General features: G+C 41.8%; 89 protein-coding genes, 3 tRNA genes and 2 pseudogenes (1 of these 94 running past the window's edge). 52 read left to right on the top strand and 42 right to left on the bottom strand.

Annotation, left to right across the window (positions count from 1 at the left end):
• On the bottom strand, positions 1–178 hold the beginning of the coding sequence (locus PULV_RS07815) for a glutathione peroxidase (protein ID WP_086742331.1). The gene continues 302 nt to the left of window position 1, outside the view; only the first 178 of its 480 coding nucleotides appear in the window; its start codon is at positions 176–178; its stop codon lies beyond the left edge, outside the window.
• 90 nt (positions 179–268) lie between these two features.
• On the opposite strand from PULV_RS07815, the gene PULV_RS07810 reads away from it, so the two are divergent.
• On the top strand, positions 269–1,150 hold the full coding sequence (locus PULV_RS07810) for an NAD(P)-dependent oxidoreductase (protein ID WP_193331397.1): 882 nt from the start codon (positions 269–271) through the stop codon (positions 1,148–1,150).
• Positions 1,151–1,226: 76 nt separating this feature from the next.
• On the opposite strand, the gene sbcB is transcribed toward PULV_RS07810, so the two are convergent.
• On the bottom strand, positions 1,227–2,678 hold the full coding sequence (sbcB, locus tag PULV_RS07805; RefSeq protein ID WP_193331396.1) for an exodeoxyribonuclease I: 1,452 nt from the start codon (positions 2,676–2,678) through the stop codon (positions 1,227–1,229).
• A 1,674-nt stretch (positions 2,679–4,352) separates the two neighbouring features.
• Between sbcB and PULV_RS07800 the strand changes: the two genes are divergently transcribed.
• From PULV_RS07800 to PULV_RS07790, 3 genes are all read left to right on the top strand, one after another.
• Positions 4,353–5,141, top strand: coding sequence for a trypsin-like serine protease (locus PULV_RS07800; protein ID WP_086742328.1), 789 nt, complete (start codon positions 4,353–4,355; stop codon positions 5,139–5,141).
• 593 nt (positions 5,142–5,734) lie between these two features.
• Positions 5,735–6,574, top strand: coding sequence for an isopenicillin N synthase family dioxygenase (locus PULV_RS07795; RefSeq protein ID WP_193331395.1), 840 nt, complete (start codon positions 5,735–5,737; stop codon positions 6,572–6,574).
• Positions 6,575–7,066: 492 nt separating this feature from the next.
• A complete protein-coding gene (locus PULV_RS07790) occupies positions 7,067–8,068 on the top strand; it encodes a succinylglutamate desuccinylase/aspartoacylase family protein (protein ID WP_193331394.1) in 1,002 nt (333 codons plus the stop codon).
• Between the two features lie 6 nt (positions 8,069–8,074).
• Here the strand turns inward: PULV_RS07790 and PULV_RS07785 are convergent, their stop codons facing one another.
• Positions 8,075–8,350, bottom strand: a complete 276-nt coding sequence (locus PULV_RS07785) for a hypothetical protein (RefSeq protein ID WP_086742325.1) — start codon at positions 8,348–8,350, stop codon at positions 8,075–8,077.
• Between the two features lie 143 nt (positions 8,351–8,493).
• Here PULV_RS07785 and PULV_RS07780 point away from each other — a divergent pair, with 143 nt between their 5' ends.
• The 7 genes from PULV_RS07780 to PULV_RS07750 all read left to right on the top strand — a co-directional run bounded on the left by PULV_RS07780 (position 8,494) and on the right by PULV_RS07750 (position 17,242).
• A complete protein-coding gene (locus tag PULV_RS07780; protein WP_193331393.1) occupies positions 8,494–9,894 on the top strand; it encodes a hypothetical protein in 1,401 nt (466 codons plus the stop codon).
• A gap of 100 nt (positions 9,895–9,994) precedes the next feature.
• Positions 9,995–12,076: a TonB-dependent receptor plug domain-containing protein gene (locus PULV_RS07775; RefSeq protein ID WP_193331392.1), complete on the top strand. Its 2,082-nt coding sequence runs from the start codon at positions 9,995–9,997 to the stop codon at positions 12,074–12,076.
• 425 nt (positions 12,077–12,501) lie between these two features.
• Positions 12,502–13,185 carry a response regulator transcription factor gene (locus PULV_RS07770; RefSeq protein WP_193331391.1) on the top strand — a complete coding sequence of 228 codons (684 nt, stop codon included), beginning with the start codon at positions 12,502–12,504 and terminating at the stop codon, positions 13,183–13,185.
• Positions 13,172–14,536 carry a sensor histidine kinase gene (locus tag PULV_RS07765; RefSeq protein ID WP_193331390.1) on the top strand — a complete coding sequence of 455 codons (1,365 nt, stop codon included), beginning with the start codon at positions 13,172–13,174 and terminating at the stop codon, positions 14,534–14,536. The genes PULV_RS07770 and PULV_RS07765 overlap by 14 nt, the downstream gene beginning before the upstream one ends.
• Before the next feature lie 85 nt (positions 14,537–14,621).
• Positions 14,622–15,326 carry a TonB-dependent receptor plug domain-containing protein gene (locus PULV_RS07760; RefSeq protein WP_193331389.1) on the top strand — a complete coding sequence of 235 codons (705 nt, stop codon included), beginning with the start codon at positions 14,622–14,624 and terminating at the stop codon, positions 15,324–15,326.
• A complete protein-coding gene (locus tag PULV_RS07755) occupies positions 15,308–16,651 on the top strand; it encodes a TonB-dependent receptor (RefSeq protein ID WP_193331388.1) in 1,344 nt (447 codons plus the stop codon). The genes PULV_RS07760 and PULV_RS07755 overlap by 19 nt, the downstream gene beginning before the upstream one ends.
• Positions 16,652–16,759: 108 nt before the next feature.
• Positions 16,760–17,242, top strand: a complete 483-nt coding sequence (locus tag PULV_RS07750) for an NYN domain-containing protein (RefSeq protein ID WP_193331387.1) — start codon at positions 16,760–16,762, stop codon at positions 17,240–17,242.
• 33 nt (positions 17,243–17,275) lie between these two features.
• On the opposite strand, the gene PULV_RS07745 is transcribed toward PULV_RS07750, so the two are convergent.
• A complete protein-coding gene (locus PULV_RS07745; protein WP_086742318.1) occupies positions 17,276–17,707 on the bottom strand; it encodes a CBS domain-containing protein in 432 nt (143 codons plus the stop codon).
• Between the two features lie 412 nt (positions 17,708–18,119).
• Between PULV_RS07745 and nagK the strand changes: the two genes are divergently transcribed.
• The 11 genes from nagK to PULV_RS07690 all read left to right on the top strand — a co-directional run bounded on the left by nagK (position 18,120) and on the right by PULV_RS07690 (position 28,181).
• On the top strand, positions 18,120–19,013 hold the full coding sequence (gene nagK / locus PULV_RS07740; RefSeq protein ID WP_086742317.1) for an N-acetylglucosamine kinase: 894 nt from the start codon (positions 18,120–18,122) through the stop codon (positions 19,011–19,013).
• Positions 19,014–19,027: 14 nt separating this feature from the next.
• Positions 19,028–20,152, top strand: coding sequence for an N-acetylglucosamine-6-phosphate deacetylase (gene nagA, locus PULV_RS07735; protein ID WP_193331386.1), 1,125 nt, complete (start codon positions 19,028–19,030; stop codon positions 20,150–20,152).
• Between the two features lie 76 nt (positions 20,153–20,228).
• Positions 20,229–21,365 (top strand): transmembrane glucosamine N-acetyltransferase NagX, encoded by a 1,137-nt coding sequence (gene nagX / locus PULV_RS07730; RefSeq protein WP_193331385.1) that lies wholly within the window; start codon positions 20,229–20,231, stop codon positions 21,363–21,365.
• A 218-nt stretch (positions 21,366–21,583) separates the two neighbouring features.
• Positions 21,584–22,378 carry a glucosamine-6-phosphate deaminase gene (nagB, locus tag PULV_RS07725; protein WP_193331384.1) on the top strand — a complete coding sequence of 265 codons (795 nt, stop codon included), beginning with the start codon at positions 21,584–21,586 and terminating at the stop codon, positions 22,376–22,378.
• Between the two features lie 123 nt (positions 22,379–22,501).
• Positions 22,502–22,846, top strand: a complete 345-nt coding sequence (locus PULV_RS07720; protein ID WP_193331383.1) for a winged helix-turn-helix transcriptional regulator — start codon at positions 22,502–22,504, stop codon at positions 22,844–22,846.
• On the top strand, positions 22,839–23,756 hold the full coding sequence (gene nudC / locus PULV_RS07715) for an NAD(+) diphosphatase (RefSeq protein WP_193331382.1): 918 nt from the start codon (positions 22,839–22,841) through the stop codon (positions 23,754–23,756). Before PULV_RS07720 ends, nudC begins: the two co-directional genes overlap by 8 nt.
• 22 nt (positions 23,757–23,778) lie before the next feature.
• Positions 23,779–24,963 carry a cystathionine beta-lyase gene (locus PULV_RS07710; RefSeq protein ID WP_193331381.1) on the top strand — a complete coding sequence of 395 codons (1,185 nt, stop codon included), beginning with the start codon at positions 23,779–23,781 and terminating at the stop codon, positions 24,961–24,963.
• A gap of 161 nt (positions 24,964–25,124) precedes the next feature.
• Entirely contained in the window at positions 25,125–25,946 is an 822-nt protein-coding gene (locus PULV_RS07705; RefSeq protein WP_193331380.1) for an ABC transporter permease subunit, read from the top strand.
• Positions 25,943–26,845 carry an ABC transporter ATP-binding protein gene (locus PULV_RS07700; RefSeq protein WP_086742309.1) on the top strand — a complete coding sequence of 301 codons (903 nt, stop codon included), beginning with the start codon at positions 25,943–25,945 and terminating at the stop codon, positions 26,843–26,845. Before PULV_RS07705 ends, PULV_RS07700 begins: the two co-directional genes overlap by 4 nt.
• 79 nt (positions 26,846–26,924) lie before the next feature.
• Complete coding sequence (locus PULV_RS07695; RefSeq protein WP_086742308.1) at positions 26,925–27,299, top strand: PH domain-containing protein; 375 nt, start codon at positions 26,925–26,927, stop codon at positions 27,297–27,299.
• A 120-nt stretch (positions 27,300–27,419) separates the two neighbouring features.
• Positions 27,420–28,181: a putative porin gene (locus PULV_RS07690; protein ID WP_193331379.1), complete on the top strand. Its 762-nt coding sequence runs from the start codon at positions 27,420–27,422 to the stop codon at positions 28,179–28,181.
• Between the two features lie 85 nt (positions 28,182–28,266).
• Here the strand turns inward: PULV_RS07690 and PULV_RS07685 are convergent, their stop codons facing one another.
• On the bottom strand, positions 28,267–30,105 hold the full coding sequence (locus PULV_RS07685) for a M2 family metallopeptidase (RefSeq protein WP_193331378.1): 1,839 nt from the start codon (positions 30,103–30,105) through the stop codon (positions 28,267–28,269).
• Positions 30,106–30,411: 306 nt separating this feature from the next.
• Between PULV_RS07685 and PULV_RS07680 the strand changes: the two genes are divergently transcribed.
• A complete protein-coding gene (locus PULV_RS07680; protein ID WP_193331377.1) occupies positions 30,412–32,736 on the top strand; it encodes an acyl-CoA dehydrogenase in 2,325 nt (774 codons plus the stop codon).
• A 44-nt stretch (positions 32,737–32,780) separates the two neighbouring features.
• Here PULV_RS07680 and PULV_RS07675 read toward each other — a convergent pair whose 3' ends face one another.
• The 5 genes from PULV_RS07675 to PULV_RS07655 form a co-directional block, all read right to left on the bottom strand.
• Complete coding sequence (locus PULV_RS07675) at positions 32,781–33,224, bottom strand: hypothetical protein (RefSeq protein WP_086742304.1); 444 nt, start codon at positions 33,222–33,224, stop codon at positions 32,781–32,783.
• Between the two features lie 132 nt (positions 33,225–33,356).
• A complete protein-coding gene (gene cysK, locus PULV_RS07670) occupies positions 33,357–34,325 on the bottom strand; it encodes a cysteine synthase A (protein ID WP_086742303.1) in 969 nt (322 codons plus the stop codon).
• A 143-nt stretch (positions 34,326–34,468) separates the two neighbouring features.
• Positions 34,469–36,796, bottom strand: a complete 2,328-nt coding sequence (locus PULV_RS07665; RefSeq protein ID WP_193331376.1) for a carbohydrate binding family 9 domain-containing protein — start codon at positions 36,794–36,796, stop codon at positions 34,469–34,471.
• A gap of 181 nt (positions 36,797–36,977) precedes the next feature.
• Complete coding sequence (locus PULV_RS07660) at positions 36,978–38,111, bottom strand: Na/Pi symporter (RefSeq protein ID WP_193331375.1); 1,134 nt, start codon at positions 38,109–38,111, stop codon at positions 36,978–36,980.
• 296 nt (positions 38,112–38,407) lie between these two features.
• Entirely contained in the window at positions 38,408–40,015 is a 1,608-nt protein-coding gene (locus PULV_RS07655; protein ID WP_193331374.1) for a DNA-binding protein, read from the bottom strand.
• A gap of 640 nt (positions 40,016–40,655) precedes the next feature.
• On the opposite strand from PULV_RS07655, the gene PULV_RS07650 reads away from it, so the two are divergent.
• The 4 genes from PULV_RS07650 to PULV_RS07635 all read left to right on the top strand — a co-directional run bounded on the left by PULV_RS07650 (position 40,656) and on the right by PULV_RS07635 (position 43,784).
• Positions 40,656–41,768, top strand: coding sequence for a DUF3083 family protein (locus PULV_RS07650; protein ID WP_086742300.1), 1,113 nt, complete (start codon positions 40,656–40,658; stop codon positions 41,766–41,768).
• 80 nt (positions 41,769–41,848) lie between these two features.
• The gene (ppnP, locus tag PULV_RS07645; RefSeq protein ID WP_193331373.1) at positions 41,849–42,163 is read left to right on the top strand and encodes a pyrimidine/purine nucleoside phosphorylase; all 315 of its coding nucleotides are present in this window, start codon (positions 41,849–41,851) and stop codon (positions 42,161–42,163) included.
• A gap of 140 nt (positions 42,164–42,303) precedes the next feature.
• Positions 42,304–42,837, top strand: coding sequence for a DsrE family protein (locus PULV_RS07640; protein WP_227009375.1), 534 nt, complete (start codon positions 42,304–42,306; stop codon positions 42,835–42,837).
• 2 nt (positions 42,838–42,839) lie between these two features.
• Complete coding sequence (locus PULV_RS07635) at positions 42,840–43,784, top strand: L,D-transpeptidase family protein (RefSeq protein WP_193331371.1); 945 nt, start codon at positions 42,840–42,842, stop codon at positions 43,782–43,784.
• A gap of 117 nt (positions 43,785–43,901) precedes the next feature.
• Here the strand turns inward: PULV_RS07635 and PULV_RS07630 are convergent, their stop codons facing one another.
• Positions 43,902–45,197, bottom strand: coding sequence for an anti-phage deoxyguanosine triphosphatase (locus PULV_RS07630; protein ID WP_086742298.1), 1,296 nt, complete (start codon positions 45,195–45,197; stop codon positions 43,902–43,904).
• A 385-nt stretch (positions 45,198–45,582) separates the two neighbouring features.
• Here PULV_RS07630 and PULV_RS07625 point away from each other — a divergent pair, with 385 nt between their 5' ends.
• From PULV_RS07625 to PULV_RS07600, 6 genes are all read left to right on the top strand, one after another.
• Positions 45,583–46,164: a C40 family peptidase gene (locus PULV_RS07625; protein WP_193331370.1), complete on the top strand. Its 582-nt coding sequence runs from the start codon at positions 45,583–45,585 to the stop codon at positions 46,162–46,164.
• A 282-nt stretch (positions 46,165–46,446) separates the two neighbouring features.
• Positions 46,447–47,097 (top strand): DUF2987 domain-containing protein, encoded by a 651-nt coding sequence (locus tag PULV_RS07620; RefSeq protein WP_193331369.1) that lies wholly within the window; start codon positions 46,447–46,449, stop codon positions 47,095–47,097.
• 368 nt (positions 47,098–47,465) lie between these two features.
• Complete coding sequence (locus tag PULV_RS07615) at positions 47,466–48,506, top strand: Leu/Phe/Val dehydrogenase (protein WP_086743169.1); 1,041 nt, start codon at positions 47,466–47,468, stop codon at positions 48,504–48,506.
• A 231-nt stretch (positions 48,507–48,737) separates the two neighbouring features.
• Positions 48,738–51,800: a TonB-dependent receptor gene (locus PULV_RS07610; RefSeq protein ID WP_193331368.1), complete on the top strand. Its 3,063-nt coding sequence runs from the start codon at positions 48,738–48,740 to the stop codon at positions 51,798–51,800.
• A gap of 88 nt (positions 51,801–51,888) precedes the next feature.
• On the top strand, positions 51,889–53,412 hold the full coding sequence (locus PULV_RS07605) for a tryptophan halogenase family protein (RefSeq protein ID WP_193331367.1): 1,524 nt from the start codon (positions 51,889–51,891) through the stop codon (positions 53,410–53,412).
• 12 nt (positions 53,413–53,424) lie between these two features.
• Positions 53,425–54,939, top strand: coding sequence for a tryptophan halogenase family protein (locus tag PULV_RS07600; protein ID WP_193331366.1), 1,515 nt, complete (start codon positions 53,425–53,427; stop codon positions 54,937–54,939).
• Positions 54,940–55,009: 70 nt separating this feature from the next.
• Here the strand turns inward: PULV_RS07600 and PULV_RS07595 are convergent, their stop codons facing one another.
• Entirely contained in the window at positions 55,010–56,515 is a 1,506-nt protein-coding gene (locus PULV_RS07595; RefSeq protein WP_193331365.1) for a tryptophan halogenase family protein, read from the bottom strand.
• 234 nt (positions 56,516–56,749) lie between these two features.
• On the opposite strand from PULV_RS07595, the gene PULV_RS07590 reads away from it, so the two are divergent.
• Positions 56,750–57,412 (top strand): CatA-like O-acetyltransferase, encoded by a 663-nt coding sequence (locus PULV_RS07590; RefSeq protein ID WP_193331364.1) that lies wholly within the window; start codon positions 56,750–56,752, stop codon positions 57,410–57,412.
• 6 nt (positions 57,413–57,418) lie between these two features.
• Here PULV_RS07590 and PULV_RS07585 read toward each other — a convergent pair whose 3' ends face one another.
• Positions 57,419–59,749 carry a DEAD/DEAH box helicase gene (locus tag PULV_RS07585; RefSeq protein WP_193331363.1) on the bottom strand — a complete coding sequence of 777 codons (2,331 nt, stop codon included), beginning with the start codon at positions 59,747–59,749 and terminating at the stop codon, positions 57,419–57,421.
• A gap of 125 nt (positions 59,750–59,874) precedes the next feature.
• On the opposite strand from PULV_RS07585, the gene PULV_RS07580 reads away from it, so the two are divergent.
• Positions 59,875–60,699 (top strand): M90 family metallopeptidase, encoded by an 825-nt coding sequence (locus PULV_RS07580; RefSeq protein WP_086742289.1) that lies wholly within the window; start codon positions 59,875–59,877, stop codon positions 60,697–60,699.
• A gap of 105 nt (positions 60,700–60,804) precedes the next feature.
• On the top strand, positions 60,805–63,993 hold the full coding sequence (locus PULV_RS07575) for an amidohydrolase family protein (RefSeq protein ID WP_193331362.1): 3,189 nt from the start codon (positions 60,805–60,807) through the stop codon (positions 63,991–63,993).
• 54 nt (positions 63,994–64,047) lie between these two features.
• Here PULV_RS07575 and metG read toward each other — a convergent pair whose 3' ends face one another.
• On the bottom strand, positions 64,048–66,069 hold the full coding sequence (metG, locus tag PULV_RS07570) for a methionine--tRNA ligase (RefSeq protein ID WP_193331361.1): 2,022 nt from the start codon (positions 66,067–66,069) through the stop codon (positions 64,048–64,050).
• Between the two features lie 197 nt (positions 66,070–66,266).
• Between metG and apbC the strand changes: the two genes are divergently transcribed.
• From apbC to PULV_RS07555, 3 genes are all read left to right on the top strand, one after another.
• Positions 66,267–67,346 carry an iron-sulfur cluster carrier protein ApbC gene (gene apbC / locus PULV_RS07565; RefSeq protein ID WP_086742286.1) on the top strand — a complete coding sequence of 360 codons (1,080 nt, stop codon included), beginning with the start codon at positions 66,267–66,269 and terminating at the stop codon, positions 67,344–67,346.
• 3 nt (positions 67,347–67,349) lie between these two features.
• A complete protein-coding gene (gene dcd / locus PULV_RS07560; protein ID WP_086742285.1) occupies positions 67,350–67,940 on the top strand; it encodes a dCTP deaminase in 591 nt (196 codons plus the stop codon).
• Positions 67,941–68,159: 219 nt separating this feature from the next.
• A complete protein-coding gene (locus PULV_RS07555; RefSeq protein WP_193331360.1) occupies positions 68,160–70,613 on the top strand; it encodes an EAL domain-containing protein in 2,454 nt (817 codons plus the stop codon).
• Between the two features lie 10 nt (positions 70,614–70,623).
• Here the strand turns inward: PULV_RS07555 and PULV_RS07550 are convergent, their stop codons facing one another.
• The 3 genes from PULV_RS07550 to PULV_RS07540 are packed head-to-tail and all read right to left on the bottom strand — an operon-like array spanning position 70,624 to position 74,121.
• Positions 70,624–71,418 carry a CLCA_X family protein gene (locus PULV_RS07550; protein ID WP_193331359.1) on the bottom strand — a complete coding sequence of 265 codons (795 nt, stop codon included), beginning with the start codon at positions 71,416–71,418 and terminating at the stop codon, positions 70,624–70,626.
• Positions 71,415–72,011 (bottom strand): tRNA-uridine aminocarboxypropyltransferase, encoded by a 597-nt coding sequence (locus PULV_RS07545; RefSeq protein WP_193331358.1) that lies wholly within the window; start codon positions 72,009–72,011, stop codon positions 71,415–71,417. Before PULV_RS07545 ends, PULV_RS07550 begins: the two co-directional genes overlap by 4 nt.
• A 31-nt stretch (positions 72,012–72,042) precedes the next feature.
• Positions 72,043–74,121 (bottom strand): EAL domain-containing protein, encoded by a 2,079-nt coding sequence (locus PULV_RS07540; RefSeq protein WP_086742281.1) that lies wholly within the window; start codon positions 74,119–74,121, stop codon positions 72,043–72,045.
• 170 nt (positions 74,122–74,291) lie between these two features.
• Between PULV_RS07540 and PULV_RS07535 the strand changes: the two genes are divergently transcribed.
• A complete protein-coding gene (locus PULV_RS07535; protein WP_086742280.1) occupies positions 74,292–74,636 on the top strand; it encodes an Hpt domain-containing protein in 345 nt (114 codons plus the stop codon).
• Between the two features lie 81 nt (positions 74,637–74,717).
• On the top strand, positions 74,718–75,932 hold the full coding sequence (locus tag PULV_RS07530) for a pyridoxal phosphate-dependent aminotransferase (RefSeq protein ID WP_086742279.1): 1,215 nt from the start codon (positions 74,718–74,720) through the stop codon (positions 75,930–75,932).
• Between the two features lie 18 nt (positions 75,933–75,950).
• Here the strand turns inward: PULV_RS07530 and PULV_RS07525 are convergent, their stop codons facing one another.
• The 7 genes from PULV_RS07525 to PULV_RS07495 form a co-directional block, all read right to left on the bottom strand.
• The gene (locus PULV_RS07525) at positions 75,951–76,625 is read right to left on the bottom strand and encodes a M15 family metallopeptidase (protein WP_193331357.1); all 675 of its coding nucleotides are present in this window, start codon (positions 76,623–76,625) and stop codon (positions 75,951–75,953) included.
• Positions 76,625–77,758, bottom strand: a complete 1,134-nt coding sequence (dapE, locus tag PULV_RS07520; protein ID WP_086742277.1) for a succinyl-diaminopimelate desuccinylase — start codon at positions 77,756–77,758, stop codon at positions 76,625–76,627. Before dapE ends, PULV_RS07525 begins: the two co-directional genes overlap by 1 nt.
• Complete coding sequence (locus PULV_RS07515; RefSeq protein ID WP_193331356.1) at positions 77,755–78,099, bottom strand: ArsC family reductase; 345 nt, start codon at positions 78,097–78,099, stop codon at positions 77,755–77,757. Before PULV_RS07515 ends, dapE begins: the two co-directional genes overlap by 4 nt.
• Before the next feature lie 17 nt (positions 78,100–78,116).
• A complete protein-coding gene (locus PULV_RS07510) occupies positions 78,117–78,629 on the bottom strand; it encodes a PTS glucose transporter subunit IIA (RefSeq protein WP_193331355.1) in 513 nt (170 codons plus the stop codon).
• Positions 78,629–79,015 carry an ACT domain-containing protein gene (locus PULV_RS07505; protein ID WP_086742275.1) on the bottom strand — a complete coding sequence of 129 codons (387 nt, stop codon included), beginning with the start codon at positions 79,013–79,015 and terminating at the stop codon, positions 78,629–78,631. The genes PULV_RS07510 and PULV_RS07505 overlap by 1 nt, the downstream gene beginning before the upstream one ends.
• Positions 79,016–79,479: 464 nt before the next feature.
• On the bottom strand, positions 79,480–81,627 hold the full coding sequence (pta, locus tag PULV_RS07500; protein ID WP_193331354.1) for a phosphate acetyltransferase: 2,148 nt from the start codon (positions 81,625–81,627) through the stop codon (positions 79,480–79,482).
• The gene (locus PULV_RS07495; protein WP_193331353.1) at positions 81,627–82,829 is read right to left on the bottom strand and encodes an acetate kinase; all 1,203 of its coding nucleotides are present in this window, start codon (positions 82,827–82,829) and stop codon (positions 81,627–81,629) included. Before PULV_RS07495 ends, pta begins: the two co-directional genes overlap by 1 nt.
• A gap of 166 nt (positions 82,830–82,995) precedes the next feature.
• Here PULV_RS07495 and yfbV point away from each other — a divergent pair, with 166 nt between their 5' ends.
• Positions 82,996–83,442 (top strand): terminus macrodomain insulation protein YfbV, encoded by a 447-nt coding sequence (gene yfbV, locus PULV_RS07490; RefSeq protein WP_086742272.1) that lies wholly within the window; start codon positions 82,996–82,998, stop codon positions 83,440–83,442.
• Positions 83,443–83,461: 19 nt separating this feature from the next.
• On the opposite strand, the gene PULV_RS07485 is transcribed toward yfbV, so the two are convergent.
• From PULV_RS07485 to xthA, 4 genes are all read right to left on the bottom strand, one after another.
• Complete coding sequence (locus tag PULV_RS07485; RefSeq protein WP_086742271.1) at positions 83,462–84,187, bottom strand: hypothetical protein; 726 nt, start codon at positions 84,185–84,187, stop codon at positions 83,462–83,464.
• Positions 84,188–84,253: 66 nt separating this feature from the next.
• On the bottom strand, positions 84,254–85,105 hold the full coding sequence (gene rlmA / locus PULV_RS07480) for a 23S rRNA (guanine(745)-N(1))-methyltransferase (protein ID WP_193331352.1): 852 nt from the start codon (positions 85,103–85,105) through the stop codon (positions 84,254–84,256).
• Positions 85,102–85,743, bottom strand: a complete 642-nt coding sequence (locus tag PULV_RS07475) for an energy-coupling factor ABC transporter permease (protein WP_193331351.1) — start codon at positions 85,741–85,743, stop codon at positions 85,102–85,104. Before PULV_RS07475 ends, rlmA begins: the two co-directional genes overlap by 4 nt.
• 55 nt (positions 85,744–85,798) lie before the next feature.
• On the bottom strand, positions 85,799–86,602 hold the full coding sequence (gene xthA / locus PULV_RS07470) for an exodeoxyribonuclease III (protein WP_193331350.1): 804 nt from the start codon (positions 86,600–86,602) through the stop codon (positions 85,799–85,801).
• Positions 86,603–86,790: 188 nt separating this feature from the next.
• On the opposite strand from xthA, the gene recC reads away from it, so the two are divergent.
• From recC to PULV_RS07450, 4 genes are all read left to right on the top strand, one after another.
• The gene (gene recC / locus PULV_RS07465; RefSeq protein ID WP_193331349.1) at positions 86,791–90,048 is read left to right on the top strand and encodes an exodeoxyribonuclease V subunit gamma; all 3,258 of its coding nucleotides are present in this window, start codon (positions 86,791–86,793) and stop codon (positions 90,046–90,048) included.
• A complete protein-coding gene (gene recB, locus PULV_RS07460) occupies positions 90,035–93,595 on the top strand; it encodes an exodeoxyribonuclease V subunit beta (RefSeq protein WP_193331348.1) in 3,561 nt (1,186 codons plus the stop codon). The genes recC and recB overlap by 14 nt, the downstream gene beginning before the upstream one ends.
• Positions 93,588–95,396 (top strand): exodeoxyribonuclease V subunit alpha, encoded by a 1,809-nt coding sequence (gene recD / locus PULV_RS07455; protein ID WP_193331347.1) that lies wholly within the window; start codon positions 93,588–93,590, stop codon positions 95,394–95,396. The genes recB and recD overlap by 8 nt, the downstream gene beginning before the upstream one ends.
• A 144-nt stretch (positions 95,397–95,540) precedes the next feature.
• Positions 95,541–95,696 (top strand): hypothetical protein, encoded by a 156-nt coding sequence (locus PULV_RS07450; RefSeq protein ID WP_176365097.1) that lies wholly within the window; start codon positions 95,541–95,543, stop codon positions 95,694–95,696.
• Positions 95,697–95,698: 2 nt separating this feature from the next.
• On the opposite strand, the gene PULV_RS07445 is transcribed toward PULV_RS07450, so the two are convergent.
• Positions 95,699–96,679 (bottom strand): ion channel, encoded by a 981-nt coding sequence (locus tag PULV_RS07445; RefSeq protein WP_193331346.1) that lies wholly within the window; start codon positions 96,677–96,679, stop codon positions 95,699–95,701.
• Between the two features lie 90 nt (positions 96,680–96,769).
• Positions 96,770–98,425, bottom strand: coding sequence for a tetratricopeptide repeat-containing response regulator (locus PULV_RS07440; protein WP_086742263.1), 1,656 nt, complete (start codon positions 98,423–98,425; stop codon positions 96,770–96,772).
• A gap of 120 nt (positions 98,426–98,545) precedes the next feature.
• Here PULV_RS07440 and PULV_RS07435 point away from each other — a divergent pair, with 120 nt between their 5' ends.
• Positions 98,546–99,226 carry a M48 family metallopeptidase gene (locus PULV_RS07435; RefSeq protein WP_193331345.1) on the top strand — a complete coding sequence of 227 codons (681 nt, stop codon included), beginning with the start codon at positions 98,546–98,548 and terminating at the stop codon, positions 99,224–99,226.
• A 23-nt stretch (positions 99,227–99,249) separates the two neighbouring features.
• Here the strand turns inward: PULV_RS07435 and PULV_RS07430 are convergent.
• A tRNA-Tyr gene (locus tag PULV_RS07430) sits at positions 99,250–99,334 on the bottom strand.
• A 296-nt stretch (positions 99,335–99,630) separates the two neighbouring features.
• On the opposite strand from PULV_RS07430, the gene PULV_RS07425 reads away from it, so the two are divergent.
• Complete coding sequence (locus tag PULV_RS07425) at positions 99,631–100,089, top strand: bacteriophage T4 gp5 trimerisation domain-containing protein (RefSeq protein ID WP_193331344.1); 459 nt, start codon at positions 99,631–99,633, stop codon at positions 100,087–100,089.
• Between the two features lie 75 nt (positions 100,090–100,164).
• On the opposite strand, the gene PULV_RS07420 is transcribed toward PULV_RS07425, so the two are convergent.
• Positions 100,165–100,249, bottom strand: a tRNA-Tyr gene (locus PULV_RS07420).
• A 510-nt stretch (positions 100,250–100,759) separates the two neighbouring features.
• Positions 100,760–100,844: transfer RNA gene (locus PULV_RS07415), tRNA-Tyr, on the bottom strand.
• Positions 100,845–100,957: 113 nt separating this feature from the next.
• Between PULV_RS07415 and PULV_RS07410 the strand changes: the two genes are divergently transcribed.
• Positions 100,958–101,482 carry a VC2046/SO_2500 family protein gene (locus PULV_RS07410; protein ID WP_086742260.1) on the top strand — a complete coding sequence of 175 codons (525 nt, stop codon included), beginning with the start codon at positions 100,958–100,960 and terminating at the stop codon, positions 101,480–101,482.
• Positions 101,483–101,532: 50 nt separating this feature from the next.
• Here the strand turns inward: PULV_RS07410 and PULV_RS07405 are convergent, their stop codons facing one another.
• From PULV_RS07405 to PULV_RS07365, 9 genes are all read right to left on the bottom strand, one after another.
• Positions 101,533–101,994 carry a YchJ family protein gene (locus tag PULV_RS07405; RefSeq protein WP_086742259.1) on the bottom strand — a complete coding sequence of 154 codons (462 nt, stop codon included), beginning with the start codon at positions 101,992–101,994 and terminating at the stop codon, positions 101,533–101,535.
• A 112-nt stretch (positions 101,995–102,106) separates the two neighbouring features.
• On the bottom strand, positions 102,107–102,547 hold the full coding sequence (locus PULV_RS07400) for a SulA-like leucine-rich domain-containing protein (protein WP_086742258.1): 441 nt from the start codon (positions 102,545–102,547) through the stop codon (positions 102,107–102,109).
• 245 nt (positions 102,548–102,792) lie between these two features.
• The gene (locus PULV_RS07395) at positions 102,793–104,253 is read right to left on the bottom strand and encodes a tetratricopeptide repeat protein (protein WP_193331343.1); all 1,461 of its coding nucleotides are present in this window, start codon (positions 104,251–104,253) and stop codon (positions 102,793–102,795) included.
• Positions 104,254–104,335: 82 nt separating this feature from the next.
• On the bottom strand, positions 104,336–105,553 hold the full coding sequence (locus tag PULV_RS07390; protein WP_227009374.1) for an O-antigen ligase family protein: 1,218 nt from the start codon (positions 105,551–105,553) through the stop codon (positions 104,336–104,338).
• Entirely contained in the window at positions 105,516–107,351 is a 1,836-nt protein-coding gene (locus PULV_RS07385) for a hypothetical protein (RefSeq protein WP_193331342.1), read from the bottom strand. The genes PULV_RS07390 and PULV_RS07385 overlap by 38 nt, the downstream gene beginning before the upstream one ends.
• An 82-nt stretch (positions 107,352–107,433) precedes the next feature.
• Positions 107,434–108,795 carry an O-antigen ligase family protein gene (locus PULV_RS07380; RefSeq protein WP_086742257.1) on the bottom strand — a complete coding sequence of 454 codons (1,362 nt, stop codon included), beginning with the start codon at positions 108,793–108,795 and terminating at the stop codon, positions 107,434–107,436.
• A 92-nt stretch (positions 108,796–108,887) separates the two neighbouring features.
• Entirely contained in the window at positions 108,888–109,376 is a 489-nt protein-coding gene (locus PULV_RS07375; protein WP_193331341.1) for a hypothetical protein, read from the bottom strand.
• A gap of 27 nt (positions 109,377–109,403) precedes the next feature.
• The gene (locus tag PULV_RS07370; protein WP_193331340.1) at positions 109,404–111,437 is read right to left on the bottom strand and encodes a bifunctional diguanylate cyclase/phosphodiesterase; all 2,034 of its coding nucleotides are present in this window, start codon (positions 111,435–111,437) and stop codon (positions 109,404–109,406) included.
• The gene (locus PULV_RS07365; protein ID WP_193331339.1) at positions 111,424–112,164 is read right to left on the bottom strand and encodes a transglutaminase-like cysteine peptidase; all 741 of its coding nucleotides are present in this window, start codon (positions 112,162–112,164) and stop codon (positions 111,424–111,426) included. Before PULV_RS07365 ends, PULV_RS07370 begins: the two co-directional genes overlap by 14 nt.
• A 235-nt stretch (positions 112,165–112,399) precedes the next feature.
• On the opposite strand from PULV_RS07365, the pseudogene PULV_RS07360 reads away from it, so the two are divergent.
• The 3 genes and pseudogenes from PULV_RS07360 to PULV_RS07350 all read left to right on the top strand — a co-directional run.
• Positions 112,400–112,960 (top strand): annotated as a pseudogene (locus PULV_RS07360) (sugar phosphate nucleotidyltransferase); the annotation flags it as partial.
• A gap of 101 nt (positions 112,961–113,061) precedes the next feature.
• Positions 113,062–114,192 carry a non-hydrolyzing UDP-N-acetylglucosamine 2-epimerase gene (gene wecB / locus PULV_RS07355; RefSeq protein WP_193331338.1) on the top strand — a complete coding sequence of 377 codons (1,131 nt, stop codon included), beginning with the start codon at positions 113,062–113,064 and terminating at the stop codon, positions 114,190–114,192.
• Between the two features lie 127 nt (positions 114,193–114,319).
• A pseudogene (locus tag PULV_RS07350) lies at positions 114,320–115,343 on the top strand (nucleotide sugar dehydrogenase); the annotation flags it as partial.

Below are 115,343 nucleotides of genomic sequence, written 5' to 3'. Positions count from 1 at the left end.
GTACATGAAAGCCTTGCGCTTTGTATTTTTGGTAGAGTTGCTCGAGTGCGACATATTGCGGTGTTAACTCGCATTTACTCGCAGTATTGACTATCAATAGCGGTTGGCCTTGAAATTGTGCAAGTTCAAGCAGCTCACCGTTGGCAAGCGGGGCACTAAAATCAAAAATAGACGCCATTAGGTTTCCTTTTAATGGGTAGGAAAACGAATGAGTTCTCCTTATAATCATGTTAATTATCAGAGTTTAGCAAGCAAATAGGACAAAATTATGTCAATCAATGTTGCCTTTATTGGCTTAGGCGTTATGGGGTTTCCTATGGCGGGTCATTTAACCAAAGCTGGGTATAAAGTCACGGTGTATAACCGTACTATAGAAAAGGCGCTGCAATGGGCCGAGCAATATCCCGGCAGTGTGGCAAAAACCCCAGCACTTGCCGCATCCGGTGCTGATTTTGTGTTTATCTGTGTGGGAAATGATGATGATTTACGTGCAGTCACACTCGGCAACGATGGTGTGTTGTCGACCATGGCGGCCGGTGCTGCGCTGGTCGATCATACGACCACGTCAGCGGATGTTGCTAAAGAAGTCGCCGCTGCTGCAAAGTTAAATGAAGTACAATTTATGGATGCGCCAGTATCTGGCGGGCAAGCCGGGGCTGAAAATGGCGTGTTGACCATTATGTGCGGAGGCGATGAGGCGCTGTTTAATCGTGCTCAACCTGTCATGGCGGCTTACGCTCGTTTTAGCCAATTGTTAGGGCCTGTTGGTGCTGGGCAGTTGTGTAAAATGGTCAATCAAATTTGCATTGCAGGGGTTGTTCAGGGGTTAGCTGAAGGATTGCATTTTGCCCGCTCTGCGGGCCTTGATGGTGAAAAAGTCATGGACACTATCGCTAAAGGCGCGGCCGGTTCGTGGCAAATGGAAAACCGCCATAAAACCATGTGGGCAGGGGAATACGATTTTGGTTTTGCTGTTGATTGGATGCGAAAAGATTTAGGCATCGCCCTAAGTGAAGCCCGCAACAATGGCGCGGCGTTACCCGTTACGGCATTAGTTGACCAATTTTATGCGGATGTGCAAGCCATGGGTGGCAATCGCCACGATACCTCAAGCTTATTGTCTCGTTTAGAGCGCAACCGCGATAAATAAGTGTAATAAGTAAGCGTGAGAGATTAAAAAAGGTGCCGACAGCACCTTTTTAGTTTTTCTTGCTGAGAGTTCACAGTTATAAATTTTGTGCGTAGTGATAGAGGGCTTTTAGAATACTCATGTTGCGTTCATTGCCTTCGTTTTCATGGACCAAGTTTTCGAGGTTCATCATGAATTCTTGGGCATCAATTGATGGACTGTCTTCGCCATGCATCAGTTTGTTCTGACAGTATTTTCGCCATTGTTCAATTTCTTGCGGTGACAGAGTTTCGGGGTAGTTACGCGCGCGATAACGAAATAATAAAGTGTCGAATTTTTTGTCTTCAAACTCAAGGCCTAAGGTGGCTAGATTTTGCGGCTGCGCTTCACGGATAATATCAAACTTATGTTTATCAGCATTGGAAGTAAAGCCGCTATAGAGCTGGTAATCGCAATTATCGCTGCCTGTAAAGTCTTGTTGTGATTGAAATACCTCGGTGACTTTTTCGCGCAGTTCAGGGTGTGCTTTGAGTACAGCCAAGTGTTTTAAACATTGCTCGCGATCGATGCCAATATTAGCCGCGTTTTCTGGCAACAGGGTTTTTGCGGGGGCGACAATCGGGCATTTATTGAGGTGCACGAGTTTTAAGCCTATCGGTTGTTCACCTTCAGCTAACTCACTGCGTTTAGTGTAGAGTTTGCCGCGGATTTCGTCAGCGGTTAATTCAAGCAGTGGGCTGGGATCATGGGTGAGGTTGAAACAAATCACTGCATTTTTATTGACTGGATGAAACGCCATGGGCGCAATCCAAGTTGTACAACCTTGGCTTGCTGGAATTTTTGATGAGGTATGAACCAGCGGCACCATATTGAAAATATCAAATAAATCAGCCACGGCCTTTTTAAAGCGCAACTTAAAGAAAAAATCATACAGTTTTGGCTGCGTATCTTTAATAAGCTTGGCCAAAGCGATAGTTGCTGTGACATCCGATAAGGCATCGTGCGCAGCGGCATGCTCAATGCCGTTGGCTTTGGTGAGCTCTTCTAATTTAAAACTTGGGCTACCATCTTCTTTTCGAGGCCAATTAATCCCTTCAGGGCGCAGAGCATAACAGGCTCGCACTAAGTCAATAATGTCCCAGCGGCTATTGCCGTGTTGCCATTCTCGAGCATACGGATCATAAAAATTGCGGTAAAATGCATAACGACTGACTTCATCATCAAAGCGAATACTATTATAACCAGCCACACATGTATTTGGCTTGGCGAATTCATGGTGAATTTTGGCGATAAACTCGGCTTCAATCAAACCATGTTTTTGTGCATGCTGAGGGGTGATCCCGGTGATTAAACACGCTTGCGGATGGGGTAAGTAATCTGGAGCCGGCTTGCAATAAATAATCAGTGGCTCACCAATAATGTTTAGATCTAAATCTGTGCGCACGCCTGCAAATTGACTCGGACGGTCTTTTTGAGGGTTGGCACCAAAGGTCTCATAGTCGTGCCAAAAGATACTTGGTGTATCGCTGCTGTATTCTGTGGTTGTCATTGCGTTCCAAAGCTCTCATTTTTCATGAGCTTAAGCTCATTGTTTGTTTCTAGCTGTCTTCGTTTTTTTTAGTATTTGAGATCATGTGTGTATAAAGTCGTGGATTCATTTTATGTGAAGCGCGTATAAATAATTGTAGGGCAATTAATGACACTCAACTTCGAAAAAAATATAGGAAAACACACAATCCTTATACATTATCGCACAGAGATAGCTTATCTGTAAGGGTGTCTGTCAGAGGTGGTGAGATGCCAGTTGCCTAAATTATATGTCTGCGATTCACGTTCAGTATATGTTGAGAGCAGAACTTGCCGTTCGTATGGAGTTAACAGTTTAACGGCGTGTGAGGCTTGTTTAGAAAAGGTGATTAATGTGCTGTTGGGGTCGGTTTAATGGGTGAGAGAAACTATCGATATTAGATATTTGATATTTGGTTAGAGCGAGAAACGCTCAGTCAAAGGTGATGATGTATAGAAATCAAGATTTAGCCTGTTTTATATTAGGGCGTGAGCACGGGGTTTTGGCATCGGTTTGAGCTTTGAGAAAAGTTCGTATGTTCGAATTGTAGCAGTGACTTTATGTCGCGATTGGCCGTACTTGTGATTTGTAGGTTGAGCTTTAGCTCGACGGCTATTTAACTGGATTACTCGTTTGCAAATTAACATCTTTGTCGCGCTGGCGACGACAGCCAAAGAGGGGCTAGCGCTGCCCCCTCTCTGGACACTCTCCGCGCCCCGACATCACGCTAAATCCTGCAAATAATCAATTGATGTGAGCGTCAGTGGTGAAGATAGGCCATCCATGGCCAAGCTTCACCTTGCATTTCATCCATGAAATGCCGGACTCATCAATTGCTTATTTTACGGGCGTGATCACGGGGAGATTGTTGGCATCGGTGTATGTTTTTAAATTGGTTGTAGGTGCAAGCCTCGGCCGCTTTTGTAGGTTGGGCTTTAGCCCGAAAGTTATTTAAAAGCGGTTTTCAAATAAACAACTGCTTTTAAATTAAAAAACTGCTTTTCAAATTAACCCCGTTGTCGCGTTGGCGACCAAAGAGGGGCTGCCGCTGACCCCCTCTCTGGACACTCTCAGCGCCCCGACATCACGCTAAATCCTGCAAATAATCAATTGATGTGAACGTCAACAGTGAAGATAGGCCATCCATGGCCAAGCTTCACCTTGCATTTCATCCATGAAATGCAAGACTCATCAATTGTTTATTTCCCGGGCGTGATCACGGGGGAGGTTGGCATCGGTGTTATTTGCAAGCTGTTTGTCTAAACGACTTTATGTCGCGACAGAGTTTGTTTGTGATTTGTTCAATCAATGATTTCTAAACAGAAGTCATTCAATCCATCACTAATTTCGATACCGATTTGTATTGTTTCATAATGAAAAAGATTTAAAATCAAAGGGGTATTTGTAACTGTCATGTATTTTTATTAAGCAGGGGAAACTCTTGAAAACACCTCCAACACCTCCAACACCTCCAACACCTCACAGATACCGCAAGAAAACCAATCTAAAACCCCGATTTAAAATCTCACCTCAAAACAGCCTAAACGATTGAATCAAAATAGGAACTCAGTTATGGTTCAAAGACTAATTAAAATAACTTGAAAACGAGTAAATCTACAGGCTCGTTAGCTACCCATCAATGAACATGGACGTAATATGAAAGTTTTATTTATCATATCAATTATTTTCTTTTCTACATGCAGCAATGCTGTAGTGAAGAGACATGATGTTCCCCCTGAAAATTATGTCATTGATAAAAAGCCTGAATATCTAATAGATATGCCCCATGAAGGACATGCAGTATTAATAAATTCACAATGGGTTGTAACTGTAGCACACACTATATTTTATGATTATGTTGGTAAGGATTTATTAATTGGTTCAAAAGTGTATGAAATTGAAAGCGTTCATATACATCCAGATTACACCCAACCTAATAAAGATTTACTTAAAGGTGATTTAGCGCCACTAATGAATTTTTTCGAATCGAGAAGTGATATAGCGTTAATCAAATTAACTTCAACTGTTAGTGGTGTAGAACCAATCAATATATATTCTGGTAAAAGTGAAAAAGACAAAACAATTACAGTCTATGGTAGGGGAGCTACTGGGAACGGATTAACTGGGGAAGACCCAGATACTAAATCACTTCGTGTGATGAACCAGTTTCAAAATATTGTTGAAAGTGCGAAAGGTAACTGGTTATCATTTAACTTTGACGAACCAGAAAACGCATTACCACTTGAAGGTATGCATGGTTCAGGAGATAGCGGTGGTGCTTCTGTTATCTTTCAAGAAGGTGTTCCTTTTCTTGTAGGTTTATCAAGTTGGCAGTTAGGGCATGGCGATATATCTGATTTTAAAGGTGGTTTGTATGGTACTACTGCTTATCAAGTTAGGGTGTCAAATTACCATGACTGGATATTAGGTGTATTGGGTAGCTAACCCATCTGAACCAATCTCTCGTCAATAGGCATTACTTATCTTTTTGACCGCGCAAGCGGTCAAATCCAAATCAATCAATACATTCATCTACTTCATCTGTCGGTTAGCTGTTAAATCGTGGTGCTTTTTTAATAACAGTATGCAAACACATATAGAGGCTCTCTTAATACGATCTTATCGTTACCTAACGCTTTTCACTCTTTTGAAATATCAGGGGGCACTTCGTCTAAATGGCTTTAGAGGGCAGGGCGACGCAGGAAGCCAAAGCCGAGAGGTTTATCGGTTAACCCTAAGATGGCACTATTCAAGTCATAGGTGCTTTTTGCACCGTTAGTTTTAGGCTTATTTAAGCTGTAAATGACATTGTTGATTGTATAAATGCAGAGCATTTTGGTGAGTCTGTTTTTATGAAGCAAAGATGATCTATATCAATTTTAAGTAAAAGCACTAAAATCAAATTTTCATTATTTACTTAGCTTTATCAGTTGGTTGAGAAAATACAGGGTTTTAATTGCTTGTTTTTCAAACAGTCGTATGCTTGTTATTTATTGGATACCTTTTTAAACTAGCTTTTATTTTTTGGTGGAACTCTCATGCAACTCCCTACCGTTGACTACCTTGCAGATGATGCTGCGCAGCAATTTGTTGAATCTTTACGTAATACTGGTTTTGGTGTGTTAAAAAATCATCCGATCCCACAACAGCTTGTTGAATCAATTTATAATAATTGGCAGGCTTTTTTTAATTCTGAGCAAAAAAATGATTTCTTATTTAGCAAAGAGACTCAAGATGGTTACTTTCCGCCGTCTGTTTCTGAAGTGGCTAAGGGGCATCAAGTCAAAGATATTAAAGAGTATTATCATGTGTATCCGAAGGGGCGTGTGCCTGCACAATTAGAAGCAGAGATCCGTGAGTACTACCGATTAGCCAGTGAATTTGCGGCGCAATTACTCAGCTGGGTACAAGATAATTCTCCCGCCGAAGTGAGCCAGCATTTTTCCATTGATTTAAAAGACATGATTGCTGACAGTGAAAAAACATTACTGCGTATTTTACACTACCCACCAATGACAGGTGATGAGGAGCCGGGAGCGATTCGTGCAGCAGCCCATGGTGATATTAATTTACTTACAGTGCTACCTGCGGCTAATGAGCCGGGTTTACAAGTCCAAACCCAAGACGGTGGCTGGTTAGATGTTCCCTGTGATTTTGGTAATTTGATTATTAATATCGGAGATATGTTGCAAGAAGTGTCAGGTGGTTATTTTCCTTCAACAATCCATCGAGTGATAAATCCAAGCGGTAAAGCGAGCGATAAATCACGGATTTCTTTGCCATTATTTCTGCACCCTCATCCTGAGGTCGTGTTATCAGAGCGCTACACCGCGCAGAGTTATCTTGACGAACGATTAAGAGAGCTGGGGGTTAAATAAATAACCTAATGAGTATTAGAGCACCACAGTTGCTCGTTATTATTGATAATTGTAAAGAATTTGCGTGTGAGCAATTTGAGTTTTACACGCAAATTCCCCTTCTTTTTTGCTAAAACCACTGCTTGAATGGCTGTCTCAGCCTGCTGATGTTAAATCATACCGCCTAGTTTCTTTTTCAGAATATAAGCTGTTAAAAAGATTGTCTTAATTTGAAAAGTCCTGTAATTAGAGTGTGTTGCTATTTTCTGAGGGCGTTTTTAGCTGAACTCTTCAAACTGCCTTTGTGACTCACTTTGACTGTGTTATCGGCTTGTTATGTAGAAAAACTACATTGCAAAGCCTCTGACTTGTCTCAATGAGTAACAATTTGCAGTAAAAACAACCTTGAAAGAGCAACAGACCCTAGTTTATTCGTAAAGTATTATCTATACATAATATCAGTAGAGATTGCTTTAATGGTGAAGCGATTTTTTATTTTAAGGTGATTAAACTGTGCCAAAATCATTTGTCTTTTGTGGAACTGAGATTGCGCTTGGCAGCCGTTCTCAAATCAATATCCCGGTGGCAAAATTATACACAGGAACCGATATGTCGATTCCTGTCACGGTGATCCGTGGTAAACGTGCTGGACCCAATTTATTTATCAGCGCGGCGATTCATGGTGATGAGCTCAATGGCATCGAGATTATCAGACGTTTGCAAAGCCAAGAGGCATTAAAATCGCTCAAAGGCACCTTGATTTTAGTCCCTATGGTGAATGTATTTGGTGTACTTAATCAAAGCCGCTATTTACCCGATCGCCGTGATTTAAATCGCTGTTTTCCGGGCTCTCAAAAAGGCTCACTAGCAGGGCGTCTGGCCAATTTATTTTTAAAAGAAATCGTTGAAAAATGCGATTATGGCATTGATTTACATACAGGGGCGGTTCATCGCAGTAATTTGCCTCAAGTGCGAGCCAATCTTCAAGATGAAGAAACCTTGGCGATGGCTGAAGCGTTTGGTGTACCTGTGTTATTAAATTCAAACTTACGTGATGGATCTTTGCGCCAAGCTGCTGCCGATAGTGGGGTTAAAATCTTACTGTATGAAGCAGGTGAAGCATTGCGATTTGATGAGCTATGTATTCGCGCCGGCCTAAGAGGGGTACTCGATGTCATGCGTCATTTGGGCATGTTACGTAAGGTTAACCGCAAGCATACTGTGGCCCCTTTTGTTGCAAGTACCAGCTCTTGGCTTAGAGCAACAGAAAGTGGCATAGTGCATTTGTTGAAAAACTTAGGTGATCATGTTCAGAAAGACGAAGCCATAGCTAAAATTTATGAGCCAAATGGTCAGCGTGTTGAAACCATTAAAGCGAAAAATGAAGGGATTGTCATTGGTCGTTTAAATATTCCGTTAGTGCAAGAAGGCGATGCACTGATGCATATTGCTATGTTTTCACAAACGGAAGAAGTGGCAGAGCATGTTGAAATAATGCACGAGATTTTTGAATAATCGCCATTAAGCAATTTTAATTCGCACTACCTTCATAACTTCGATTTCAAAGCCAGCCACGGTATCGGTTTGAGGGTAGTAAGTTAAGTTTACTTGAGCGCCAACCAGTGATTTGTATTTCTTTTTACGCTGAAATTTAAATGCGACATCACATCCTTCGATCATGACGGTATTGAGGATCCAATCATCTTTAGCACGTTGCACATGAGACACGACCTTCTGGTTTTCAGAATGGATGAGCTTTTGATGTGTTTTTAATAATTTATCGAGTTTTTTATTCATGTTGCTACGGGTTATTTGTTGGTCAATTAGTATAACAGAAGTTCTCGATCAAATCTTAGTGCTGATTTTTATTAAAAAAAAGATATAAATTCAGTCTGTTAGGCTATAATCTCAGTAAGTAATATTTAGAGATTCGATTTTTAGTGAGTAAAATTCAACTTCGTCAGGATGAAAATTTATCGTTTAAATTGCGCCACCAATTATTGCCGCAAGACTTTATCCGTACTGATTTGTATTTCTCTTTACCGGTGGAAATGGGCATCAATCCGAGTACCCTTGAAGAGCAAGATTATTTTCATAGTAGTATCTCGACCCACAGTGCGTATTATTCAGATCAACTTCACCTTCCTCTTGTACGAAGCCGGTTTATCAGTCAGCAAAAAGGTGAACAAAGCGATTATCGCGTTAATTTAAATCTGTTTTGTTACCAAATTAAAATCGCCTTAGAGATTGATATCAAGCAAACCCTGAAAATAAAAGAGCCGGAGCCTTTTTTTAGCGCGGCAATGGAAATCAGCGAGCAAACTCAAGGGTTATTAAAAAAATTACGTCGTTATACTCCACCGGATAAAAAGCTCAGTTCCTTTTTTGAAACAGCTGATAACTATTTAAGTTGGCACATTGAGCAATCATTTTTAAAATTATTATCTCGAGGGCCAAAAAGTTCAGACTTTTCGGCGCAGCGGGAGGCACTGTTTGAATTTTGCGAATCCGAAAAACAATACCGAGAAACGAACCAATATAATTCGTTAATTACGTTATCTGATCCCAATCGTATTACCAACAAAATGCGATTATTACAGCGTTTAATTGAATTTGGCGTTGTTTTTCAAAAAGAAACGCGCAATCTTAATAATAATCTTAAGCGATTAGTGAAAGGCATTGTTACTGCTGTGATGATGGCTTTTGTAATGACATTAGTGCTTAATGCTCGCTCAAATTTTGCGGAAGTGACCTTTTTATTAGTTGCGCTATTGGGCTTAATTTATGGACTACGTGAAATATTTAAAGATGATATGACGCAGCTTATTTGGCGTTGGATCCAACGTGGGCGGCCTAAGTGGCAAAATGTATTCACGAATAGTGCCACTAAAAGACGCACCATAGTGCAAACTCTTTGGTTAGAATATATTAAAGCCAAAGAGTTGCCCGTCGAAGCGGATGCGCTTTTGCAAAAACGCCGACAACAGAATAAACAAGATGCGCAATTGCTGCATTTTCGCAGTGATAGCAAAGTGGTGGTGAGGGCATTTTTACCCGGTTACGATGAAATTCAAGAAACCATCACTTTTAACTTAACGCCGTTTGTGCGGTATTTGAAAAAAGGTGCAGGGCGGCTTTATAGCTCGGAAAACCGAAAAATCTCAAAGCAAGCTGTTGAACGCCGCTATCAGATAAATTTAGTTGTGACACAAACAGATAAAGAAGAAACCATTACAGCGCAACGTTTTAAAATTACACTCAATCGTTCAGAAATAATTAATATCGAAGCAATGGAAGACAATGATTCAAAGCCAGCTGAATCGGTCGAACCTGTCGCTTAAAGTACCGCTACATATTCGAACAATCGCTCACAGTTTAATACAAGCAAAGTATTTATAGTTTGGTTTTAACTACTCATGAATCTATAAAGGACTTTATCTCATGCGAGCGATTGCGTGTACACCTCTTGGTTTTGCCTGTTTAGCTTTATCCCCACAATATTTATATGCGGCTACTCCTGTCAGTCAGGATGCTAAAAATGAAGTAACGTCGGTTGAGCGGATTGAAGTGACTCATCGGCGTAGCTCGATTATGGCTGAAATCACCGAAGATGCGCAAAAGCTGGTGGCCATGCCAGGTGCGATGGGCGATCCATTGCAAGCTGCATTTGCATTACCTGGCGTAGTCGCGGCGGGTGGCTCGATGAGCGATCCTGCAGTACGCGGTTCGTCGCCAAGTGATAATTTATTTGAAGTGGATTTTATGCCTGCGGGTTATATTTTTCATGATTTTGGGATGTCGATTTTTAATCGTCATTTAATTCAAGACTTTAAACTCTACTCCGCAGGTTATGGCACTAGTTATAGCAACGCCACTGGCGCCGTTTTTGACGTTAATTTGCGTAATCCAAAATACCAACCAATAAAAACCACGCTGGATTTTACGATGTTTAATGCTGGGGTATTCCTCGAAGGTCAATTGAGTGAATCAACCGCTTTTTATTTCTCAGCTCGAAAAAGCACGTTACCGCTGTTTTTTGATGAAGGAGAAGAAGTTGAAGATGAGGATGGTGAATTAACCGGTATTACCATTAATGCAGCACCCGATGATAACGACTATCAAGGTAAGTTTTTGTGGGATGTGAACAGTCAAAACAGTGTTATTTTTTCATTCACTGGCGCACAAGATAAAGCGGGTGCTAATTTTAATCAACGCGCAGAACTTGCCTTAAAAAATCCTGAATATCAGGGAGATGCGGTTTTTGACCGTAACTTTAACAGCCAAAGTTTAATTTGGGATCATGCCAGCAAGCACGTCAGTGCTAAAGTAGGAGTGGGGATCTTAAATGAAACGGAACGCCTAGAATACGGCAAGGTTGCAACGTTAACCGATGGATTTTTTCAACAAGCTAAAGCACAGCAAATCAGCTATAAAGCGCGGGTCAATTATCATATTGATCAGGCGCATTCGGTTGTATTTGATGCCGCTTATTTTGATAGTGAATCAACGTATTCTTACGATATGTTTCAATATGTGTGTACTGAACTGGATCCTGATTGTGATTTGAATCGCGGTGAACGAATCAATGGTCATGATACTTTTGATACTGATAATTATTTTATTGCGATGAGTCATGTGTGGCAATTTCATCCGCGATGGCAATCAGAGGCCGGTTTGCAATGGCAAACCAATAAATATACTGATGAGTCCTTTTTATTACCGCGCATTTCGCTCAATTATTATGTCACTCAAGACAGCACGATCACGGCCAAATTTGGTCAATACAACCGCATGCAAGACTTAGATGTGATAGCTCCTGGGATTGGGAATCCTACATTGGATTCTCAGCGGGCCAATCATGCCACTGTGGGGTTTTCTCAGCATCTCGCGGATGATTGGAGTTGGTCGATTGAAGGGTATTATAAAACGATGGAGAACTTACCCTTAGCGCTTCAGGACTCTGAACTTTTATATAGCAATCAAGTAGAAGGGCAGGCGTATGGTGTGGACTTATTAATCAATAAGAACAAAACCGATAATTGGTATGGTTGGTTTGCCATCAGTTATGCCAAGAGTGAACGTACTGATTTGCAGCAAAATATTACCCGCGATTATTATGCCGATACCCCCTTAGTCGTCAACATGGTGTTTAACTATCAAATTAATGAGCGATGGAACGGCGGATTTAATTTTACGGCTCGTAGTGGACAAGCTTACACCCCCATTGTGGGTGTCAAAGAAAACCCTGATTATGCAGAGCGATATTTGCCTGTTTATGGCGAACCGTTTTCTGAGCGCTTTGATGTTTATCATCGCTTGGACATCCGATTTGAGCGTGATACCGACTTTTTTGGGCTCGATGCGCAGTTGATTTTGGAAGTGATGAATGTGTATGGTCAAGACAATACCAGTCATATCGACTTAGATTATCAAAAAGTTTCGAGCGTCAATGATTTGATTATCAAAGAAGAAACGGATGATTTTGAAATGCGACCGTCGATTGGCTTTAGCGTCAGTTTTTAACACGTTTACGTCACTTAAACTCAACAATGACGATAAGTGACGCGGATTTGTTTATTTTGGGTGAATGTTGTTCGAGATAAAAAACGGGTGAAGCACGGCGAGTGAATTGTCGTTTAGACACTTAAGCACAAGTTATTTAAGTACAAGTCACTTAACTAAGCAGCATCCGTTTTTTGAACTCTTCGGGATGGGGGATTATTGATTTTGATTACGTTATCGGCTTTTTGTGGAGCAACATTGCACTGCAAAGCCTTAACTTTGTCTAAATGAGCAATTATGCGCAGTAAAAACAACCTTTAAAGATCAACACTCTAGAATTGAGAGTACGAAAATAATATAATGAGAATTATTTTCATTTAATTATTTTCATTTAATTATTTTCATTTAATTATTTTCATTTAATTATTTTCATTTAATTATTTGCAATGACTTCCATACTCATTATTGAAGACGATCTGGCACTGAATGAGCAAATCAGTGCCTTACTTGCCCACAAAGGTTTTTCTGTCCATAGTGAGCACGATGGCTTAGAAGGCTTACATGTAGCAGAACGTCAATTTTTTAATCTGATTTTACTTGATGTGAAGTTGCCACGATTGATGGGCTATGAATTATTAGCTCAATTGCGCAAAACGCAGCAAACCCCGGTGATTATGCTCACTGCATTTGGTGCTGAAGAGCACCGTATTAAAGGTTTGAGTTTAGGCGCAGATGATTATTTATCAAAACCATTTAATATTGAAGAATTGCTGCTAAGAATTGATGCCATTTTGAGACGCACTAGCGCCCCTTTACCTCAGGCTCATGGGAATGCGCAAAGTGATATTTGTTTTAACGACACTCAGATGCTCGCACAGTATCGCCAAAAACATATTGAATTGACTCCAATTCAATTTAATCTGTTAAAAACCTTGGTAAAAAACAATAAATCTCCACTCAGTAAACAGTATTTATACCAACATGTACTCAAACGAGAATACAGCCAGTACGACCGAAGTTTAGACATGCATTTAAGTCGGGTCAGAAAAAAATGCGTGCAAGTGGGCATGCCTGCTCATTTCATTACAACCCTCCATGGTAAAGGCTATTGTTTTAATGCCGATACTTAACCTGCCGCGCAAAGTATGCCAGTCATTTTTATATAAACTGGGTTTAGTGGTCGTATTAGGCTCGTTATTATTATTTTTTGTGATTGATTTACTGGCAAATCATACTCAAACTCAAATGAGCTACATTGATGATGCTCATCAGCAAACGTTGCTTGATTATGCGCACCACGCGCAATCACTTTGGCGTTTAGGGGATGACATCGCACTGGCAAAGTATATCGAGCAGATTGAGCAGCAAGAATCGACCTGGGTGGCGATTGTTGAATCGGCTTTAATGTTAAAAGCGAATTCAACGTTATCTCAAGATTATATCGATACCTTCACGTTAGGGCGCGACGTGAGCTGGAAAATCCATTTGTATTTTGAGAACAATCCCGTCATGGGGATCCGTTTTGCAGACTCTGATACTCATTTTTTAATTCAACTCCCTGCTAGGATGCGTCCGGGCAACTATTGGCAATTGGCCTATTTAGCGCTGCAATTTTTACTGCCTATGCTGTTATTGAGTTTGTGTACTTTCTTTATTTACCAGTATGTTATGCGTCCTTTGCAGCAACTTAATCATTTCCACGCCCGATTTAGTCAAGGAGAACTATCACTGAGAATTGGTAAGGAAATGGCCAATACTGACAAAGAATTTCAATTGCTCGCGGCCTCGTTTGATCATATGGCCAATCAAATAGAGCACACTATTGTAAAACAAGATGATTTTATCGCTGATTTATCACATGAAGTGCGAACGCCTATCACACGAATAGAGACTGCCGTCGATTGCGCACTCAATAATATTCAACCAGAAGAAATGTTAAAGCGCATAAAAATGGATGTGAGTATTATGCGCCAGCTAGCAGAAGATACATTAACGTTAGCTTGGTTAGATACAGAACAACAGCAGATCCTAAGCAATGACGAAGTATTTGATTTAATCGATTTATTAGATGTGCTGTGCGAAAGTGCCAGATTTGAATTTACAGAAAAAGAGATACAGGTGGAGGCGCCAGATCAGTGTTTAATTACCAGCAATAGCCGTGCACTTGGCCAAGCCCTCGAAAATTTGATCCGTAATGGCCTTCGCTTTGCCACATTGCGCCTCACTATTTCAGTAAAAATAACCGATTGTGTCACCATTGATATTTGTGATGATGGCTGTGGGGTCACAGAAGCTGAACTTGCTCAACTCACTAAGCCTTTTTATCGGGCAAAACAAACCACAAACCATAAAGGGTTTGGATTAGGAATGACGTTGGCTATGAGGCAATTGACGTTTTTAAATGGGGCGATTTCGTTTAAAAACAACGAAAACAAACAAGGCTTAACCGTGTGTGTCACTTTGCCTCGGCAAGAAATGTAACAATTGTAAAAACGCTTTCAAATTGAATCACTTAACAAGATAATCTAATTGAGAATTATTTCTATTATCAAAAAGGTTAAATGCAATGCAATGCAATGCAATGCAATCCGGTTTTACTCCCACACTCTGTACAACAGCTATCGCTCTGGCATTAGGTTTCGTATCGCCGCACATAGCAGCTCAAGATAAGGGATCTGCTCGCAATAAAATGGAAGTCATTGAAGTACATGGCGTGGTCAGTGATGCCGATATGATTGTGGATCAGAATAATTTAGAAAAAATTCAAGCAAATGATCTCGCCGATATCTTTCGCAGCCTGCCAGAAGTGTCTGTCGGGGGCTCGAATCCTATCGCTCAAAAGATATATATCCGTGGTATTGAAGATACCATGTTGAATGTCTCGATTGATGGTGCACTCCAATCTGGCTATTTGTTTCACCACCAAGGGCGACTTGCACTTGAACCTGAATTGATTAAACAAGTGGATGTCGTCGCAGGCGCGGGTGATGCGACCTCAGGTTCTGGTGCATTGGGCGGAGCGTTACGGTTTACGACCAAGCAAGCGGATGACTTACTCAAAGCGGATGAAAATTTTGGTGCTTTAGTAAAACTGGGCTATTACAGCAATAGCGAAGGATTTAAAGCGAGCTCTACTTTTTATGGTCGCTTTAATACAGATTGGACTGGTTTGTTGACCTTAGCAAAACGCGATACAGATGACATGACCGATGGTCGTGGCAACACCTTGGATTACACGCCTCAGAGCAAGAAGTGGGATTTGCTAAACTAAATGGCCAACTGACGCAAAGCCAAGCTATCTCAATTAGCCATGACGTGCGCCAAGATGACGGTACTCGGTTATTGCGTGCACATTGGCACCCGAGCCGAAAAAACCCAGCAGTACCGCAGCAATCACAACGTGAAACGACCACCTTAAATTATGATTGGTCTCCACAAGAGAACCTTTTATTTGATGTATCACTGAATGTGTATGATACAAAAAACTACATTGAGCATACTCATGAAGGCGAGAATGGTACCCGTAATATTTACCATGCTGTATTCGAATCAACAGGATTTGATCTGAAAAATACCGCGCAACTTGACGCACACAAAATCATTGTTGGTCTGGATTATCGAACTGATGACGCCAAATTAGAAGATATCGGGACTGTTTATGATTTAGAAGGTAAAGAATCAGGGAGTGTGATTGGACTGTATGCGCAAGATTATTTTCAACTTACAGACGCATTACAGCTTAGTTATGGGGTGCGATTTGATGATTATTCTCTTGAAGATGATCGAGGCGTTAAGTTTGATTCAAATGGCTTTAGTCCTAACTTGAATGTAAGCTACCAGTTTAACGATAATTTGTCTTTGTATTCTGGATTTGCGCAAGCGTTACGTGGGCAAAAAGTGAAAGAGTTGTTTGTATTAGGTTATTATGAAAATGATGCGAACTTAAGCGAAGAAATAGCCAAAAATTATGAGGTTGGCTTTAAGTACATTGGTGATGCGCTAGTGTTAACTGGTGATGTGTTTGTTTCTTATATTGATGATGCTGTGTCAACATCGAAAAATAATGAACAGATTGAAAGCTCGATTTTAACCAATGTTGGTGATATTAAAAACGACGGATTTAATTTAAGTGCGCGTTATCATTTTGACCTTTTTTCAGCGAGCTTAGCGTTTGGTCGCAGTCAGCCGAAGTGGGAATCGCATATTAATGAACATTTAACCGGCTCGCCTTTAACTGATCAAGATTGGTCAATAGGGACAACGTCAGGGGATACCTGGACTGCTGCACTGCATTATTCACCGATGAGCGATCTTGAAATGACATGGCAGGCGCGTATTGTTTCTAGACTCACAGAAACTGGGGTTAATGTCTGGGACAATAGCCAACTGCCTGAAAAGCCAGGTTATGCTGTACATGATTTACAGGCGAAATGGTATCCATTTTCTGATGAATCCTTTACCGTTAACGCGGCTATAAAAAACATGTTTGATAAATATTACTTTGATCATGCATCGTACGGTAGCCTTGGGCCGATAGATACTGGGATTGCAGAAGCGGGCAGAGATGTGCGTATCACGCTTGCGTGGCAATTTTAGGCAATAAGTACCCAGTCGTGATGATTTAGGTTGTCACGACTGATTGTCTTTTGAGATACAAACCCGCTACACTTCAAGTCATTACGCTTTATCGAGTTTTTCTATTTCATGCAATTAACGCCCACACTCGCAATTTTTGTCGATGTACAAAATGTCTATTACACCTGCCGTCAAGCCTATAAACAAAACTTTGATTACAATCGGTTTTGGCAAGAAGTCACCCATGGTTACGAGGTGAAACATGCCTTTGCTTATGCAATCGGGCGCGATGATGAAAAGCAAAAACAGTTTCAGAATATATTACGAGCAATTGGCTTTGAAATTAAATTAAAACCGTTTATTCAGCGTGCGGATGGCTCAGCTAAAGGTGATTGGGATGTGGGGATCACTATCGATATGATGGACATTGCACAAAGTGTAGATAAGTTAGTTTTAGTTTCAGGGGATGGAGATTTTGCAATGTTATTGGACCGAATTAGTGAAAAATTTCAAAAACCCACCGATGTGTATGGGGTGCCGAGTCTCACCTCTGATATGTTGATCCGCAGTAGTGCACGTTTTATTGCCATTGATGACACCTTGCTATTATAAACAACAGTCATCAATGACTCACGCTCAGGTTTGCTAGACAAATCGGCCATGACCTTTTTCGTAAATTGCATGCAGATGGATATCGATTGCTTTGAGTACTTCAGTGCGACCAATTGTACCGAGTAAATGATTGTCTTTATCGACTACAGGATAAATTTTAGGTTTGTTTTCAGTCATTTCTTGAGCTAATTCAAAAATAGAATGCTCGGTATTAACGGTGAGAGTGTGAGTACTCATTATTTCTTTGACAGTAAAATACGATTCACTGAGATACGTATCGTGTAGCATGCGTTTAATGCAGTCTTGTTCAGAAAGGAAGCCGATTACTTGCTTGTCATCGTTTAAAACTGGGCCACCCGATTGATGCGACAATAATAAGCGTTCAGCTGCTTCTGCCACGGTCATAGAGGCTTTAAAAGTGACAGGCCGTTTATTGAGATAATCAATCACTTTGATAGATTCCATTGAGCACTCCAAAATTTAGCTATTTTTGATTGTTCGTCATTGTGTTATAAAAATACTCGTTCTTTTATAAGCGTAGCGGCTTTTTACGCTTTTGCTGTGCTAATTCATCGTGTGAACCTTGATATTTGTATATAAAGAGATACGACTAAATGCCAACATTGGGTGTTGGGCGTATCGGTGTTATAGTCAGAGTACACAGAGTGGGTGACTATAAATTCAAATCGATAATTTCTATTTAAATGAGAGTGTTAATATTGAGTATTGATTTGTTTTGGATTTTTTATAAAAAGTTAATGACAACGCTGTCATTATTTGTGTAACATTAAATCAACAATGGGTCGAGGGATATTAGACTCGGTAGCATAAAAAAAGCCGAAGCTGATAATAAAACAAGAGAGATTGAGGTCATTTGATGGTTGCAACAAGTGCAAATAAAGACCAGTTATACATAGGTATTGATGGTGGTGGAACTAAGTGTCGCGCGACAATTTATAGTCACGAACAAGGTGTTTTAGGCACCGGTCTTGGTGGACCTGCAAATCCGCTACATGGTTTAGATCGCACGTTAGAATCAATAATGGTGTCAACTCAATTGGCGATTGAAAATGCAGGCTTAAGCTTAAGCGAAGTCAATAATATGGTGGCTGGTTTAGGTTTGGCTGGGGTTAATTTACCCAGTTTGTACAAGCAAATTATCGAGTGGCATCACCCATTTAAAAAAATGTATCTCACTACAGATTTACACACTGCATGCATCGGTGCTCACGAAGGTGAAGATGGCGCGGTGATTATTACTGGCACAGGTTCGTGTGGTTTTTCTTATGTTGATGGCCAAAGCACGATTTTAGGTGGCCATGGGTTTGCTCAAGGTGATAAGGGCAGTGGTGCATGGATGGGGCTTGAAGCCGTTAAAGTGGCACTACTTGATTTAGATGATCTCGGCCCAAAATCAGCCATTACAGAGGCGGTTAAAGCACAATTACAGGCCGAAGATGCGATGGCGATTGCAGAAAAAATGGCAGGCAAACCTTCGAGTGTGTATGCGACTTTAGCGCGCAGAGTGTTTGAATGTGCTAACGCAGGTGATGACGTTGCCATTGCGATTGTTCAAGATGGCGCAGGATATATCAGTGATTTAGCAGCAAAACTATTAGAAAAAAATCCTCCTCGTTTGTCGATGATTGGTGGATTAGCTGAGCCGTTACAAGCTTGGCTTCGTCCTGAAATCGCAGCGCGAGTCGAGTCACCGAAACAGCCGCCAGAAATGGGCGCTGTTTATTATGCTGAAAAATCATTTTTGGTTTAATCAAGGAGCAATGAATGGATCAGGTCTTTCATGTCGAGCGTCTTTTTAATGGCGAATCATTTTTAGATTCCGTTACGCTAACGATTGCTGCAGGTAAAATTCAATCAATTGAAAACGGATTTATCGGTGAGGCTCCTGTGCTTACTGGCACGGTTGTGCCTGGGTTTATCGATGTTCAAGTGAACGGCGGCGGTGGGGCATTTTTTAATGCTGAGCAGACACCTGCGTGTTTAGATAAAATGGCCAAAGCGCATGGTCGTTTTGGTAGCACAGGCTTAATGCCAACTCTGATAACAGATAAAGTTGAGGTGATGCAAGCAGCCGCCGATGCAACCGCGCAAGCCTTAAATGATAATGTCCCAGGCGTGTTTGGTATTCATTTTGAAGGGCCGCATTTATCATTGCCTAAAAAAGGCACGCACAGTGAGCAGTATATTCGCCCGATTTCAGAAGTTGAATTTGCCGTGTATGCCCGAACTGATCTTGGTATCAAAATGGTGACGTTAGCGCCTGAAAATGTCTCTGTTGCAGATATTAAACGCTTAGTTTCTTATGGCGTAAAAGTATGCTTGGGCCATACCAATGCAGATTTTGAAACAACTCAAGCGGCATTGCTGGCCGGTGCAGACGGCTTTACTCATCTATTTAATGCGATGTCAGCCTTTACATCTCGCGAGCCGGGTGTGGTTGGCGCTGCCCTTTGGGATAACAACAGCTGGTGTGGTTTGATTGTAGATGGTCATCACGTCCATCCAACAGCCGCAAAATTGGCTATTCGCACAAAAGCACAAGGTAAAATCTTGCTTGTTACCGATGCGATGCCCCCAGTTGGCACTGATTTAACAGAGTTTGATTTCTTTGATGGTCGTAAAGTTATCCGCACTGGCGACCGCCTAAATTCGACTACAGGTGAACTGGCAGGTTCAGTACTTGATATGGCAAGTGCGGTGCGCAATACCGTTAATAGCCTGGATGTCTCCCTTGGTGAAAGCCTAAGAATGGCTTCTTTATACCCTGCGCAATATTTAGGTTTAAGTACTAAAAAAGGTCGATTATTAGTCGATTTTGACGCTGATTTTGTTGTGCTCGATAACACACTGCATGCGACACACACTTACATCGCAGGTCAGCTCATTTGATACCCGTTCCTGGAATAAAAAACCCCGTTTAGCAATAGGCGGGGCTTTTTTGTTTTTAAGCATAAGAGAAATAACAATGACAATAACTCAAGAAAAACCACAAAAACGCCGTTTAGCGTCGTTGGATGCCTTACGCGGCATGGATATGTTTTGGATACTGGGTGGGGAGAAAATCTTTGCTGCGTTATTCATTTTAACAGGCTGGACCGGATGGCAAGTCGCTCATGGTCAAACGTTGCATAGTAATTGGCATGGCTTTACATTTTACGATTTGATTTTTCCGTTATTTATATTTTTAGCGGGCGTTGCGATGGGGTTATCACCTAAGCGCATTGATCATCTGCCATTTTCTGAACGTCGAGTTTATTACGCCAAAGCTTTGAAACGATTGTTTTTATTAGCGGGTTTTGGGGTTTTGTACAATCATGGTTGGGGAACTGGCATACCATTTAACTTAGACGAAATCCGTTATGCCAGTGTGTTAGGGCGAATTGCTGTCGCGTGGTTTATTTGTGCCATGTTAGTGTGGCACACCAGTCTTCGTACACAGATAATCACAGCGGTGTCGTTATTGTTAGGATACTGGATTTTATTGTGCTTTATTCCGGTGCCAGGTGGACAAGCGGGGCAGTTAACGATGGCCGGTACGTGGAATGCATGGGTTGATCAGCATTTATTGCCGGGTATCAGTTATCAAAATCGCGCCACGGATCCTGAAGGTTTATTATCGAATGTCCCTGCAGTGGTAAATGCACTTATGGGGGTATTTGCTGGTCGACTGATAGCTAAAGCCAATGAGCTTGGTGAGTGGAAAACTGTGGGGTATTTATTTGCGGCTGGTTTAGTCAGTTTAGCTTGTGGTTGGGCGTGGAACCTGATCTTTCCTGTTAATAAAGATCTATGGACCAGCTCATTTGTTTTAGTGACCGTAGGCTGGAGCTTGCTGTTTTTAGCCAGTTTTTATGCTGTGGTTGATTTACTCAATACACAAAAATATTTTTATCCATTTGTCATTATTGGCGCCAACTCAATTATTATTTATTTAGCATCGAGCTTGGTTAAATGGGAATACATCGCACAAAGTGTATTTGGTGGCGTAATCAGTGCAGGTAGTGAGTCATGGCAGCCTATTTTATCCGTTATTGCGTTATTAACGGTGCAATTACTCGTACTGCATTGGCTCTACAAACGTAAAATTTTGATTAGTGTTTAAGCTCTTTTTAGGCTGAAATAAACACAAACATGTAAAAAAAATCGTTAATGGTCTTTACAAAAAAGATCATTAACGCAATAATGACAGCGTTGTCATAATGGTTTGAACCTATTGTCGTTTTATCCCGATTAGGTTTTGATCTATGGTTAATCCAACTGCACGGACGGGTTAATCATAGATCCCATTTTTTCCTCAACTCCTAACTCGAGCCAAGTCATATGCAAATAGTCATCCTGAAAGACGCTGCAGAGGTTGCACAATATGGTGCACAAATCTTTGCTGATCAAATTAATAAAAAAGCAGACTCAGTAATAGGATTAGCGACAGGCTCAACGCCGGTTGCTTTGTATCAAAATCTGATCAGCCGCCAACAAGCGGGCGAAGTGAGCTTTGCAAATGTCACCAGTTTTAATCTTGACGAATACTTGGGTTTAACGGGCGATCATCCACAAAGCTATCGCTTTTTCATGAATGAACAACTGTTTGATCATGTCGATATCAATAAAGCCAATACCTTTGTACCGCCTGGTGATGCAAAAAATCCTCTTACAGCGTGCAAAGAATACGAAGATAAAATCGTTGCTGCGGGTGGCATTGATGTGCAACTGCTCGGCATTGGTCGTAATGGCCACATTGGGTTTAATGAACCGTCATCAGGACTAACATCTCGTACCCGCGTAAAAACGCTGACTAAAGAAACGATTGATGACAATGCGCGCTTTTTTGCTGCCGACGAATATCAACCACACCTCTCGATTACGATGGGGATTGGCACTATTTTAGATTCGCGCAAAGTGGTATTACTGGCGACGGGTGAAAATAAGGCTGACGCTGTACAAGCGATGGTCGAAGGCCCATTAACCGCTTCTTGCCCGGCATCTGCATTACAAATGCATAAACATGCGGTTATCGTGATTGATGAAGCAGCAGCCAGCAAATTAGCGGATGTTGATTTTTACAAACATATTGAAGCTGAAAACCAAAAGTTATTGGCACAATTAGCAGCATTATAAGCCGCTTTAAGTATAAAAAAAGGCCGAAAGGTCTTTTTTTATACTTATTTTGCTACATATTGTGTAGCAAAATAAGAGGGGCTTTGTTAGGCTGATGCTCTTATTAATTGGCAGGAGTGTGTGATGGGGTTACCGATCCCAGGACAAGCCGTGCGAGGCTCGAAAACAGGCAAGCCAATTATGGCTTTGTTTGACTTATTGGGCCGTACTTGGAGCCTAGGTATTGTCTGGCAATTGCGCCATGAACATGCCACGTTCAGACAATTGCAGCTGCGCTGCGAAGTTATTTCCCCGACTTTACTTAATTCTCGGTTAAAAGAGCTGATTGCGCTGCAATTGGTGATGAAAACATCGCAGGGCTATGGTTTGTCGGCCCATGGTTCAGAGCTTGCAAAGTTAATTGAGCCTATGGCTGATTGGTCACAGCAGTGGGCCTCTATGCTTACAACAAGGAGTGCAGATGTTTAATTATGCGCAAATGAATTTAGATCGCGCCAGCCAGCAGCGAAAAGATGCCACATGGATTAAAGAAAAAAAACAGGCAGACAGTAAATGGATACTTACGTATCAAGACAAAAATTTATTTCTGATTGATGAGGCTGAGCCGGTATTTTTATCTCGTCAGCAATTAGGCGCGCTTGATACTGAAAATGCCATTTTTTTAGGCCATCAAGATGAAGAATACTTTTTTGCCTTGGATGTGAGCGATTGTGATGAAGCCACATTAAAAGCCATTGGTTATTTTGGAGAGTTTGTTGATTTAAGACGCTATGGTGGTGCTATTTTTGGTGAACAAGCATCGATTTTGGCTCTATCTCGTGGTGTGTGTTATTGGCATCGGACTCACCGTTATTGTGGTCGATGTGGCGCTCAAAACCGCTTAGCAGAGGCTGGCCACGCAAGACGCTGTACGAATAAAACATGTCATCATTTAACCTTTCCGCGCACTGATCCCGCTGTTATCATGTTGGTGACAAAGGTATTTGATGATGGCATTGAACGTTGCTTACTCGGTCGTCAAAAAAATTGGCCAACAGGCGCGTTATCGACCTTGGCTGGCTTTGTTGATCCGGGCGAAACCCTTGAGCAAGCGGTTGTCAGGGAGGTGATGGAAGAAGCGGGTATTGTTGTTTCTCATACCCAGTATTTGGCGTCTCAACCTTGGCCTTTTCCGTCATCGATTATGCTGGGTTTTATTGCAACAGCGAGCTCGCAGACCATTAAAGTAGACCAAGATGAACTTGAATATGCCCAGTGGTTTACCAAGGTTCAATTAGATAGTTTTGCCCAGTGGGGTGAAGAGACAGATGAATTTAAGTTACCTCGTAAGGATTCGATTTCGCGCTTTTTAATCGAACAGTGGCGCCAACAAGATTAATATGCACATGTCTTGACGTGTAATGGAGACAAAAATGAAAAAAGATACACAGATTGTTTCAACCGGTAGAAAAAAAGAATACACCCATGGCGTTGTGAATCCGGTGGTGCAACGCGCTTCAACCATAGTATTTGATTCGGTTGCACAGATGAAAGAAGCGGTTAAAAATCGCGCGAATAAAACGTTATTTTACGGTCGTCGTGGCACCACCACTCATTTTGCACTGCAAGATGCGATTACTGAACTCGAAAATGGTGCAGGCTGTGCGCTTTATCCTTCGGGTGCCGCTGCGATTAGTAACGCAATTATTTCATTTGTGAAAAGTGGTGATCATATCTTAATGGTCGATACCGCGTACGAACCGACCCGTGATTTTTGCCGCGTGATTTTGAATAACATGGGTGTTGAAACCACGTATTATGATCCGCTTATAGGTGAGGGAATACGTGACCTGATCCGCCCAAATACCCGCTTGTTGTTTCTCGAATCGCCAGGCTCTATTTCAATGGAAGTCCAAGATGTTCCGTTGCTAAGCCGCATTGCTCATGAACATAACATGGTGGTGATGTTAGATAATACCTATGGTAATGGTTATCATTTTAAGCCGCTGGATTTTGGGGTTGATATTAGTATTCAAGCTGCGACTAAATATATTGTTGGTCACTCTGATGTGATGATGGGGGTTGCGGTTGCAAATGAAGAGCACTGGCCACAATTGCGTGAAAACTCTTATTTAATGGGGCAGTGCACCTCGGCAGATGATGCTTATTTAGCGCTCAGAGGGTTACGAACTTTGTCTGTTCGCCTTCAACAACACGAAAAAAGTGCTTTAAAAATTGCCAATTGGCTCAGTACTCATCCGCTAATTGATCACGTTCGCCATCCTGCACTTGAGACGTGTCCGGGTCATGAATATTTCAAACGCGATTTTTCTGGCTGTAATGGCTTGTTTTCATTTGTGATGAAAGCAGGCAATCAAGCGGCGATTAATGCCTTACTTGATGGCTTAGATCATTTCAAAATGGGTTATTCGTGGGGAGGATTTGAATCCCTTATTACCGCCAATATGGGACTGCAAGGACTACGAAGTGCAACGGGGTGGCAACATGGCCCGATTATTCGGATCCATGTAGGTTTAGAAGATTGTGATGATCTTTTAGCTGATCTTGAGCAAGGTCTTCAACAGTATCAGGCATATTTAGAATAAATAACGCAGTGCTGTGAGTATGAGCTAGTTTGATAAAAGAGCCTGCGCGAGCAGGCTTTTTTACATTAAAAAGGAACAAAAAATACTTTTTAACAAATAAAGGCTCGCTTTCGTTCTAGGCAATGTTTAGTCTGTATTTATAATTAATAAAGAGAAACAATATGTTAATACAACAGAGTATTAGCCGCGCTTGGTGTTTGGCAACATTTGAGATGGTCCGGCTATTTTTTACTAAACGGGGTTTATTGGCACTTGCTGCGTTTGCAACTGTGTGGTTTGTGATTTTGCGCTACCCAGTCAACTCGGCAGTATCAATCGTGTCGTCAGAAGATTTCCGTCAAATGGCGATGCAAATGTTCGGTGTGTTGGGACTCTCCGAGTTACTGACGTGGAAAGTACCCGAATTGGCAATTTATTGGTTGGTGGCGTTGTATTCTTTTCCTGTTTTTGCCTTGTTTGCAGCCAGTGATCAGACATGTTCAGATCGGACGCGAGGCACGTTACGTTTTATTACTTTACGTTCAACCCGTAATGAAGTTGTTTTTGGTCGGTTTATCGGTCAGTTATTGATAGTGACCGCATTGATTGCACTGACTTTATTGGCAACAGTGGCGATGGCGACCTATCGTGAAAGCGCTCTGTTTTTACCCGGCCTATCAAAAGCGGCTTTATTATTTAAAGAGTTGGTATTAGCTGTGTTGCCATTTATTGCTTTGATGGCGTTTTTAAATAGTTTTATTCGCTCGTCAAAATTAGCCATTGTCATGTGTGTACTGTTTTATGGGGTTGGCAGTGCCTTAATTGCGATACTCAGCCACTACCTTCCTTATTCGGAATACTTGTTTTATATCTATCCGGGCTTTCAATTAAACGACGTCATTGGGCAGCAAAGTTTCTCTGTTTCTAACTATGTGACTCCATTAATTCAAACAGTCTGTTACTTGGCAGCAGCGAGCTATGTTATGAAAAGGAGTGCATTATGAGCCAACTAATTACTGTATCAGGCCTTAATCATTTCTTTGGGGCTAAACAGGCGCTTAAAGAAGTCAGTTTTGAAATTCAGGCAGGGCAACCGGTTGCTTTGGTCGGGCCTAATGGAGCAGGAAAAACAACACTATTTAGTATTCTATGTGGTTATTTACAGGCAAGCTCTGGACACGTTGAGATACTCGGTCATCAAGCAGGTAGTGCCGCATTATTTGGTCAATTAGCGGCATTACCTCAAGATGCGGTGCTGGATCCGCGTTTTTCAATCGCCCATCAACTGACTTTTTATGGGCGCTTACAAGGCTTGAGCGCAAAACAAAGTAAGGACGAGGCGCTCAGAACTCTTGAGCTTGTTGGACTTAGTGAGGCATTGAATGAAAAGCCCGCGGCGCTGTCGCATGGTATGCGCAAGCGAGTGAGTATCGCACAAACTCTGATTGGCTCGCCTAAAATAGTCATGCTTGATGAAGCAACCGCGGGGCTTGATCCCTTGCATGCTCGAGAAATTCGTCAGTTAGTGGCTGATTTATCACAAGATATTACATTCATTTTGAGCTCTCATGATTTAACTGAACTTGAGCGTTTATGCCAGCAAGTGTTGTATCTTGAGTTGGGACAAATGCATCAACATCAAACATTAGCAAGCGATGCAACACAGGGCTTTTTAACGTTATCGATGAGCCAAAAACAGCCTGAGTTAATTACTCACCTTGAAGCAATGGCAGAAGTTAGCTCGGTCACTATGCCGCAAGATCGTGAGTATTTAATCAGCCTTGCTCCTAATGTGTTATGCCATGAAGCTGATATTAAAATTTTACAAGTTTGTCATCAAAATCAATGGCGATATCGCAGTTTGGTTAATGGGAAAACACTAGAAAATCAGTTGTTTGAATAAATAATAGTGGCGTGGCTTGTCGAGTAATTGTGGCAAGCTACACTCTACTGGTCATGAACAAATTACACAGGAGAAGCACATGGGTTTATTAAGTGGATTAATGGGTAATGCCAGTGAAGTCGATCAGGATGATTTAGATTCATTACTTAACGACACGCTAGTCGATGGTGAGTCTGTACAAAAGGCCTATAAAGTCATTCGTGATATGTTCATTTTTACCAACAAACGCCTTATTTTAATTGATAAACAGGGTGTGACGGGTTCAAAAGTGGAGATGCTTACCATCCCTTACAGTAAAATCACCAAATTTAGTAAAGAAAGTGCAGGGCATTTTGACTTAGACGCAGAGCTTAAAATTTGGATTGGCTCAGAGCCACAGCCATTGGTCAAAGAGTTTAAAGCTGGTGATAATATCAACGATGTCTACCGTGTACTAGGGCAATTTGTTTTATAAAGTCACAACACAAATCAGTAGTAAGCCTTTAATTATCTTGGTTTATTACTGATTTTTTATTGTTATTATCAGCAGTACGGGTAACAATAATACCGCGTACTATATACAGGAAAAAATAGAATGAAAAAGTTGCTTGCGCTTGCTTGTATTACTAGTGCACAGGTAGTTGTTGCTGCCGATTATCAGACCTTTGCTAGCTTAAGTTACCTTGACAGTAAAACCTCTGGTTACGATGGGTTTGTACTTAATGCAACTCACTACTTCGCAGCACAAACAACGGGCGGAGTGATGGATGAATTTGGTTACCTTGATACGGATTCAAAAATATTTGCTGAGCTGAATAATTTAGGTTCGGACGAATTAGTATCGGTTGGCGGTGAGTATTTTTATAATGAAAACTTTTTCGTCAATGGCTCGTATGCGCGTTACGATGACTCAGATGCAAACAGCATAGGTTTAGGTTATTTACTCAATGATAATTTAAAACTGAGTGTATTTCGTTTTGACAGTGATAATGCAGATGAACAATTTCACATTAATGCCTCTTACAGCCATCAATTAAGCGGCAAAGATTATATAGGTGTCACATTTGATAGTGATACGGATTTTGATGTGCAGCAGATCTCAGCTCGTTATTTTATGGCTTTGACTGAGCAACAATATTTAGCACTGAATGCCTCTGTTTATCATTCTGAAGACGATGATATTTTGAGCGCTGAAGCGAATTATTATTTTAACCCTGCAATGTCTTTGGGGGTTGGGGTCAGTGATTCGCAGTGGTTAGTTAAAACAAAAATGTACATCGATAACAACATTGCGGTTTTTGCCAGTTATCAAGATCAGCAAGAGCTGTTTCAGATTGGTGTATCAGGTCAATACTAATCGTTTTTTGGTCTTTTATTACAAAAAAGCTCGTTCAATTATGAACGAGCTTTTTTATTTTAGTTGCTAGCAACTTGCAACTTGTTTACCAGCCACATTGACGATCTTTATTTTGCTCATCAAGATAAGTTTGAAGCGGTGCAAAGTAATCTAAAATTGCAGTTGCATCCATTTCAGGTTTACCTGTCACTGAGGCTAGCGCTTCTTGCCACGGACGGCTAGAACCCATTTCTAACATGGCATTTAAACGCTCACCAGCTTCTTTAGAGTTATACACAGAGCAGCGGTGAATCGCTTCTTTATTACCTGCGATTTCACATAAACTTCTGTGGAATTCAAACTGTAAAATGTGCGCAAGGAAATAGCGTGTATAAGGTGTATTGCCTGGTACATGGTATTTTGCACCTGGATCAAAGTCTGCTTCGCTACGAGCAATAGGGGCTTTTACACCTTGGTATTTTTCACGTAAATCCCACCAAGCTTGGTTGTAGTTTTCTGGTGTTACTTGGCCAGAAAATACCTGCCAGCGCCATTGGTCAACTAATAAACCAAACGGAATAAATGCGACTTTATCCATTGCCATTTTCATTAATAAACCAATGTCTTTTGATTCATCTGGCACTTGATCAAGAAGGCCGATTTCTTTTAAGTAGCCCGGCGTTACCGATAACGCAATGGTATCACCAATGGCTTCGTGGAATCCGTCGTTAGCACTTTCTTGATAATACAAAGGCAGCTTATTATAGGCACGTTGATAGAAGTTATGTCCTAATTCATGGTGAATAACTGAGAATTCTTCACCGGTACGCTGAATACACATTTTAATACGGAGATCATCTTTACTGTCTAAGTTCCATGCTGAAGCATGGCACTGTACGTCACGATCTTGAGGTTTGGTAAATAAAGAACGTTCATAGAAAGTATCAGGCAGTGGATCAAAACCCATAGACGTGAAGAATTTCTCAGCGCCTTTTACCATGGTTAATTCGTCGTAATTATGTTTGGCAAGCAGTTCTGTAACATCATAGCCAGGATCTGCGTTTTCAGGCGCGACCAAGTCATAGACATTGCCCCAAGTTTGTGCCCACATATTACCTAATAAATGTGCAGGAATAGGTTGATCTTGTGGAACTTTATCTGTGCCATACTTTTCGCCTAATTTTGCGCGAACATGACAATGTAGTGAATTATAAAGTGGTTTCACTTGGCCCCAGATGCGATCTAGCTCTTTGGCGAAATCATCAGCAGGCATGTCATATTTACTGCGCCACATTGCGCCAGTATCCGCATAACCAAGCTCTTTTGCGCCTTCGTTGGCAAGAATGACTTGTTGCTCGTAAAGTGGGCGCATTGGTTTAGACACTTGACGCCAACCTTGCCATAAATCAAGTAACTCATCGTAATCACGGCTGCTGGCCATTTTGGCTGTCATGTCACCTAGGCTGAGGCATTCGTCTTCAGTTTTACAGTATTTGCCTTTTCCGTATAAGCCACCTAATTCGGCCATTAATTTTGACAGCTCTGCATTTTTGGCTTCATCTTGAGGGGCTGCCAAGGTTAGCGCTTGTTTGAGTTTATCAAGCTTGCGGCGTGTATCGGTGTCTAATTTAAGATCATTAAATTTCGCCGCTTCATTGGCTAAACGCACAACTGCTGCGGTCATTTTCTCGTTTACTGCGGCAGACAGTTCAGAAGTATCATGGGTGATGAAGTTAGCATAAACCCATTCTGCACGGCTTGATTCTAGATAAAGCGCTTTGAGTTCTTTTTCTGAAGCGACAAGAAACTGCTTGGCGTCTTCAGCGGTTGCAGCAGCTACAACAGGGGCTGTTTGAGTTGTTTGTTCATTATTACAGCCGACTAAGGTCAAACTGGTGCTGACCATTAGCGCGGTTAAGCTTAATTTAAAGGTTTTTGTTTTCATGGTGTTTCCTGAAACATTTTTATTGTGTGGTTTGCATCATAGCAGGGCAGTGAAGGTGGGTAAATTGCTATAGATTGATCCTCAATTGTGATTTTAACGAATTTTAGAAAATCGTTGTATTAACAAACAATTAATCAGTTATGATAGGCATAATGTAAATCATGCACAGTGTAATTACACTATGTTGTAAACCAAGCTTTATGTGAATATTTAGGTCTTAAATCTGATTTGCCAACAACAAGACTTTACAGCACATCGGGCTATACTTAACGTCAATGTTTTGAATTCACTAAAAAGGGATCTTGTATGTCTATTTTTATCCTCTTGATTGTGGCGGTCATCGTCATTTTCATGGTCACTGATATCCGCATGAGTGTGATCAGTCGGCCAGCCTTTAAATTTTTCAAAAAAGTCTTACCGCCACTTTCTCAAACCGAACGAGAAGCGATGGAAGCAGGCGATATTTGGTGGGATGGTGAGTTGTTCACAGGTAACCCTGATTGGCAAAAACTGCACAGCTATGCCAAGCCTGCGTTGTCAGAAAAAGAACAAGCCTTTTTAGACAACCAAGTGCACACGCTGTGTAACATGCTTGATGACTATAAAATTGTGCATCAAGATAAAGATATGCCCAAAGAAGTCTGGCAATACCTTAAAGATGAAGGTTTTTTTGCGTTGATTATCCCAGAAAGCTATGGCGGGCGTGATTTTTCAGCGATTGCAAATTCGACCATAGTATCAACCATTGCCACGAAAAGCTTAACGGCTGCGGTTACGGTGATGGTGCCCAATAGTTTAGGCCCTGGTGAGTTGTTGATGCACTATGGTACTGACGAGCAAAAAGAACGCTGGTTGCCAAGTTTAGCAAAAGGAAAAGATGTGCCTTGTTTTGCATTAACAGGCCCAGAGGCCGGCTCTGATGCTGGCTCTATTCCCGATACTGGCGTTGTCTGCGAAGGTGAATTCAATGGTGAAACCGTACTTGGGTTACGTTTAAATTGGTCAAAACGTTACATTACGCTTGCGCCTGTCGCTTCAGTATTAGGGTTGGCGTTTAAAATGTATGATCCTGATGGTTTATTAGGTGATCAAACAGATATTGGGATTACCTGTGCTTTAATACCAACAGATCATCCGGGAGTGCAAATTGGTGAACGTCATTATCCGATGGCAATGGCCTTTATGAATGGTACAACTTATGGTGAAGATGTCTTTATTCCCCTCGATTGGATAATTGGTGGGCCGGAATTTGCTGGGCGTGGTTGGCGAATGTTGGTCGAATGCTTAAGCGCTGGACGAGGCATTTCGTTACCAGCTTTAGCCAGTGCGACAGGCCACTTAAGTGCGAGAATGACAGGCGCCTACGCTTATGTACGTAAACAGTTTGGTTTATCAATTGGTAAATTTGAAGGGGTACAAGAGTCATTAGCGCGCATAGGTGCTCATACCTACGCACTCGAAGCAATGCGTTTAATGACTGCGGGTGCCATTGATATGAAGTTGAGCCCATCAGTCGTGACTGCGATTGCGAAATATCACATGACAGAAATGAGCCGAACAGTGGTCAATGATGCGTTTGATATTCATGCTGGTAAGGCCATTCAACTAGGACACAATAACTATTTGGCTCATGGCTACATGGGAGTGCCGATTTCGATAACTGTCGAAGGGGCGAATATTCTGACCCGAAATTTAATGATTTTTGGTCAAGGAGCCACCCGTTGTCACCCGTATGTCCTAAAAGAAATGGAAGCCGCTGCCAATGAAGATCATGAAGCAGGCTTAAAGCAGTTTGATGAATTGTTAGCTAAACATATTTTGTTTGCAGGGACTAATGCCACAATGGCGCTATTTCATGGTCTGACAGGTGCACATTTTAATTCATCACCTGTATCAGGCATGACAGCTGGATATTACAAACAACTCGGTCGTATGAGCCGTGCTCTGGCTATTTGTACTGATGTATCTATGTTGATTTTAGGTGGTGAGTTAAAACGAAAAGAGATGATTTCGGCGCGTCTAGGCGACGTATTAAGTCATTTATACATCGCGTCTTCGGTGTTAAAGCGTTTTGAAGATCAGGGTCGCCAGCAGTCTGATTTACCGTTTGTTCAATATGCGATAGAAAACAGCCTGTATGAAATAGGCCAGGCAATTTATGGCTTTTGTGATAACTTCCCGAATAAAGTCATTGGTTTTACGTTAAAGCGTTTAGTGTTTCCATTAGGCAATAGCTATAAAAAACCCAATGATGATGCAGCTCAGCAGATTTGCACGCACATGCAACAACCTGGAGTGATGCGAAATCGTCTAACACATTTATGTTTTATTGATGATAATGCAGGCACTGGGGTGATGGAGCAGGCATTCCAAGCTATGTATCGCTGTGAAGGTTTATTTGCCAAATTGAGCAAGGCCCAACATAAAGGTCAACTTCCTGCCAAGGTCTCGATTGTTGAGCTGATTGAAAAAGCGAAGTTCAGTAAACTGATCAGTGAAGATGAAGCAGAAACCATGCTAGCGGCGAATGAACTGCGATTATTAGCAATCAATGTTGATAACTTTGCACCTGGAGAGCTCGAAGGGACAAACGTTAAGGCATCAAAGTCTAAAAAATCAAAAGCGGCTTAAGGTCATTTAAATACTAAAAAGCCAACAATCTGTTGGCTTTTTTATTATCGGCCATATGGGTCGTCGATAATCTTTTCGACAAACCAAGTCGATTTCACTTTAATCAGCTTAATACTGCGCATATCGTCTACTTTATTACCATTGAGCTGGCCTGAAAAAATCAGCGTGATTGTGGCATTATCACCATATATTTTGCGAACAGAGCGACTGGTTTGATCAACCTCTAGATTTACACTATCAAATTGCATATTAATAACGTTACGAGCGAATTGCTTGGTTGAGCCATAAGATTGAATGATCCGCGCTAATTTAGGGGTCGACATTTCCATGACTTTTTCTAAATCTTGGTCGTTATACATGGCATGGAAAAAAGTAATTGCGGCGAATTCTGGCGTATTAGTGTCACCTTTGATATCTGGGCCATCATCTCCACAAGCCATCAGAAACAAAGCACACGTCGCTATTAACATTGAACGAATGTAAGACATAGATTTTTACCCTTTAACATTATCGAATTGTGTAAATACTTTATAACTATATCAGCTGAAAATGGATGCGCAAACCTATCATTAAAGCAAAAAAAAAGGGCACTTACGTGCCCTAATTCAAATACTTATTGATTACTGAACAAGTTCTTGATCGCTGAACTCTTCAGCAAATAACGGTGAAGTTAAGTAGCGCTCAGCCGAGCTCGGTAAAATTACAACGATGTTCTTATCGGCGTTTTCAGGCTTTTCAGCAATTCGAATAGCTGCAGCAACCGCAGCACCAGAAGAAATACCGGCAAGGATACCTTCTTCTTTCATTAAGCGGTGAGCAGTGGCGATAGCTTCATCATTTGACACTTGTTCAACACCATCAAGCATCTCTAAATCAAGGTTGCCTGGGATGAAACCAGCACCGATCCCTTGGATTTTATGAGGTCCTGGTTTGATTTCTTCTCCGGCTAATTTTTGAGAAATAACCGGTGAATCAACAGGCTCGACCGCGATAGATTTAACATTTAAACCTTTTTCTAATTTAAGGTAGCGGCTCACACCTGTGATAGTACCGCCAGTCCCTACACCTGCTACGAAGAAATCAACCTTACCATCGGTTGCTTCAAAAATCTCAGGGCCCGTAGTTTCAAAGTGGATTTTAGGGTTGGCTGGGTTTTCGAACTGTTGTAGTAAAATGAATTTTTCAGGCTCTGCTTGTTGGATCTCTTGTGCTTTTTCGATTGCGCCTTTCATGCCTTTAGCGCCTTCAGTCAATACTAAGTTTGCACCAAGTGCTTTTAGCAGTTTACGACGCTCTAAGCTCATTGTGTTTGGCATTGTCAGTGTCAGTTGGTAACCACGAGATGCGGCAACAAATGCAAGTGCTATACCTGTGTTACCTGACGTAGGCTCAATAATTTGCTTGTCTTTGGTTAATTCACCTGATTTTTCTGCTTCCCAAATCATCGAAGCACCAATACGACATTTAACGCTGAAACTTGGGTTACGGGCTTCAATTTTGGCAAAAACATTACCCGAGGTAACGCGGTTTAATTTAACAAGCGGTGTGTTACCAATTGCCAGAGAGTTATCATTAAAAATTTGAGACATGTGCTTTCCTTAAAGTTGATCCGATTAGGAATCTATTGAATCTAGCATACAATTATGACCTAAAAAAAGAAGGAAGGATTGGCTATAACTTATATCAATTAAGCTTATCTTTTTGTAATTAAAAAGGGCCGCAGCCCTTTAATTTACAGTAACCAGGCATAGCTGAGTTTCAAGAATATGGCTCGTTCAGCGCGCTTCAGTCGCTCGATGTCATCATCTTGATAGCCATTATCCGAATAACCAGCAAAAAACACGGTTTGTGGATTCACTTTATATGAATATAACAGTTGTGTAGAAAAGCTTTGGTACTGCTCATTGACAGGTTTAAGGTAATTATCAGCATTGCGGTCGATATCGGTATAAATAAACGCTAGACGTAAAAAGCTTTTAATATCAAATTGATATGTTATACGTGCATCGGTTAAATTGGCCGTAAATAAATCTGCATTGGCGGCATTCATTTTCTCATAAGTGTGGCGTAGCTTCAGTTCTAGGTGACGGGTTAAATTGAAGTTAACCACTGGGCGTATCCGAACGCGCTCACCAATTCGGTTATTGCTGAGGTCAATTTGATCCCCAGATGACAGATTCATACTCATAAATAAACCTGCCATAGGTTTTATTTCAGCATACAGAGCGACTAAATCTTCATCAAATAAAGTCGTATTACCATCGATGACTAACGAACTTTTATCATGACGCAAACCGGTTCTTTGACGCTGCATCAGTTCTAACTGGACATAACTTTGTAATGGCCCATTGATAGAAAAGCTGGCTTGTAACTCCTTTTCGAGCAGCTCTTGATTATCGTTGTGACTGATATCCCAATCACTGTAAAACTCCATGCGATTCCACCAAGTTTTGTCATCTCCATACCAGCGGTAGCGCCCACCCGTGACAAACTTATTAAAATCAACTTGGCCCATAAAACCAAGATCAGCCCTAAACTCATCGCCAATATTGCTGTAATTTGAAAACGCCATCCAGTGTTTTTCATTGTGTTCATAACTAATGCGATAGGCGTTATCCTTTAGCGGTGTATCCGATAATACCCGCAGCAGCGGTTCGCTATAAGCACAGTCACTGCCAATTTCACACTCGGTTTCGTCTGGGTTATCGCAGCTTTGACTCCCACACAAATTATCAACGAATTCGTCACTGTATTGAGTATCTGACTGCGCATATTGGAACACAAAAGTATCACTGTCTGTGAAACGATATTTGGTGTCTAAGCTGACCATGTAGTTATGGTAATCATCAGACTCTCTGGCGGTTGTTGTGGCGGCGATTGAGAAATCATTTGAAAAATCATAACGATAACGTCCTGCAGCATTTTTTGACTTGTTATCAAGCGACACTATGGTTGAACCTAAATTACCAGGGATAATGATGTTACTTTGTTGATCGTTGGCAACAAATGCAGCGAAGTTATGCTGACCAACGTTCCCGGTCACTTTTGCGCCAAAATCAGGCTCTGCAACATTGCGGGTATAAATTAAATCCCAAGGGGAGGTGAAGTAATCGGCATTATCGGCAAAAAACGCCCGTTTTTCGGGGTAAAATAGTGCAAAGTTATCATTGATGCTGAGCTGTGCTACATCGGCTTCAACTTGAGAGAAATCAGGGTTAATCGTGGTATTGAGTGTCACATCCGGTGTGATCCCCCATTTCACATCTAAGCTTGGTTCAATCGTCGAATCATCTTGCCAATCAGGGTGAGCACTGCTGATGTCGCGCTGTTGACTTTTTCCCATCACAAGTGCTGGGACAATAGTGAGGTTGTTTCCTTGTTGAGTCTGCTCAAATCCTGTGACGGTATGCATTTGGCAAATCCAACAATTATTATTGTGATCGATTTTTATGCTTGAAACGCGCAGTCGCTCATTGCGAGGTATAAAACGTACAAACTCCATTGCCATTTGTTTGGTTTTGACGCTGTCATCAAAGTTGAGCATCCGAAAGGGAATGGCCACTTCGACGATATAACCTTGTTCATTGATTTGCCCGGCACTTTCCCAAATACCATCCCAAGCATCGCTTTCTTGCTTGGTCAGTTCATTTTCAATTGAATCCATTTGCACACCTAATGGATTAATAAAAAACTGATAAGCGAGCTTTTGATTATTAAAAGAATCAATTTTTAACCCAACTAAATCATCATCCCATGCCCGATCTCTATCTCGGTAAAAAGCACGGATGTGCTCGGGAGATGAATCAAATGCTTGGTAGGCAATATAGAGCATCTCGCCATTTTCATAGACGAGCACATCCATTTTTTCGTCACTGGGGATATTTTCATACGGCCAAGTAACATTATCGACTTTAATCGGGTAAGCCTGTTGCCAGTGAGGTTCATCTAATACTCCATCAATCACGGCACTTTTTGCAATGTAAGGAATATCAATTTTATCGGCAGCAAACAGAGAATGAGTAAAAAAACAAAAGGCAGCAGCAACAGTGCGTTTTATCATGAAGAGTCCAGAACAATGTGATTTTAAAACAGAAATTGTGAATTAAATTAGGCGCAAATGTATCATGAAGCAATTTTTTAACGATTAAATGCTTTTTTGTAGGATGAGATAACGATTCAATAACAAAAAAGGGCCGCCTAAGGCAGCCCAATCAAATAGGGAGATTAAGGCTTTAAGTTGTCTAGCGCATCGCAAAAACAATTAAACTTGGGAAAACAAAGAACACACCCAATACATAACTAAGTGCCATCAGTTTGTTTTCTGCGCCAATGATAGCTAAGCGGTCTGCCGCTTTTAACGGTAAATCACGAAGCATTGGAATACCGTAAATAATCGCCACAGCAAGCACATTAAATAATACATGAACCAACGCAATCGTCAGTGCCACAGCAGCAGTTGGACCCGAAATTGCGGTTGCAGCAAGTAAAGCTGTAATGGTGGTGCCAATATTCGCTCCTAACGTAAACGGGTAAATTTGTTTAGTTGAGAACATGCCACTGCCTGCTAAAGGGATCATTAAGCTTGTCGTGGTGGAGGAAGATTGCACCATAACTGTCACCATCGCACCTGAGGTGATCCCTGCGACAGGGCCTTTACCGATGGCACTGTGTAAAATACCTTTCGCTTTACCTACCATCACTTGCTTTAAGATTTTACCGAGCCCAGTGACAGAGACTAAAATTAATCCAATCCCTAAAATAACCAGTGCAATGCCTAAGCTTTTTCCATCTAAGAAACCAAGCACAGATTTGAAGAAATCAACACTTGGGCTGATCATCGCTTTCATAAAGTTCATGCTTTTAAGCGATAGGTTGGCATCAGAGATAAACAGCTGCGATAAACTAGTGGCTATTTTTTCTAAAAAGCCAAAAGCCAATTCAAGGGGTAAGAAAATAATGACTGCGAGTAGATTAAAAAAGTCATGAACGGTTGATGCACTAAAGGCTCGTCTAAACTCGGCTTTTTCTCTGACATGACCAAACGAGACAATGGTATTTGTGATGGTTGTGCCAATGTTAGCCCCCATAATCATCGGGATGGCAATGTTTAACGGTAAGCCGCCTGCGACTAAGCCGACGATCACCGAAGTCACGGTTGATGAGGATTGTACTAAGGCAGTGGCTAATGCACCCATTAATAACGCGACAAACGGATTCGTTGCGAACGCAAAAATCTCTTTAGCGCCTTCGGAACCACCCGAGAACAGCTTAAAACCACTGCTGACAGTACCCACAGCGACAAGCATCAAATAAACAAGAAAAGCCACGCAAAACCAATTAAAGATTTTTTGCGGTAAACGAGGTTGTGTATGCATTATAAAGTGTCTCAGCCACAGCAAACATCATTTCTGCCTGGCTTGTTTAAGTGTGATTGCATCCTGCAAAGGTAAAAATGAATCAGTGCAAAAACAGCACTCATTCTGCGTTGTGCGGCATTAAACAGTAGATTTGTTACAGATATATTTCAGTAGCAGAACGTGGAATTAAAACTTACATTAAAATAACTTAAAAGCTTTTTAATCAGGCAGTTAGGCTTGTTGGTTGTGTCTTTTTTAAAGGGGAGTGTGGTGAAATAGGCCTCAGTAATGAGGCCTATTATGACTATGTATAATTATGCAAATTGTTTTTGATTACTGAGTTTAGCATTTTCAGATTTGAGTTGTTCATTCAAACTTTGCACTTGTTTAAGTTCATCCTCGAGCTGACGCGCTTTAGATTGTGCTTGTTCGGCACTATTTGTCAGGCGCTCAAACGTGTTGGTTGAGTTTTGCTTAATAAAATCAAGTTGCTCAGAAATTCGTTTGTTTTCAGAAACTGCTTTTTTGGCCTCTGTTTGTTCATTAATTAATGCGCTTTCGAGTTCTTTTATTTTAGCAATTGCTTGTTCTGAGTTGGTAGTGAGACGCTCAATCGTTGAAGTCGAACTGTTTTTAATGAAATTCATTTGCTTTGACAACTGGATATTTTCATTTCTAAGTTCGGTCATCATTTGTTGAGAAGACAGCACTTCTTCGCGCGCTTGCTCGACTTCTGTCTTTTGGCTATTGAAGGTTTCTTGCTGGCTTTCATTGATTCGTTTAGCTTCTACATTTTGTTTTTTCAGCTCTTCAATATTTTGCTCTGCGGCTTGTAAGTTTTGTTTAAGCTGCTTAATTGCTAAGGTCGAATCTTCAAGCTCACTACCGTGTTGTTCAAACTGTGCTTCACTGTCTTTAAGCTGCTGCTTTAATTTGCTGACTTCTGAGGTGAATGCTTCGACTTCGCCTTGAAGGGACGCAATAATGTCTGCTTTTTTGGTTAATTGCTCGGTTAAAGACTGGGTTTTTGCAATTGCATCAGCGGTTGCTTTTGCAATTTGTTCATCTCGGCCATCAACCAAAGACTTAATTTTTGAATTGCTATCGGTGGCAAGGGTCGCGAGCTTACTTTCAAACTCATTTTTGAGTTCGCTGACTCGTTTTTCACTTTGCTCTTGGGTATTGGTCAATACACTTTGATGCTTCGCTGTTAATTCACTGACTAGTTTTTCGTTTGACTGGGTCAGATCAGTAATGTGTTTGTCGTAATTTTGTTTTAATTCAGCAATGGTTTGATTACGGTTATCGGTTAACTCACTAATGAGTGATTCATACCCTTGTTTTAACTCAGATAGTTCTGCCGCTGTTGAGTTACTTAAATTAGATAGTTTTTCTTCGTAGCTGTCTTTTATTTCAGACAGATTTTTTTGAGCATCGTGATTGAGCGCTAAAATTTGTTTTTCGTAATGGTTTTTAAGCTCAGTGACTTGCTGCTGATTTTTTTGTTCAAGATCGTGAAGGGTATTGTCAAAGTTTACTTTGTCTTCTTTAACTTGCTCTGAGAGTTCTTTAACTGATTGACGTAACTCGGTTAATTCAGTTTCGGCTTCGTCTAGGCTTCTTAACGATAAGTTCTCGACTTCTAAGGCTTGCTCTAACTGGGTGTCTTGATCATGATTTAGCGCTTTTGCGTAGCGTTCGACTTCATTTTTAAACGATTCTAAAAAATCTTTGCTCAAGCCTGCAGGCTCGGCATTGGCTTTTGAGTGTTCGTGTAATTCCTGACGCCATTGCTGATAAAAGCCTAAAATTTTAGCTTGCGGGCCTGAAGACTGAGCGAGAATTTTGGCGGCGGTGACTTTTTTACCTGCAATCAAAAGTTCATCACAGATTTTTTTTATATCTTGGTAATTTGTTGTCATTTTTTTCCTCTACGTAAGTAGATAATTTACCATTTATAGGAAAAGTTGTAGCTAAAGTATTTGTATTATTTCAATTGATAAGTTGTTTCTTTTTATACACAAATGCCACAAAACCTAGAGAAGACACGTATTCTTAGAAAATAGGGCTCAGCATTAAGTGTGAACAAAAAATCAACAATTAACATACAAATGTCATAATTGGGACATTGGCTAAATTACGCTAATTTCTCCTAGGGATCAAGGAAGGAAATAGCCCTATTAATACAATTAGTTCAATAGTTTTGTTGTCCACATTTTATTGCGTTTGTTAGTTTATATAACTCGCTGTTTATAGTTAAGTTTCTAAATGGTATCCATCACTCTTCCTATATTGAAGCATACGCCAACTCTTTGGTTTTATAGAGCCTTTAGATAATAAAGCCAGTATTTTGTCAGTTTTGCAGTGTGAGTGAGGTTGGCTGGTCGTTTCACATTTTTATTTCAATATACTCAATAGTGTTGAGCATTTGTTTCGTGCGGTGTTTAGGAAAGGAAATTAGGCTTGTTCCCTTTTTGTTTTTTGTCATGAGATTGACTCATTAAAGTCAAAAAATTGCCATTGATTCAGAGTACCTTTTGCGCATAAAGCAAAGGAGAGACCATGTTACAATTAAAAAAACGACCATCAATTATACATAAACGCAGTAGTGCGAATAAAGTGTATGTACCTGGTAATGCTCGCGATAATCATTATTTACTGGTTTCATTTCGACCTGAACATGTAGCACTGGCAACAACGGATCCTCGGTTCGCTGATAATTACCGTCAGTTTAGCGAACAATTTTTTGCGTTATGCCAACGTTATGAATTACATAATACGCATATTATCGCCAATGGTAAGTTAGCCAGAGTTCGTTATGGTGAAGAGCAGCAACATATTGAAACAGATGAACAAATTATCTTTTTTTATCACCCAGCGATGCATACAGGCCATCATTTATTTGTTAATGAAGCGCAAACGGTCGATAAAATTGATTTGTTGTTTTTAGCCAGTGGCGAGCAATTGCGAGAGACTGCGTACTTATTTCATCAGCAAGTGATGGCGTTAATGGCGGAGTTTGCTTTGTTAATGAATGTGCCGCTAAACCAGATTAAAGTCAAAGATCATCAGCACTTAACTTATGATTTATATGCCCATAAACGGGGTCATAAACAAACTAAAACCCATGGTTTGAGGCAGCTTAGCTATCGCTATCAAGAGCAGGGACTGGAAATTAGCCCGCACAGTCAAAACCTGACATACGCGATCACAAATATTCCCGTTAACTTGACGATGCGCCAAAAAATTCATCAAGAGTTTGATGAGCATATTCGCTATCGGGATTTTTATCAGTCGGTTATCACACAAGTAACCCGATTATGCCGCCAATATGAGTTGTCTCATTGGGTGCTTGTCGCCAATGGCCAAATTCCATTAATTCGAGCAACGACTCAGCATGCAGAGTCGGCTCGACGAGAGTTATTAGATATTGGTATGGATGCGGTGCAGGCATATCAGCCACTTATTTTTGTGGATGAAGCTCAATTAGTAGATAGCCTAAGTTTGGTATTTATTGCCACAGATCAAGATTTACAGCGTAACGGCTACGGTAAATTTGTAAATCAACTCACGATGATGATTAAAGAGTTAAGCGTCTCACTTGGTTTAGAGCCTGAGCGTGATGCATTGATATTGCGCTTTTTCCAGCATTTATCATACAAATTGTCAGCCTAAACATAGACCTTAGTCTCAATATTAACCTGTTTATAGACTATGGTAAGCTGTTCTTTTTACATTGAGAATGAGGAAAAGAGATGGAACAGTTTGAATGTGTCACAGTAGGTAAGGTGGCTAATGTGTATTTTGATGGTCAAGTGACGAGCCGTACAGTGACATTTAAAGATGGCAGCAGAAAAACACTGGGAATTATGCAGCCAGGTGAGTATGAATTTGCCACTTCATTAGCTGAAGTCATGGAAATTACTCAAGGGCAGCTAGAGGTATTACTACCAGAGCAGACCCAATGGCAAGCAATTCGTGCGGGTGAATTGTTCGAAATTGCTGCTCACCAAACCTTCAAAGTCAAAGTGCATACGATCACTGATTATTGTTGCTCGTATTTCGAGTAACATCGACAAGATACTAAATTAGAGGCCATGTGCCTCTTTTTTTGATAAAAAACATAGCTCTTTTAAATAAGAAGTTTTTATTCGTCAAAAACAATAAACTTGTTTATCCTCAGATGATTAACTGTTTTAAAGGAACCCCCGTGAAATATATATTCTTGTTGATTAGCTTAATTGTTACAGGCTCTGCTGAGGCGACAGCAGCTAAACTGCAATCAGGCCCTGTGATAACGCCCTTTGGTAAACATTACCAAGTTGATTCGGCCATACCGGTCAGTGCGCAGACACGACTTAAAGTGGTGTTTGATGTCAGTGAGCAATCGGGAACGAAAAAAGAAAATCGTTATTTCAATAGTTTAGCGCGGTTTATCAACATGCATGTAAGTGCGGGTGTACCCGTTGAGAACATTGAGCTAGCGTTAGTTGTTCATGGTGATGCGGGATATGATTTACTCAATGATGGCGGTTTTCAAAAAGAGTATCAGCGTCCTAACCCGAGTGCGCCGCTTATCAGTCAATTACTGAGCAATAATGTAAAAGTGTATCTATGTGGCCAATCAGCTGCTTTTTTAGATATTAAACAGACTGATTTAATTGATGGGGTCGAGGTGGCGTTATCGGCTATGACGGCACATGCTGTCTTAGCTCAACAAGGTTATACATTTAACCCATTTTAATCGTGCGAAGGTCAATAATTCATTTTTTACTACGCTGGTGTAGTGTTGTTTTATTTGCACTCCCAGCTCACGCGACCGTTTATCCGCTTCCAGACAATGGCCGCTTAATTGGCGATCCTATTTTTCATCGTGCGACACATGGGGATTATTTTCAGAATATCGCTGAGCAATACAATGTTGGCTTTTTAGCCTTGATGGCAGCCAATCCTGATCTTGATCCTCTTTTTGTCAAAGCGGACACAGTAGTGACAATTCCGAGTCAAATGATTTTGCCCCAAGTGCCACAGCGAGGAATAGTGGTTAACTTACCTGAATTAAGGCTCTATTATTTTGAACCCTCTGGTCAGCAAGTGTATGTGTACCCAATAGGCATGGGGCAGCCGGGTCTGCGCACTCCTGTTTCAACATCTACCATAAGTGAAAAGCGTACGGATCCTAGTTGGGTAGTGCCGGAATCATTAAAACAGCGATATTTAACCGAGCAAGGGATACAACTACCAGATGTTATGCCGCCGGGGTCTACTAATCCATTAGGGCGGTTTGCAATGAGGTTAGGTAGCAGCGAATATTTAATTCACGGTAGTAACCAACGTTTTGGCATCGGCATGAGTGTCAGTTCTGGGTGTTTACGGTTGTTTGATGCGGATATAGAAGAGCTATTTTCGTTGGTTACGATTGGCACGCCCGTGCGCATTATCGATCATCCTGTAAAAATCAGTTATGAAGCCAACAATGCACGTTATGTTGAGATCCACAGCCCTTTGTCTGACTCAACGATATCGGCCCAATCGCCGCACTATCATCAAGCGTTTGACACCCTTATCAAAGGGCAAAATGATCCTCAATTGCGCGCCGAAGTGACGCACAATATTGCCAAGCAGGTGACCTTGATGTCGGGATTACCAGTCAATGTGGTGCCAAGTAATACAAGTTCAACAGATAAATAAATATAAGCCCCAAGTTAACCAGAACTCTGAAAAATAAATCCAGATGTGAGTAAATCTATTAACCAGAGAGCAGGTTACTAAATTCAGGTTCGTGACACCTTCTGAGCGCTACGTGTCTTAGGGTGCGCTAAATAAACGCTGATGCACTTTATACGCATATTCATCTGTCATACCCGAAATATAATCGCTAATAACTCGATGCCCTTTTCCATTTTTTTCTTGCGCATCAGCCCATTTCGCTTGGCTACTGCTTGGCAGCAGACGCATTGGATCACTCGCAAAGGCGCTGAATAGGTCAATGATCAGCTTTTGTCCTTTAAATTCGATTTGTTGAATTTCAGGTTTACGAATGACGGCTTGATATATAAAACGCTTTAAATAGGTTAAAAACGCAGCTAGTGGTTCGCTTAGTCCGACTTGATAGCTGAGTAAACTCGATTGAAAGCGCTCATCTTGCTGACTGACATGCGCTTGAGTGATAAATAGATTCACTAATTCACCGATGGCGTCTTTGCGATCAGGAGCTTGGCATGAAAAAAGTTGCTGACTAATGCGCATTAAATTCGCTTTGAGCCAAGGATGGGCAATTTGTTCAAGTTCATTGACGGCCAGTTCATGCCAATGAGCCGAGGTCACAGTACCAGTGGCGATGGCATCTTCAAGATCATGCACGGCATAAGCGATATCATCTGCAAGTTCCATAATTGAGCAATCGAGAGATTTGAACACAGTTCGCTCACGAAATTCATCAAAGGGTTGGTGGCTTTGTAAAAGTGCCGCATCGTGTTTTGGCAGCGGCGCTAAAAGCCATTCAAAGACATCTTCGTCTGCTTGGTATAACCCTTTTGCTGGGCGCCAATCAGCCGAATTGATAAAGGGATCATTGACATTAATCGCAGGTTGTTTACGCCAAAGAGTATCGATTATTTGTGGGTATTTGATAAAACCAAGGAGTGTGCGCCGAGTGAGGTTCATGCCAAAGCCTGCAGTGTAAGGCTCAAGTTTTGCCACAATTCGTAAGGTTTGACCATTGCCCTCAAACCCGCCATGGTCGCGCATCATATAATTGAGCGCAATTTCTCCGCCATGCCCAAACGGTGGGTGACCGATATCGTGGGCAAGGCAGAGGGTTTCAATCATACTCCGGCAGGGCAAAATAGCTTTATATTGCTGTTGTGAACGTAATTGACCCAGTATACCACTGCCAATTTGGGCCACTTCAAGAGAGTGAGTCAGTCGGGTACGATAAAAATCGTCCACACCTATCCCCATAATTTGAGTTTTTGCTTGTAAACGTCGAAAAGCGGCAGCATGGATAATTCGCGCACGATCTTTTTGATAGGGGGTACGATGATCATCTGGTCGTTGTTTGTTTTCTTTGCCGCGACGTTCTGCCCAATGATGTTGATCCATTCCAACTCCTTTTAAGTGGTTGCACATATTTTGCAACAACTGTGTCTAGGGGCTGTAGATCTTTCGTGATGATTTTTGCAGCGAGTTGTTGGGTATTTATACAAGGCAGCGCTTTTGTGGTGTAGCGAGCTACACGAAAAAGCGATAACGCAGTAGAAATACCCAACAAACGCTGCCCGAAGGGTTCGGCTAAAAGCGTATTTCTCTTTGTTGAGCAGTATTTGCTTAGAGTGACTAGACTACACACTACTCGCCGCGATAAAAACGCGTTTATCTCGAACGAAATTTAACCACAAAAAATCAACAGCCCCTTAGCTCATTATTTTATTATGATTTTAATAGTATAAAATTAAAAGCATCCATGTGCATTAAATTAGGAGGGCGTATGGCGCTACCATTGCTTTTAATTGCAAGTGCATTCGGGGGGCTGTATTTAAGTGAACAGCATAAGAAGGCACTCATGCAGCAAGATGCCAATCGAGGTTTACCTCTTGATACATCGACAGCGAAAGAAGCCATTGGCCGATGGCCATCAGACGTTTATCCCAGTTCGCTCAGCGTAACCCCAGTCCCAGGGAGTATCGTTTGCTGTAGTGTCTATCAAGCATTTGATCATACAGGTGTGGTGATTGATGAAGATACGATTGTTGAATTACACGGCAGTGGTCTCGTCAGAGCAGTTTCGCCCAAACGTTTTTTAAGTGATCGCAGTGGTCGGCACATTTTTATTGCCTGCAACCAACTTGCTGAGCCGTTTGTATTTTCAAAGGCAGTTCAGCAGGGCGCCCAAGAAGTATTTAATTTTTACGATTACCATGTCTTTAAACAAAATTGCTATCGTCATACTTGGCTGTGTTTAACTGAGTGCGACCAACAAATTGATTCGTTTGAAGGTTTTAATCAGTTACTCAGTGATACAGTACAGGCACCTATCTATTGGGATGTGGCAGCGTTTAAGGCGCCCTAACTCGCATTTGAGGTGGCTTACTGTATAATACGCCAACTAAACAAGCGTTTAGCGAAACGGAAATTCGGTCATCTAGGTGATAAGAACTGAGAGAATTGACATGATTAAAAGCGCATGGCGACTATTTGTGGTCCGTTTTTGTATAAGCAGTTGTGTTTCCCCTTTATAAACCATCAAACGACACTGACACCTTTCGTAGAATCAGGTTCAATAATAGAAAATGTGATCAGTACTACGTTGAAAAGTGATGTGTGATGGTTGTATCCAATCAGGAATATTTTAGTGAATAAGCATTTTATTAGTATTGCATTACTTAGCTGCGCATCGTTTGCAAGCGTAAGTGCAGAGTTTGCCGTTTCTTATGATGGCTTTTACGACAGAATGAAAGTGGTGAATAAAGGCGATTACCTCCAAGCACAGGTGGGCTTTTATTTGGTCGATGCTAATCAGCCAAAGGTTGCCTGTGATATTGCATCGGGAAAAATAGTAACAGAAAAAACCGAGCAGCCTTTGAGCTTCACCTCATCTGGGCAACTGTTACTGCCTTTTGAACAGCAACTTGATAAAGACAAAGCAGTTGTTGTGGCACAAACCCGCACAAATCAATGTCAGCTTAACATGCAACTTGAAGCGATAGATGCGTATCAGCCGGCCTTTACAAAAGGGGCGTTGTTTAACACTTATACTGAGCTCAATGATTTAATGGATGACTTGTCAGGCTTTTTTATGACAAAAATATTTTCCTTTTTAATGCCTTCAATGACAGGTATTACGCTTGAATTTGCTCAACCCGCGCATGTCATCGACAATACTGATTGGTTATGTGAAGGTCTACGTTGTCGAATGACCATCAATGACCAGTGGCAAGATAGTCAAGAAACTGTGCATTTTAGCGCGGCCCCTATTCGTATTCTTCCTTATTTTGAACAATAACCAATCGGCTGTTATTGCCCAATAACAGCCAAATCCTTTCAATGAGTGAGTCCTGTATCGACTGCTTTATCAGACCTTTCTGAGGGTCTATTTTGTAAAGATTTTATTACAAATAAATTTCCTTTTACGTTAACGTAAACTTATTGTGCGAGTTCCGGTCTTTATTTGGTATTTATAGTTGTTAATTTATCCCGGGTTGAATTAAATTTCCTTTATTTTGTTTTTTGTTGGATTAATTTGTTCTTAATGTGGCTGATGGTAGTTTTATCATCTCAAAATGTGGCGTGGCAAAACAGTTGGTGATAGAGTTCGGTCAAAATCAGTATTCATACTACCTGCTGTCAGGTGAATCATTTCGGAGAAAAAGCGTGGCTGTATTTAACAAAGTTGAGTTTGATAATCACGAACAAGTGGTGTTTTGCGCTGATAAAGAATCGGGCTTAAAGGCAATCATTGCGGTGCACAGTACAAAGCTTGGTCCTGCCGTGGGTGGCTGTCGTCTTTGGGATTATGTCTCTGATGAAGATGCTGTCTATGACGTACTTCGTTTATCAAAGGGCATGACGTATAAAAATGCAGTAGCGCGTTTACCGTTTGGTGGCGGTAAGTCGGTCATTATTGGCAATGCAAAAGAAATCAAATCTGAAGCACTATTTCGTGCGTTTGGTCGTCAATTAGAGCGTTTAAGTGGTTCGTATTACTCGGCTGAAGATGTCAATATCACCTGTGCTGATGTGGCTATCATGAATAAAGAAACAGACTATGTGCTGGGTCTTGAAGGTAAAAGTGGCAACCCATCACCTTTTACTGCTTTAGGAACATTTTTAGGCATTAAGGCCGCTTTTCAGCATCAACGCGGACATCAAGATCTCAGTGGCGTTAAAGTTGCTGTACAGGGTCTAGGTGCCGTTGCATACACGTTATGTAAATATTTGCATGAAGCGGGTGCAGAATTATTTGTCACTGATATTAATCAAGCATCTATCGATAGAGTCGTGACTGATTTTAAGGCTACCGCAGTCTCTATTGATGAAATTTATGACTTAGATGTTGATGTGTATGCACCGTGTGCGCTAGGCGCGACGATTAACGATTCAACTATCGAACGCTTGAAAGCGACCATAGTTGCAGGGTGTGCCAATAACCAACTTGCAGAAGGTCGTCATGGTGAAATTTTACGTCAAAAAGGTGTGTTATATGCACCTGATTACGTGATTAATGCCGGTGGCATCATCAATGTTTTTTATGAAACGTCGCCAGAGGGTTACAGTGCTCAAGCTGCAACGAAACATGTTGAAGGCATTTTTGATACGTTAACTGAGATTTTTACTCGCTCAGAAGCAGAGCAAAAATCAACTCACCTGATTGCTGATGAGTTAGCACAAGAAATAATCGCAAACGGTTTGTAAATAAAGAATTTAATACTCGATAAAAGCGCAGCCAGATGGCTGCGTTTTTTTTGCTCTGCTGTGCAAAAAGTTTACTTGCCGCTTACAACGCTGATAGATAAGTATAAGGATCCGCGTGCCCAGTATCCTTGTTGGAATAATAAACAGTCAAAATAGGACAGTTCAAGCAAGTAATTGAACCAAAATTTTAACAATTACAATTAAACCAACATAAATAGGGGAAGGCTCATAATGAGGGGAGCTCTAAAACAAAAAGACAGCGCTGTCTTGTCTGGTGCACGTTTTAAACATTCAACAGTCGCATTAAGTGTTGCTGCGTGTTTATTTTCTGTTAGCGGTGTTGCAGCAGAAAAAACAAAATCAGAAGAGGCGATTGAAGTCGTTGAAGTAACGGGTATTCGCGGCAGTACCAAAGCGAGTATCAATACTAAACGTTTTGCATCAACACAGGTTGACGGCATTAGCGCAGAAGACATCGGTAAATTACCCGATGTGACGATTGCAGATTCTTTACAACGTATTACTGGTGTTCAAATTGAGCGCACAGCAGGGGAAGGTGGACCTGTTGCGATTCGTGGTTTACCGCAAGTTGATACCACAATGAATGGCGAAGTATTTTTAAGTGCGACCACCATTGATTCGTCTGGTGCTGATTTTGGTGATTTACCATCACAGCTTTTTTCTGGTTTAGATGTCTATAAATCAAGCGAAGCAAAAAGCTCGGCAGCAGGTATTTCAGGTTCAATTGATTTACACACGCGTCGTCCGTTTGATATGGCTGAAGGTTATACATTTGCAGGGGGGGCTGAAGTTACACGCGGTTCAATCAGCGATGAAACGGATCCGAATGTAAATGGCCTATTTAGTTATAATGGCGATTCATGGGGCGTGTTGTTCACTGCGGTCGTCTCTGAAGCAAATCTTGCCACCGATTATAATGGCTATTTTGATACGTCAGAAAATGGTGGCATTGGCGCTGCAAATAACAACCACACTTGGGGTGCAAACCCACGTGGCGAAGAAACACGCCATGTTGTTCCACAAGGCTTTGCTGCCTTTAACAAGCAAGAAAAACGTGAACGTCAAGCTTTCCAATTTTCATTCCAAGCAGATTTAGGTGAAGGATTTACCTTAACGACGGATGCGTTTTACACCAATCAAGATCGTTTCAATAATCGTCGTGGTTTATCACAAAATAACCGCTGGAATAGCTTCAATGACTATGCCTACCCAACAGCAGATGGCTGGACAGGCGATACATTTACTGATGAAGATGGTAATGCATGGGGCAGTGTGAACGCGTTTGATATGAAGTCATACCGTTTACAGACGTTTACCCAAGTAAATAACAACGAAGAAACATCACAAAACTTCAATTTACAACTCGATTATAACAATGGCGGTGCACTCACTGGTCAAGTGCGTGTGACACGTGCCAAAGCGACCGCTAAAATGCGTCATGGTTATGGTGAAGGCGATATTTTATCTATCGACCAAGGGACATTAGTGACAGGCCCTGGCCAATTCTCGCAAGGTGAGCATTGTAATAACGGTGAAGAAATTGTTGGTAGTAATGGCGGTTGTTATGCCAGCTTTGCGCCGGGCGGAATTGAAGATCAATTTATCTTAAGTTATGACGCACGAGGCGAGTTCCCGCACTTTAGTGGTTTTGATCAACTCGTCAATGGCGGGAACGGTCTACGCTCTGTGGCTGATTATATGGGCGATATCAACTCGTATCATATTGGTGCATTTTCATCTGAAGGTAACACAGATGATGAAGGTGAAATCAATACGTTTAGCACCAAGTGGAACTACGCGTTTGATGACCAACCTTTTATCACCAGTGTTGATTTCGGTATTCGTATGAGTGAGCGGATTGTTGATCACGATCAGTTCACCTACACCTCAAACTTCGGTGACGGCTGTGATATCGCACAGTGGAAAGCGGTTGACCAATATATGAACACCCCAGGTTGTGAAGGCAATCCTGCTGCGGGCGAATACTTAACAAAAGATGTCGGCGACCTGACTGCAGGTACTTGGGTTCCTTACACGATTTTACCTCCAACACGTTTAGATACGCACACTACAGTTTCGTATCAAACGGATTTTGGTAATGTCACTGGTATTCCGGGTATTTGGTCTATTGATCCAAGTAACTTTAAAGATCCACGTCAATTCCACTTAGATACTTTTGGCAACGTTCAACGCACAGAAAACGGCGGCGCGAGCTACGATGTGACTTTGGAAGAGTTTTCGTACTTCTTACAAGCTAACTTCGATTACAACATTTTCAGCGGTAACTTCGGCTTAAAAGTGGTTGAAACTGATTTATATGTGAAGCAAAACTTAGTTGGTGCCAGCCTACCACACAGTGGTTTAGGTCCAGATACTGGCGATGTCGTAACAGAGCGTAGCTACACTGACTATTTGCCATCACTCAACGTGAATGCGGCTGTTCATGAAGATGTAATTTTACGTGCTGCGTACTCTAAAAATATGCAAGCGCTGAATCTTGCAAGTTTAGGTGGCGGTAAAACGGTTGGCCGTGTAAATAATGAAGATTGTAACTGTCTTCGTGTTGTAAACGGTACGTTGACGGGTAATCCAAATCTTGATCCGTGGCGTTCAAGCAACTATTCATTGTCAGCTGAGTGGTACAACGGCGATGCGTCGATGTTGTTTTTAGCGACCTATATGATCGACATTGAAAGCTTCACCGAAGGTGGTGTGGTGATGATTGATGAGCCAGATGCCGATGGCATCAAGCGTGGTCCATGGCCATTTAATACCCAAGTGCAGGGTAACGGTGGTGATGTGACTGGTTTTGAAATCGGTGCTCGAGTTGCGTTTAGCGATATTACTGACATCGCATTGTTAGCAAATGTCGGTTTTGATGCGAACTACACCTACAACGATAGCTCGCAAGAAGCAAAAGATGTCAAAGGTAACGACTTACCATTCGTTGGCATGTCAGAAGATACTTATAACTTAGTGTTATGGTATGAAGATGATAGCTTCTCGACTCGTCTCGCTTGGAACTCGCGTAGTCCTCGTTTGATCACGCAAGGCACAGTCGGCGCAGTGGGTGGCCAGTCATTGTATCAAGATGATTACTCTCAACTTGATATTAGTGCGACTTACAACATCAATGATGATTTCAGTGTGTATGTCCATGGTTCGAATATTCTTGAAGAATATCAACAAACATACTTAGAGTTTTCATCTCAAAAAGCATTCCAAAATGTGTATGAAGCACGCTGGACTTTGGGTGCACGCATGACGTTTTAATTAAGTTTTCTTAATTAATAACGCTTAATAAGCCACCGTATTTTTATACGGTGGCTTATGTATTTAAAAAATAGCAGTAGAGTGTGGTATGAAAACAACAATAAAATCGCTTGTCATTGTCGGGGGGGGGACATCTGGTTGGATGACAGCCGCAGCACTGAGTCATCATTTTGCACAGTCAAAAGTCTCAGTGAAAGTGATTGATTCTACAGAAATAGGCACAATTGGCGTGGGCGAAGCGACCATCCCAACCCTGCGACGGTTTTATCAAACATTAGGGTTAACCGATCAAGACGTATTAACTGCGTGTCAGGCCACCTGTAAGCTGGGGATTGAATTTAAAGATTGGTATCAAGCAGGCAGTTCGTTTATCCATCCGTTTGGTTTATTTGGACAAGCAGCCAATGGTGTGCCATTTCATCATTACTGGCTGAAATTAAAGCAAAATGGCGATCCAAGCCCATTATCTGATTATTCTTATGGTGTGCGTTTAGCGCAAAAAAATAAGTTCACCTTGCCTGTTAACAATCCCAATTCACCATTAGCTATTTTTGATTGGGCGCTTCATTTTGATGCATCGTTGTTCGCCGAGTTAATGAAAAAAGTGGCCATAAAGCATGGCTGTGAACATATCGACAATACCATTACCTCAGTTAATCTTGATGCCCAGCAAGAGGCCATTGACAGCGTCACATTAAAAAATGGCCAGTGTGTAACCGCAGATTTATTCATTGATTGCTCAGGCTTTAAAGCATTGTTAATTGAAGGGGCACTCAAGGCGGGATACCAAAATTGGAGTCAATGGCTCAAGTGTGATAGAGCCGTAGCAGTGCAAACCACTCGTGTCGATGAGCCGCTTAGTCGCACGGTCGTGCAAGCACGCGAAGCGGGTTGGCAGTGGACGATACCTTTACAAAACAGAAGCGGTAATGGTCATGTGTATAGTAGCCAATACATGTCACAAGATGAAGCGACCGCCTTGTTACTTGAACATGTCAAAGGAGAGGTGTTGCAGCCACCACGTCATTTTTCTTTTACCCCTGGACGGCGCACGCAAGCATGGAAAAGTAACTGTATTGCAGTTGGCCTTGCTGCAGGATTTTTAGAGCCTTTAGAAAGCACCAGTATTGCATTGGTCGAAACGGCGATAGACAAAATCATCCAAACATTTTCATCACCAGAGTATACCAAACAAGACGTTGAGCGTTTTAATCACGTCACAGCAACAGAGTACGAGCGGGTTCGAGATTTTCTGATTGTACATTATGCGCTTAATCAGCGTGAACAGGGGCAAATGTGGCAAGATTGCCGAGAAATGACCTTGCCAAGAAGCTTAAGCGACAAATTACACCAATATCAGACTAATGGCGCGTTAACGCGTTTACCGTGGGAAATGTTTGGCCCTGATAGTTGGTTGGCTATTTTTGATGGCTTTGCCTGTTACCCACAGAGCTATGATCCCTTAGTTGATAAATTATCAGTCGATTACCTCGCCGAGAGTTTTAAGCTGATGCGAGATGGGATCAGTGATGCAGTTGCGCATGCGCCCACGCACAGTGAATTTTTGCGTCAAATGACCCACTTTCAGTCCCATCAACCCGAGCCAGCTTAATTAGGAGTCAGTATGAGCGCAGTGGATAATGCAATTAAAGAAATCGTTATTTTAGGCGGAGGGACTGCAGGTTGGATGGCGGCAGCCATCATAGGTAATATTTTCAAATCCAGTGATGTGAGCATTACCTTAGTCGAGTCTGAGCAAGTTGAAATCATCGGAGTGGGTGAAGCGACCATTCCCCCATTATTAGCCGTATTGGAGAGTTTAGGCATTGATCAAGCTGATTTTATCCAAGCAACCCAAGCAAGTTTTAAGTGGGGGATTGAATTTGTTGATTGGTGTGAAAAAGGTCAGCAATATTTCCACCCATTTGGTGCATTAGGGCGGCCAATCGATGGCCATGATTTTTATCAATGTTGGTTAAAATCTCAAGCAGAAGGCGATCATACGCCGCTAATGGCTCACTCACCAGAAGCCATGTTATCAGCGCACAAGAAGTTTTACTTACCATTTGAGGCAATGAACACGCCTTTAGCTGGGGCGCATTACGCGTTGCATTTAGATGCGGTACTCGTCGGCCAATATTTACGCCGCTTTGCTGAAAATATTGGTGTAAAGCGCGAGGTTGGTCATGTTGAAGTGGCCAATACCGATTCAAAAGGATTTATAACTGACTTAGTCCTGCAAGATGGTCAAACGATTGCGGGTGATTTTTTTATCGATTGCAGTGGCTTTCAAGGAAAACTCATAGAGCAGACTCTGCAGACGGGTTATGACGATTGGTCTGAGTATCTACCTTGTAATCGCGCGGTGACAGTGCAAAGTGAAAACATAAACGAACCAACTCCCTATACCACAGCAAAAGCCCAAGATGCCGGCTGGACATGGCGTATTCCTTTGCAACATCGTACTGGAAATGGCTACGTTTTTTGTGACAAATACATCAGTGACGAAGAAGCAATTGCCACTTTATTAGCCAATTTAGAAGGGCCTGCGGTTTGCGAGCCACGAGTGATCCCATTTTTGACAGGCATTCGTAAGCAAGCTTGGAACAAAAACTGTTTAGCGCTTGGGTTAGCTCAAGGTTTTTTGGAGCCTCTGGAATCAACGGCAATCCACTTAGTGTCAAAAACGTTAGCGCTCTTTGTCCGTATGTTCCCCAATAAAGACTGTGACAGTAAGTTGCAACACGAGTTTAACCGCCGGGTGAGGGTTGATTATGAAGAAATCCGCGATTTTTTAGTGCTGCATTATTGTGCCACGCAACGAGAAGACACTGCTTTTTGGCGTTGGTGCAAAACCATGACAGTGCCCGAAAGCTTACAGTATAAAATTGAGTTTTTTAAAACCGCAGGCGGACTCATTCCCGAGGCCGAGACGCTTTTTCAACCCACCAGTTGGTATGCCGTATTTGAAGGTATGCAAGTGCGGCCCGAAAACTACAACCCGACACTGGATGCTTTGGATACAACAAAATTGCTGCAAAGCATGGAACAAGGTCGGCAAAGTTTAGCCAAAGCGGTATTAAAACAACCGAGCCATCAGAGTTTTTTGTCGCAGTATTGCGCCGCTAAAAAGCCTTAACTCGGTGCCTCTTTGACGTTCACAGACAACGAACAACCTCATCATTGAAATAAAATCAGTGATGAGGGGCTCACTCTTTTTCGGCTAAACAATGCTGAGAGATAAATGCTTGATGGGATAACGCGCCTTGTGCGGCAGTGGCGATAGATTGCTTCATTTGCATCAGACGTTGCTGCAGTACATCGGCAGGCACAGCCTGCGCCCGAGGATCAATGCGTTTGGGTGTGATGCCGTAGCCTCGATAAAAAGTCAGCCAACTTGAAGGTTCAAATGATTCATTGTCATACATGGCGATATGCCCACGGCTTTTAAACAAGGCGATTTTATGACTTAGGCCATCAGGTAAGGCAATGTTTTGATAGTCTAGCCAAAATGGGCTGTCATTTTTATCGGTGAGCGTGTAATGCATAATCAAAAAATCCCGTATTTGCTCAAGTTCACTGTTATGCAAACGGTTTACTTCGGCAATATCGGCAGGGTTAAAACTCATATCAGGGAAAAAACTCAACAGTTTGGCAATGGCTGTTTGAATGAGGGAGATACTGGTTGATTCTAACGGTTCTAAAAAGCCACTGGATAGGCCGATGGCAATACAGTTTTTATTCCATATTTGTTTACGCCGACCGGGATTAAAGCGAATTGTCCGAGGTGTGGTGATTGGAGTGCCTTGAATATTGGCAAGTAACAAGGCTTTAGCTTCCTCTTCACTTTGATGACGTCGACTAAAAATATAGCCATTGCCAGTTCGATGTTGCAAAGGAATATGCCATTGCCAGCCCGCAGTCTGTGCGATTGAGCGCGTAAAAGGATCTGGCTCTGAGGTTGAGGTTGTTTGAACCGCAATGGCGGTGTCACACAGTAACCACTGACTCCAGTCTTCATAACCCGTATTAAGAGCTTTTTCAATCAAAAGGCCTTCAAAACCACTGCAATCAATAAATAAATCGCCATGGTATTGCGAGCCACAGGTTAATGTCACGTAATCAATAAAGCCGGTGTCGGCAGTCAGTGATACATCTTCGACAGTGCCAATGACATGTTTTACACCTAAGTTCTTACTAAATTTTTTAAGGAAATCGGCATAGAGCCCTGCATCAAAGTGATACGCATACGCGTAGTCAGCTAACGGGCTGCTGGGATGGGTATGAGGCTGAGCAAAACGGCCTCGCTGGGCTAGTTGGCAGGCAAAGCTGAATTCATCGAGTTGGTGTTTGCCGCCAAGCTGGTTAGCGTGTTGCAAATAATGATGAAAATCAACATTATCAATCCGTAAGCCATAATCCGCAAAAGGATGAAAAAAAGACCCGCCTGTTTTTGTCCAGTTCTCAAATTGGATGCCAAGTTTAAAGGTGGCTTGGGTTGCTTTGATTAATTCGACTTCATCAATCCCCAAGTTATGGTTAAACTGGACGATGTTGGGGATGGTTGCTTCACCCACCCCGACAGTCGCAATATCGCTCGATTCAATTAAAGTGATGGTGGCGTGCTGATTGACGTATTTAGCCAAACTCGCGGCAGTCATCCACCCAGCTGTACCGCCTCCTATAATTACAATATTCTTTATCGGCTGAGCCATATTCCATCCATTTAGTCTTAATCAGTTAGCATGTGATTACATGTAATATAAAGTAATGAAAAATATTGTGAAAGCTTCCAGCGGGCAGAGGTCAGTTACCGATAGAAATGTATTTGAATTGGGTAGGATAGGACAAGTTTTGTATGTATTTTTGCTTGTTACATAAACTTCATTTGCGATTTAACTAAAGGGGAATAAACTTAGGCTACCGACAGTCTGTAGTGAACGCAATCAATGCATACCCCGATGGAAAGCGCCAAAAAAATAGAATTATCTCAGTGGCCTCGACAGCAACATTTCGAATTTTACAAAAATTTTTCAGATCCCTATTTTAATATTTGTGTTGAGCTTGAAGCCGAAAGCTTATTTAACTTTAGCCGCTTGAATAATATTTCATTTTTTAATAGTTATCTCTACTTTGCCATGAAGGCTGCAAATGACATTGAGCCATTTGCGATGCGATTAGTTGAGGGAGAGGTATGGCTGTTTGAACAAATCAATGCCAATGTGGTTCAACTCAAAGAGGATGAAACGTTTCGGTTTAGTTATCTGCAACAGCAAGATAATTTTGCGTTATTTTGTCAGCACACAAAACAGGCCATAGCACTGGCCAAATCACAGCCCTTTTTCTCTGAGCAATTTTACTCCACTGGGTTGGCGTGCAATTGTTTACATATTTCAGTATTACCTTGGCTTAATTTCACTAGTTTTTCGCATGCGAGTAATCATTCTGAATACTCGGGGATCCCAAAACTTGTATTTGGGAAATACAACAAACGCACTGGTATAATGCCACTGTCGATTGAAGTGCATCATGCGCTAATGGACGGCATTCATGTTGCGCAATATGTGGCACGCTTGAAGCACTATTTTGATAATGCCTCTAAGTATATTTGAGGTATTTTAGCGAATATCGATTATTTTACTGGCCTTCTTGTAACGTATTTTCCAATTTGACCAGGTGGGGAGTTCCCACCTTTTCGGTCCTTCTTTTCGCAAGCCATTGTGATAATGCGCCATCACAGTTTTATTACTCACTATGTATTCAATCATTAGGTTTAACCCAGCAAGTTGCAGCTGCCGTGGATAAAGTTGGTTAAACTCCTCAAGCTGCCAGTGCGGAATAAAATTTAAATCAAAATCGCTGCAATCAAGCAAGGCTATTTCATCAAGCTCGCTGATCCCTAATTCTTCGATAGAACGTCGGATAAATGTTTTGGCACAGCCATCGGGTGGATCGAGTTTATTTAACGCTGCATATAAGTGGGCTGATTGAAATTGCTCATCAATTTTAATCAATAATCCGGGTAATAAATCACCTTGATAAATCAGCTGGCACAGTGTTTCGGTGTGTGCGGATGGTGCCACAGGCTGCTTAGTGGTTTGGATGACTTTACCCGCAAACTGATGACTAATATCAGCCATAATTTCATTATCTTCGAGATAGACATGGTCGAGGCGTTGCTCGGTAAGGTTCAACTGAACTAAACGTTTACTGGCAAACGGGGCGACACAGGTGGCCAGATTACGAGCTTGTTTTACGCCTTTACCTGCCAATGAAAAGATATCGAGAACCAAGGCAGCCTCACATTCGGATACCCTAGATTGTTTGGCTATTTGCACCTCTTGCATGGCGTTATTCATGGTGAAATGACGCCCCGATTGCTTGGCAATAAAGATTGCTGAAGGTAAATGCACCATCATGGCATCAAGTAATGCGTCACGATTATACGAAGCAGGGTGGCTCAAGGGAGGTAAATCAAACGCGGTGCGAATTTGCTCGGCCAGCGCCTTGGCTTCAATGAGCGCGTCAGAATCAACCTCTAAACAATCAGCCACTTGACCACGCACCAATGCTATGCAGAGCTCCACATCACACAAGTTAGGCAAAGATTGGTTTAACGCTTCAATCGCCTCAAGGCTGTTGGTAAGTTGATAGACTTGTTTTGGCACACCGATGACAGCGGCGACATCGCCCATGGCTTGGCGAAGTGAATTGTTAGGCATTTGGCTGATTAAATGCGCAAGATCACTATTGATGGGCAACGGATAGAGACGTTTGCCATGTTCTGTGGCTAACAGCTGCGCATCGAGTGCCCCTAAGCGCTGCAAATCATCAATCGCTCGTTGCAATGATGCCTGAGGTAATGGCTCTAAAAAGTCTAAACTATGAATTCCCTGACTGGCACATGCGGCGCTGAGCACTAACTCATTGAGGTTTTCACGCAAAATTTCGGGTGGGGTGTGGGCTATCAACGGCGCAAACTCGCCATATAAACGAATACAGAGTCCTGCTTGTGTGCGACCTGCGCGCCCTTTACGTTGTTCACTTGAATCCGCTGAAATGCAATCCATATCGAGCACGGTTCGGCCGTTGCGAAGATGTGTGCGGCGTTCTAAACCGGTATCGATGACACAATCAATTCCTGCAATGGTTAACGATGTTTCAGCCACATTGGTGGCTAAGATGATCCGTCTATTTGCTTGTTTATTAAGCGCTAATAGTTGTGTTGAGCGATCGGAACCCGAATGCAAAGCGATGAGGTCAACATGAAGGTGTGACAGTGCCTGTTTGGCCTGTTGAATTTCCCCTTTACCCGGTAAAAATACCAAGATATCAGCTTGGGCATGCTCAAGTGCAAAATCGCAGGCGTGCTTAATTCGTTCGCTCAAATGATCGGCGCTGGGCATTTGGCGCATGTCACTGGCCATATATTTTAGTTCAACATCAAATTGGCGACCCTGAGCACTTAAAATGCGCGCATCTAAATAGGTGGCAATTTTTTTGGCGTGTAAGGTGGCCGATGTGACAACCAGTTGATGCTGTTGGTGCTGTTTTAATAAGGCAAGTAGCAAGTCTGTATCCCATCGCCTTTCATGGAATTCGTCCAAAATGACTGTAGTAAATTCGGCCAATTTATTGTCGAAAAACCACCTTAATACCACCCCAGGCGTGGCAAAAATAATACGTGTATCAGGGGTGAAGTGTGTTTCGAATCGAATAGCATAGCCAATCTCTTGACCTAATGGTGCGCCTTGTTGTTCAGCAAGAAACTGCGCTAAGGAGGTACAGGCAATGCGGCGCGGCTCGACCACTAATACCTTGCCGTGCTCTGCAGCCCAAATCGGTAAACGGGTTGATTTTCCAGAGCCAGTTTGTGCACTAACAATCAACGCTGATTGAGGTAGTTGCGCTAAAAAAGTTGACTCAAGTACATCGATGGGTAAGGTCATAATCGCTTCTATAAATGCGGCAAAATCAGCACCATTTTAACCGAAATCTACCTGGAGTGGTGTGCTTGACTTGATTTTATTAGCGGACAGTCCCATTGCTTGTATATCAAAACAAGAGAATTCATATGATAAATTATTTTTTGGTGGTGATGTTAATCTGCTTTGTCGCGATATTTTGGCAGTGGGATGTGATTCGCCGCCATTATTGGCAGCGTAAATATCAATCACAGCAACTCAGTCCTCAGCAAAAGCAAGTGATCAGTAATGTGATGCCGATTTACAACCGTTTAACGGATGATCAGCAAGAAAAGCTAGCCAAACACATCATTTGGTTTTTGGACAATATCAGTTTTTTAGGTCGAGATGGTTTAGTGGTCAATGATGCGATGAAATGGGTGATTGCTGCCGATGCCTGTTTGTTGGTACTTGAAAAACCATGGCCTATTTTTCGTAACGTTAAACAAATCTTATTATACCCGAGCGCTTATTATGCAGGACAAGAAGCCAGAGACAGTGCCGGGCTGGTGAGCTTTCACCAAGTGATCCGCCAAGGTGAATCTTGGCCTGGGGGCACAGTGGTGCTGTCTTGGCATGATGTACTTGAGGGGAATCGTTTACCAGGTGATGGCCATAATTTAGTGTTTCATGAATTTGCCCATCAACTTGACCAAGAAACAGGAAAAACTTCCGGCACGCCTCTTTTGGCGAATAAACAGGCCTATGCAAATTGGTCTCGGGTGTTTAGTCGTGCGTTTACCAATCTAAAAGCCAGTGTTGCTTATCAAATGCCCCATGCAATCCATAGTTATGGCGCAACAAATGAAGCGGAGTTTTTTGCTGTAGTAACCGAAACATTTATCGAAAAACCCTATGAGCTGCGCCAATTTGATAGCGAGTTATATCAACTTTTGTGTGACTACTATCAATTTGATCCGAAAAATTGGCATTAATCGATAAATTGTGTGATTTGAACACATAAGTCTAGGAGCATGGCGCAGAGTCTGGTCAAATCAATTGAGAACAACAACATAATCACAATAAGTTGGAACAACACCATGAAAAAGATGCGTTATTCGAGTCTTGCTCTTGCAGTCGCGGTCAGTGTTAGTACCCCGATCTTCGCAAATGATACAACCAAAAAAGAGACCCCAGCCAGTTGGCAAGTCGATGCACCACAAGGTCAATTCTTCAATGCAAATATTGCCGTAGAAGAAGGCACGTGGATGAATCTAGATATCAGCCCAGATGGACAAACACTGGTGTTTGATTTATTGGGGGATATCTACACTATGCCTATCGCCGGTGGCAAAGCAACGCAATTAACTGCTGATATTTCATGGCAAATGCAACCGCGTTTTAGTCCAGACGGACAGCACATTGCTTTCACCTCTGATGCAGATGGCGGTGACAATATTTGGATAATGGATCGAGATGGTCAAAATGCAAAAGCGGTCACCAATGAAACGTTTCGTTTATTAAATAGCCCCTCGTGGAGCCCTGATGGCGATTTCATTATTGCCCGTAAACATTTTACTGCAAGTCGCTCTTTGGGGGCTGGTGAAGTGTGGCTTTATCACAAAGCTGGTGGCAATGGCGTTCAACTGACTAAGCGTGATAACGATCAAAAAGATTTAGGGGAGCCGGCATTTTCTCCTGATGGCCGTTATGTGTATTTTTCACATGATGCGACGCCGGGTAAAACATTCCATTACTCAAAAGATTCTGTTAATGGCATTTATAAGATTAAGCGTTTTGACCGTCAGTCGGGCGAAATAGACACCCTTATTTCAGGGATGGGCGGCGCGATTCGTCCAACGCCATCACCCGATGGAAAAACGCTGGCTTACATTAAGCGAGATGATTTTCAATCGAGTCTGTATTTGTATGATTTCGCCTCCGGTCAACATACTAAGCTGTATGGCAATATGGAGCGTGATATGCAAGAAACATGGGCTATTCACGGTGTGTATCCAACCATGGCATGGACACCCGATAATAAGGGGATTGTTTTTTGGGCTGGCGGGAAAATTCATCAGCTAGACGTGGCCAGTAAACAGGTAACCAACATCCCATTTAAGGTCGAGACAACCAAGAAAATGCAAACCGCGCTGCGCTTTAAGCAAAATATCGACAGCGATGAGTTTGATGTCAAAATGCTGCGCAATGTGCAAATTTCGCCTGATGGTGAAAAAGCGCTATTTGAAGCGATGGGCCGGATTTATATCCGAGATTTAGCCTCAAATAAAATCAAACCTTTGACCAAAAAAGCCGACGGATTTCAATATTACCCAACCTTCTCCCGTGATGGTAAATCAATCGCGTTTATCAATTGGCAAGATGATGAGCAAAGTCAATTGTATGTGGTATCTGCCCGCACAGGTACAGGCAAATCAATTTTAAAAGAAAAAGGCAAATTTATTGAGCCTGTGTTTAGCCCTGATGGGGACACCCTTGTATTTCGTAAAGTGCGTGGTGGGTCAATTCTTGATCCCGATTGGTCGGTAGAGCCGGGTATTTATCAAGTGCCAGTGAAAGGTGGGGAGGCTTCTTTTATTTATAAAGACGGTTATCAGCCACAGTTTGGCGCTGATAACCAACATATCTACGTAACAGGAATAGGCAGCAAACCCAGTTTCTCGGTGATAAACCTTGCCACGAAAAAAGCACAAAAATTGTATGAATCAGAGCTTGCGACTGAATTTAAAATTTCACCTGATAGCCGTTATTTAGCGTTTGCTGAGCGTTTTAAAGTATTTGTGACGCCGTTTATCAATAATGGTAAAACCATCAATATCGGGCCCAAAGATAAGCAGTTTCCGCTTGAGCAATTATCGGTTCGAGCTGGTGAGAATATTAGCTGGAGCATGGGGGCTGATTCTTTATATTGGTCATTAGGGCCTGAGTTATATCATGCTGATTTATCAGGTGTATTTGGTATATCTACTAAAGATAAAATCGTTAAAGTGGCCGATGGCACAAACATAGGTTTTAAAGCCAAAATGGCACAGCCTCAAGGCATGATTGCGCTCACTGGGGCGAAAATCATCACCATGCAAGGCGATTCGGTGATTGAAAATGGGGTGGTCTTAACGGATGGAAAACATATTAAAGCTGTTGGTACTTTGGCTGAGATAATCATTCCAAAGGGAGCTAAAATTATTGATGTGACCGGTAAAACAATTATGCCGGGGCTGGTGGATGCGCACGCACATGGCGCGCAAGGCAGCCATGAAATTATTCCACAGCAAAACTGGAAAAACCTAGCGGGTCTCGCGCTGGGGGTGACCACCATTCATGATCCTTCTAACGACACCACAGAAATTTTTGCTGCCAGTGAAATGCAAAAGGCGGGCAAAATCGTCGGCCCAAGAATTTTCTCGACGGGGACTATTTTGTATGGAGCCAACGGCCCAGGTTACACTTCCCATGTTGATTCCCTAGAAGATGCCAAATTCCACTTAGAGCGCTTACAAAAAGTAGGTGCATTTACGGTGAAATCGTACAATCAGCCGCGTCGAAATCAACGTCAACAAGTGATTGAAGCCGGTCGAGAGTTGGGCATGATGGTTGTGCCAGAAGGGGGATCGTTACTGCAACATAACTTAACTATGGTTGTCGATGGTCACACAGGCATCGAGCATTCTATTCCTGTTGAGCATGTTTATGATGATATTAAACAGTTATGGTCACAAACCGATGTCGGCTATACCCCAACGCTCGGAGTGGCGTATGGCGGCATTTGGGGTGAAAACTACTGGTATGACAAAACCGATGTTTGGAATCATCCTCGTTTGTCGAAATTTGTGCCTAAAAACCAGCTTTTACCGCGTTCTATGCGCCGTACAAAAGCGCCAGATCACCATTACAATCACTTTAATAATGCGAAAGTGGCTGCGCAACTGCAAGATTTAGGCGTAAAAGTGAACTTGGGAGCCCATGGTCAGCGAGAAGGCTTAGCGGCTCACTGGGAAATGTGGATGTTTGCTCAAGGTGGCATGAGTTCACTTGAAGCGATCCGTGCGGCAACGCTTGACCCTGCTTATTACCTTGGTTTGGATGAACACATAGGTTCGATTAAAGCGGGTAAGCTGGCTGACTTAATTGTCATTGATGGCGATCCGATTGCAGATATTCGAGTCACTGATCGAGTCACCTATACCATGATCAATGGCCAGCTGTTTGATGCACAAACGATGCAGCAAGTCGATGGCAAACCGCGCGAACCTCTGTATTTCGAGCGCTAAAAAAAAGACCACTTGCAATCGCTAAGTGGTCTTTTTCATGATGCGTGTGATGAATTACATCACGCGCATACCAGGCTGTGAACCATCATCAGGGTTTAAGATATAAATCTCTTTTCCACCAGGGCCTGCCGCTAATACCATGCCTTCTGACATTCCAAAGCGCATTTTGCGAGGCTTAAGGTTGGCAACCATTACAGTGAGCTTTCCTTCGAGATCTTCTGGGCGATAAGCTGATTTGATGCCAGCAAAAACTTGGCGTGTTTCACCGCCTAAATCTAAAGTCAGTTTTAAGAGCTTTTCAGCCCCTTCAACATGTTCTGCTTTGGCAATTTTAGCTACGCGTAGATCTACTTTGGCAAAATCATCAAACTCAATTTCTTCAGCTAATGGTTCTTTTGCTAATGGGCTATTTGGGTCGATGCTTGGAGTGGCGACTAGGCTTTCTTTTGAATCATCTAACATGGCATTCACTTTATCCATTTCGACACGTTGCATTAACGCTTTAAATTTATTGATGTTGTGACCGGTTAAGACCGTTTGCGCACTTTCCCATGCGAGATCAGTGTTTAAAAATGCTTCAACGTCGCTGGCCATTTTTGGCAAAACAGGTTTTAAGTACACCATTAATAGGCGGAACATGTTTAAGCCCATAGAACACACTTGATGTGCTTGCTCTTGCTTGGTTTCATCTTTGATTAGTACCCAAGGAGCTTGCGCATCAATGAACTGATTGGCTTTGTCTGCCAGTGCCATAATTTCACGAATGGCGCGGCTGTAGTCACGGCCTTCGAAGTGATTAGCAATACTCTCAGCGGCATTTTGGAACTCGCTGATAAGCGCAGGATCCATCACCGTATCGCTTAACTTGCCATCGAATTTTTTGGTAATGAAACTCGCACAACGACTAGCAATATTGACCACTTTACCCACTAAATCGGCATTGACACGTTGTGCAAAATCTTCAAGGTTTAAATCAAGATCGGTAATACCAGAATTGAGTTTAGCGGCAAAGTAATAGCGTAAATATTCCGGGTTGAGGTGATCTAAATAAGTACGGGCTTTAATAAATGTCCCTTTAGATTTAGACATTTTAGCGCCATTGACCGTCACGAAACCATGAGCAAACACATTGGTCGGCTTACGGAATTCGGCGCCTTCTAGCATGGCAGGCCAAAATAGGCTGTGGAAATAAATAATGTCTTTACCGATGAAGTGATACAGCTCAGCATCTGAATCTTTAGACCAAAACTCGTCGAAGTTTAAGCCTTTTTTATCACATAAACTTTTGAAGCTTGCCATGTAGCCAATTGGTGCATCTAACCACACATAAAAGTATTTGCCCGGCGCATTTGGAATTTCAAAACCAAAGTAAGGGGCATCACGGCTAATGTCCCATTGTTGTAAGCCATCAGCAAACCATTCTTCTAGTTTATTGGCCATTTCGCTTTGGATAGATCCAGAATGTAGCCATGACTTTAACATGTCTTCAAAAGCAGGTAAGTCAAAGAAAAAATGCTCAGAGTCTTTTAATACAGGCTCTGCGCCACTCATCACTGAACGTGGATTTTTGAGTTCTGTTGGGCTATAGGTTGCGCCACATACATCACAGCTGTCGCCATTTTGGTCTATTGCATCACAGCTTGGGCAAGTGCCAGTAACAAAACGATCTGGAAGGAAAATGCCTTTTTCAGGATCGAATAACTGTGAAATGGTGCGCTTTTTAATATGGCCTTTATCATTAAGGCGATTGTAAATAAGTTCGCTTAGGACTTTATTTTCTTCAGAGTGTGTACTGTGGTAGTTATCAAACTCGATATTGAAATCAGCAAAGTCACGTTGACGCTCGATACTCACATTTTCGACCATTTGCTCGGGAGTGATCCCTTGTTTTTGTGCATTGAGCATAATGGGCGTGCCATGGGCATCATCGGCACAGACATAATAGGCTTCGTGGCCACGTAATTTTTGAAAACGCGACCAAATATCTGTTTGAATATACTCTAATAAATGGCCTAAATGAGTTGGACCATTGGCATAAGGTAATGCGCTAGTAATGAGAATCTTTCTCTGTGACATAAATGTATTTACCGTGTTCTAAGCTACTATTTGCGACAATAATAGTGCTTAATTGTGTTAATTAATATCAATAATCAATAAGTTTGCCCGAACAAACCGGGGCGACATTCGAATTTGATGGATTTGACTGGTGTTAATGGCGTGAATGTTACATAATTCCGAAGCATTTTTCATTATAGAAACCTGAATTTCTTATCATGTTTGCTTTAAAATCACTTTTTAATCGCGATAAAAAACGTAATCAACAGTTACTCGATTCCCTCGAGCGGTATCGCTCAATGGCGTTTCCTGTTGGCTTAAGTCAATGTGCCACAATATCAGTATCGCAGTGGCAAAAAGACGGCTTAACATTAACCCTTGAAACTGAGTTCGCTGCATCAGGTGAAACGGCGGCAATTAGAGAGTTTTTATCAAAGCAACTTGCCTGTGAAATTAATCTGACACTGGTGTGTCGTATTCAAACAGCCCCGCGTTTTGCTGCCATTAAACACATTATTTTGGTGGCTTCAGGAAAAGGTGGGGTGGGCAAGTCGACCACTGCCGTTAATATTGCCGCTGCGCTGCAATTAGAGGGTGCTCAGGTTGGCATATTAGATGCGGATATTTATGGCCCATCTATCCCGATGTTAATGGGGTTGGAAGGTGCTCAACCGCAGGCAAAAGATGAACACACATTATTGCCTTTTATCGCTCATGGGATCAAAACTCAATCAATTGGGTTTCTAGTGCCAAACGAGCAGGCGATGGTATGGCGAGGACCAATGGCTTCTCAAGCCTTGAATCAATTGTTATCTGAAACGGATTGGGGGGAGTTAGATTATTTAGTTGTCGACATGCCACCTGGTACCGGTGATATACAATTGACAATGAGCCAAAAAGTGCCAGCAAGTGGCGCGTTGATCGTCACCACTCCCCAAGATTTAGCCCTTGCAGATGCGCAAAAAGGGATTGCCATGTTTGAAAAGGTGAAAGTGCCTATTATTGGCATGATTGAAAATATGAGTGCATTTGTGTGTGGTCACTGCGGGCAAACCAGTCATGTATTTGGTCATGATGGTGGAAAGGAATTAGCACATCGATACGGTGTCCCGTTATTAGCTCAAATTCCATTGCAATTAGCGATTCGAGAAGCGAGTGAAGAGGGTAAAAGTATTAGTTTTGAAAAAAATAGCGCTATTAGTCAACAATATGCACAAGCTGCGAGATTAATGGCGAGTCAGCTTTATTATCAAGATGCGACGCAAAGTCAGCTTGAAATTATCATAACGGATGATTAATTCATGAGATTGTCAGATACAGATATAAAAAAATACATTGCCGATGAGCGAATCTTGATTTCGCCTGCACCGACCGCTGAGATGATTTCGGGTGTGACCGTTGATTTACGATTAGGGAATAAATTTAGAGTTTTTCAAGAACACGCCGCTCCATACATTGATTTAAGTGGCCCAAAAGAGCAGCTTAATGTGGCTATGGAATCGATCATGAGCGATGAAATTGTCTTGCAAGGTAACGATGCATTTTTTCTTCACCCTGGTGAATTAGCATTAGCTATTACCTATGAGTCGGTGACGTTACCAGCTGATATTGTGGGGTGGTTAGACGGTCGCTCTTCGTTAGCGCGTCTTGGTTTAATGGTGCATGTTACCGCACATCGAATTGATCCAGGTTGGTCAGGCAATATTGTGCTTGAGTTTTATAACTCAGGTAAATTGCCGTTAGCACTGCGCCCGTTGATGAAAATTGGAGCGCTCAGTTTCGAAACTATGTCAGGCCCTGCTGAAAACCCTTACAATGTGCGTGTTGATGCCAAATATAAAGGCCAAGATGGCGCCGTGGCCAGTCGCATCAGCGATGATAAAGATATCTAATATTGTTGCCAGTTTTGAACATACATAAAAAGCACCACAAGGTGCTTTTTATGTATAGAGCTCTATAAAAATTAACTTATCTTCACAGAATCTCACAAATCTTGTCCCGAGTAATGTAGCTTTTTACACTTTTTCACCCATACTTTAATTTGTTCTTAGGATGCGGAGAAAAGAATGAGTTTTCAGGGAAGATATAGCGCCCTCTTCATAATTCTATTGATGTTTTACACTCATGTATGCGCAGCTATAGAAATTACCGGATCACAAGGATCACTCATAAACTATGATGTAGAAGCGCTTTATGATCCACGTAATGAATTGACCATTGATAGTGTATTACTTTCGGTGGACTCTTTAGCGTTTCAAGTGCATGAATCCATCGCGCTAGTTCTACCTGAACGTACTCTTTGGCTTAAAATAAAACTGACAAATCGATTAAATACCCCGCAACCTTTTGTTTTGCATCTAGATAATCCAACTCTTGATTACATCGACTTTTATTTAGTTGAAAATGGGGCTGTGGCACAGACTCGTTTTATCGGCAGCCGAAGAAGTATCGAACCTAAGTTGCTCAATGTATTTCCACACTTTAAAGGCCAGATTGCCAGTAATGCGAGTGCGACTGTATTTATTAAAGTTTTGAGCAATGGGTTGCCTCATACACCTATTTTTTTGCATACCCCAGATGAATTTGAGCACTTAATCAACTTTGAGTTTGCTTTTTGGGGCGCGTTTGTTGGCATTTTAGCGTTAATGTTTCTCTATAATATTTCGCTATTTTTTAATACCTCAAACACCAGCTTTCTTTATTACAATGGTTTTATTATCAGTGGGTTAATGACTACGGCGTTAAGTCATGGATTTATCCATTATTTGTTACCGAGTTTGTTGGTCGAAATGGTCATAGGTCATGATGTACTGTTTAAATTATTAATGGCCACGTTTGCCATTCAATTTGCTCTGCGTTTTTTAAATGTGAAGAAAACCAACAAACGAATCTATAAACTGGGTTTGCAGTATTGTGGCTTGTGTTTGATCTCGGTGTTGCTGAGTTTTTTTATTGATGAAACATTATTAAATTATGTGGTATTTGTTTATCAAGTCCTGTTTTACCTAGTCATGAGTGCTATTTTATTTCCGCACCTTCGAAGTACAGAGCGTTGGATCAGAACGTATTTGCTCAGTTGGTTACCCATCTATATTACGGCCATTGTTGTTCCTTTAAGTTACTTTGGGGTATTGAGCTATTCGCACCTAGTCATCAGTTCGTTTATGGTTGGGCTCATTGTTCAAGTGACATTAGTTACGATTGCTCATGCTGAGCGTTACCGAGCAAAAGAAGAAAAGCAAAAATATTTAACAACTCACGATCCTATTTGTGGATTACCCAATCACGTGGTGCTGAGTCGCGCGTTAAGTCAGTTACACAATTTATCAAAAGCGCATACGTTAGTGTTTTTTAAACCAGATACGTATGCCGATACTCGTGCTAATTTTGGCATTTTACATGCGAACGAATACATTACAGAGCTTAGCTTTCAGCTCAATACCAGGCTGGATGGGTTGAGTATGTTGGTTTTTGAACAGCGAGAATTGGGGATCCCTGTTTATATTTGCCGCTTTAACGATGATACGTTTGCGGTAGTGATTAATTCAGACGTCACATCAGAGTTAATTGAACAATATGTGTCAAATATTAAAGGGTCATTAGAGCAAGGGGTGTACTTAGACGGTACTTACTTAGTTGGCCAAGTGGATATCGGGATTGCCCGTTACCCTGAACATGCTGAATCTGTGGAGTTGTTGATCCAACGAGCTTTGCAGTCACTGCAACTTGCAGCGAATGAAGCCGATCATTGGCACCTTTATCGAAATGATACTGATAATATCATGAAAAAACGCCTAAAGTTAGCAGCTGATTTACATCAAGCAATTGAAAATAATGAGTTTTATTTATACCATCAACCTCAGATCGACCTTAGAACAAACAGTATATACGGCAGTGAAGCTTTGTTACGCTGGGATCATCCTGAGCTGGGGTTTGTCTCCCCTGAAGAGTTTATTCCTGTTGCTGAATCAGCGGGGATTATTAATGAGATAACTGAGTGGGTCGTTGAGCAAGCACTGCTCCATCAGAAAAACATTCTTACTATGTTCCCAAATCATAAAATATCCATCAATATTTCAGCTCGCGATTTAAATAAGCGAGAACTGCCAGTGCAGCTTCTCACTTTGCTCACCGAACTTAATATTAAACCTTCTTTAGTGGTAATCGAACTCACTGAGTCAGCGACCGTGGGGGATTCTGTAAAAGCGAAAAATATACTCGATGATTTTAAAGAAATGGGGATCAAAGTCGCGATTGATGATTATGGAACGGGTTATTCGTCATTGGCGTATTTAAGCCAACTGGGTTTTCATGAAATTAAAATTGATAAACAGTTTGTAATGAATTTAGAGCACAACAAGCGCGATCAAACCATTTGTAAGACCACCATTGAAATGGCCAGCAACCTAGATGCATACGTTGTTGCAGAGGGAGTCGAAAGTGAACAGATTGCTAAGATATTGCGGCAATTTGGTTGTGAAATTGCGCAAGGTTATCACTATTCCAAACCGCTTCCCTTTGTTGATTATTGCCAATGGCTACAACGCTATAAGAAGTCTGCTTGAGTCTGCAAGTCTAACCTTTAGTTTCGAGTAAATCGGCGAGTAAGTTAAAGTACTGAGCAAGTGTGTCACCGAATTTACGCTGAAGTGCTGGGCTTGGAAAAGCATTCAACTCAGCGAGTTTACTTTGCTTTGTCCCTGACACTAGGTAGGCGTTTTTAATTTGTGTTCTACTTTGTATCCATGCTTCAAAAGCTCTGGCTGTTAACTCTTCAGGTAAACTGAAATAATTCATCTGTAATTGTTTATCCAAAGAGATGGCATGATGAACATAGTCACTCGGCTGACATAAATCTTCGCTCAATAAAAGGGTTTGATAAACGTCGTCAAGTAAGGCGTTCAATGGGTGGGAAATATTAGCGGCCTGCTTTAACCAGGTACTTGAAGCAAACTGTAAAGGTGTATCGGGAGAAAGTAAAAACGGGCATATATAGTGGTCAAATGCGTGCCACCACTCATGAGCTAGCGCTCCTGCACCTGCATTTTTAGCTAAATATAAGCAACGCTCAAGGCTATTGTAATGAGCTTGGACACCTAATTGCCCACCTGTACCAAAACTCAAACTTAGTTGCTGCCGCAATCCAATAACTTTGCTGGGGACGTTTAATAACCAAGCTAAATCAGCCAATGCGTCATAAATTAAGTTTGCGGCTAATTGTTTTTCCTGTTTATCCACCCATTTACCGACGGTCAGGTTTTTAAATCCGAAATGGTGCTTGATATGTAAAAAATCGACATCTTGACCAGTACGATGATCTGGACCTCGGCGATAGAGACCTTGTTTTAAACGGTTTAATTTGGTTGTCATGGGCCAAAGTGATATCGAGAACGAATATGTGGTGGCATCGCATCAAATTGCTGTTGCATCATCGCATCGAGCAAAGCATATAAAGGTGCAACCTCGATGTTTTCAAGGGTGGCTAAGCTATAGGCAACGGCTTCTAGAGTCGATAAGCTATCAGCCCGAGGCGCTTTACGCAATGTGTAACGAGAAGTCGGTAAAACAGCAAAGCTCAAAAATGGATAGCGTGTTAACCAGTTGTTTAATTGCAATAACTTAAATGCTTTTTTCCAAGTTCCATCAAGGAAAATTAACGTCTCCACTTGTGTTGATGATTGCGCGTATTCTTCGAGCATGACCGCTTTCTCATCTGGATAAACCACAAACGTACTCGATTGATCTAAGCTGTGTAATGGCAAAAAATCTTCTGGAGATTCTCCAATCCAAATTTCGGCATTTTGCAAACTTAATTGTAGTAAACGTGCGGTATTTTTAGCTGCTTTGACTTCGCTTGGGTGCTGCAAAATGATAATACGCGTGCGATGCGTAAGCTGGGTTACTACATCGCATAAACAGTGTGATTTTGGGTAATGACAGTTTTCGCATAAAGTGCGTGACATAACTGAGTAACATTGTGGTATTTGAGCGTTATTATACGGTACTTTTTAAGAAAGACTCAAACACATCATTACGACTCGGCTTGGCGATCAGGTAACCTTGATAAGCATCACATTTAATCTTGATCAGATAATCAAGCATGGTTTTGTTTTCAATACCTTCGGCTAAAATATCAATATTCAGCGAGCGAGCAGCCTCGATAATACCAATGATCAGAGGTAAGCTTTGAGTGGCGTTGTTATGAAATAACTGTTTGTCTAACTTGATCCGATCGATAGGGTGGTGATGTAAAATAGCTAACGAGGAGACACCCATGCCAAAATTATCAATGGCAATTTTTACTCCCAGTTCCTTGAGTTCTTTGAGTATTTTTGAGGCGCGTTTACTGGACAGTAATAAGGTTGATTCTTTGATATCCAGTTCCAGCATGCTGGCGTCTAGCTCAAAGCGGTTGAGTTCATTGCGTAGCATTTTGATTAAACTTGGGTGGTAAAAAAAGGACTGGGAAATATTGACCGCCAAAGTGACATCGTCATTGATTAATTCTTTTTGTAACCATGCTTTTCGTTGGCGACATGCCTCGTGTATTACCCAGCGCTCTATTTCAGTAAAACAGCCGTCTTGTTCCATCACACAGATAAATTGTTTGGGAAGCATTGCTTTACCATTTAATCGCCATCTTAACAGTGCTTCAACACTGACCAAGGCTTGCTCAGAAGTCGATAAGCTAGGTTGAAAAAACAGTTCGAGTTCGGTGTAATCTAAGCCTTTATCAAGCTCATTTTGTAATGTTGAATGACGTTTTTGCTCATGACTGTGCTGATAAATTTTAATGGAACCACGAGTCATTTTTTTAGCTTGATACATCGCAGAATCAGCGCGTTTATATAACTCCTGCTGGTCTATCTCACCTTTAGTAATACATGCCCCGACACTGGCTTTTGGGATAATTTCATGGCCATTTAATAGGGTCGTTTGCTCAAGCTGATTAACTAATTTTTTCAGCAAATCACGGCATTGTTCATGCGAATCAAGCTGCTCAAAAATAATGCAAAATTCATCGCCACCTAAGCGGGCGACTGTATCGGTCTTTCTGATTGATTGCGATATTCGTTTTGCAACTATCTTAAGTAACTTATCACCACTTTGATGACCTAACGAATCGTTGATTTGCTTAAATTCATCTAAATCAATTAAAACCATGGCCATAAATTGCTGATTTCGTTTACTTCGTCCTAAAGCTTGTTCCGTGCGATCTTCTAATACTAAACGATTTGGGATTTGCGTTAGTGGATCGAGTCGAGCAATTTCAGATAACTGTTCTTCTTGTTGTTTAAATGAACTGACATCCCTAAGTTGGGCGAGATAAAAAGGTTCCGCTGGGTGGTTTATCTTTGTGATGGACATTTCATAGTGGCAATGGGCAAGCGCTGGACAATGTTTTAAAGGAAGCCATTGCTCACTGTGAGTGAGACCAAGCTGTTCAAGGGCTGAACTAAGCGTGTAATCTCGTAAATTTAATTCGGGTAATAACTCTGTAATATCAATCAATGGAGAAGCAAAAATTTTCTTAACGGCCTGATTATAATCGAGGATCAGCCCTTTTTCATCAAATGTGAGTAATCCTTGCTGAATGTGTTCAACTACACTGCGTAATTTACTTTCAGATTGCTTGAGTGCTTTGCTCATCTGTAATAGTGATTGAGCACGTTGATTTGATTGCTCCTGCCGATACAAAGTGTCAGAGACATTAAACACCTCTATTTGGCAGTATTGTGTCGATTGATATTCAAAAATTGATAAATGGAGCTGCTGGCAAATAGGAAGGCATTTAACACTGTCGAATAAAGGCAATGTAAATGTATCTTCTGGAGGAGATAAGCAGATTGGCTGCTGATGTCGAAAACATTCACTGACAGCATCAGCAAAAGAGCTGTGGGTTTCAAGTCCCAAAGCACTTAGAATTGATTTATCTTGATATTCGTTTAAGTCAAGTCCTGTTCTGGTTGCTAGCCACTTGTTAAAATAAAGAATGTTAAATTGCTCATCAACAACTAAAACACCGTGTTGCGAGTGGGACAAAAGGGAATCAAAAAGGTGCAAATTATTCATCCGTGAATAGCCTGGAAAGTTATTTTTATATTTTATTAGCTGCTGATTATAGTGGTTTTTTGGATAGATACCAATTTATAAGCTCGGTTTAGGAATTTTTAAAGATAAATTGGGTTTTTATCTTAGTTTGTTTACACTAAGAATAAGGTTAACCAATTAAGGATATGGACATGCCCGATGTAACCATTGATGAAAACGCGTTGGTGAGTATGCAGTCACTGTTAGGTGAGCATTTTGAAGCTACGTTGTCCTTTTGTCATACTGAATTTGATCGCTTGCATAGTGAACTAGAAAGTAGTTTTCATTCAGATAATGAAACCGCGATTAGAAATTCGCACAGCTTAAAATCCAATGCGGCGCAGTTTGGTGCTGTCTCTTTGGCTGAAATAGCAAAAAATATCGAACATTTATTGCTTGAAAATAAACTCAAAGAAGCAGAAGAATTTTTGGTGCAACTTGAACCGCATATCCTTGCTACAAAAGAGAAAATGACGGCTTGGTTAATAAATCAATAAACTTGAATTAAATTCAGTCTTTAGCTCTTTTGCTCAGAATCTATTTCGGCTAGTCTAGGCCTATATCAATAGGGGTTAACTATGCCAATAATTAAAAAAAGTAACAAATTAGAGGGTGTCTGTTATGACATCCGCGGGCCAGTGTTAAAACAAGCTCGAAAAATGGAAGATGAAGGTCAAAAAGTACTCAAGCTCAACATTGGTAACCCTGCCGCTTTTGGTTTTGATATGCCAGAGGATATGCACAAAGATATAGTGCGAAACCTATCTGCTGGACAGGGATATTGTGATTCCAAGGGGCTCTATTCTGCCCGAGTTGCCATTTACCAGCATTACCAACAAAAGAACTTTTCGAATCTGGATGTGGATAATATTTTTATTGGCAATGGCGTCAGTGAACTTATTCAAATGAGCACACAAGCGTTGCTCAATTCTGGGGATGAAGTTTTGATCCCTGCTCCTGATTATCCACTTTGGACGGCCTCAGTGCGACTTTCTGGTGGTACACCGGTTCATTATTTGTGTGACGAAGTGCAAGATTGGTTCCCTGATATTGCCGATATTCGAAGTAAAATCACCTCTAAAACCCGTGCGATAGTGCTCATTAATCCAAACAACCCTACAGGAGCTGTCTACGATGAAGCGCTACTGCAGGATTTGCTTGGGCTTGCGCGAGAGCATAAATTATTGGTTTTCTCCGACGAAATTTACGAAAAAATTCTCTATGATGGTGTGGTCCATACCTCTATCGGCTCGTTATGCGATGATTTGCCAATTATTACCTTCAATGGTTTAGCTAAAACCTATCGTGCTGCTGGCTTAAGAATGGGTTGGATGGTGCTCAGTGGTAAATTGTCGGGAATAAGCGATTATATTCAAGGGTTAGATATTTTGGCATCCATGCGCTTGTGTGCGAATGTGCCAGCGCAGTTTGCGATTCAACAAGCTTTGGGTGGCGTGCAATCAATCGATGACTTGATTAAGCCAACAGGGCGCTTATATCAGCAACGTGATATTGTTTGGCAAGGCTTAAATGCGATTGAGGGCGTGTCATGCACTAAGCCTAAAGGGGCGTTGTATGCATTTGCGAAATTTGATCGTGCAAAATTCAATGTGCATGATGATGAAAAGCTGATTTTTGATTTATTAATGCAAGAGAAAATATTACTAGTTCATGGTCGGGCGTTTAATTGGCCAGAGCCTGATCACTTTAGATTGGTTTTTTTACCTCATCAAGATCAACTTAAACCCGCTTTAGCGCAAATGGCGAGGTTTTTTGATGGTTATCGCCAATAACCTTTAAAATGCGCCAAACTATGTATTTGGCGCATTAATATTGACAATATATTGCTGATAGATTTCTGGTAGGTGCTTTAAAATCTCGGCTTTACCAGCAATATCAGCTTGATTAAGTACTTGCGTTAACACGTTCACATCTAATTGTTCCGCTATGTGTTCGCTTTGCCTGATGTGGCTGATATGCCAAGGCTCTGCCGCCACTCCTCCTGAGTAGCTTTGATAAGGTTTAAAGAAACCCAAGTCCGGAAGTTGCTCGTTTAACCACAGGTTGAACGAATAAAAAGGGCCGCCTTTCTCATATTCATGTTGTTCTAATTTCACTTGATAGTCGTCGCTGACTGCATTGCTATCATAAATATCAAGATCAGTTCCCCAGTGGTGGCGACTTGCGCCCGGCAGTGCCGAGAAGAGTAAAATAGCAAACACACGTTCTCGTTCAGATAGCTGACTCATATCAACTTGCTGCTCATACTTATCCAGAACAGGACGCACACCATTAAATTTATTATTCCAAATGATTAATTGGCGCTCAAAACTGCGAAAGCTTGATGCAATCGCCAATGAAAACCCAGCTTTTTGTGCTGCGGCGTGTAAGCGAATTAAATCAGGGACAATTGCTGTATGGACTAGATGACCCTGAAAATCAGTTAAATGATCTTCATGTGTCCCGCAAGCTAAGGTGGACATCATCAAGCTAATAACTCAATTAAAATGTGATAATACATGTCGGTAAGTTTTTCTAAATCTTCGACACTGACACATTCATTTACTTTATGGATAGTGGCATTACACGGCCCTAATTCAATTACTTGCGCGCCTGTTTGGGCGATAAACCGTCCATCAGAGGTGCCTCCTGTCGTCTGCAGTGATGGGGCATAGTGCGCAACGTGCTCAATGGCTTTGACTGTGGCATCGACCAATGAACCCGCAGAGGTTAAAAAGGGCAAGCCATTGAGTGTCCAATTAATTTCATAGTCAAAACCATGATGATCAAAAATAGACACCACCCGAGACTTTAATTCATCTGCGGTCACTTCAGTACTAAAACGAAAGTTAAATTGTAAATCCAGTTCACCCGGAATAACATTACCCGCACCGGTACCACTATTGATGTTAGAAATCTGAAAGCTGGTAGCAGGGAAGAACTCATTACCCTTATCCCACTGTGTTTGAGATAATTCGGTTAAGGCTGGACTGACTAAATGAATTGGGTTTTTAGCCAACTGCGGATAAGCGACATGACCTTGGATGCCTTTGACTTTCACAAAACCTGTCAGTGAACCTCGTCGACCATTTTTTACGACATCGCCCACTTTATGACTGGATGATGGTTCGCCCACTAAGCACATGTCTATTTTTTCATTGCGAGCTTCTAATGTTTCGATGACTCGGGGTGTGCCATTTATAAATGGCCCTTCTTCATCTGAGGTAATAAGAAATGCAATAGAGCCTCGGTGATCAGGGTAATCAGTGACAAATCGTTCCGTGGCGACAATCATTGCGGCAAGCGAGCCTTTCATATCGGCTGCGCCCCGGCCATGCAAATAACCATCTTGGACTAAACCACTAAATGGCGGTAAATGCCAAGCAGACTCTGGCCCTGTTGGCACGACATCAGTGTGGCCGGCAAAACAAAACAAAGGCGATTGCGTGCCTTTGCGAGACCACATATTTAAGGTATCGACAAAAAAGAGTGATTCATGTTCAAAGCCAATCGCAGTGAGGCGCTCAGCCATAAGTTGTTGGCAACCTTCATCTAAAGGGGTGACAGAAGGCCGCTGAATTAACTGTTGGGCGAGCTCTATAACAGCTTGTTTACTCATGCAAAAATCTCTTGATATTGTTCAGCTTTAAACCCTAAATGCATGTGTTCTTGATGGACAAGAAGTGGGCGTTTGATCATTGCTGGATGTTCCAGCAACAGAGCTAATGCCGTGTCTTTATTGAGGCCCGCTTTTTGTTCATCAGTCAAAGCGCGATAGGTAGTGCCTCTTTTATTTACCAGTTGCTCCCAGCCTAGCTGTGCTTCAAAGGTTTGCAATAATTCTGCAGTGAGGCCTTGCTTACGATAGTCATGAAATTGATAAGAAACATTCTGGCTATCGAGCCATTTTTTGGCTTTTTTTATCGTGTCACAGTTGGCAATGCCATACATTAAAGTCATACATAATCCTAAATTGCTCAGCGACGTTGTTTCGCTGTAATGTGAAAAAGAATATCGTTTGGTGCAAGAACTTGTTGATGACTATAGTAAATTCCACCTAACTTTTGGTGGTTAATAATGGTCACCGCGACATGAATAGGTTCTTTTACTTGACGAAAATCGGCATAAAATAATAAAGATTTAGCCGTAAATGATTGTTTTTGATTGATATAGTAACGTAAGCCATTTAGAGGTAAGTAGCGCTCGTTAATATCAAGAGAAATTAATAACTGTATGCCTTGGCGGGATTTTAAAATGAACTCTGTGCCACCCGCTCTTATTTGCTCTACAGTTCCATCAAATGGGGCATAAAGTTTGTGCCCTGTCATTAAAAGCATCACTCCACAGCCCAATATACCGCGAGAGAAGAGCGCAACAGGGTGATGCTCAAGTGGAAAAACTTTACCGGACACAGGGGAATAGATAGGTAAGCCCAGACCTTGAACTTGATTTTCATTGGCTTTTATTACTTGTTTGTGAACGGCCATCATTAGATATTGGTCACTCTGTAGCCACTTTTACGTAAGCTTGACACGGCCTTGCGGATTGCCTCTTGTTTCACTAACACATAATCGGTATCAAAGGTTGAAATCGCAAAAATAGATATCTTTTCAGCGGCCAGCACGCCAGATATATTTGATAAAATACCAGTTAATGAAAAACCAAGCGGGCCGAGTACTTCAAAGGCAGCCCAACCTTCTTCGCTCTCGTTACTGTCTAAAGGAATCGAATCAGGACAAACAATAGAAAGCTCATCGTAGGTTTTGGCTATGAAATAAATAGGTGCATTGTACACCGCCGAAGGAATGGGCTGTGATGGGTCAAAGCTGTGAATGGTAAATGTCTCATTCATTAATTCTAAAGTTTGTTTTGACATAATGCATCCTTGAGTGACATCAATCATTATTGTGCGTCTATAACAGCAGCCACGCAAGAGGCAATAAATAAATAGTTAAACATTTATAACTATAATATTCTGTTTATCAGCAACTTAAACTAAACATAAGTGTTTGGCTAAATAGCTTGATTGTTGGCATATCAACATGATGAAACATTCATGACTAAAAAATTAAAAATAGGCGCTAAAAGCTTGAGTGGCCAACAAACGAGTAAAAACGGTGGTTTTCTTGATTATAAATAACACTAAAATTATTAATTAGTTGAATTCACACTCATTTGTTTTCCACAAAAACTGTGGATAACCTTGTTAATTAGTCTATTCTAAATGCGTATAGCTATGATTTAATTGATTAATTATGATTGGCACAAAATTTGACTTGTTTGTAACGCAGAGATTTATGCAATAAGTACGATAAATGGTACTTATTGCATAAGACAAATTTAATTGACAGTTTGAGTCGCTTGGATAGCTGTGAGGGCAATGGTATAAACAATGTCATCGACTAACGCGCCGCGACTGAGATCGTTTACAGGCTTACGCATGCCTTGCAGCATCGGACCAATGCTAATTAGTTTAGCGCTTCGTTGCACAGCTTTGTATGTGGTGTTCCCCGTATTCAAATCTGGAAAAATAAAGACAGTCGCTTTGCCTGCCACTAGGCTATTGGGCGCTTTTTTCTGTGCAACACTTTCCATTATCGCGGCATCATATTGCAAAGGGCCATCAATAATTAAATCAGGGCGTTTTTGTTGAGCCAATTGTGTGGCTAATCTCACTTTTTCGACATCTGCACCGACGCCTGATGTACCTGTACTGTAACTGATCATCGCGACTTTAGCTTCAATACCAAACGCAATGGCAGAGTCAGCAGATTGAATCGCGATATCGGCTAATTGCTCGGCACTGGGATCGGGGTTGATGGCACAATCACCATAAACCAACACTTGATCAGGCAGCAACATAAAAAATATGGATGAAACTAACGAGGAGCCAGGCGCGGTTTTAACCAGTTGCAAAGGAGGGCGGATGGTGTTGGCTGTGGTATTCACTGCACCAGAGACTAAGCCGTCCACTTCATTATTAGCGAGCATCATCGTCGCTAAAACGGTATTGTCTAGTAACTGCTCTTGAGCAATGACTTCAGTCATTCCTTTATTTTTTCGTAATTCAACTAAAGATGCAACGTAGTTAGCACGAACGGTTTCAGGCTCAATAATACTCACTTTATCATTGAGCTGCACACCTTGTTGTTCTGCAATTCTTAAAATTTCATCACGTTCACCAAGTAATATTGTATGTGCAATGCCTCTTTCGCCACATATTGCAGCGGCTTTGATTGTTCTTGGCTCTGTTCCTTCAGGTAACACAATGGTTTTATTTGCATTGCGAGCTTTATTGGTGAGCATATGGCGAAAGGCTGGAGGAGACATTTTACGTGTTCGCTCTACGCCCATGGTTAGACTATGCAGCCAATCACTATCTAAATGTGCGGCATTGTGGTCTTTTACTCGCTCTATGCGTTGCTCATCGTCAGTGGGTACTTCCATATTAAAGTTATGCAGTAATAAAGAAGTGCGCCAAGTATCGGCTTGAGTGGATAAAATAGGGAGCCCAGTAGCCATAGCTTGTTCACACAGCTTAATAATTCGTGCTTCTGGTTTGAAACCACCAGTTAATAAAATAGCGCCAATCTTAGTGCCATTCATGGCCGATAAGCAGGCCGCAACTAATACATCGGAGCGATCGCCCGGTGTGACCAGCAATACCCCTGGATTAAAATGATTTAAAATGTTTGAGACCGTGCGGGCACAAAACGTGACACTTCTTAGGCGACGATGGGCCATATCTCCTTCATTGACAATCTCAGCATTCAAATAGCGGGCTAAATCAGAGACACGTGGTGCAACTAATTCAAAATCCCACGGCACACAGCCAAGCAATTTAAACGATTGTTGTGTAAAAACGGGCATGGAGGCTAATCGCGTGAGCTCATGAGCAAGATTATCAGGTTCGAATAAGTCAGCCAGATCTGCTCGAGCTCGACCTTCTTCATCTAAAGGAGCATTCACTTTATTAAAGATGCAACCCAACACTCGCTCATTTTCTAGGCCGCCATAAAAGCTGGCTGCAATTTCAAGCCTGTCTTCTATTTGATCAAGTGGATCATTACCGGGCGTCAATACAAATACAATTTCAGCGCCTAAAGCTTGTGCTATCTCACGATTGAGTCGCCCTGCATAAGGTTGTTTACGGGTCGGGACCATCCCTTCAATGATGGCGACTTCGCCTTCGCTGGCACTTGATTCAAATCGTGTGATCACTTCTTCGAGTAAAATATCACCTTTACCATCGCCAATCATTTGTTCTGCGTAGTGTAAATCAAGGGGCAACGCAGGCCTGATATTCGATCCGAGTTTCACAATTTCTGTTGATTTTTCTGGGCCTTTATCACCCGCACGGGGTTGAGCTATAGGTTTAAAAAAGTTAACTTTCACCGCTTTTTGCTCTAAAGCACGCACCAAACCCACAGACACTGAGGTGAGACCAACACCTGTTGAAACAGGAATTAACATAATGCGATGTGACATTAAATGACCTCCAGCGCTAGGGCGGCGGCATCACGTGCAATCATCCATTCTTCATTGGTTGGGATAACCAAGGCTTGAGGGCCCGTTTGGTTCGAGGTAATCACCCCAGATTGACCAAAACGAGCTTGACTATTGGCTTGCTCATTTAATTTAAAACCAAAAAAGTTTAATGAATCAATCACTTTTTGACGAATTAATTGCGAGTTTTCACCAATGCCTCCAGTAAAAATTAATCCATCAAGTGTGCCAAGTGGCACAACGTAAGCGGCAATTTGCTTGGCAAGGCGATAACAAAACACTTCCAGCGCAAGGCTTGCTTGAGCATTGCCCGCTAGATGGGCATCTTCAATTGTGCGGCAATCATTTGAGAGTTTACTTAACCCTAATAAACCACTTTGTTTATTTAATAATGTATCTATTTTAACAGCACTATATCCGAGCTGTTGGGTCAGAAAATTAAATAACCCGGGGTCAATATCGCCACTTCGTGTGCCCATTACGACTCCTTCAAGGGGGGTTAATCCCATACTCGTATCGACACTGACACCATTTTTGATAGCAGTGACTGAGCAGCCGTTGCCAAGGTGAGCGCTGATCAATGCCAATGTCTCAAATGGTTGTTGTAAGACTGTGGCCGCTTGCTTTGCTACATAATGATGACTTGTGCCATGAAAGCCATAACGACGCACACCATGTTGTTGATAAAGCTCGTAAGGTAATGCATAAAGGTAGGCATGTTTGGGCATGGTTTGGTGAAAAGCGGTATCGAAGACAGCGACTTGAGGTAATGTATCAAATGCTTTTTCGGCAGCTTCAATCCCGACGAGGTTGGCCGGATTATGCAGAGGGGCCAAACTAATTGTATCTGCGATCACTTGTTTTACATGCTCAGTGATCACCACTGATTGAGTGAAATGCTCCCCGCCATGGACAACTCGGTGCCCGACGGCAATGAGAGAGTGTTCGAGTTTATTGGCTTTAATAATGTCAACTAATCGAGTAATCGCTTGTTGGTGGCTGGCATTAGCAATTAAAGACTCAGTCTGCTTTTGGCCCTGATAACTATATTTAAGGCGTGCATCTTCACTTATGAGGCATTCGGCAAGGCCAGTGATGAGTTCATCACCTGATTGTGCATCTAAAATAGCAAACTTTAAGCTTGAACTGCCGCAATTGAGCACTAAAACATGTTGATCTAACATTTATGTTATCCCATATAATGAGGTGTACCAGCGAAAAAAAAGCCACGAGATGCCTGCATTTTCATGCAGTGTTGTGAGACTATGGTACACTTGAGTTATCTAAGAGGTAATTTTAACCTAAGTTATCGCATAAGGTTAAATGTTTAGGATCATTTGAGGAGTCCCTATGCAAAAAAGTATTATGTCTCAGCTCAACGATGGTCAGCAATACAGCAAAATATGGCCAAACAATGTGGCCTTAGCTCCTATTTTTCCTGAACGTCGTGTCATTAAAGCGACTCAATTAGCATTGAAAGTCATGCCTATGTTGGCGGTGTTCAGTATTTTTGTACAAGTACAGTTTTTTGGCAGCCAGTTTTTACCTCAAGCCTTAACCTTTGCGTTATTTTTATTATCGATGCCATTACAAGGTTTATATTGGTTAGGCAAACGGGCTAATACCACATTACCGCCATCTTTAGCGTCTTGGTATCGAGAATTACAGTCAAAAATGCAAGAGAATGGCTATCAACCGACAGTGACCCGTGCACAACCTCGTTTTTACGAGCTTGCCCACTTATTAAAAGAAATGTTTGAAAAAATGGATCAGGCTTTTACAAAGGAAATTTTCTAGTCCGCACTTTGAGACACGCTCAACCTTGATTCGAGTTGAGCTGTTCTTGTTCTAAATACGCTTTGATTGAAATTATATTATCTGCAGCGACACTAATAGGTTCTTTAAACTGCCCTTGTGAGTTCATAAGTTGATTGATGTTTTTTTGATGGTGACGATAAAAGCCGGCAAGGGCAAATTCAATCAATTTAACGCTTGGGAAAAAACGACACAAAGTGCCTTTTTTGAGCTTTGTTCGCTCAGTTTGATTTAACTTAAATGTCAGTTCAATTTGCTGATGTTTATCTAAGGTTTGCGCGTACGCTGTGGCTAAAGCATCCTCTATTTCGGTGATTGCTTCTTGCAGGTTATCGGGCAACACAGTGCCATCACTGGCTAAAAACTGACAGGTGACAGGCTGAGATTTGATTGAACGCTTAAATTCTTGATGGCCTAAATCTGTCAGTACATTTTCATAAATGATTAACCACCATAATTCCTCTTTCCACGCATTAATAAAGGTGTCTGTAAATAATTCAAAAGAGGGTGTCTGCTCAAAAGGCAAAATTAAAATATATTGGCTGGTTTTATCTATCGCGATAATTGTTTTGGTGTTGCCGTGTACATGGAGATGACAGTACCAATTCATTGTGAGGTGTTCTAAAAAATAGGGGAGTTTAACATTGATGTTATGCGGGTTGCTCGAACACTCCTGCGATACAAGATAGGCGTATAAATCATTGGATAAAGCAATGTCACAATGCATCTTTGTTCTCCCTTTGATAACCCAATCAATTGTATAACAAAGATGCAATTCGACTATTACAGCCTATTACACTGAATCGAGGAGAGAGGGAATGTTGCCAACTCGTTCAAATCGAGTGAGATAAAACTCGAGTGTAACGTTAATATGCGCCAGCTGCGACAGTGCCTGCCAATGTTCAGGGCGAAACTTCCAGGCAAAAGGCGTCATCATAACGAGGTGCTTAGCCATATCGACTTCAAGAGTGACGTGATGGGTGAGAACTTGTTGCTCTACTTGCATAAACCCTTGTGGGCACGCAATAGGAGTATGCTGTTCAACATTTTGATAAATAATACTTTTTAGTTCTTTCAAATGCCAAGGGCCAGGGCTTGCAACTAGCAATATCCCCGCTGATTGGCCTGAGTCTGGTACTTGGGCGAGCCTGGCTAATTCATTGTCAAACAGGGGAGCAAAAACACTGACAAGGGCTGCCGCTGTGCCATCTGCAAAAGGTGTTTGTGCAATGGATGCAACACTAAAATGACAATCTGGGTAGCGTTTTGCGGCATATTTCACTGCAGGTTTTGATATATCGACCCCATACACCTGACATGTCTGAGCTTGTTGCTTGAGTGCCTGAGTATAAAACCCTTCACCACAGCCTAAGTCGATAACGGTACTGTCTGCGGGCAAATGGCTTAGTTGCTGCGCAATGGCTTGTTGTAAAAACTGATAATGGTTTGAGGCTAAAAAAGCACGCCTAGCTTGTACCATATCTAAATTATCACCCGGATCTTTCGATTTTTTGTGTTGAACAGGCAGCAAGTTCACATACCCTTCTTTAGCATAATCAAAACTATGCTTGTTTTCACAGCGTAAGGTTTTGTCGTGTAATGTGAGTGGGTGCTGGCAAATAGGGCAGCGATAAGCCATCGTCATTGTGCTAAATAGTCCTTATCATAAAAGGTTTTGACCCAGTGCGGGCGGTAAATAATCAGCAGCGTTATGACCATGCCATTAATGGTCGCCTCAGGAAACCAAATGAGGGCAGCTAACACGGTGTAATTATCAAAAATAGTCGGCCAATCATATTGAGCCAGCGCATAAAACAGCAGTGAGTTTGTTAAAATATGCACCACAGCGGTCAATGCTGCAGTTAAAAAGCTACCAATAAAAATATAAACAAATACATGGCGTGGTAAAAAATGGTAGCAAAGTAAAAAGACTGCATAAGTGATTAGTATGGGCATAATGGCCGTTGTGAGCCCATAGAGGCCAATCTGTGACATTGGCACTACATCAAAAAGGGTTAATAACACCAGAGCAAGCGTGCTGATAAGCACGGCAAACCGCCAGCCAAACACTAACGTCACAGTGCACATCGCTAATAAATGCACCTCTAATTGTGGGTAAATACCTGCTTTAACTGACCAAAGCCCTGCAATGATAACGCTCGAGGCCAGCACACAGTGCTGCAAAGTGGAATGAGTCAATAATTGAGTCCATGTCAGTTTGTTTATCGCGAAAAGCAACACCGCGAGATACAGTAAGATGCAAAAAGATTCAAATATTGGCATAGCGAGTGACCATGTTGTTGGGCGTGAACTAAGGTTGCGTCACGCCCAAGAGTGATTAGTTAAATTCGGACCAAATAGGGGCATGATCTGAAGGTTTTTCAATCCCTCGTAATTCATAGTCAATACCAGCATCAATACAGCGTTCAGCCAATCCTTTTGTTGCCAGTACCACATCGATACGCAGGCCACGATTGTCATCAAAGCCTTTTGAGCGATAGTCAAACCACGAATAACGATCACTTGTGTCAGGGTGAAGGGCACGAAACGTATCAACAAAACCCCAATTCAGTAAATCACTTAACCATTGGCGTTCTTCTGGTTGGAATGAACACTTACCTGTTTTTAACCAACGTTTTGCATTTACATCGCCAATGCCAATGTCTAAATCGGTCGGGGAGATATTAATGTCACCCATCACCACAAGCTGGCTGTTGGCATCTTCATTGGCAAGGTAAGTCATTAAATCTTTATAAAACTGTCGTTTATACGGGAATTTAGTTTCATGGCTAATATTGTCCCCTTGTGGGAAATACCCATTCATAATTTTGACTGGTTGGCCATGTTTGTCTTCAACGGTCACAGTAATCATACGGCGCTGGGCATCTTCGTCATCTGTTGGAAATCCCTTTTCAACAGAGATAGGCGCTTGTTTACATAACATAGCCACGCCGTAATGGGCTTTTTGTCCATGAAAATAAACGTGATAGCCCATAGCTTCGACATCTTCGATAGGAAAAGCCTCATCATGGACTTTTATTTCTTGTAGGCCGATAACATCAGGTTGATGTTTGTCAATAATCGCTTGTAATTGATGAAGGCGGGCACGCAGGCCATTTATATTAAACGAGATGATTTTCATTCGCGGATCCCAAAAGAAATAGATAAGACAAGTAGCCGTCAATAGTAGCATTATTTATTAGACCAATAAATAATGCATGAGGGTTTATCGCGCCACAAAAGTGAGGGATTATGCGAAAAGTCATTAAGATTTTCAGGGATTTAATTTACACTGGCATTTGGAATCTCTCTTTGACGGATGCAAATTAGATGCTGCATATTATTCAATCAAATCGACTCGAAGTACTCGAACAACAAATGGCGCAGCTCTTGACTGATGAACCATTAAATACGGTGTTTGAGCAAGAGATCATCTTGGTGCAGTCACCGGGAATGGCGCAGTGGCTTAAAGTGAGTTTTGCTGAGCAGCACGGCGTGGTGGCGCAAATCGATTTTCCACTGCCGTCGAGTTTCACGTGGCGTCTTTATCAACAACTGTTACCCCAAGTGCCTGCTGAATCTGCATTTAATAAAAGCAATTTAACGTGGAAGTTGTTTGCCTTGTTACCCACTTGCTTAGACGATCCATTATTTTCACCGTTGCAGCGGTATCTCGCGAACGATAATGCGCAGCAAAAACTGTTCTCTTTATGTGAAAAAATTGCCGATGTGTATGACCAATACTTGATGTATCGTCCACATTGGCTCGCCATTTGGCAAGAAGGCACCGATGAGCTCTCTGATGTGTCTATTAGCCATGCCCCGTGGCAACCCAGTTTATGGCGCAAACTAGTGCAATACACCCAAGAGCTCGGACAAAGTCATTATCATCGTGCCAATATGCATGACGCATTATTAGAAGCATTAGCCAACGCACCCCGTTCAGCACTACCAGAGCGGATCAGTATTTTTGGTATTTCGGCGCTACCCAACGCCCAATTAGCGGTGTTTAATGCATTAGCCCAGCGGATCCCTGTTTATTTATATTTCTTTAACCCAAGCGAGCATTATTGGGGCGATATTGTCGATGAAAAAACTTTAGCCAAAATTCAGGTAAAATACGCCAAAAAACCGAATATTACCGCACAAGATCAGCAATATTATTTTGTCGGGAATCCGCTTTTGTCATCTTGGGGGAAACTGGGTCGGGATTATTTTGAGCAGTTGATGCAACAAGATGCACAGTGGCATGATTTGTTTATCGAGCCTACTTCGCGTCATTTACTCGGCGCTATCCAGCAAGAAATTTATCAGCTGGCCTTTAAGGGGGAATCTTTAGCAGATGATCCCAGTTGGTATATTTGTGATGAAGGCAAAATTGCCGTGGCTGAGCATGATAGCAGTGTTCGTTTTGCTGATTGTCATACGCCCTTGCGTGAAGTGGAAGTGTTGCATGACCATTTGCTTGATTTATTTAGTGCCGATGCCACGTTAACACCTAAAGACATTATTGTGATGATGCCGGATGTGGGCGCATACAGTCCTTATATTGAAGCCGTTTTTGGCTCAGCAACCCAAGAGCGGTATATTCCCTATGCATTGGCCGATTTAGCCATCGCGCAAGAAAAGCCGATACTGACAAGTTTTCTGCAATTAGTCGGGTTGCCATTTAGTCGTTTTGGCGTATCTGAAATACTCGATTTACTGCAAGTGAACACGATTGCAGAAAAGTTTGCCATTAATGCCAGTGAGCTGGATCAAATTCGTTATTGGCTTGAACAAGTTGGGGTGAAATGGGCGCTCGATGCTGATCATAAAGGGGAGCTTGACCAACCTCAGTTTTCTCTCAATACCTGGCGCCATGGTCTGCAGCGTTTGTTATTAGGGGTTGTACAACGCAACGAAGATTGTGACTTTCAAGGGATTTATCCGGCCGACCAAGTTGAAGGAATGGCCGCTGGGTTACTTGGACAGTTAGTACAGTTTATTAGCGCCTTGGCTGATTTTAAACAGCGCTTAACGCCTGATGCAACATTAGGCGAAAAAGCCGATATTCTGCAGCAATTATTAACCGCGTTTTATGATCAAAATTCCGAACAATCATGGGATTTATTGCAACTCGATAGTGTAATAGCTGATTTAGCCAAACACGATGCAAATAACGACTACAAAGGGCTTGTTTCGCAGCGGGTCATCGTGACGTTGATTCAACAAGGGCTCAACCAAAGTGGTGTTGGGCAACGTTTTTTAGTTGGCCAAGTCAACTTTTGTACACTGATGCCGATGCGTTCAGTGCCTTTTAAAGTTGTCTGTATGCTCGGCCTCAATGATGCGGATTATCCGCGCAGTGTTCAACCTATGGGGTTTGACCTATTGCCCCATAGTTTGCGACAAAAAGGCGATCGCTCTCGTAAATTGGACGATCGTTACCTCTTTTTAGAGGCCTTACTCAGTGTGCGTGAGCATCTGTATATTAGTTATATTGGTCGTTCGTGCTTTGATAACAGTGAGCGAGTACCGTCAGTGTTAGTCAGTGAGTTACTTGAGTATTTAACGCGCAGTTTTTATCAGCCGCAAATGGCAGGCAAGCCTATTTTTCCTGCTAACTTGATCACTCAGCACCACTTACAACCTTTTAATCCGGCTTATTATTCACAGCAGCCACAAAGTTATAATCCAACGTGGCAAATTAAGTCCTATGAGCCGCAGCCCAGCGCTCCAGAGATTATAATGCCCATCAGTGACGACATAGAGCTCACTGCATTTGTGCGCTCACTCTGCCAAGTTCAAGAAAGTTTCTATCGTAATACTCTGGGTGTGAAGATTGCACAGTTTGATGAAATCAACAAAGACGAAGAGCCTTTTTCGCTTAATCACTTACATCGCTATTTTTATCTTGATGAAATGCTCGAAGCGGCGCTACACGATAAGCCCCTCAACAGTGAGCAAATACTGCAACGGGGTGATTTACCTTTATCCCATGTTGGGGCACTGACTTATGATCAAATGCAAACTCGTATCAGTAATATGATTACTAGCTTGCGGGCCCATCAAGTCACGCAATTTGATGAGCCGATAGAAGTAAACGTGCAATTAGGAGCGTGTCGATTACAAGGTTGGTTGAGCCAAATTGTTAATAGAAAACAAGTGTTTTATCGTAGTGCCACCATTAAAGCGAAAGACAAAATTAAAGCGTATTTGTATCACTTAGTGGCCAGTGCTAGTGAGGCCGTCACACAAACATGGGTGATTGGCCTCGATAGCGAATGTGTGTTTGATACCATTGATGCCAATGAAGCGATGCACGCATTGCAGCAGTGGCTAGCGCTTTATCGAGAAAGCCTACAGCGACCCATTCCATTTTTTCCTGTGGCCTCGTTACTGTATGCCCAAGAGCAAGATTTTGGCAAAGCGATGAGTAAATTTTCCGGTGGTCAGTACATTGGGGCAGGCGAAGCTGAAAACCCTTATGTTGCGTTGGATTTTAGTGATCTTAGCCCCCATCAAGACGCCTTTATTTATTGGAGTGACACGCTACTTAAGCCTTTAGTCGACAAAATAGAGGAGACAAAACATGCAAGTGCTTAATCCTGTAACTATGCCGTTGACAGGCGCATCCTTAATCGAAGCCAGTGCGGGTACGGGTAAAACCTACACTATTACCGCATTATATATTCGGCAATTATTGGGGCTACAAACCTCAGAGCCCAACAATGAACCACTCAGTGTTGAGCAGATCTTAGTGGTGACATTCACAGAAGCAGCCACCGCTGAAATTCGTGACCGCGTTCGTACGCGCATTATTGATGCCCGAGATGCATTAATGGGCGCGCCCTGTCACGATCCATTGTTAGCTGAAATTTTGACCCAGATCAGCGATCCTAAGTGGGCGTATTCTTTACTCGATGCCGCAGCAAAATCCATGGATGATGCCGCTATTTTCACTATTCATGGTTTTTGTCAGCGCATGCTCAAACAGCATGCGTTCGAATCTGGGGTGGCGTTTAATTTAAATTTTATTCTTGATCAGTCAGAGTTATTACTCGAGGCATTAAAAGATTATTGGCGTGTGTTTGTTTATCAATTAGATAAACAAAAAACCCAAACAGTCTTAAACCTTTATCCGGCTCCGCAGAGCTTATATAAAAAAGTATTTAGCTTATTGGCAAGGCAAACTGCGACTGTGATCCCACAGTATAACCTTGCGCAAATGTGGCAACTGCAAGATGACTATCACAGTGCATTAAAACACTTTAAACAAGAGTATTTAGTCAGTGATTTTGCAGCGAAAATAGCTAAATCAGATATTAAGAAAAACAAAGCGGCAGCCAAAGCGGCGAATCTCGATGCGCTGGTGGCATTTTGTCAAAGTGATGAGCAAGACTTTAGTTTTGGCTCGGCCAAAAATTCTTTTGAGACTTGGTCGCAAGCCGCGTTTGACCAAGACGACATGTACAAAAAAAATGGTCAACGCTTTAGCCACCCTTTGTGTGCGCAATTTAGTCAGTTAAGTCATTTACGACAAGCAATCAAAGAAGGGCTGCCACTTGCGATTGCTCAAGATGCCGCTTTGTGGGTAAAACAGGCGCTCATAACTAAAAAGCAAGATTTGAGCTTAATTAGCCCAGATGATTTGCTCACTTACCTTTATCAAGCACTGATGAGCGAAGGGGGAGAGGCGTTGGCAACACAAATTGCACAGTGTTACCCAGTTGCCATGATAGATGAATTCCAAGATACGGATCCGATCCAATATGGAATTTTCAGTCGAATCTTTTTAAATCAAGCGGCTTCGCTCATAATGATAGGCGATCCAAAACAAGCCATTTATGGCTTTCGTGGCGCTGATATCTTCACCTATATTGATGCTAAACAAGGGGTCGATACCCAGCAACAATATACCTTAGCGAAAAACTGGCGTTCAAGTCAGGGCATTGTAAACGGTGTCAATGCGTTATTTAGTCACCATGATAACAGCTTTATTTTCAACCAAGCGATCCCCTTTTTGACGGTGCAAGCTCATGGTAAAAGCCCAGAGCAGGCATTAGTCATAGATAAACAACCGGTCAAAGCGTTGGCGTTTTGTGTCCTTGAGCATGACAAACCTCTAACCAACAAAGCCTATGCAATGCCGTTGTTAGCCACCCAATTTAGCCAAAAAATTGCTGAGTTATTACTCAAAGCGCAGCAAGGGGAAGCCTTGATTGCAGGGCAGCCCGTTGAAGCCGCTGATATTTGTGTCTTAGTCCGCGACAGAATTGAGGCATCGGCCATGAAAACGGCTTTAACACAGGCAGGAATAGCCAGTGTTTATCTAGCCCGAGATGGCATTTTCAGTACTGCGCTTGCAACCCATATTCTTAATTTCTTAACCGCATTGCATGGCCAATATGATGAAGCTGCGTACCGGGGCGTGCTCGCCGGACCATTATTTAACCTCAGCTACCAACAAATATTTCAACTCAATGAAGACGAGCAGGCTTGGCAGCATTACCTGAGTTTATTTGCCGAATTAAGTGATATTTGGCATAAAAAAGGGGCGATGGCGATGATGGAGCGACTGTTGATGCGCAATAACCTCGCGGGACTGTGGCAATCCATCGATTTACCCGTGGAGCGTTGGTTGACTGATTTTAGGCATTTGTCTGAAATATTGCAGCAAAAGCAATTAGAGCTCGAGGGCAGTTTACGGCTGGTGCGCTGGCTGGCGCAAAGTATTGTTGATAACGACGGTGACAGCACACAACTTAGGTTAGAAAGTGATGCTAAATTAGTCAAAATTGTCACTATGCATGCGTCAAAAGGACTCGAGTACCCGATTGTCTTTATGCCGTTTGCGGTTGGTTTTAGAGAGGCTTCGGAGCAAATTTATCACCAAGATAATCAGCTTATTTATAATTTGATCAAAGATGATGAATCACAGGCGTTAAGCGAAAAAGAGCGCCTAGCAGAAGATTTGCGCTTGTTATACGTCGCGCTGACTCGCCCGGTACATCAGTGTTATATCGGCATGTACAATTTAGCCGTTGGCAATACCAAACGAATGATGATCCAGCGCAGCGCTCTTGGCCACCTATTATTTGCAGGCAAAGAGTTAACCTCTGCCGAAGATTGGCATGCCTTGTTAAACGCCTTTGTTGCTGAGCACAGCGATGACATGACAGTGCACTATTTTAGTGACGTTACAGAGACTACTCAATTATCACAACACGCGCAGCACACACTGTATCAATGTAAAGAATTTAAAGGGCGAATTGAGCGAGATTGGCGACTCACCAGTTTTAGTGCGCTGACTCATAATCAAGCGTCAGAACATATTACACCAGGATTTGAAGACGAGAGCCATGAGCTCGATTGGCAAGGGGAAGAAGAACAACTGCAATTAAACGAGTTTAGTTTTCCAAAAGGGGCGAAACCTGGTAGTTGCTTGCATGCAATTTTTGAGGAAATCGATTTTCAGCACCCTCACCAGCATCCATCCGATGCGACTAAAAACTTAGAGCACGTGGTTGAAACGCAACTAGCCCGATATGGCATCGATGAAAAGTGGCAGCCGACGGCAATCAAGTGGGTCGAAAGTATTTTAAGCTGCCCGCTCAACGAGCAAGGGTTATCACTGTCACAATTGCCGATGAGTCAATGTTTAATCGAGATGGAGTTTTATTTACCTATCTCGGGTTTATCGCCGGTGCAGATCAATCAAATTCTTGATTTGGTGACCGATGACAGCGCCATTCGAAATAACCTTCGCTTTGAAACTATCTCTGGTTTACTCAAAGGTTTCATCGACTTAATTTTTGTCTGGCAGGATCAATATTATGTGCTCGACTATAAATCGAATCATTTAGGGGATCAGGGCAGCGATTATAATCTTGAGAATATGGAGCAGGTCATGCAATCCCATCATTATCACCTGCAATATTTATTATACAGTGTTGCCCTGCATCGTTTGCTTAAACAGCGCATCAAAGGCTATCAAATTGAGCGAGATTTAGGCGGCGTATATTACTTATTTTTACGCGGTTTACCTACGCAGCAAGGCATTTATTTTAAACAAGTTGATACTGAGGTGATTTTAAAACTCGATGCGATTTTCGACAGCCAAAGACATCAAGAGGTGGTTGCGCATGTTTAATCAATTATTAGAACAAGAAAAAATCACCCCGCTGGATGTTGAACTCGCGCAGTTACTTGTTAGGAATGAATCAGATCCGCTTTTTTATATTGTGTTATTGCTCAGCAATACCAACGCGCGACAGCATACGTGTTTAACTTTATCAGAGATTGATTGGCATAATCCGTTTAACTTATCTGAGCCATGGTCGCCTTTTGCTGATACACAAAGCTGCATAAACGCACTTATGCAACATGACGCGGTCGGAGAAGACAAACCATTACGCCTGGTTGAAGAGCGCTTGTATTTTGCCCGCTATGCCGACTATGAAGCCACTTTGGCGCAGAGTTTATTGGCCATGACATCGCGAAAAATTGCGATCGACAAAACAGCCTTGAAGACTTTATTGGATCAATTTTTTGAACCCAGTGCACAAATTGACTGGCAAAAAGTCGCTTGTGCCATGGCCGTGCTCAATGCCTTTTGTGTGATTAGTGGAGGGCCTGGTACAGGTAAAACAACCACAGTGACTAAGTTATTGGCAATTTTACAATCTTTGTATTTATCGGTGCCGCTCAGCATTAAATTGGTGGCACCAACAGGTAAAGCGGCTGCGCGTTTAAGTGAGTCAATTCGGGATGCCAAAGTTAAGCTAGGGCTGAGCGAACAATTGGCGAATGTCATTCCTGAGCAAGCTCAAACAATTCACCGCTTACTGGGGGTGATCCCTCAATCTAATAAGTATCGCCATAACAAAAGTAATCCATTACACCTTGATGTGTTAATTGTTGATGAAGCCTCGATGGTGGATTTAGCATTAATGGCAAAATTGGTTGAAGCGTTACCCAGCCATGCGCGTTTGATATTGTTAGGTGATAAAGATCAGCTCACCTCGGTCGATACTGGGAATGTTTTGGCGGATATTTGCCAAGATTTACAGCTTGGGCAACCGCCTGCGTATTCAACTGAGCAAGTGGCCACGTTAAATCAGTTATGCTGCCAATCAGGTTCAGAGCAATTACAAAGTCAGCCAACCACTTATAAGTTGGCTGACTACATAGCTTTTTTGCAAAAGAGCCATCGCTTCAATCAACACAGTGGCATCGGCCAGTTAGCAAAAGCAGTCAATAGCAACGATAAAGCCCTCTTGGCTGAGATTGAAAAACAAGGTTTTGCAGAACTGACATTTTATGACTTATCGACCCAGTACAAAGCTGCGATTATTCGCTGCGCACAAGCTTATAGTGTCTATCTAGATTTGATTGCACAACAGGCTGAGCCGAGTGCGGTTCATGATGCATTTTTACAATATCAATTATTGGCCGCAGTTCGTGAAGGCAATTATGGGGTCAGCAAACTCAATAGCGAAATCGAAGCGCAGTTGGCGCGGATGGGTAAAATCACTCCATCACATCGTCATTATGTGGGGATGCCGCTAATGATTAGTCAAAATGATTATCAGCTGCAATTATTTAACGGGGATATCGGTATTATCATGCCCGATCAGGAGGGCCAGTTAAAGGCGGTCTTTATGGGAGAGCGTGGGCAAGCGCGATATTTTTATCCGGCCAGATTACCAGCACATGAAAAAGTCTATGCAATGACGATTCATAAATCGCAAGGCTCTGAATTTGCTCATACTGTGATGATGTTACCGCCTCAGCAGCAAGCTAAAATTGGGGTCAATCGTCAGTTGGTTTATACGGGGATCACCCGCGCCAAACAGTATTTTGATTTAGTGGCTCAACCACAAGTGCTAAAAATGGCGATGAGTAAAGCGTTGACGCGAAGCTCAGGGTTATATCAGCGGCTTCAGCAATAAATGAAATCAGATGCATTAATCAGCTTTTACGTCCGTCGAGGCTGATTAATGAACGAGAGTGAACTGTGACTTTTCATAACAACATTATGAATGTGGCATTGGCTATGCATTAATCAGAGGGTTAAAACTCAGTTGGAGATTGCTATGTTAAGTCATTCTTATTGTCGCGCCCTTGAAGTGAGAGTATTTAAAAAAAGCAAAGAAATTAAACGCTTAAAAAGTCAGTTATTCTTTTTTAGACTCATCAGTATCGCGTTTGTGTGTTTGTTTATTATCAGTCAAATTCACATGGGCGCGTGATGTTATCGGGTCATTTTTTTGACAAAGACCACCACAAAGAGTGCCAGTGTAAAGCTGCCACAGAAGGCTTCAATAGCTGCGATAAGCCTTGAATAACCCACAGGGGTGATGTCCCCATAACCCAGCGTGGTGAAGGTTACAACAGAGTAATATAAGCTATTGAAAAAGTCTGACATATTTTGTTCTGCACTTTGTTGTAATGAAAATTGAATTAGTTCATCACCAAAATTGACCCCTAAAAAGAAATACGCAATAGCAGAAATAAAAATCAAAGATAAAGAAAAGAAAATAACATTTGTGGGTTTTTCACCGTAACCACACAACAAATCAACAAATTTAGACACGATTCTGCGCTTTGAATACTTAGGTTGTTGATAACGGCGCATAATCATTTCTTTGTGGGTAAAAGCGCCTGCAACCTCAAATAATCCCTGATGCTCTGCAGCTTTACGTAAGTCTCGGTAGATTTCTTCCGATTGTTCATAATAATCGAGTGCAGCTTCATGGTTGCCTTGCTGCAACGCTTCTTTGGCAAATCGCTCTTGTTGGATCACATCGCCAACGGTCATATTATCGATGCGCGCCCCAATTAATTTGATGCCTAACATATTGGTATGTTGCAACTTACAGCAATGAAGATTTGCATCTCGCAAATCAGCTTTCATCAATGAGCAGTGGGTGAGTTTGGTATTAAATAAGTGCGCGCCATGCAGATTGGCCCGGTAAAAATCCCCAAAAGATAAATCGTAGCCTTCTTTTGAGCCTCTTCTTACTAAGTTTAAGCCGACTAGATTTGCCCGTTTTAGCTTGAGCCCTTGCATTAAGCCGCCATTTAGAGCGTATCTTTCAAGCTTATCTTTTAGATCTAGACCACTTTTATCGAATTTTTCATCGTGCCAAAAGCAAAAACCAGTGCCCATATCGATTTCTTGGCACTTTTTACCGTCGGGACTGCAATATTTACAAATAGGTTTTTGAGTCATAAGCGTACATGCACAAACTGAGATAATTTAAGGTTAGCACTAAAATTCCTCTTAAGCCGAGGAGGTGACTCATTTATAAGTAGTTTTTTATTATTTAGAGAGGTGTGCACTGATCCGCTTGAATTCTGTTTTTAGTTCGACACAGCGATCAAAATGAGCTTTGGGTAAGGTGATCCCATCTACGAGGTTGAACGTTTCGATACATTTTTGTTTTAAACTCGCCGTATCACTGTCTGGGTGTTGAAGTACCTGCAGCAGCGCTTGGATCAGGTTCAAAGCACTCCCAGTATTCATCGGGGCATAGTTGAGTGCTTTTTCGAACTCTTCAATGGCAAGGCTAAAATTGCCTTTTTTATATTGCTCGATCCCTTGTTTGTTATGGGTTTCAAAGTTGGCAATTTTTTGTTCAGCATTGTCAGCTTGCTCCGCCATAATCGCTTCAATAAAGTCAGTATTACGGCCATTGTTTTGTTTAAATTTATCTAATAACTCAAACGCTTGTTCAAATTCACCAATTTCGAGCAATGTCATGATTGACTCTGGATATAATTCCAAAGGCATTTCGCTTTCGTTGTTATTAATTTGCTCTTGCACTACTCCTAAGGATTTCTTTGATTGCAAATAGTTTCCTTTTAGCGCATCGAGTCGGGCCAAACACATGGCTTCGAAGACATCAAAAGGCGTATCAATAAATAGCTGTTGATCAGCCCTTGCTTTTTGTAATGCTATTTTTGTTTCTTTGAGATAGTGCTCTTTATCGGGCTCATTGTCGCTATTTTGTGCTGCATCAAATAATGCACGGATAAAATTAAGCTGATACGAAACATCTTGATGAATTGAGCGACGGCTCATGTCTAATAAATTCTGACAGGCGTTGATGAGCGAGTTATAGGCTTTGTTTTCACGCGCGATATCGGCCAGTAAAAATTGTCGAGTAAAAGAGTAAGGGGAGATACTCACACTTTGTTTGATTGTTTTGAGTGCCTCTTTTGTTTGGCCCATGGCTAATTGGCAGCGCGCCTTTATGTCATGGGCTTCGGCACGAAATCGATTGATATCAAGGACTTCTTCACACAAAGTGAGGGCTTGCTCGAAATCTTTTTTCAGTAAGTAAATGGAGGCACTCGAAATAAGCGCCCAGGTGACGCGTTTAATGGCTAGTTCATTTTTCAGTAACTGCAGTGCATTTTCATAGTCTTTTTGTTTGATGTAAATATTACTGAGTAATTGCACACAATACTGACGATACCGTGGCTGCGATTTTTTGACGGCTAAGATTAATTTAATCGCTGTATCGTATTGCTCTTGCTCTAACGCTAGCATCGCATCTTTAAGCAGTTGCTTTCGCTTATAAACTCGATGAATACGTGATTTTAATAATCCTTGTGAAAAAGGCTTGATCAAATAGTCATCAGGCTCAACTTCGACTGCACCGAGCACCATGGGGCGGGTACTTTCACCTGAGACAATCATATAAATGGCATCGACCGCCAAGCATTTTTTTAAGCGCAGCTCTTCGAGCAATTGTCGCCCGTCTTTACCTTGGCCTAAGTTATAGTCAATAAAAAGTAAATCGAACTTTGTTTCAAGACATTGCGCAAGTGCAGATTCACCGTTGTTGGCAAAATTGATATTCCGTGCACCGATACTAAACAACAATCCTTTCATCATGGTTTGAAATGAGCGTTGGTCATCTACTATGAGAACTTTTTTATCTTTATAGTTAATGAGTGATTTGGCTGTCATGGAATTGATTTTTTGAACCTTTAATTGTTGTCTCTGCCTATTAGATAGTAAACTATTTACCACCAAGCTGCTGTATTTCCTTCGCTAAATGCAGGTTAATTTTAAAAAAGGTCCTATTTGGTGCTGTTACCTGAGTTCACGATAAAAAAAAGTAAACGACGCAAAACGATTGCGATTAAAATTCAAAATCAGCAAGTTATTGTCCATAGTCCCTATGGTGTGTCAGTCGAGTATTTAACGCAGCTGGTTCAACAAAAACAACAGTGGATCATGATTCATTTACAACGACAGCAAGCGCAGGCCCAGCCCGGGCATTTCGATAGAGAAACAATTGATTTATTTGCAAAGCCCTATGCTCTCAATTGGCAAATTGCGAGTAAAAGCACTTACCTTGTCAGTGAGAGTTCAATTACGATTCATACCGCGAGTCGAGTAAAAGATCCTGCATCTTTTCGAGTCAAACAATTAGAAAACCTGTTTAGCGAGCAATTGAGTGATTACATTTCACAACGAATAACTCATTTTTCGTCATTAATGGGATTAAGTTATCAACAAGTGCAAGTGAAATACTATCGTCGACGTTGGGGATCATGTTCGAGTAAAGGAGTGGTCAGTTTTAATTTACTGCTAGCGCAAGTACCTACTTGGGTCATTGATTATGTGATAGTGCATGAATTAGCGCATTTGAAGTTTATGGATCACAGCAAGAATTTTTGGCTATTAGTCAAAAAATATTATTCTCAAGTCGATGAAGCACAAGATTGGTTAAACGAGAAGATGAACTTACTAGATACAAAATAGAGATTTATCAAGAAGGGAGTAGATGGTGGAGGGAGGTGGATTCGAACCACCGAAGGCTGAGCCGTCAGATTTACAGTCTGATCCCTTTGGCCACTCGGGAACCCCTCCGTTTCTACGAGGGCGATAATAGCAAAAATCTGATCGGTGTAAAGAAGTTTTATGACAGTTTTAAACTGTTTGCTTGTTTAGTAGTCATGTTGGTGTTTTTTGATCCAATAAAAAACAAAAATGAAGTCAAAAGAGCAAGGGCTGTTAGTTGTTCGTGATGAGTTCTGTTCCTGATAAACGCGTTTTTATCGAGATGAGAAGGTTGTTACTAATTTTGTTTAGCCTCAGCTAGTCATTCTAAGTAACCAAGTCTCTGCTTACAGCAGTGCTCAAGTTAAATATATTGCGTAAAATTAATGGTTGTGTTGATTCTTGATAAGCTAGAAAGTGTCAAACAGTCAAACAGTCAAACAGTCAAACAGTCAAACAGTCAAACAGTCAAACAGTCAAACAGTCAAACAGTCAAACAGTCAAACAGTCAAACAGTCAAACAGTCAAACAGTCAAACAGTCAAACAGTCAAACAGTCAAACAGTCAAACAGTCAAACAGTCAAACAGTCAAACAGTCAAACAGTCAAACAGTCAAACAGTCAAACAGTCAAACAGTCAAACAGTCAAACAGTCAAACAGTCAAACAGTCAAACAGTCAAACAGTCAAACAGTCAAACAGTCAAACAGTCAAACAGTCAAACAGTCAAACAGTCAAACAGTCAAACAGTCAAACAGTCAAACAGTCAAACAGTCAAACAGTCAAACAGTCAAACTGTCAAACTGTCAAACAGTCAAACTGTCAAACTGTCAAACAGTGTTATTGAATTTAAGGTTACTTTTACTAGGTAGGTAAAACTAGATAATCACGCGATAGGTGAACTAAATTGGCACTGAAAGAATGGTGGAGGGAGGTGGATTCGAACCACCGAAGGCTGAGCCGTCAGATTTACAGTCTGATCCCTTTGGCCACTCGGGAACCCCTCCGTTTCTACGAGGGCGATAATAGCAAAAATCTGATCGGTGTAAAGAAGTTTTATGACAGTTTTAAACTGTTTGCTTGTTTAGTAGTCATGTTGGTGTTTTTTGATCCAATAAAAAACAAAAATGAAGTCAAAAGAGCAAGGGCTGTTAGTTGTTCGTGATGAGTTCTGTTCCTGATAAACGCGTTTTTATCGAGATGAGAAGGTTGTTACTAATTTTGTTTAGCCTCAGCTAGTCATTCTAAGTAACCAAGTCTCTGCTTACAGCAGTGCTCAAGTTAAATATATTGCGTAAAATTAATGGTTGTGTTGATTCTTGATAAGCTACAAACAGTCAAACAGTCAAACAGTCAAACAGTCAAACAGTCAAACAGTCAAACAGTCAAACTGTCAAACTGTCAAACAGTCAAACTGTCAAACTGTCAAACAGTGTTATTGAATTTAAGGTTACTTTTACTAGGTAGGTAAAACTAGATAATCACGCGATAGGTGAACTAAATTGGCACTGAAAGAATGGTGGAGGGAGGTGGATTCGAACCACCGAAGGCTGAGCCGTCAGATTTACAGTCTGATCCCTTTGGCCACTCGGGAACCCCTCCAAATTCAGTGCGGGCATATTATCAAAAATGTTCATGATGTAAAGGAAAAAGATTAAAGAAATTGGCAGTAATGCCGATAAATTCATTAGTAAAAACAACAGTGGTTATTATTAATGCAGATTGATGGAATTTTAACAAACGAAGCACAGCTGGGTAATCAGCTGGCGATTTCGGTTGATGAAAACCGCAGATCTGACTTTTCGCTGTTGTTAGCGATGTTATCCCATGACGCTGTGGATTTTGCACAATTCCATTTACCTCATGAAGAGCAGCCCAACCCATATGCTGAAATCAGCGACAGTACTGATTTAAGGATTAAATTAGGTGCGGGGCCAGCTCAACCTTTAGCTATAAAACCAATAGATTTTTTGATTGGGCAAGAGAATGCGGCATTATTACAGTCCGATGGGATGAAGCAAATAAAGTTAAAGCAGTATTTAAAGCCAGAGCCGCTGGCATTGCGCGATGATAATTTGCATATATCATCGGAAATTATCAATAACTGCGAGCTAAATGTGAAAAAGCGATACTTAAAGCAAGATACTCAAATGGGCGAGATGCAAATCAATGCCGCAGCGTTTTATGATAATTTGCAAAACCCAGCCTTGCATAAACCATTATCTGTCATTACGGCATAAAAGCGCGCTGGATTTTTATTGCTATTTAATTTGCGATAAAACAGCTTAACTCAACCTGTAGCGTGACACTTTTTGTATTTTTTATCGCTTCCACACGGGCACAAATCGTTTCGGCCAACTTTTAGATCAGGTGTAGGCGTAATATCCCCATCAACGTAAAACCATTGATCGTCACGTTTTTCAAACCGAGATAACTCATTAAGTTGGCAGAATAAGTTCTGATAAAAGTACTGAGCACTGAATTCAACCGTGGCAAGATCACCGTTTTCTTCACTATTTAGCACCTTGAGTTTGATAAAACGGCAGCTTTTAGCAAAGTCGTTGATATCTGCAATGACGTTTTCTGGGCGTTTTTCGACCGCGTAAGTATGGTGAATATAATCTGCGTTTCTAATTACATAGGCACTAAAACGGGAGCGCATAAGTTGTTCAGCATGCGCTGGCGTGCGTTGGCCAACGATATAAGGTTGGCAACAGTGTTCAAATGTGAGGTCGGTACCACAATAACACATACATTTTTACCTAATCTTCAAAAACCGCAAGTGTATCGCAAAATTGCGAGGTTTTCCTAAATTTATACCGTTTAGCATTGCGTTCATTGAGCCTGATTCAACTGGTACGGTACTAATTTAAAGGGGCCGTTGAAATAGCGTTATTGTCTCTTACAAAGCTATAAAGCTGCGCTGTTTTTTTGTTAAGTGCTGGCTGGAGAGCTAATTGATTAAGCTGCTCGGCGTTCAGCATATTTGTCCAAGTGATGACAGCAGAAAAGTTACCATTATAAAGTGCGGAGTTGAGCACATATTCAAGGTTCGAAAGATGTTTTTGTCTGATCACAAGTAACTTAGATTTATCGATTGAGCAAGAGTCTAACAGCGATTTACTCGGCACTGCGTCAGGTGCAATGAGTAACGTCCAACCAGGTTGTTGATTAAATTGATGAAGGATTTTTAACAGCTCAAAAGTGGCGCTGATATCATCATCGACTTCAACTAGATGTAAATGAGTTTTAGCACAGGTATCTTGGTAACTTTTAACACGTCGTACATCAATTGTTTGTAACATAAGTATCTCACTGGTTGTTTATACAGTAGTTATGTATATACAGTAGTTTATACAGTTGTATGGTGCAAGCCTTTTTTTACATTTTGTTTATTTAAACAGCTACAAAAGTTCAAAAAATCATCTGATGTAATGCACTATTCGAAATATTGATAAAAAATAGGGGAGTGTTTGAATAAAAAAGCCTGCAATTATGCAGGCTAATGAGAAGGCACTAAGTGTTTGTGCCTTAGGGTAATCAAGTAAGATTATAGGCCATGATTTGCATCATGAATCTGTTCATATAAAGAAGCCGCATACATTCTTGCATCCTTAATTTGTTTTGCACATAAGTGCTTTTGCAACTTAGATATAGCTTCAACGGCTTCTATTGAACCTTGAGATTCAGCCAAGCTTAACCAAGTAAATGCGTGATATTCACTTTGTGGTAGGCCGTTACCTTTTGCGAACATTAGCCCTAAGTAAAACTGAGCTTTAACATGGCCACTAATTGCAGCGCGCCTCATCCATTTTGCCGCGCCAATATCATTCTTAGATTTAGCCATATGAATTGCCGTCGCAAACAGCTGATTTGCTGAAGGTGTCGCGGACTCGTTATTGTGATGGTTTTTTTGAGTTGAAATTTCAGTCAATAAATCATGCAAACTGATAAATGTTTCGAGCAGCTTTTTTTCAATTTCTAGTAACGACATGTCCTCGAGATCAAAATTAGAATGATTGTTTGTAGGTTCTGCTTCAAGCTCAGGTTCAACTTCTAGCTCAGGTTCGACTTCTAGCTCAGGTTCGACTTCTAGCTCAGGTTCGACTTCTAGCTCAGGTTCGACTTCGAGTTCAGCTTCTACTTCTAGCTCAGATTCTGCTCCTAGTTCAACTTCTGCTTCAAGCTCAGGTTCAACTTCTAGCTCAGGTTCAACTTCGAGCTCAGGTTCGACTTCTAGCTCAGGTTCGACTTCTAGTTCAACTTCTACTTCTAGTTCAGGTTCGACTTCGAGTTCAGATTCGACTTCTAGTTCAGGTTCGATTTCAAGTTCAGGTTCGATTTCAAGTTCAGGTTCGATTTCAAGTTCAGGTTCGCTTTCAAGTTCAGGTTCGCTTTCAAGTTCAGTTTCGACTTCTAGCTCAGGTTCAACTTCAAGTTCTGGTTCAATTTCTAGCTCAGGTTCTGCTCCTAGTTCAGCTTCTACTTCCAGCTCAGGTTCGGCTTCGAGTTCAGGTTCGATTTCAAGTTCAGGTTCGACTTCTAGCTCAGATTCGATATCAAGTTCAGATTCGACTTCTAGCTCAGATTCTGCTTCTAGTTCAGATTCTGCTTCTAGTTCAGGTTCGACTTCTAGTTCAGGTTCGACCTCGAGTTCAGGTTCGATACCTAGATTATTATCTTGCTCAAAATCCAAATCAGATTCCATGTCTAGTTCAAAGTCAGGGCCTTCAAACGCTAATAAATCATCGTTCTGATCTTCAACAGAGGTCGCTAACTCATCATCTTGCTGTTTAGATTGTTTACTTAGGTTACCAAAATGTTTTTTTTGGTTTGTTGGATCCGCAGGCTGAGCTTCGGGCTCTTCAGGTATGTCATCTATCAATTTTGATAGCGACTTTGCTTGTTTAGTGATGGGCATACTTTTGTGAGTCTGTTGCTTGTCAGAGGCATTGGCTTGTTCAGCCTCTACATTTAATTCAGCAGAATGGGGATCGTTTTCAATTGACATATAAAGCTTCTCACTAGGCGTAAAGGTAACAGTATCCTAGTGAAAAGCTTAGTGTAAATTCAGCTAAGTGCGAATATCGTGCTTAGGAATCTTGAGAATGTCTGCGTTTTGGATGAGGTAAGTGAGCAGTGATAATAACCAAACACAAAATGACGATAAAGGTTAGTGCATTGGCACCTGCTTGTAATGAATAATCGACAGTCGAATGTAAAAGCATATGTAAAATTGCCACGGCACAACCAAATGCAATCCCCTGATAAAGCGGCGTTTTTCGTTTAACCATCGTATGAATGGCTTGATACAATGCAAAAAGCATCATCGCGCCAAGTAATAAAGTAATAGGAAGACCCAGCTCAACAGCAAACTGGATATAATCATTGTGTGCATTATCGTAAAACCCAGAGTAGGGGCCTGGTTGATAAGCTGGAAATGCCGTATAAAAACTACCACCGCCACTTCCTAAGATCGGGTTATCTAAAATCAGCGGGAGTGAATCACTGACCACTTCATCACGAGTTTCAGAAGACAAGCTGGTTTCGACTAAGCGCTCTTTGACTTTTTCAAGGCCAAACATGGCGCCCACAATAATTAAATCAAGAATAAAAAAGCTTACAATTAAAGTACGTAAATATCTTGGGCGACGATTATAAAAGAAAAACGCAAAGAGGCTAATGGCAGCTAACGAGATAAAAAAGGCAGAGTTCCCCATACGAGAGCGCGTTAAGATAAGCGCGATGATCATGGCAATTAAGCTCAAGCGTAGTAGCATTTTTGAGCTCAATAGAATAGTAATGACACCACGTAATTTAGCTCTGAGCTGTGATCCACTGCTCGATAAGGCCAGTTGGCTGATTAACAGACCAATCCCAATTGATAAACACAGTGCTAAATAGTTAGCTAAAAAGTTCCAATAGGTAAACGAACCCGTGGCCCGATCATGATGTTGATAACCAAATAGTGGGCTAGTGATATCAGAGTTGAGGTTTAAATATGTGGCATAAAGCGCTTGGAATAATCCGGCAGCAATAATCGAATAACAGACTTTTTTAAGTGCATCTACATGATTAACGTAACTAAATATAAGCCAGGCAAACATAAAATACGTGATGCTTTTGATCAGCATTACTTTTGTCTGAGTGGGATCAATCGACAGTGTAGTCAGCGTATTTAGGGTATTTTCTGAAGCCGTCAATCCTGGGATAAGCTGTATGCCAAGAACAGCTATAACAGCCAAAATAGGCGCTAAGATGACCAAGCTTTGTTTAGGAGGGAGTAAATGCCAGTTCAGGTTCGATTTCAAGTTCAGGTTCGATTTCAAGTTCAGGTTCGATTTCAAGTTCAGGTTCGATTTCAAGTTCAGGTTCGATTTCAAGTTCAGGTTCGATTTCAAGTTCAGGTTCGATTTCAAGTTCAGGTTCGATTTCAAGTTCAGGTTCGATTTCAAGTTCAGGTTCGATTTCAAGTTCAGGTTCGATTTCAAGTTCAGGTTCGATTTCAAGTTCAGGTTCGATTTCAAGTTCAGGTTCGATTTCAAGTTCAGGTTCGATTTCAAGTTCAGGTTCGATTTCAAGTTCAGGTTCGATTTCAAGTTCAGGTTCGATTTCAAGTTCAGGTTCGATTTCAAGTTCAGGTTCGATTTCAAGTTCAGGTTCGATTTCAAGTTCAGGTTCGATTTCAAGTTCAGGTTCGATTTCAAGTTCAGGTTCGATTTCAAGTTCAGGTTCGATTTCAAGTTCAGGTTCGATTTCAAGTTCAGGTTCGATTTCAAGTTCAGGTTCGCTTTCAAGTTCAGGTTCGCTTTCAAGTTCAGGTTCGCTTTCAAGTTCAGTTTCGACTTCTAGCTCAGGTTCAACTTCAAGTTCTGGTTCAATTTCTAGCTCAGGTTCTGCTCCTAGTTCAGCTTCTACTTCCAGCTCAGGTTCGGCTTCGAGTTCAGGTTCGATTTCAAGTTCAGGTTCGACTTCTAGCTCAGATTCGATATCAAGTTCAGATTCGACTTCTAGCTCAGATTCTGCTTCTAGTTCAGATTCTGCTTCTAGTTCAGGTTCGACTTCTAGTTCAGGTTCGGCTTCGAGCTCAGGTTCGGCTTCGAGCTCAGGTTCGGCTTCGAGCTCAGGTTCGGCTTCGAGCTCAGGTTCGGCTTCGAGCTCAGGTTCGGCTTCGAGCTCAGGTTCGGCTTCGAGCTCAGGTTCGGCTTCGAGCTCAGGTTCGGCTTCGAGCTCAGGTTCGGCTTCGAGCTCAGGTTCGGCTTCGAGCTCAGGTTCGGCTTCGAGCTCAGGTTCGGCTTCGAGCTCAGGTTCGGCTTCGAGCTCAGGTTCGGCTTCGAGCTCAGGTTCGGCTTCGAGCTCAGGTTCGGCTTCGAGCTCAGGTTCGGCTTCGAGCTCAGGTTCGGCTTCGAGCTCAGGTTCGGCTTCGAGCTCAGGTTCGGCTTCGAGCTCAGGTTCGGCTTCGAGCTCAGGTTCGGCTTCGAGCTCAGGTTCGGCTTCGAGCTCAGGTTCGGCTTCGAGCTCAGGTTCGGCTTCGAGCTCAGGTTCGGCTTCGAGCTCAGGTTCGGCTTCGAGCTCAGGTTCGGCTTCGAGCTCAGGTTCGACTTCTAGTTCAGGTTCGGCTTCGAGCTCAGGTTCGGCTTCGAGCTCAGGTTCGACATTAAGCTCAGATTCGACATCAAGTTTAGGTTCGACTTCTAGTTCAGGTTCGACTTCTAGTTCAGGTTCGACTTCTAGTTCAGGTTCGACCTCGAGTTCAGGTTCGATACCTAGATTATTATCTTGCTCAAAATCCAAATCAGATTCCATGTCTAGTTCAAAGTCAGGGCCTTCAAACGCTAATAAATCATCGTTCTGATCTTCAACAGAGGTCGCTAACTCATCATCTTGCTGTTTAGATTGTTTACTTAGGTTACCAAAATGTTTTTTTTGGTTTGTTGGATCCGCAGGCTGAGCTTCGGGCTCTTCAGGTATGTCATCTATCAATTTTGATAGCGACTTTGCTTGTTTAGTGATGGGCATACTTTTGTGAGTCTGTTGCTTGTCAGAGGCATTGGCTTGTTCAGCCTCTACATTTAATTCAGCAGAATGGGGATCGTTTTCAATTGACATATAAAGCTTCTCACTAGGCGTAAAGGTAACAGTATCCTAGTGAAAAGCTTAGTGTAAATTCAGCTAAGTGCGAATATCGTGCTTAGGAATCTTGAGAATGTCTGCGTTTTGGATGAGGTAAGTGAGCAGTGATAATAACCAAACACAAAATGACGATAAAGGTTAGTGCATTGGCACCTGCTTGTAATGAATAATCGACAGTCGAATGTAAAAGCATATGTAAAATTGCCACGGCACAACCAAATGCAATCCCCTGATAAAGCGGCGTTTTTCGTTTAACCATCGTATGAATGGCTTGATACAATGCAAAAAGCATCATCGCGCCAAGTAATAAAGTAATAGGAAGACCCAGCTCAACAGCAAACTGGATATAATCATTGTGTGCATTATCGTAAAACCCAGAGTAGGGGCCTGGTTGATAAGCTGGAAATGCCGTATAAAAACTACCACCGCCACTTCCTAAGATCGGGTTATCTAAAATCAGCGGGAGTGAATCACTGACCACTTCATCACGAGTTTCAGAAGACAAGCTGGTTTCGACTAAGCGCTCTTTGACTTTTTCAAGGCCAAACATGGCGCCCACAATAATTAAATCAAGAATAAAAAAGCTTACAATTAAAGTACGTAAATATCTTGGGCGACGATTATAAAAGAAAAACGCAAAGAGGCTAATGGCAGCTAACGAGATAAAAAAGGCAGAGTTCCCCATACGAGAGCGCGTTAAGATAAGCGCGATGATCATGGCAATTAAGCTCAAGCGTAGTAGCATTTTTGAGCTCAATAGAATAGTAATGACACCACGTAATTTAGCTCTGAGCTGTGATCCACTGCTCGATAAGGCCAGTTGGCTGATTAACAGACCAATCCCAATTGATAAACACAGTGCTAAATAGTTAGCTAAAAAGTTCCAATAGGTAAACGAACCCGTGGCCCGATCATGATGTTGATAACCAAATAGTGGGCTAGTGATATCAGAGTTGAGGTTTAAATATGTGGCATAAAGCGCTTGGAATAATCCGGCAGCAATAATCGAATAACAGACTTTTTTAAGTGCATCTACATGATTAACGTAACTAAATATAAGCCAGGCAAACATAAAATACGTGATGCTTTTGATCAGCATTACTTTTGTCTGAGTGGGATCAATCGACAGTGTAGTCAGCGTATTTAGGGTATTTTCTGAAGCCGTCAATCCTGGGATAAGCTGTATGCCAAGAACAGCTATAACAGCCAAAATAGGCGCTAAGATGACCAAGCTTTGTTTAGGAGGGAGTAAATGCCCGCGGTTAAAATAGGCTAAGCCTAAATGTGCTAAAAATAACCCGCCAACAAAGCAACTAAGTAACATCATCGCCCATGGGCGATAACTACCAAGGGGAATAGGCAACCAAAAAATGATTAAACATAAACATCCTAAAATTACAGCTTTCAACTTTGTACCCATCGTCCTATTCCATTATTGGGCGCTATCATACCAAGACTATAAAATTGTTGAAATTTAAATATAAAAAAAGCCCTTAAAAAAGGGCCTTTTTATTATAAACCTTGCTCAGAAACACCGCCGCCGCCGCCGCCGCCGCCGCCACCAGCGTTTCCACCACGGTTGCCGCCAGCATTGTTATTGCCTTGGCCTGCGTTGTTTTGACCTAGACCTGGGTTATTACCACTTTGGCCTTGACCTTGGCTGTTTCCAGCTGCAGTTGCTTGAGAAGCTGTCGTTGCATCAACACCATTCGCAACTGCAACAGCAGTTACTGTATCAGCTGAAACACCGGCTTCTGTTGCTGCATTTAAAAGAGCAGGAACATTTGCTGATTCTGCACCTACAGATTCAATCGCCGCTGCTAAAAGCTCATCTGCCATTTCTGGGTTTGCTTCAATCGCTGCTTTAAGAGAATCTGCAGCATTTTGTGTATTAGCAAAAGCAGCAGCAATGATTTCCTGTGCTGTTTGTGCAGACGCTGGCATCACTGCCATTGTCCCTACAGCTGCAAGCAATAAAGTTGCAATAGTTGTTTTTTTCATGGTTATCCTTTTAAGTTCCATGGTTAGTTAACAATCCTTTAAGTATTTTAAAGTATTTAAAAAGTCGTTGCACTCACTTTTTAAACAATCATGAGAAAGTTTCATCGGTGCTTGTATAAACTGCCCCTGACATGCATCACAATGCAGCTCTGTGACACTTTTATAAGATTCAATATCTTCAACATGACACGCGATTACTTTAATCCCCAGACCATGACAAATTTGTGTCACCGCTTGAATAAAATAGTTGTTATCGGGGTTTTGCATTAAATCACGTACATAACTGCCATCGAGTTTAATAAAATCGATATCTAACCCACGTAAATATTTGAACGAGCTAAAGCTGACACCAAAACGCTCGATACACATTTTAATACCATGAGACTTAAACACATTTATATGTGCAGTTGCACTGTTAATATTATCGATCAGTGCAGTTTCATTGACTTCAAAATACAAGTTGTCTAGCTGGCCTTGTTTATCTTGCATAAAATCATTGAGCCAAGTAACAAACGAATCGCTGTGTAATGATTGGCGGCTAATATTCAGGGCGATGGGTTTATCAAGACCATTTTGAATATGTGACCAAAGCGCTAGAATAAGTTTTTTATCGAGTTCTTCAGTCAGGTTAAGGCGCTCAGCCATGGCAAATAATTGCGCGTTAGCAATTAAATTACCTTGATGATTAAAACGAGCAAATAATTCGTTATAAATAATGTTAATGCTATTGGCCGCTTTAATTGGCTGGAATGAAAACTCTATTTCACCGCTGGCAATAATGTCCTTAATTAAAGCACTCCAATCTTGCAAACCAAGGGCTGGGCCTTGTTCAAACGCTGCTGATTGGAAAGTATCTGAATTAAAGCCGCTGCCCAGTTGCGCGGTTTCTGCGGTAATTAATGTATCAAGGCGCGATAATAAATGGCTAATGGAGTCATGGTGAGTAAAACCAGTCACCACTAATTGGCCAAATCCTTCGGGGTAACGGCTTGAATTTTGCGCATGTAAGGTTTCATAGGCTTGCTGAACGTGCTCTAAGCAAAGTTCGATGCTGCATGGCAACATAAAAATAAAACTGCCGCCTGCGGTTCTAAATACTTTTGCACCTTCAATGTCATGAATCGCGCTTTTTAAAATTGAAACGGCCTGCACAACATAATCATCACCTGACTGATAACCAAAGTCACGATTCATACTTTGTAAAGAAGGTAAGGTCATTAAACCAATCGAGTAAACATCAGTATGACCCTCAAGGTCGTGCTGGAACGCGCTGAACTGGCTTTCAAATGCACGGCGATTACCTAGTTTGGTGAGTTTGTCTAAATAAGCATCTTGGGTGAGGGTTTCAGCATGTTGCGTCATCGATTCAAAGGTTTTTTGCACATTGCTAATCATGGCATTAATCGCCAATGCCAGTACATTGACTTCTTTGGTCCAATAAAATGTTTCGTTTTGAATAAACTGCTTTTTAGTTACCGCGTCGGCTTGAGCGGTAATGGTCGAAATGGGCTTAAGCACCATACGCAAAATCAAATAAGCAAACAATAAACTGGCCGCTAAAATAGCCAACGAACCAGAAAAAGCCCGAATACTGTAATCCCATAACTGCAGGTACGATACACCAGGGTGGCTGGTCACATACAAAGTACCGGCTATTTGCCAACCATCATTGACTTCAGACGAACCCGTCGGCGGGGTCAACTCAAACAAATGCATAAACCACGCAGGCACAGACTCAACCGACTTCGGGTTTTCTCTGTTGAGCTTGATCACACCGTTGGAATCAACAAACTTCATCGACTGGTAATAACCCGAGTCAAAAATCGCCGCCATCATGGTATCGGCGATGACAAGGTTTTGATCGTCCATATAAGGCGAAATCGATAAACCTAAACTGGTTGCGGCATCTTGGGAGTGGCTAGCCATTTGCTCATTTAAATAATCACGTGTGTGGTCAACACTTATCAACAAACGTCCGGCGAAAGATAACAGTGTTAACAAGATAATAAGGCCATACAACTGAACTTTTAAGCTGATCCCTTTGTGATTAGATTTTGGCATAACTGGTTCCTTTTGATTGATTCCCATCAATATTGTTCATTTCACCTCGCTCGATCCGCTGCATTAAATGTTCCCATGCAGAGACGCCTTTGGAATTTTTTACTTTTTTGCCTAAACCTTTGGCTTTCGCCATCCATAATCCTTGGCCATTAAAGCTGTATATCGGTTTAAGATCTCGACGTTGACTGGCGGGTTTGATGCGTTGTTCAAAATTATCGAGCACTAACGGAATGGCATCTGGTTTTTCAAAATAAATCAGCACCATATGAGGCTCATTGACCGTTAGCTGGCGGACATACATTAAGCGCATTTTCTCTTCTGAGACTCCTAATGACAGCAATGAAAAGTATTTTGCAATCGCATAATCTTCACAATCACCACTGCCGACACCCAGCATTTCAACGGGGCTGGCCCAGTAGTCGTTTTTGCCCCATAACGGTAAATCATTTTGGTATTGGATCTGGCGATTGAAAAAGCTATTAACTTTATTAAGCTGCTGCCACTCACTGTCGCCATTAATGTCGTTAAGTAGAGACATCCAATTATTAACGCGTTGGCTACCAACTTGACCATAAACCTGATTTATTTTATTCAAAACAGCATCAGTCGCTAAGTCATCAAGTAAGCGAGATGCTAGTACACAAAATGAGATGATAAGCAAAGGCAAGAGCCAAAAACGTAACAAAAGAGAAGCCTTAATGTTTGTTGAAATATAATCATAACTCATAGCACACTAACTCTAAATGACTTAGCTGCTAAAACGGGTATTTTTTTATATCTTAGTGCGCCAGATCATGCCAGTGCTTAAACTTTATACGAAAAGCTAAAAAAACAAAACTAACACAGGCAATGAGTTACTATTATTTGATATAGTATTTGGTAGTTTTAGATAGATATCACCTAATTAAAGATAAAAACATGACAATAAAAGTACTTAGCGTATTTGGCACGCGCCCCACGCACCGTTTGCGGTACTGTTACCTGATGTCATCATCGATCAATACAAATCAAATTTAAAAACCGACAACCTTGCACAAATGATCAATCGTTTTGAGCAAACGGGCGCCAACCAAATTATGGTTGAGCCAGTCCCGCACGAGTTAGTGAATCAGTATGGTGTCGTCGATTTAAAGGGTGCTGTAATTTCTGCAGGTGACAACGCTGTCATATCTGATATGGTTGAAAAACCCGCCATCGACGAAGCACCAAGTAACTTAGCCATTACTGGCCGTTATGTATTGTCGCAAGCGATTTGGGATTTACTTGAATTTACCCCACCAGGCGCTGGCGGCGAAATTCAACTCACCGATGCATTGCATCAGTTACGTTTGCTCGAAACCATCGAAGCCTACCACTTAAAAGGTAAGTCGCACGATTGCGGCTCAAAAATTGGTTACATGCTGGCAAACGTAGAATACGCCATGCAGTGCTGTTCATTAGGTGATGACTTCAAAGCAGGTTTACACAGCCTACTGGCCATCGAAAACGCCAAAGTAAACAGCAAACAAACTGATAACGCCTAACTTTCAAAGTTAAGGTAAAGCCGCTAGCTGGTTGGTACAAAACGGCGAGATAGCAGTCAAACTGAGTAACATATTTAGCAATTTATAAAACAGGTAACATAATGACAATTAAGGTATTAAGCGTATTTGGCACGCGCCCCGAAGCAATAAAAATGGCCCCACTCGTCAAAGCGCTCAATGATGCAGAGGGAATAGATGCCAAAGTGTGTGTGACCGCACAGCACCGCGAAATGCTCGACCAAGTACTTGAACTCTTTGATATTGTGCCAGAGTACGACCTGAACATCATGAAACCGGGTCAGAGCTTATACGATGTCACCACCAATATTTTATTGGGCCTCAAGCCGATTTTAGAAGAATTTAAACCCGACATCGTGTTAGTGCACGGTGACACCAGCACCACGCTTTCAGCAAGCTTGGCCGCGTTTTATCAACAAATTCCAGTTGGGCATGTAGAAGCGGGTTTACGCACCGGTAATTTAAGCTCACCTTGGCCAGAGGAGGGCAACCGTAAGCTGACAGGCGCAATCACCAAATTACATTTTGCTCCAACCGAAACCTCACAGCAAAACTTATTAAACGAAGCGATTAATGGCGATGATATTGTCATTACTGGCAACACGGTGATTGATGCATTGTTGCAAGTGGTTGATAAAGTACAAAACGACACGGATTTAATCAGTACCCTTAAGGCAAAATTTCCTGAGCTTGACGAGAATAAAAAACTGATTTTAGTAACCGGCCACCGCCGCGAAAGCTTTGGCGGCGGGTTTGAGCGTATTTGTGAAGCACTGGCTGATATTGCCACCGCGCACCCAGAGGCACAAATTCTTTACCCAATGCATTTAAATCCTAATGTACGCGAGCCAGTTAATCGTATCTTAAAAGATGTAAACAACGTTCACTTAATTGAGCCGCAAGAATATTTACCGTTTGTGTATTTAATGAATCAAGCGCACATTATTGTCACGGATTCTGGCGGCGTCCAAGAAGAAGCCCCCAGCCTAGGTAAACCGGTACTGGTGATGCGCGATACCACAGAGCGCCCAGAGGCTGTAGCTGCGGGTACGGTTAAATTAGTCGGCACAGACAAAGACCGCATAGTGAGCGAAGTCCATAACTTACTGACCAATCAGGCTGATTACGACACCATGAGTCGTGCTCATAACCCATATGGTGATGGCCAAGCCTGCGCCCGTATTGTCGCAAAAATTAAAAAGCACTTTGCTTAAACACAGCCGCAAAGGCTAAAACAATCAGTTAAATAAAAAACCAGTTAATCATTTTATTGCCCGCGCTGTTTAAGCGAACAGAAGTAAAAACGGCGCGTATCAATCATAAGTTTTAAGGAAAAAGACCATGTCTATCAAAAAAGTATCCGTGATAGGGTTAGGGTATATCGGCTTACCAACAGCGGCTGTAATTGCATCGCGCGGAATGGAAGTCGTGGGGGTTGATGTCAACCAACATGCAGTAGACACCATTAACGCTGGTGACATTCATATCGTCGAGCCTGATTTAGACATCGTTGTACGCGGTGTCGTTACAACGGGTAATTTACGTGCCACCACCACGCCAGAAAAAGCCGATGTGTTTATGGTCGCCGTACCAACACCCTTTATTCACAGTGATTCAGGCGAGCACAAAGCCGACCTTAGCTATATTGAATCAGCTGCCAATGCTATTGCCCCAACAAGGGTGTGGCCAAATGGTTGAGTGCAGCACGCCCTGATTTAAGCTTTCCGCAAGACCAAGGTGATGCAGCAGACATCAACGTGGCCCATTGCCCAGAGCGCGTACTGCCTGGTTATGTACTACAAGAGCTGGTCTCAAACGACCGTGTCATTGGTGGCATGAGCAAAGCCTGTAGTGCCAAAGCCGTTGAACTGTACGAAACATTTGTCCGCGGCGAGTGTATTGTGACAAATGCCCGCACCGCAGAAATGGCCAAACTCACCGAAAACTCATTCCGTGATGTCAACATTGCTTTTGCCAATGAACTATCAGTGATTTGTGACAAGCTAAAAATCAACGTGTGGGAACTCGTTAAACTGGCTAATCGCCACCCACGAGTGAACATTTTAAACCCAGGCCCAGGTGTAGGCGGTCATTGTATTGCTGTTGACCCATGGTTTATTGTGGATAGCTGCCCAGACGAAGCAAAAATAATTCGTCAAGCACGTTTAACTAACGATGCCAAACCTTACTACGTGATTGACCAAATCACCCAAGCGGCCGACCAATTTAAAAAACCTGTCATCGCCTGTTTAGGTTTGGCCTTTAAAGCCGACATTGATGACTTGCGCGAAAGCCCAGCACTGCAAATAGTGCAAGAGCTGGCAGGCTCAAACATAGGTGAGATTTTAGCGGTCGAGCCAAACAT

This window comes from Pseudoalteromonas ulvae UL12, from assembly GCF_014925405.1.
In the GTDB taxonomy this organism is placed as follows: Bacteria; Pseudomonadota; Gammaproteobacteria; order Enterobacterales; family Alteromonadaceae; genus Pseudoalteromonas; species Pseudoalteromonas ulvae.
The sequence above is the reverse complement of the archived record's forward strand: the minus strand, read 5'-3'. Positions and strand labels throughout refer to the sequence as shown.

Bases quoted from the DNA above. Each gene is read 5' to 3' on its own strand.
- PULV_RS07600 (WP_193331366.1), top strand. From the start codon at position 53,425: ATGAGCGCAGTGGATAATGCAATTAAAGAAATCGTTATTTTAGGCGGA.
- sbcB (WP_193331396.1), bottom strand. From the start codon at position 2,678: ATGACAACCACAGAATACAGCAGCGATACACCAAGTATCTTTTGGCAC.
- PULV_RS07590 (WP_193331364.1), top strand. From the start codon at position 56,750: ATGCATACCCCGATGGAAAGCGCCAAAAAAATAGAATTATCTCAGTGG.
- PULV_RS07690 (WP_193331379.1), top strand. From the start codon at position 27,420: ATGAAAAAGTTGCTTGCGCTTGCTTGTATTACTAGTGCACAGGTAGTT.
- recD (WP_193331347.1), top strand. From the start codon at position 93,588: ATGTTTAATCAATTATTAGAACAAGAAAAAATCACCCCGCTGGATGTT.
- PULV_RS07595 (WP_193331365.1), bottom strand. From the start codon at position 56,515: ATGGCTCAGCCGATAAAGAATATTGTAATTATAGGAGGCGGTACAGCT.
- PULV_RS07365 (WP_193331339.1), bottom strand. From the start codon at position 112,164: ATGAGTTATGATTATATTTCAACAAACATTAAGGCTTCTCTTTTGTTA.
- PULV_RS07445 (WP_193331346.1), bottom strand. From the start codon at position 96,679: ATGACTCAAAAACCTATTTGTAAATATTGCAGTCCCGACGGTAAAAAG.
- PULV_RS07425 (WP_193331344.1), top strand. From the start codon at position 99,631: ATGGTTGTGTTGATTCTTGATAAGCTAGAAAGTGTCAAACAGTCAAAC.
- PULV_RS07770 (WP_193331391.1), top strand. From the start codon at position 12,502: ATGACTTCCATACTCATTATTGAAGACGATCTGGCACTGAATGAGCAA.
- PULV_RS07665 (WP_193331376.1), bottom strand. From the start codon at position 36,796: ATGATAAAACGCACTGTTGCTGCTGCCTTTTGTTTTTTTACTCATTCT.
- PULV_RS07750 (WP_193331387.1), top strand. From the start codon at position 16,760: ATGCAATTAACGCCCACACTCGCAATTTTTGTCGATGTACAAAATGTC.
- PULV_RS07610 (WP_193331368.1), top strand. From the start codon at position 48,738: ATGAGGGGAGCTCTAAAACAAAAAGACAGCGCTGTCTTGTCTGGTGCA.
- PULV_RS07650 (WP_086742300.1), top strand. From the start codon at position 40,656: ATGTTACAATTAAAAAAACGACCATCAATTATACATAAACGCAGTAGT.
- PULV_RS07765 (WP_193331390.1), top strand. From the start codon at position 13,172: ATGCCGATACTTAACCTGCCGCGCAAAGTATGCCAGTCATTTTTATAT.
- PULV_RS07450 (WP_176365097.1), top strand. From the start codon at position 95,541: ATGTTAAGTCATTCTTATTGTCGCGCCCTTGAAGTGAGAGTATTTAAA.
- PULV_RS07475 (WP_193331351.1), bottom strand. From the start codon at position 85,743: ATGCCAATATTTGAATCTTTTTGCATCTTACTGTATCTCGCGGTGTTG.
- PULV_RS07585 (WP_193331363.1), bottom strand. From the start codon at position 59,749: ATGACCTTACCCATCGATGTACTTGAGTCAACTTTTTTAGCGCAACTA.
- metG (WP_193331361.1), bottom strand. From the start codon at position 66,069: ATGTCACAGAGAAAGATTCTCATTACTAGCGCATTACCTTATGCCAAT.
- PULV_RS07525 (WP_193331357.1), bottom strand. From the start codon at position 76,625: ATGATGTCCACCTTAGCTTGCGGGACACATGAAGATCATTTAACTGAT.
- PULV_RS07385 (WP_193331342.1), bottom strand. From the start codon at position 107,351: ATGTCAATTGAAAACGATCCCCATTCTGCTGAATTAAATGTAGAGGCT.
- PULV_RS07505 (WP_086742275.1), bottom strand. From the start codon at position 79,015: ATGTCAAAACAAACTTTAGAATTAATGAATGAGACATTTACCATTCAC.
- pta (WP_193331354.1), bottom strand. From the start codon at position 81,627: ATGTCACATCGCATTATGTTAATTCCTGTTTCAACAGGTGTTGGTCTC.
- PULV_RS07540 (WP_086742281.1), bottom strand. From the start codon at position 74,121: ATGAATAATTTGCACCTTTTTGATTCCCTTTTGTCCCACTCGCAACAC.
- PULV_RS07800 (WP_086742328.1), top strand. From the start codon at position 4,353: ATGAAAGTTTTATTTATCATATCAATTATTTTCTTTTCTACATGCAGC.
- PULV_RS07675 (WP_086742304.1), bottom strand. From the start codon at position 33,224: ATGTCTTACATTCGTTCAATGTTAATAGCGACGTGTGCTTTGTTTCTG.
- PULV_RS07370 (WP_193331340.1), bottom strand. From the start codon at position 111,437: ATGCCAAAATCTAATCACAAAGGGATCAGCTTAAAAGTTCAGTTGTAT.
- PULV_RS07760 (WP_193331389.1), top strand. From the start codon at position 14,622: ATGCAATGCAATGCAATGCAATCCGGTTTTACTCCCACACTCTGTACA.
- PULV_RS07785 (WP_086742325.1), bottom strand. From the start codon at position 8,350: ATGAATAAAAAACTCGATAAATTATTAAAAACACATCAAAAGCTCATC.
- PULV_RS07550 (WP_193331359.1), bottom strand. From the start codon at position 71,418: ATGACAACCAAATTAAACCGTTTAAAACAAGGTCTCTATCGCCGAGGT.
- PULV_RS07705 (WP_193331380.1), top strand. From the start codon at position 25,125: ATGTTAATACAACAGAGTATTAGCCGCGCTTGGTGTTTGGCAACATTT.
- PULV_RS07530 (WP_086742279.1), top strand. From the start codon at position 74,718: ATGCCAATAATTAAAAAAAGTAACAAATTAGAGGGTGTCTGTTATGAC.
- PULV_RS07685 (WP_193331378.1), bottom strand. From the start codon at position 30,105: ATGAAAACAAAAACCTTTAAATTAAGCTTAACCGCGCTAATGGTCAGC.
- wecB (WP_193331338.1), top strand. From the start codon at position 113,062: ATGACAATTAAGGTATTAAGCGTATTTGGCACGCGCCCCGAAGCAATA.
- PULV_RS07495 (WP_193331353.1), bottom strand. From the start codon at position 82,829: ATGTTAGATCAACATGTTTTAGTGCTCAATTGCGGCAGTTCAAGCTTA.
- PULV_RS07775 (WP_193331392.1), top strand. From the start codon at position 9,995: ATGCGAGCGATTGCGTGTACACCTCTTGGTTTTGCCTGTTTAGCTTTA.
- nagK (WP_086742317.1), top strand. From the start codon at position 18,120: ATGGTTGCAACAAGTGCAAATAAAGACCAGTTATACATAGGTATTGAT.
- PULV_RS07375 (WP_193331341.1), bottom strand. From the start codon at position 109,376: ATGAAAAAAACAACTATTGCAACTTTATTGCTTGCAGCTGTAGGGACA.
- nagB (WP_193331384.1), top strand. From the start codon at position 21,584: ATGCAAATAGTCATCCTGAAAGACGCTGCAGAGGTTGCACAATATGGT.
- PULV_RS07680 (WP_193331377.1), top strand. From the start codon at position 30,412: ATGTCTATTTTTATCCTCTTGATTGTGGCGGTCATCGTCATTTTCATG.
- PULV_RS07515 (WP_193331356.1), bottom strand. From the start codon at position 78,099: ATGACTTTAATGTATGGCATTGCCAACTGTGACACGATAAAAAAAGCC.
- PULV_RS07535 (WP_086742280.1), top strand. From the start codon at position 74,292: ATGCCCGATGTAACCATTGATGAAAACGCGTTGGTGAGTATGCAGTCA.
- dapE (WP_086742277.1), bottom strand. From the start codon at position 77,758: ATGAGTAAACAAGCTGTTATAGAGCTCGCCCAACAGTTAATTCAGCGG.
- ppnP (WP_193331373.1), top strand. From the start codon at position 41,849: ATGGAACAGTTTGAATGTGTCACAGTAGGTAAGGTGGCTAATGTGTAT.
- apbC (WP_086742286.1), top strand. From the start codon at position 66,267: ATGTTTGCTTTAAAATCACTTTTTAATCGCGATAAAAAACGTAATCAA.
- PULV_RS07720 (WP_193331383.1), top strand. From the start codon at position 22,502: ATGGGGTTACCGATCCCAGGACAAGCCGTGCGAGGCTCGAAAACAGGC.
- PULV_RS07555 (WP_193331360.1), top strand. From the start codon at position 68,160: ATGTTTTACACTCATGTATGCGCAGCTATAGAAATTACCGGATCACAA.
- nudC (WP_193331382.1), top strand. From the start codon at position 22,839: ATGTTTAATTATGCGCAAATGAATTTAGATCGCGCCAGCCAGCAGCGA.
- PULV_RS07410 (WP_086742260.1), top strand. From the start codon at position 100,958: ATGCAGATTGATGGAATTTTAACAAACGAAGCACAGCTGGGTAATCAG.
- PULV_RS07545 (WP_193331358.1), bottom strand. From the start codon at position 72,011: ATGTCACGCACTTTATGCGAAAACTGTCATTACCCAAAATCACACTGT.
- PULV_RS07485 (WP_086742271.1), bottom strand. From the start codon at position 84,187: ATGCATTGTGACATTGCTTTATCCAATGATTTATACGCCTATCTTGTA.
- PULV_RS07700 (WP_086742309.1), top strand. From the start codon at position 25,943: ATGAGCCAACTAATTACTGTATCAGGCCTTAATCATTTCTTTGGGGCT.
- xthA (WP_193331350.1), bottom strand. From the start codon at position 86,602: ATGAAAATCATCTCGTTTAATATAAATGGCCTGCGTGCCCGCCTTCAT.
- dcd (WP_086742285.1), top strand. From the start codon at position 67,350: ATGAGATTGTCAGATACAGATATAAAAAAATACATTGCCGATGAGCGA.
- PULV_RS07625 (WP_193331370.1), top strand. From the start codon at position 45,583: ATGGCGCTACCATTGCTTTTAATTGCAAGTGCATTCGGGGGGCTGTAT.
- PULV_RS07660 (WP_193331375.1), bottom strand. From the start codon at position 38,111: ATGCATACACAACCTCGTTTACCGCAAAAAATCTTTAATTGGTTTTGC.
- PULV_RS07440 (WP_086742263.1), bottom strand. From the start codon at position 98,425: ATGACAGCCAAATCACTCATTAACTATAAAGATAAAAAAGTTCTCATA.
- nagX (WP_193331385.1), top strand. From the start codon at position 20,229: ATGACAATAACTCAAGAAAAACCACAAAAACGCCGTTTAGCGTCGTTG.
- PULV_RS07695 (WP_086742308.1), top strand. From the start codon at position 26,925: ATGGGTTTATTAAGTGGATTAATGGGTAATGCCAGTGAAGTCGATCAG.
- PULV_RS07655 (WP_193331374.1), bottom strand. From the start codon at position 40,015: ATGACAACAAATTACCAAGATATAAAAAAAATCTGTGATGAACTTTTG.
- PULV_RS07405 (WP_086742259.1), bottom strand. From the start codon at position 101,994: ATGTGTTATTGTGGTACCGACCTCACATTTGAACACTGTTGCCAACCT.
- PULV_RS07795 (WP_193331395.1), top strand. From the start codon at position 5,735: ATGCAACTCCCTACCGTTGACTACCTTGCAGATGATGCTGCGCAGCAA.
- yfbV (WP_086742272.1), top strand. From the start codon at position 82,996: ATGCAAAAAAGTATTATGTCTCAGCTCAACGATGGTCAGCAATACAGC.
- PULV_RS07710 (WP_193331381.1), top strand. From the start codon at position 23,779: ATGGAGACAAAAATGAAAAAAGATACACAGATTGTTTCAACCGGTAGA.
- PULV_RS07630 (WP_086742298.1), bottom strand. From the start codon at position 45,197: ATGGATCAACATCATTGGGCAGAACGTCGCGGCAAAGAAAACAAACAA.
- PULV_RS07380 (WP_086742257.1), bottom strand. From the start codon at position 108,795: ATGGGTACAAAGTTGAAAGCTGTAATTTTAGGATGTTTATGTTTAATC.
- recC (WP_193331349.1), top strand. From the start codon at position 86,791: ATGCTGCATATTATTCAATCAAATCGACTCGAAGTACTCGAACAACAA.
- PULV_RS07810 (WP_193331397.1), top strand. From the start codon at position 269: ATGTCAATCAATGTTGCCTTTATTGGCTTAGGCGTTATGGGGTTTCCT.
- PULV_RS07605 (WP_193331367.1), top strand. From the start codon at position 51,889: ATGAAAACAACAATAAAATCGCTTGTCATTGTCGGGGGGGGGACATCT.
- cysK (WP_086742303.1), bottom strand. From the start codon at position 34,325: ATGTCTCAAATTTTTAATGATAACTCTCTGGCAATTGGTAACACACCG.
- PULV_RS07395 (WP_193331343.1), bottom strand. From the start codon at position 104,253: ATGTCAATTGAAAACGATCCCCATTCTGCTGAATTAAATGTAGAGGCT.
- nagA (WP_193331386.1), top strand. From the start codon at position 19,028: ATGGATCAGGTCTTTCATGTCGAGCGTCTTTTTAATGGCGAATCATTT.
- PULV_RS07745 (WP_086742318.1), bottom strand. From the start codon at position 17,707: ATGGAATCTATCAAAGTGATTGATTATCTCAATAAACGGCCTGTCACT.
- PULV_RS07400 (WP_086742258.1), bottom strand. From the start codon at position 102,547: ATGTTACAAACAATTGATGTACGACGTGTTAAAAGTTACCAAGATACC.
- recB (WP_193331348.1), top strand. From the start codon at position 90,035: ATGCAAGTGCTTAATCCTGTAACTATGCCGTTGACAGGCGCATCCTTA.
- PULV_RS07575 (WP_193331362.1), top strand. From the start codon at position 60,805: ATGAAAAAGATGCGTTATTCGAGTCTTGCTCTTGCAGTCGCGGTCAGT.
- rlmA (WP_193331352.1), bottom strand. From the start codon at position 85,105: ATGACGATGGCTTATCGCTGCCCTATTTGCCAGCACCCACTCACATTA.
- PULV_RS07580 (WP_086742289.1), top strand. From the start codon at position 59,875: ATGATAAATTATTTTTTGGTGGTGATGTTAATCTGCTTTGTCGCGATA.
- PULV_RS07510 (WP_193331355.1), bottom strand. From the start codon at position 78,629: ATGATGGCCGTTCACAAACAAGTAATAAAAGCCAATGAAAATCAAGTT.